The following is a 115,343-nucleotide window of genomic DNA, read 5'->3' on the forward strand; positions in this document are numbered from 1 at the left end:
CCTTGTTTTTCCAATGTCAAATAAGCTTCATTTTGATCGAATAGCTTAATAGACAATCCTTTCAGGTTCAGCAAGAGCTCGACGATGTCCTGCTGCAAGCCTTCTAAGGTACTGTACTCGTGCTCAACACCCTCAATTTCAACTTCAACCACAGCTGCGCCAGGTAAAGAAGAAAGAAGGATGCGACGTAAAGCATTACCAAGAGTATGACCAAAGCCACGCTCTAATGGTTCCAGAATAACTTTTGCCGAGGTCCCGCTAACCGCTTCGACCTTGATCGCTTGCGGAGTTAGAAACTCATTTGCAGTACGCGTCATTATTGCTACCTCAAGGATTATTTAGAATACAATTCTACAATCAAGCTTTCGTTGATTTCAGCAGGTAAATCAGAACGATCTGGTGCAGCTTTGAACGTACCTTCTAATTTAGCGTGATCAACTTCCATCCAAGAAGGGATACCACGTTGAGCAGCTAATTCAATTGCGTTTTTGATACGTAATTGTTGTTTAGCACCTTCGTGAACTGCGATCACGTCACCAGCTTTAACTTGGATAGACGCGATGTTAACACGACGGCCATTCAAAGTAATGCTACGGTGAGATACAAGCTGACGAGCTTCTGCACGTGTAGAACCAAAACCCATGCGATAAACGACGTTATCAAGACGGCTTTCAAGCAATTTCAACAAGTTTTCACCTGTTGCGCCTTTAACACGAGCTGCTTCTTTATAGTAATTACTAAATTGACGCTCTAAAACACCGTACATACGACGTACTTTTTGTTTTTCACGTAATTGTAGTGAATACTCAGATTGTTTGCCGCGCGCTTGGCCATGTTGACCAGGAGCTTTAGCGTGTTTTTTAGTTTTGACGTCAAATGGTTTAACGCCAGATTTTAGTTGCAGGTCTGTCCCTTCGCGGCGAGAGAGTTTGCATTTTGGACCAATATAACGAGCCATGAATGTTTCTCCTTACACGCGACGTTTTTTAGGTGGACGGCAACCGTTGTGAGGAATTGGAGTCACATCGGTAATGCTGTTAATTTTATAACCCACTGCACCTAATGCACGAACCGCAGACTCACGACCTGGACCAGGACCTTTTACAAGGACGTCCAAGTTTTTCAAACCGTAATCTAAAGCAGCTTTACCAGCAACTTCAGCAGCTACCTGAGCAGCAAACGGAGTTGATTTACGTGATCCACGGAAGCCTTGTCCACCTGAAGTGGCCCAAGCCAGTGCATTACCTTGACGATCGGTAATAGTCACAATGGTGTTATTAAAAGAAGCGTGAATGTGTGCAACACCTTCAGAGACGGTACGGGTGACCTTCTTGCGTGTGCGAGTATCTTTAGCCATCTTTTAGCTTCCAGAAATCTTATTTCTTAATTGGTTTGCGCGGACCTTTACGGGTACGTGCGTTAGTTTTGGTGCGTTGACCACGGACAGGCAAGCTGCGACGATGACGAAGACCGCGGTAGCAGCCTAAATCCATTAAACGTTTAATGTTCATGGAAATTTCGCGACGTAAGTCACCTTCGGTCGGAACCTTAGCAACTTCTGCACGAATCGCATCAAGCTGAGCGTCATCTAATTCACGGATCTTAGTGGTAGTAGCGATACCAGCAGCAGCTAAGATGTTCTTAGCAGTGTGGCGACCAATACCAAAGATGTACGTTAGAGAGATAACAGCATGCTTGTTATCCGGAATGTTTACACCGGCAATACGAGCCATTCAATTTTCTCCAAAAAGGCAGTTAAGATAATCAACCGCCCCACAAAAATCTTGAGGGGCGGATAATAACCTAATTAGCCTACTGAAATCAACAGGTCTTGATCAGATTAACCTTGACGCTGCTTATGACGAGGTTCTGCGCTGCAAATTACGCGGATAACCCCATTACGACGGATAACTTTACAGCTACCACAAATTTTCTTTACAGAAGCTTGTACTTTCATGATGAAACCTCTAAGTGCGCTTATCCCTTAGGATGAGCAGTCGTTTTTCTCATTAACGTTTGATTATCGTACTGGTGCGAGGTGAGATGTGCTTGAAGCTGAGCCATAAAGTCCATCACGACTACCACAACGATCAATAATGAGGTACCACCCAAATAGAATGGAATACCAAACGAGCTCTGCAATACCATCGGCATCAAGCAGACCACTGTGATATAAATCGAACCAATAAAGGTCAAACGATTGAGAATATGATCTAAGTAACGAGCAGTTTGCTCACCTGGGCGAATACCAGGCACATAAGCTCCGCTGCGTTTCAAGTTCTCTGACACTTCTTTCGGACTAAAAACTAGCGCGGTATAGAAATAACAGAAAAAGATAATTAACGCACCAAAGAGCACCAAATACAATGGCTGTCCAGGCGACAATACGAGTGCCAGATCTTGCAAGCTACGCTTGATAATCCCTGCATCAGGATCCGCACTTCCTACCCATTGACCCAGACTGGCCGGGAACAACAGCAGAGAGCTGGCAAAAATTGCCGGAATCACACCTGCCATATTAATTTTTAATGGCAAATGGGTTTGCTGTGCAGTAAATACACGACGACCTTGCTGTTTTTGAGCATAGTTTACCGGAATACGACGTTGCGCTTTCTCGATAAACACAATGGCTGCCAGTACCGCCAGTGACAACAGACCAAAAATCACCAGACCAATCAGGCTGGTTTGACCATTATCGACTGAAGATAGCGATTGCAAAATCAGATTTGGCAATCCGGCAACGATACCGGCGAAGATGATCATGGAAATACCATTGCCCACCCCACGTTCGGTAATCTGTTCACCCAACCACATCAGGAACATTGTACCCGCCACCAGCGAGGTGACTGCCGGAACGTAAAACGCAAGACCTGACGTTAAGGTAATCCCTTGACTGATCAGACCTGCACACATCCCGATTGCCTGTACTAAGGCAAGGAACAAGGTACCTTGGCGCGTATATTGATTAATCTTACGCTTGCCCTGCTCGCCTTCTTTCTTTAAAGCTTCCAGCGAAGGAACCACGGTTGACATCAGCTGCACGATAATCGAGGCAGAGATGTAGGGCATGATCCCGAGAGCAAGAATCGACATTCGCTCTAATGCACCACCCGAAAACATGTTAAACAAACCCAGGATAGTACCTGAGTTTGCATTAAAAAGATTTTCAAGTGCGGCATTATTAATGCCTGGTACTGGAATATGCGCTCCTAGTCGAAATACCAATAACGCACCAATGAGAAACATCATTCGGCGAATAATTTCACGATATTTCACGTGAAATGGTTGGCCTTTCATCATATGTACATGACCTGAAGAACTAGGAGACATAGACACTGGAGATTACTCCTCGACTTTACCGCCAGCAGCTTCAACAGCAGCTTTAGCGCCTTTAGTCAATGCAACACCTTGAACAGTGAAAGCACGAGTAATTTCACCAGAAAGTACGATACGCGCACGGATCATGTCTTTACGCACAACGTTCGCCGCTTTTAAAGTTTCTAGGCTAACGATGTCGCCTTCAACTTTAGCAAGCTCAGATAAACGTACTTCAGCAGTTTTTAAAGCGATTTGGCTAGTGAAACCGAATTTAGGTAAACGACGATATAACGCAGTTTGACCACCTTCGAAACCTGGACGTACGCCACCGCTCTTACGTGATTTTTGACCTTTGACACCACGGCCACCAGTCTTACCTACGCCAGAACCGATACCACGGCCCAGACGACGGTTTTCACGTTTAGCACCTTCTGCAGGTGCAAGTTCATTTAAACGCAGAGTCATGGCTTATTCCTCTACACTAACCATATAGTAGACTTGGTTGATCATACCACGGTTAGAAGGCGTATCTTGCACTTCTACAGTATGACCAATACGACGCAGACCTAAACCTTTCAGGCAAAGCTTGTGATTTTTCAAGCGGTGCGATGCAGATTTAGTCTGGGTAACTTTAATCGTTTTCATGATTGATTACCCTTGAATTTGTTCTACAGTCAGACCACGTTTCGCAGCGACTTTCTCAGGAGAAGTCATATCACGCAGACCGTTGAAAGTCGCGTTTACTACGTTCGCAGCATTTGTAGAGCCATAACATTTTGTTAATACGTTACGCACGCCAACAGCCTCTAGAACTGCACGCATAGCGCCACCAGCAATTACACCAGTACCTTCAGAAGCAGGTTGCATGTAAACGCGGCTTGCACCGTGACGAGCATGAATAGGATGCTGAACAGTACCGTCAACAAGGTCAACAGTAATCATGTTGCGACGAGCAGCTTCAAGTGCTTTAGAAATAGCAGCTGGAACTTCACGCGCTTTACCACGACCAAAACCTACGCGACCATTACCGTCACCCACAACAGTTAATGCTGTGAAAGAGAAGATACGACCACCCTTAACAACTTTGGCAACACGATCAACGGCTACCAGCTTTTCAACAAGACCTTCGTTTTGTTCAACTTTAGCCATGATTAGAACTCCAAGCCGTTTTCACGAGCAGCATCAGCCAAGGCTTTGATACGACCATGATATTTAAAACCAGAACGGTCAAATGCAACTTTAGTTACACCAGCTGCTTTCGCACGTTCTGCGATTAAAGCACCAACTTTCTTGGCAGCTTCAACGTTACCAGTTGTACCAGCACGTAAAGTAGCATCTAAAGTAGAAGCTTGCGCTAAAACTTTGCCACCATCTGCTGAGATAACTTGAGCATAGATGTGACGCGGAGTGCGGTTTACACACAAACGAGTCGCACCCAATGCACGGATGTGCAAGCGTGTGCTTTTCGCACGACGCAAACGGGATTGTTTCTTTTCGTTCATAAGAACCTCGCGCCTTATTTCTTCTTAGCTTCTTTACGAAGTACAACTTCGTCAGAATAACGAACACCTTTACCTTTATATGGCTCTGGTGGACGGTAACCACGGATCTCAGCTGCTACCTGACCTAATAATTGCTTGTTAGCAGATTTCAGGATGATTTCAGTTGCAGTAGGAGTTTCTGCAGTTACACCTTCAGGAAGGCTGTAATCGATTGGATGAGAGAAACCAAGGTTAAGGTTAACAACAGTACCTTTAACCGCAGCTTTATAACCAACACCGATCAGTTGTAACTTACGTTCGAAACCTTCGTTCACACCTTTTACAAGGTTGTTTAATACAGCGCGAGCAGTACCAGCTTGCATCCAAGCGTCTTTCGACTCTTTTACTGGAGCAACTTGAAGAGTACCATCTTCCTGTTTTAGCTCGACCAGCGCATGCAGGTTGAAAGACAATGTACCTTTGCTGCCTTTCACTTCGACCTGCCGGCCGTTCTGAGTAACTGTTACACCGTTAGGTACAGTTACTGGGGCTTTAGCCACACGAGACATGAGGAATCACCTATTAAGAAACAAAAGCAATAACTTCACCACCAACGCCCGCAGCACGTGCAGCGCGATCAGTCATGATGCCTTTGCTTGTAGAAACAATTGCAATACCTAAACCTTGCTTAACGCTTGGAAGTGCATCTTTACCGCGATACTGACGTAGACCAGGACGGCTTACGCGTTTCACAGTTTCGATAACTGGTTTGCCTTCGAAATACTTTAATGTCAAAGTAAGAGTTGCTTTGCCTTCAACGTCAGCAACTTCTACATTGGCAATGTAACCTTCTTGTTGAAGTACGTTTGCAATCGCAACTTTCAACTTAGAGTTAGGCATAGAAACAGTTTGTTTCTTCGCCATTTGTGCGTTACGAACACGAGTTAACATGTCGGCAACGGTATCTTGCATACTCATTCTAGTCGCTCCTTACCAGCTTGCCTTAACAACGCCAGGTACATCACCTTGCATTACTGTGTCACGTAATTTGTTACGGCTTAAACCGAACTTACGGAAGTAACCATGAGGACGACCAGTTAAACCACAACGGTTACGAAGACGCACTGGAGACGCATTACGTGGTAATGCTTGTAACTTCATCATCGCTTCGAAACGCACTTCGTCGCTTGCATTTACGTTTGCAATAACAGCTTTTAATTCAGCACGTTTTGCAGCGTATTTAGCAACAGTAGCTTCGCGTTTCAATTCGCGATTAATCATACTTTTCTTAGCCATATCGACCTCTTATTTGAACGGGAAGCCGAATGCACGCATAAGCGCACGGCCTTCGTCATCGGTGCGAGCAGTCGTAGTGATGGTAATATCCATACCACGAATACGATCAATCTTATCGAAATCGATTTCAGGGAAAACGATTTGTTCTTTAAGACCCATAGAGTAGTTACCACGACCATCAAATGATTTCGCAGAGAAACCACGGAAGTCACGGATACGAGGGATCGCGATAGAGATCAAACGGTCTAAGAATTCGTACATGCGTTCGCCGCGTAAAGTAACTTTACAACCAATCGGCCAACCATCACGGATTTTAAAACCTGCGATAGATTTACGAGCTAACGTAAGAACTGGTTTTTGACCAGCGATAGCTTGCATATCAGAAAGAGCACCATCAAGGAGTTTCTTGTCAGCAGCAGCTGCACCAACACCCATGTTGATAGTGATTTTAGTGATGCGAGGGATCTCCATCACATTCTTAATGCCCAATTGTTCTTGTAATTGAGCTTTAAGTTCGTCGTTGTAACGTGTTTTAAGTCTGGCCATTGCCTATTTCAACCTATTACTTCGCTACCGCCACTGATTCACCATTTGATTTGTAAACGCGAGTTTTCACGCCGTCAATCGTTTGGTAACCAACACGGTCAGCCTTTTGGGTTGTAGCATTAAAAATTGCCACGTTTGAAATATGAAGCGAAGCTTCCTGAGTTACGATGCCGCCTTCAGCGCCAGTAACACGGTTCGGCTTTTGATGCTTCTTAACCAGGTTAAGGCCTTCAACCTTAACGCGGTCATTAGAAACTGACAAAACAGTACCCTGTTTGCCTTTTTCTTTACCTGCGATCACGATTACTTGATCGCCTTTTTTAATCTTAGCCATGATTGCCTCTTATAGAACTTCAGGAGCCAATGAAATAATTTTCATGAACTGTTCAGTACGAAGTTCACGAGTCACTGGTCCGAAAATACGAGTAGCAATCGGCGCTTTGTTGTTGTTCAAAATAACGGCTGCGTTATCGTCGAAACGAATCACAGAACCATCTGGACGACGGATACCGAATTTTGTACGTACAACTACAGCATTCATCACGTCACCTTTTTTAACACGTGCGCGTGGAATTGCTTCTTTTACAGTAACTTTAATAATGTCGCCAACAGAAGCATAACGACGATGTGAACCACCAAGTACTTTAATACATTGTACGCGGCGAGCACCACTGTTGTCTGCTACGTCGAGCATCGTTTCGGTTTGAATCATTGCCCTACTCCAAAACCGAGCATCACCGGTCACAATTTCGAAAGGCTCAAAGAGTACTCGAAATTGACCGATGATGCAACAAGAACGTTAATTACTCAGCAGCTGCTTCAACAACTTCAACTAGAGTCCAAGACTTAGTTTTAGAAATTGGGCGGCTTTCTTTGATGGTTACAACATCACCGATTTTAGCGGTATTGTTCTCATCATGAGCATGTAATTTTGTTGAACGGCGGATTGATTTGCCATACAACGGGTGTTGAACACGACGTTCAATAAGCACAACAATAGACTTGTCCATTTTGTCGCTTACGACTTTGCCGGTTAACGTGCGGACTGTTTTATCACTCATTGTCCGTTCCCCTGTTTTTCGGTAAGGAGTGTCTTAATACGAGCAATAGTTTTACGAGCGACTTGCACTTCGTGCGATTTGCCCAATTGACCAGTTGCTTTCGCCATACGAAGACGGAATTGGTTAAGCTGTTGCTCATCAAGCAAAGCTTTCAACTCTTCTACCGACTTTTCACGTAGATCTTTAGTTTTCATTACATTACCGTCCGAGTCACGATAGTGGTTTTAAACGGAAGTTTAGCAGCAGCAAGCTTGAATGCTTCAGTTGCTAATTCATCGTTCACACCTTCCATTTCGTACAGGATCTTACCTGGTTTGATTTCGCAAACCCAGTATTCCACGTTACCTTTACCGTTACCCATACGAACTTCTAATGGTTTTTCAGTAATTGGTTTGTCCGGGAATACACGGATAAAGATCTTACCACCACGTTTAACACGACGGCTGATTGTACGACGCGCAGCTTCGATCTGACGCGCAGTCATACGACCACGTTCAGTCGCTTTAAGTGCGATAGAACCGAAAGATACAGTGCTACCACGGTGCGCTAGACCAGTGTTACGGCCTTTTTGAACCTTACGGAACTTAGTACGTTTAGGTTGCAACATGGATTATTCTCCTTTTTCAGCAGAACGATCATTGCGACGACCACGACGCTCTTGACCTTCACCACGACCGCGACCGCGTTTAGCTGGACGTTCTTCAGCTGGAGCTGGGTTCATGACTTGTTTCATGCCGCCCAAGATCTCACCACGGAAGATCCAAACTTTAACACCAATCGTACCGTAAGTCGTTTCAGCACGCATAGTCGCGTAGTCGATGTCCGCACGAAGTGTATGTAGAGGTACACGACCTTCACGATACCATTCTGTACGAGCGATCTCAGCACCGCCTAAACGGCCAGAAACTTCAACTTTGATACCTTTGGCACCAGCACGCATAGTGTTTTGAACCGCACGCTTCATAGCACGACGGAACATTACACGCTTTTCTAATTGAGAAGCGATTGCTTCAGCAACCAGACGTGCGTCTAAGTCTGGACGATCGATTTCGTTGATGCTTACTTGCGCTGGAACACCCATAATGTTGGTAAGTTCGCGCTGTAATTTCTCAATGTCTTCGCCTTTTTTACCGATAACGATACCAGGACGAGCAGTGCTAATAGTTACTTTAGCAGCGCCTGTCGGACGTTCGATAAGAATATTGCTTACCATTGCGTTCTTAAGTTTTTTAGTTAAAAACTCACGAACTTGAAGGTCTTTAAGCAAGTATTCAGCGTATTGTTTCGGATTCGCATACCAGTTAGCGTTATGACGTTTCACAACACCTAGGCGGATACCGATTGGATGAACCTTCTGACCCATATCAAACCCCTACCTTAACGGTGATGTGACAAGTACGCTTAGTAATACGATCTGCACGGCCTTTAGCACGTGGCATAATACGTTTCAGGCTCATGCCTTCATCAACGTAGATCGTAGAAACTTTAAGGTCGTCTACATCTAAACTGTTATTGTGTTCAGCATTTGCAATTGCAGATTCCAACGCTTTTTTAACCAGTACAGCAGCTTTTTTGTTGCTGAAGTTCAGGATGTTAAGCGCATGCGCAACAGATTTGCCGCGAATAAGGTCTGCAACCAAACGTGCCTTTTGTGCCGAGATAGCGGCACCGCGTAATTTAGCAGTTACTTCCATCATAGCACCTATTAACGTTTAGACTTCTTGTCAACACCGTGACCACGATAGGTACGAGTTGGCGCGAATTCACCTAGTTTATGGCCAACCATGTGTTCAGTAACGATTACTGGAACGTGGTTACGACCATTGTGTACAGAAATTGTTAGACCAACAAAATCCGGAAGAATCATCGAACGACGCGACCAAGTTTTGATCGGCTTACGAGAGTTGCTCGCAACAGCCGCTTCAACCTTAGCGAACAAGTGCGCATCGACGAATGGGCCTTTTTTCAATGAACGAGGCATTAGTCAGATTCCTTTACTTGTTACTTAACGCGACGGTCGCGAATAATCATCTTAGTCGTACGCTTGTTGGTACGTGTCTTGTACCCTTTAGCTTTTTGACCCCATGGGCTTACAGGTTGAATACCTTTGTTACGCCCTTCACCACCACCGTGTGGGTGGTCAACCGGGTTCATCGCCATACCACGTACGGTAGGACGAACGCCACGCCAGCGTGAAGCACCTGCTTTACCAAGTGAACGCAAGTTGCTTTCTGAGTTAGAAACTTCACCCAATACAGCACGACATTCAACGTGTACTTTACGCATTTCACCAGAACGTAAACGAACGATAGCGTAAGAACCGTCACGACCCAACAACTGAACTGAAGTACCAGCTGAACGAGCTAACTGCGCGCCTTTACCGATTTTAAGTTCGATGTTATGAAGTGTAGAACCGATAGGCATGTTGCGAAGTGGCAAGCAGTTACCTGGACGAATTGGAGCATCGTTACCAGACTGTACTTTATCACCAGCACGTAAGCCTTTAGGCGCAATAATATAACGACGCTCACCGTCAGCATACTTCAGCAGTGCGATGTGTGCAGTACGGTTAGGATCGTATTCAATACGCTCAACTACAGCAGGAACGCCGTCTTTGTTACGTTTGAAGTCAACGATACGGTAGTGCTGTTTGTGGCCACCACCAACGTGACGAGTCGTAATGTGACCGTTGTTGTTACGACCACCAGTACGTTTTTTAGCTTCTACCAACGGAGCATATGGCGCGCCTTTGTGAAGGTGATCATGAACCACTTTCTCTACAAAGCGACGTCCTGGAGACGTTGGCTTACATTTTTGAATAGGCATAATTTTCGTCCTTATTCCGCTGCGGTTTCAGCGGTATCGCCCAAGTCAGCCATTTCAACATCTTGGCCAGCTTTCAGGGTGACGTATGCTTTTTTAACATCAGAACGACGTCCGATAGTTTTACCAAAGCGTTTAGTCTTACCTTTAGTGATAGTCGTGTTAACTTTAACAACTTCTACACCAAATAATTGTTCCACTGCTTTTTTGATTTCAAGCTTGTTTGCATTTAATGCAACCTTGAACACTTGAACACCAGCAGTTTCACCTAAAACTTGTGCTTTTTCTGAGAATACAGGTCCTTGTAGGACTTGATATAAACGTTCGTTGTTCATCCGAGTTCTACCTCAATTTTCTTAGCAGCAGCAACAGACATTACAACTTTATCGAACGCGATCAAGCTAACAGGATCGATTGCAGTAGCGTCAACCACATCAACGTGTGGAAGGTTGCGAGCTGCAAGGTATAGATTCTCATCTACAGCTTCAGTAACGATCAATGCGCGAGTTGCATTCAAGTCGTTCAGTTTTGCAAGCAATGCTTTAGTTTTAGGCGCTTCAACAGCAAACTCTTCAACTAATACAAGACGATCTTGGCGAACAAGTTCAGCTAAGATACATTGCATTGCACCGCGGTACATCTTACGGTTCACTTTTTGAGACCAGTCTTGTGGACGAGCAGCAAAAGTTTTACCACCGCCAACCCAGATTGGGCTACGAATAGAACCAGCACGAGCGCGGCCAGTACCTTTTTGACGGAATGGTTTTTTACCACCGCCAGAAACGTCTGCACGTGACTTCTGAGCTTTAGAACCTTGACGACCACCAGCTAAGTAAGCTGTAACAACTTGGTGTACAAGCGCTTCGTTAAATTCACGGCCGAAAGCTACTTCAGACAATTCAACAGCAGAGCCGGAAACAGTTTTTAAATTCACGTTATTTCCCCTCAGGCCTTGATAGTAGGACGAACAGTTACGTCGCCACCAGTAGCACCAGGAACCGCGCCTTTAACAACTAGAACTGAACGCTCTGTGTCGATTGCAACGATTTCAAGACCCTGTGTAGTTACGCGTTCAGCACCTAAATGGCCAGCCATTTTTTTGCCTTTGAATACGCGACCAGGAGTCTGGTTTTGACCTGTAGAACCTAGAACACGGTGAGAAACAGAGTTACCGTGAGTAGCGTCTTGAGTACGGAAGTTCCAACGCTTAACACCACCTTGGAAACCTTTACCTTTAGATGTGCCAGTTACGTCAACGATTTGACCAACTGTGAACAAATCTACAGTAAGCGTACCACCAACTTCACGACCTTCAAGCTCAGCTTCTGTAACGCGGAATTCTTGAACCAGACGACCAGCAGCAACACCCGCTTTCGCAAAGTGACCTTTCTGAGCGTTAGTTACGCGAGATTCGCGACGTTCACCAGTAGTGATTTGAATCGCTTGATAACCATCAGTTTCAAGCGTTTTGATTTGTGTGATGCGGTTAGGATCAACCTCAATCACTGTAACAGGTACAGAAACACCAGCATCTGTAAAGATACGGGTCATACCGCACTTGCGACCGACTAAACCAATAGCCATGTGCATAAACCTCTAAAAAAGCGGCTTAATTAACTTAGAGCGTTAATTAACCGAAAGCCTTAACCCAATGCGATCTGAACATCAACACCAGCTGCAAGATCTAATTTCATCAATGCATCTACAGTTTTGTCTGTAGGTTGAACGATATCGATCAAACGTTTGTAAGTGCGGATCTCATATTGGTCACGCGCATCTTTGTAAACGTGCGGTGATGTAAGAACGTTGAAGCGTTCGATGCGAGTAGGCATCGGGATTGGACCACACACTTGTGCGCCAGTACGCTTAGCGGTTTCTACGATCTCTTGAGCAGATTGATCAATTAAACGGTGATCAAAAGACTTAAGACGGATACGAATTCTCTGGTTAGACATACCAGTTAACTCCAAGCCAAAATATATAAAGAATCACTCTTGACGCATCTCACCCCACTAATAAAGGCAAGTGTCAAGAGCAGTGAAATATCACTAAGGTCGTGATCGATGCCACGACTGTAACGATAGTTAACCACTTTCTTCGCGGTTAACCCCCTTAATATCAAAGGGTCGCCCATTATAACGATTGTTTAATGCATAAGCAAATCCTTTTGTGGCTTTTTACATCATTTTTCAAATATTTCGACAAATCAATTGTTTAATAATTATACAGCCCGCCGCTGCGCTGCAGTTTGCTGTAACACATAATCTATCGCCTGATTTAATATCTGATTTCCTTGAATAAATTTATTTTTATTGGCGCGCTGCAGCTGCTCTACCGATTGCACATAAGGTCCCTGAAACAGGGCCAGCTCTTCTTCATCTTCCAGGAATAATTGCAGGCTTTCTGGCGTGGTTTCCGGGTGAAACTGAAAGCCCAGTACATTTTTGCCAATCTGATACATCTGATTGCGACAGGCATCATTTTCGGCCAGATGCACAGCCCCTTTGGGAATCTCGAAGCTTTCACTGTGCCACTGCATGACATTAAACTGCTCCGGCAACTGAAAATAGTCTGGTGGCACATGACTAACCTTGCGTACCTCGTGCCAGCCCAGCTCCTGTACAGGATTGCGACTGACGGCCGCACCCAGCGCATTGGCGATCAGTTGCCCACCCAGACACAGACCAATGGCCGGTTTTCCCATGGCCAAATAACGCCTGAGCCAGCGTTTTTCCATTTTTAACCAAGGGAAATTGGCTTCATCATTAACGCTCATGGTGCCGCCCATGACAATTAACAAATCGACCTCCTCGATCTGCGGCAGCGCTTCAATATCCAGTGCTGAATCAACCGGCAAGGCAAAAAATTCTGTGGCACTGATCTCTGCATTTAACCGTTTTAAATGCGTATAACAACTTCCAAATCCTTCACCAGCAATATGCTGAAAATAATGTACTTTTAAATGCGACGCCATGCGCTGAAACCTGTTGTTGTAGCTCTGCTTTTAGGTTTTGCAAAAATGAAGCCAACTTTAGCGCTGCATGTTCAAAGTCAAATAAATACAGCCAGATATGGCACAACTGATCCTTTTCTCTTAAGCTAAATTCAATTAATTGTCCTGATTTGAGCGAAGTCGTGAAAAAAAATCCGCAAACCGAACTGATTCATGCACCACGAAAAGCCCCTCAACTGATTTCTACGGTTCAACCTCCCCTCTATCGTGCATCGACGATTATTTTTAACAACACCGATGCACTGTTTAATCGCCACTGGACCGATGCCTATGACTATAGTTATGGCACGCATGGCACGCCGACGACCTTTACGTTAGGTGATCACATCGCGCAGATCGAAGGCGGTCTGTATCACCTGCTGGCGCCGAGCGGCCTCTCTGCGATTAATCTGGTCAATTCCTGCTTGTTAAGCCAGGGTGATGAGGTCTGGGTTCCGGACAATATTTATGGTCCGAATATGGAGCATCTGCGTAATCTGCAGCAGCGTTATGGCATTGCCGTCAAAGTCTATAACCCGGTGGAGGTAGAAAGCTTTAACCCAAGTGATAAAGCCAAACTGTTATGGCTCGAAGCGGCTGGTTCGGTGACACTGGAGTTTCCGGACTTAATTGGTCTGGTAAAAAAAGCCCAAGCCCATAATATTTTGACTGCGCTGGACAATACCTGGGGCGCAGGACTGGCCTTTAATGCCTTTGATTTTGGCGAGGACCACTTAAGCGTAGATCTGACCGTGCATGCGCTAACCAAATATCCAAGCGGGGGTGGCGATATTTTAATGGGCTCGGTGGTGACGCGTGACCAGAAGCTCCATCATCAATTATTCCGGATGCATGCCATTCAGGGGATTTGTGTCAGCGGAGATGATACGGCGCAAATCCAGCGCAGTCTGGCCTCCATGCAGCTGCGTTACCAGCAACAGTCACAATCAGCACTGACCTTGCTGAACTGGCTAAAACAGCAAAAAGAGCTGGTTCAGGTCCTGCATCCGGCTGATCCGGACAGTGCCGGTCATGCATACTGGAAAGACATCTGCAAGGAGGGTCACAGCGCCGGACTGGTTAGTGTGATTTTTGATGCGCAATACAATTTAAACGATATTCGGGCATTCTGTGATGCATTAACCCTGTTCAAGCTGGGCTTTAGCTGGGGGGGACCGGTCAGCCTGGTCATGTTATATAACTTAAAAGAAATGCGTGTGCTGGAACATTTACATTTGAAAGATGGCCTGTTGGTGCGGTTCTGTATTGGCCTAGAACATCCGGAAGATCTGATTCAGGATATTAAACAGGCTTTAAAAGTCTTAGCTTAAATATAGACATAAAAAAATTGGGCAAATTGCCCAATTTTTTACATTATCGTTTCGCTTTACTTAAAGTAATCATAGCTTACAGAAACAGTCTCTCCTGCTTTTGGTAAAGCTGTTCCATAAAATACTAAGCTTACTCCAGAATTACTATAAACTAGATCAAAGCCTTGTCGATGTGTTGTATCACGCCCAACATTCTGACCATTTACTGTCACCTTAACAGTTGAAGGTACTGGTACCTGTTTTAAACTAAACTGACTTGCAAGACCAGTTGCTACACGGATAATGTCATCAAATACCACATTCCAGCTTGTAGCATCAGCACAAATTGAAGCAGAAGCCCCACCAGTCAAACGTGCAATCTCCTTAAAGTGCCCTCCTCCTTCAGCAGATCCACCTTGACCATTACATTCAAATCCTAATGTACTCCAAGAAGTTGTAGGATCTGCAAAAGTTGGACGGATATGATCAGATGTACCCACAATCGAAAAGTAGGTAGTGTTTGTAGACAAGAAATAATTTTTATAATCATTAAAATCTCGTCGTGTATAGTTACTATATACAGGACTGTACTGCCAATATGTTTCATTTTCAGGCTCATCTGAAACAAACACTACTAAATTTTTCACATTTGGACGATCAAAACCAGTCAAATCTGCTTCACGAACGCAGTAAAAACCTGTTTCAGTAGCTGAATCATAAGTTCCAGGTTGAGCCAAGGTAGCCCACTCTTGCTCTGCATCTGGTGTATTTCTATCAATAAAATTAGTCGTTTTATCTTTTAAAGTTCTAAGCGACTTACATGCATACGCATCCTGCGTATTCACTGCTAAACGATAATCTACACCTGCTTGATTCAATGATTTAAAGAACTGTGCAGCACCATTAGCCAAGTTACGCTGTTCTTCAGACATTGAACCTGAAGAATCAATATTCCATAAAATGTCAACCGCATTTGCAGATTGTGTTGTTTGAGTAAAAGTTTCTTTTGCTGTAGCCACTTCAATAACCGCATTGCTACTTAAAGCACTAGCAATATTCAAATCACCATATACTTGGTTAACTTGATCACTATTACTCGCTACGTAAGTATTTCCCCAAATATAACCTAATTGGTTTGCAAGCCAAAAAGATAGATTGAGACGTAATTTTTTATCACTTGCTTGTACGGCTACAGGAGTAGTAACAGATGAATTTGAATTTAATACAGATAACAACAGGTCACGAACTTTAGTCAGTTCATTGGCATTAGAAAAATCAATATCCAAGATTACATTAACCACTTCACCTTGAGCATTCGTAGATACACGATTAGTTAAAATATTGACTTTTGCATTTTGCTGGATAAGAGCATCAGTAAATGCAGCTAAATAGAATTTACTAAATTCATCTAAATTTTGATTTAATACAACGGATCTCACTTTCGCTTGATTCTGTGCCGATGAAGCAGTTAAATCAACCTGTGAAGCAAATCCAGCTGCTTTTGTCACATTATCATCTAACAATAAAACAGTCCGACCTGATGTTAATGCTGTCTCTGTAAAATATTTAGGATTCACTGCACCAAAAACTGCAATATTTGCCTTTTCACTTACTACAGTTGCAACATCTTGAATAGTAGTAAGCGTTTCGTCTGGCTGTTCTGGTGGAACTGGATCAGTAGGCTTTGTAGATATTGAGCTATCTGAATCACCACCACATGCCGTTAAAAATACAGATGTTCCCACTAACATTGCTAATAATTGTTTGTTAAGTTTCATTTATACCCTCTAACCGTTTTCAAACTATTTAATAAAAGCTATTAAATTAAAATTTTATTTTTCATAATGTTATTAAAAATAAAATGAATGGTGAATATTATAAAAAAATGTATACAATTTCAACAATAAAGTCAAAATACCTTAACATGTAACACAATAAACCAAAAAAGAGACTTAAATCACAAATCCGTGCATAAGGGAAATTTAAGTATTCCAAAAGACAAAAATTTATATAGAGGTTTTCAAGTCAATGAATACACCAATCGTTATTGCTAAAAAAACCGCCGATACCACACAGGATATCGTGCTGCATTCTCAGCTTGCCAACCGTCATGGCCTGATTGCTGGGGCAACAGGTACCGGCAAGACCGTAACATTAAAGGTACTGGCAGAAAGTTTTTCCCGCATTGGTGTCCCAGTCTTTCTGGCCGATGCCAAAGGCGATGTTTCCAGTCTGGCGCAGGCTGGTTCCAGCAATCCCAAATTTGATGAACGGATTAAAAGCCTGGGTATTGACAGTATTCCCTTTGCTGCCTCGCCGGTGGTGTTCTGGGATTTATTTGGTGAACAGGGCCATCCAATTCGCACCACCATCTCCGAAATCGGACCGCTACTGCTAGCCCGGATGCTGAATTTAAATGACACCCAGGAAGGTGTACTGTCGGCAGTGTTTCGGATTGCCGATGATCAGGGCCTCCTGCTGATTGACTTTAAAGACCTGAAAGCCATGCTCAGCTATGTCAGCGAACATGCGGCAGAGTTAAAGGCCGACTATGGCAATTTATCTCCAGCCAGTCTGGGCGCGATTCAGCGCAATTTACTGGCACTGGCCGATCAGGGCGGTGATCTGTTTTTTGGCGAGCCCAGCCTGAATATTCTGGATTTCATGCAGACCGATGCCCAGGGACACGGCAACATCAACCTGCTGGCTGCAGACAAGTTGATGCACACCCCGAAACTGTATGCGACCTTTTTATTGTGGATGCTATCAGAGCTGTTTGAACAGTTGCCCGAAGTTGGTGATATGGACAAACCCAAGCTGGTGTTCTTCTTTGATGAAGCGCATTTACTGTTTGACAATGCCAGCCCGGCCCTGCAGGAGAAAATTGAGCAGGTAGTCCGCCTGATTCGCTCCAAAGGCGTCGGAATTTATTTTGTCACCCAGAATCCGCTGGATTTGCCTGAAAGTGTACTGGGACAGCTCGGCAACCGGGTGCAACACGCCTTGCGCGCCTTTACCCCGAAAGATCAGAAAGCGGTCAAAACCGCTGCCGAGACCTTCCGTGCCAATCCGGAGTTTCAGGTAGAACAGGCCATTACCGAACTGGCCGTCGGTGAAGCCCTAATTAGCTGTCTGGATGAACAAGGCACGCCGCAGATTGTAGAGCGCGGCTGGGTGATGCCGCCCTACTCCTCGTTTAGCCCGATTAGCCCTGAACAGCGCAAGGCACTGATGAGCCAGAGTATTGTCGCCGATGTATATGAGCAGAGTCTGGACCGGGACAGTGCCTATGAAATGCTGCAACAGAAAGTAGCGGAACGCCAGCAACAGGCTGAACAGGCCGCGCTAGAACAGCAACGCGCCAAAGAACAGGAAGCTTTAGCCAAGCAGCAAGCCAAAGAACAGGCTGCTTTGGCCAAACAGCAGGCGCGGGAACAGGAACGTCTGGCCCGCGAACAGCAAAAAGAAGCTGAACGCACTGCACGACAGCGTGAAAAGCTGACTCAGGATATTGTCGGCACCTTTGCCAAGAGTGCAGCCCGAACCTTAGGCGGCAGCACCGGACAGAAAATTGTCCGCGGATTATTAGGCTCCCTGTTTGGCCGAAAATAATCAAAAAACCGATAGGAACCGCTTTCATTATGGGATATTTTTATATCCCATAATTTTTTTATGGTTTTTTAAAAACAGTGCTTGCACTGGCGTTTTTTAAAATGTATTTTAAATACATCTTATAAATAACCAGCCATGAGAGATCAGCCATGACTCCACAGCAAATTGACCTTGTAAAAGCAACTGTTCCTGTTCTACGTGAAAATGGTGTGGCCCTGACCAGCTATTTCTATAACCGCATGTTGGGGAATAATCCGGACCTTAAAGAAACCTTTAACCTGGGTCATCAACGCAGTGGTGCGCAGGCGCAGGCACTGGCAGGTGCGGTACTGGCCTATGCAGAAAATATTGAAGATCCATCAGTACTGGCGCCAGTAATTGAACTGGTCGCACACAAGCATGTCAGTCTGAATATTCAAGCTCCGGACTATAATATTGTCGGTGAAAACCTGCTGCACTCCATCAGCGAAGTGCTGAATATTTCCATGGATGATCCACTGATTGATGCCTGGGCCGCCGCGTATGGCCAGCTTGCAGAAGTGTTTATTAATACCGAACGTGCCATTTACGAGCAGCATCAGCAAACTCAAGGCAGCTGGTTAGGCTGGCGTAATTTCAAAATCGCCAAGAAAGTGGTAGAAAGCGACGAAATTACCTCGTTCTACTTTGAACCGGTCGATGGTGGTGCCTTACCAAAATATGAAGCCGGCCAATACATTTCAGTACGTGTTTTTGTCCCTGAACTGGACCTGAAACAACCACGTCAATACACGCTGTCAACCAGCCCGCAGCAAGACTACTTACGTATTTCAGTGAAACGCGAACCGGGTAATGGCGCCGACAAGATTGCAGGCTGGGTATCTAATGCGCTGCATCAGCTGCCAGAAGGTGCAGAACTTGAAATTTCAGCGCCAACCGGAAACTTCTACCTGATCGACAGCAACAAACGTAATGTGTTCATCAGTGGTGGTGTTGGCTTAACCCCAATGATTGCGATGCTGAACCAGCTGGTCACTTTAGATGTGCCACAACCGGTGACCTTCATTCATGCCTGCCGCAGCAAACAGGTACATGCCATGAAACAGCATATTCAGGACATCAAGGCGAAGTATCCACGTATTCATACCTTTACAGCCTATGAATTCCCGAATACCGAAGATGTGTTAGGTCAGGATTATGATGTGGCCGGTCGTCTGGACCTGAGCACCATGGATGCTGCCTTATTACCGGAAAATGCTGATTACTACCTGTGTGGCCCAATGCCATTCATGGCCGAGCAGCAAAAAGCCTTACTGGCACGTGGTATTAAAGCCGAACAGATTCACAGTGAAGCGTTTGGTACGGGTGGTGTACGTCACTAAAACCCCACACGTGTAAAACATAGGAGGGCTAGTCTGCTTATGGTAGACTAGCCTTCTTGTATTTCAACTTTGAAAAAATATTTGTGCGATCATGCAATTAAATAAATTCACCGACTATGCATTACGTATTCTGCTGTATATCTCCCCACCGCGAGATCTGCCGTATACGATTGCGGAAATTGCGCAGGATTTGCATGTTTCCCAAAACCATCTGGTTAAAATTGTGCATTTCATGGGCAAACAGGAATGGCTGATTACCACCCGCGGTAAAGGGGGCGGCCTGCGTTTAAATCCGGATGCACGGGCACTGAAGCTGGGCCAGATCGTGCGTATTTTGCAACGTGAAACCCAGATTGTGGAATGTAATACCCCGCCGTGCGTGCTGCGCAGCCGCTGTGGTTTAAAGGGCATTTTAGATCAGGCACTGGAACAGTTTTATCAGAGTCTGGACCAGTACACCCTGTCCGACGTGTTAGATACTCCTGCACCGGCACAGTGGAGCACACAATCGCCAATTCAGCTGATCAATCTCTGAGTCAGATAACTTTTGCACACGGCTACAGCAAAGTTCGCGTGTCTGCGCGAGTTGATCTATAATACCGCTTTGTAAAAGCAGTGATGAAGTTAAGTTATGCACCATAGCAGAGGAAAATCGAAAAACACTAAGGCCGCTAATGCGCCGAAGCAAAAGATTAGCTATGAGAAAAAGGCTGATCCTGCGATTACCGAATATGCCGTTCGTGCCCTGAACTGGCTACGTAAAGCCGAATTCCTGATGAGTGCGCCAAAGCTGAATCTCTGTGTAGAAGATAGCGGCTATGAGGTGGCCTTTGCCGGACGTTCCAATGCTGGCAAATCCAGTGCGATTAATGCCCTAACCAACCAGAAACAGCTGGCACGTGCCTCGAAAAAACCGGGCCGTACCCAGATGATCAACTTCTTTAGTCTGGGCAATCCGGAGCAGCGTCTGGTCGATTTACCGGGTTATGGCTATGCCGCGGTACCGGAATCGATGAAAATTGTCTGGCAAAAAGAGCTGGAAAATTACCTGATTCATCGCAAGAGCTTACAGGGTCTGGTGTTACTGATGGATATTCGCCATCCACTACAGCATTTTGATGTGATGATGCTGGAATGGGCTTATTCCCGTCATCTGTTTGTGCATGTTTTGCTGACCAAATCCGACAAGCTGAATCGTGGCCCGGCCAATAAAGTCCTGCTGGAAGTAAAACAGCAGCTGAAAAAGATGAAGCTGGATTTCTCGATTCAACTGTTCTCCTCACTCAATCGTCAGGGTCTGGAAGAACTGGCCAGTGTAATGGCCGGTCGTCTGAACTTTACCCTGGAACAATCGCAGCAGTTTGATCTGGCCAGCATTCCGGAAGCCACGGCAGATGAACTGGAAGCAGAAGAGCTGCCGGATACAGAAGCTGTTGAACAGCTGACTGAAACGGCCGCCAAAGAGCCATAAGCTTTGCAACAACTCAAAACTGTCTGACAATAATTTACATCTATTGATATTGGAATGTCCCCTATTGCTAGTTTCAATGGGGGATATTTTTTTCATACTCATGCTGAGCATAATTTGAACCGCATCACATTTTAGAGGTGCAATACAGCATGAAAAAACTCCTCGCACGTTTTCGCCGTGCTGCCCGTGGCTCATCCATTGGCTACTTTATTCAACCGCGTAAAGTCCGCTTTGAATGGCAGGACACCCCCATCGACTGGATTCCGCAGCAGCCTTTTGCCAGTTATTTTATTAACGAAATTAACATGATTCTGCCGGCCGGCGAGTTCTGGTTTTGCCGGCTGTACAACAAGGTTTTGCCGCAGATTCAGGATGAAAAACTAAAACAGGATGTGCAGGCCTTTATCCGCCAGGAAGCCATGCACGCCCAGGCGCATAACTCGGCCAACAAGGATTATTTAAGCGAACGCCAGATTGATATTCAGCGCAATATCAGCCTGATGAACGGACTGTTTAACCAGTTACTGGCCGATCGGCCTTTAGGTCTGCAATTGCCGCAATGGAGCGAACGGCACTGGGATCTGTTCCGTTTAGGCATTGTTGCCACGGTAGAACACATGACCTGCGTGCTGGGTAAATATGCGCTGTATAACCGCGAATGGCAGCGTCAGGGTGCCGACCCGGCCATGCTGGATCTGGTCAAATGGCACGGCGCAGAAGAAATCGAGCATCGCACCGTGGCCTTTGACCTGTATCGGCATTTGGGTGGCAGTTATCTGGCCCGTTATTATCTGAGCCTGCTGGTGATTGCTGGAGTAATTGGTCTCTGGGTCGATGGTGCGGCGCATATTATGCGTCAGGACCCGCGTTATGCATCAATCCGGCCGGCCCTGTATAAACCGTGGATCTGGCGGGAATGGTACCGCACTGCACAGGCCAATAACGGCTTATTGCCCTCACCATTCTGGCTGGTATCACAGCAGCTGGGTTATTTAATGCCGTGGTATGACCCGCTGCATGAAGCCAAAACCGAAGATGCGCTGGCCTATCTGCAAGCCTCCCCGGCGGCACAGCGCGCCCAGCTTAAAGTCGCGTAAAGCATCCACCTGGTGCAGAATTGCAGAGATACAATTGCCCGACACAGGCAGCACTGTGTCGAGCCAGATTTCCGCTAAGATAAAAATCAGACTTGAATGAAAAGGCAGGAACAATGCGCGCATCTTTGAGTGTGATCACGCTGGCTGTGCAGGATTTAGACGCAGCTTTGCGCTTTTATCAGCAAGGTTTGGGCTGGCAGAGTGAAGGTATCGTCGGGCAGGAATTTGAACAGGGCGCAGTGGCGTTTATTACGCTGGATTCAGGCCTGACACTGGCACTGTGGCCGCAGGCTGCCTTGGCGCAAGATTCAGGCCTGCCCCTGAGCCGTTTTTGCCCGACCCAAATCAGTCTGGGGCATAATGTGCATAGTCCGCTGGACGTAGATCAGGTGATGCAGCAGGCCGAGCGTGCCGGTGCCACCATTGTCAAACCGGCACAAGCCACCTTTTATGGCGGTTATGCCGGTTATTTTCAGGACCCCGATGGCCATCTTTGGGAAGTGGTCTGGAATCCGTGCTGGGAAGATACTCAGGATTGAGTTGCGATCTTATCGTCGCGGGTATAACGGTCAACCACCACACTAATCATCATATCACCCTGGACATTGACTACGGTACGTACGGTATCCAGCAAACGGTCAATCGGCAGTAAAATGGCAATTGCTTCTGCCGGCAGACCGACCGATTGCAGCACCATAATCATGGTGACCATGCCGGCACTTGGAATTCCCGGCGCGCCCAAGGAGGCAATCATGGCGGTGGCACAGACCACCAACTGCTGGCCCAAGGTCAAATCCAGTCCCATTAAATTGGCAATAAACAGTGCCGCAGCGGCTTCATATAAGGCCGTGCCATCCATATTCAGCTGTGTACCGAGCGGAATTACAAAGCCAGCTGTTTGCGGACGCACCTTCAGATTTTCCTGGGCGCATTTCATCGAAAGTGGCATGGTGGCCGAACTGGAACTGGTGGCAAATGCAGTAATTAAAGCAGCGCGGGTTCCTTTAAAGAAGGTCACCGGATTCATTTTTCCAAATAGCCATAGCAGTAGCGGCAGTACCACCAGACCATGAAAAATCGTGGTGCCGGTTACCACTACGGCAAACTCAGCCAGACGGCTGAGCACGGTCACATCTTCGGTGGCAATCAGCTTGGCCAATAGCGCAAAAATCCCCAGCGGTGCCAGTTTCATCACCCAGCCGATCATCAGCATCATAATGTCAAAAAACTGATGACTAAGCCGGCGCACAGTCCGGAACTGCTCACCGCCTTTGACCAGCGCCACCCCGACAAATAAGGCAAACACCACCACCGCCAGCACATTGCCCTCGGCAAAGGCCTTAAACGGATTAATCAGGGTGTTTTGAATAAAATTGGTGAAGAAAGACGACGGCGTTAAGGTATCTGGCGTCTGATGCTGGCTCATCGCGTCCTGGAATAAACGCACATCTACACCTTTGCCGACTTCAAACAGATGCGCACAGGCCAGACCTAAAATGAGTGCCAATGTGGTGGTGGTCACACAGCACAGCAAGGTAATTTTCCAGACCCGGCTCAGCTGGCCAGAAGCCTGCAGGTTGGATACCCCGACTACAATCGAACTGAAAATCAGGGGAATCAGCAGCATTTTCAGCAGGCCGATAAAAATACTGCTGGCAATACTCAGGCCATATAAGCTGCCGTCATAAAATGCGCTGCCCGGCAACAGGTTCAACAAAAACCCGAATAGAACCCCTAAAATTGCGGCCACCAGAATTTGTGTATTTAAGCTCATGGGTGCATATATTGTGATGTCATCTTGCTTGGCACTATGCCATGCGAGCTGCGCTGAATCGAGCATTATTTTGTCAAAAGCAAATCCAGCTCAGGAAAAAAGCCCGGTGCCAGAAAAACTGGCATAAGATGTGCTTTATCAGTGCATTACCTTGTTTTTAAGACTAAAAGAGTAACCTCATGAAAAAACTCGCCCTTATTCTTGCACTAATTTGTAGCACCTCTCAGGTTTTTGCCCATTCTTCGGGCAACAGCAAGGCACAAGGCTGCCATAAACATGCACCAAGCGATTTGCCGCATTGCCATTGAAGGTAGGATAAAAAAAGCCGAATCGACTGATTCGGCTTTTTTTATTGATATTGGTTTACTGAGTTTCAATTTCGCGTAGGCGAATTAAACCTTCCTGGGTGGTGCTACAGACCAGCTCACCGTTTTGCCACATACGGCCAAAGCTCAGGCCACGCGAACTGTTGCTGATGGTGGCTTCCATATCATATAGCATCCAGTCATCGACCCGGAATGGCTTATGAAAATACATGGCATGGTCGATACTGGCACATTGCAGACTTGGCGACAGATAACTCAGGCCATGCGGACGCAGCGCGGTGGTCATCAGGGTAAAGTCTGAATAAAAGGCAGCAATGGCCTGATGCAAGGCAATTTCATCCTGCTCCGCTGCAATCGGGCTATGTGTACGGATATAGTGCGCATAAGACGGCGCTTCCGGCTGCGGCTGAAACGGATTGCTTGGATTCACCGGGCGGATTTCCACATGACGGTCACGGGTAAAGCTGGCGCGAACGTTTTCTGGAATAAACTCGACAATGCTCTGTACCAGTTCTGCTTCATTTTTTAACTGTTCCGGTGCCGGATATTCAGGCTCGGAAATCTGGTAATTCAGCCCTTCTTCTGGCGCAGCAAAAGACACCATACACATAAAGATGGTCCGGCCATGCTGGATGGCTCGCACCTGACGACTAACAAAGCTCTTGCCTTCACGAATCCGGTCCACTTCATAAATAATCGGTGCGTTGACATCGCCGCCAAACAGGAAGTAGGCATGTAAGGAATGCGCCGGACGGTCGGTGGTATACGAGGCTGCACGCAGTGCCTGGCCCAGTACCTGTCCACCGAACACGCGCTTACCGACCAGATTGCGGCTGATGCCTCGGTAGATATTTTCTTCAAGTTTTTCCAGGCTAAGCAGTTCAACCAGTTCCTGAGTCAGTGCATTCATGCGGGGAAACCTATGTCGGGATATTTAAAAATCAAAACAAGCAAAATAGAAACAGCTCAATCTTGCCTATTTTGCCATATTTGTCGACTAAAACACTAAAGTTTAACTGACTGCCCTGTCACGGCTCCCGTATAATGCGCCGCACTAAAAATACGATTTTTAACGATAAAATTGAGCACTAAAGATAGAATTTGTCAGAAAATGTCAGGCTATTTTTCGCTACAATTAGATTCATTATTTTTCCCTCAGATAATCTGCGGTACTGGTCATTGATTTAGGAGTTGGTATGTCCAAGAGTGGTTTTGGTCAAATTTATCGTCAGCTTTCAAGCAAACTGCTTGATCTGGTGGTAACCCCGCATGTACTGGGCGAGGTTCCTGCCGAAGCAGCAGCGACAGACCATTCAGAACAGCCGACCCAGAAAATTGTCTGCTATGTGCTACAGAACCATTCCCGCAGCAATGCCCTGGTCCTTGATGGTGAAACACGCCGCTTAAAGCTGCCGCCAGCATTAGACCCGATGCAGATTGGCCAGCACAAGGAAAAAGCTTCGATTCTGTTTTTACAGCACTATGATGAAAACAATCTGCTGAATCCGCCGCCGCACGCCTTTCCGCCGCGTTTACTACGCCTGATTGAACTGCTGGAACAGCACCCGGAACTGGATATTGAGCTGATTCCGGTCACGGTCCTCTGGGGCCGCGCACCAGATAAAGAAGATTCCTGGCTCAAACTGCTCCTGACCGATACCTGGGCCACGCCGGGCACCGTCAAGCAGCTGGTCAATATTGGCCTGCATGGTCGCCAATCCTATCTGGAATTTCATGAGGCACAGTCTTTAAGAGCGATGGTGCAGACCGCCAAGATGCAGGCACCAAACCTGTCGCCGGCGACCTGTATTATTAATACCTTAAATAATTATTTAGACAGCCAGCGCGAAGTGGTATTAGGTCCCGATTTATCGGACCGCCGTAACGTCATGCATAGCCTGATTAAAGCGCCGGATGTACAAGAAGCCATTCGCCGCGAAAGCATCCGCAGTAAAATCAGCATGATTGAAGCCGAGCGCCGTGCCATTGGCTATTTAAATGAAATCGTGTCGGACTATTCCTATGCCGCCATCCGCTTTGCTGAAACGGCGCTAACCCGTTTATGGACCCAGCTCTATGATGGCGTCGAGGTGCATAATTTCAGCACCGTGCGTGAACTGGCCAAAGACTACGAAATTATTTATACCCCGTGCCATCGCAGTCATATCGACTATTTATTGCTGTCTTATGTGATTTATAAACGCGGCATGATGGTGCCGTATATTGCGGCTGGCGATAACCTGAACATGCCCTTTGTCGGTCAGTTATTACGCGGTGGCGGGGCCTTCTTTATTCGCCGGACTTTCCGTGGCAATGGCCTGTACACCACCGTATTTAAGGAATATCTGTACAGCATTCTGTCGCGTAACACGCCGCTGGAATACTTTATTGAAGGTGGCCGTTCGCGTACCGGCCGCTTGTTGCCGCCAAAAACCGGCATGCTGGCCATGACCGTACATGGACATTTACGTGGCCGCGCCAAACCGATTGCTTTTGTACCGACCTATATTGGCTATGAACGCCTGATGGAAGGTTCGACCTATGTCGGTGAAATGCAGGGTAAACCGAAAGAAGCCGAATCCATTGTCGGTATTCTGAAAACCTTGAGAAAAATCGAGCGTATTTTTGGCAAAGTGCATGTGAATTTTGGCGAGCCAGTCTTTTTAGATGACATGCTAAAACAGCATGACGCCGAACAGATCAGTATCGAAAAAAATGACGATCCGATTCCGCAAGAAGTCTCCGATGCGGTAAACAGCTCGGCCTATGCGATTCTGGAAAACATTAACCGCGCTGTGGTGATTAATCCAGTATCACTGTTATCACTGATTTTACTGGCCACGCCAAAACATACCTTAGATGAAGCGATCTGTATCAAGCAGCTGGATACCTATCGTGACCTGCTTACTGCCCTGCCTTACGATGAGCGCACCCACATCACCCCGCTTTCAGGCAAGGAAATTATTGCCTACGGTCTGAAGCTGAAACTAATCAAACGTGTACAACACGTTCTGGGCGATATTATTGCCATTGAAGACAATCAGGCGGTGTTGCTAACCTATTTCCGTAACAATATTCTGCATGCCTTTGTCCTGCCATCTCTGGTGGCGGCACTGGTGGAGCACAATGGTTCAATCAAGCGTGGCGATTTAATTAATGTAATTCGTACGCTGTATCCGTTCCTGAAAGCCGAGCTGTTCCTGAAATGGAATGAAGCAGAACTGAAACAGCAGATCTGTGCCTATGCCGATGGGCTGATTCAGGCCAAACTAATTAGTGAAGATGCTGAAGGGAATCTGCTTTCTCCGGCGCCAAACAGTGAAGACCATAACCAGCTGGTGGTGCTGGCTGCGCCGGTGATGCAAAGTCTGGAACGCTACTACATGACCCTGGCTCTGATTACCCAGCGCGGTTCAGGCAATATTTCCGCCCGTCAGGTTGAAGAATTGAGTCATCTGGTTGGTCAGCGTTTATCGGTGCTGTATGAGTTCAACTCACCGGAATTCTTCGATAAGGCCCTGTTCCAGAGCTTTATTAAAGTGCTGACCCAGCAAGGCTATATCAGCACCAACAGCGACAATGCCATTGTCTTTGATGAGAACTTTAGCAATGTGGCGCAGTATGCCAATCTGGTGCTGGATGATGTAACCCTGCAAATGCTGCAACACATCACCACCTTTAGCGATGAAGAACTGAAAGATGCACTAGATGCACTAGCCGCACAGCAAGCCAAACGTCGCTTAAAACGTAAAAAGAAATAAAAAAACCGTCCATAACCCGTATCTTTGCCTTCGTGCAAAGGTGCGGGAAATATCAGCCATCCTCAATAAAATGAAAAATTCTTAGTTCACATCCGCTTGCTGTAACAGGGCCAGATAATCCTGAAAACAGTCATCATGCTGTAACTTAAAACCACTGTCCTGCATCCGTTTCGGTCGAATCCGCTTGCCGGTTTCGTGCGGACTGGTCAGGGTTAATAACGGCCGATGTAGCTGCTGCTGAAACCATTGCACCACTTCATGCAGCAGTTGCGGCTGACCATTACTGACAATATAACTCTCCTGCAGATGTTCCACGTGAATCATCTGTGCCAGAAAACGCGCCAGATCATCAATATGAATCCGGTTAGACCAGTGCCGGTTTGGATATTCAGTGAGCGTGTGCGCCAGCTTGACCATCCTTGCGATTGAGCTGCCATAAATACCGCTGGGCCGGATAATGGTGCAACGCTCCGGATAAGCGCTTAAATAGGCCTGCTCCATCTTGAGCAGAATGTCTGCCTGTGCATCTGGCGGCTGAAGCAGTGTGGTATCCTCAATCCATTCCCCGGCATTTTGTCCATACACCCGGGTCGATGACACCACCACCATACGACGCACCGGATGCGCTGCCAGCGCCGTTACAATTGGTTGCACCGAATCCAGATAGGTCTGCTGATAGGCCTCCGGCGTACTCTGACCCGGACTGAGCAGCACATAGACCCAGTCAATGGGCGCCAGCTGGCTTAAATCCAGCTGCTGCACATCCTGAATCAGATGCGTTGCATGCACATCACTTTTCCGGCTGCGGCTAATTGTGGTAATTTGGTGGCCGGCTTGAAATAGTTGTTTAGCCACACGTGCAGATGTTTTACCATAACCGATAAATAAAATATGCATAACCCACTTGCTCATTACCATTGTTGAGGGGACATGGCCGCAGTCCATCAATTACAAGGCGTTGGCGCTGCTGCTGCCGCGTTACTGGAAAAACTGAATATTTTCACCACAGATGACCTACTGTTTCATCTGCCGCGTGATTATGAAGATCGTAGCACGATCATTCCGATGAACCAATTGAACGTCGGCCGCAGCTATTTACTGGAAGGCATTGTCAAAGGGGTCGATTTCCCACCCGGCAAACGCAAGTCGATGGCAATTCTGCTGGATGATGACAGCGCCAAAGTCACCTTACGTTTTTATCATATTTATAAAGGCCTAACCGACCGTGCCAAAGTCGGCAACCGCCTGCGCGTGTTTGGTGAAGTCCGGGTCGGCGCACGTGGTCTGGAAATGTATCATCCGGAAATCCAGCTGATCAGCGAGCATACTCCGCTGCCGAAAACCCAACTCACGGCGATTTACCCAAGCACCGAAGGGCTGACCCAGCCCAAACTGCGCGACTATGTCAAACAGGCGCTGAAACAGCACAGTGATGATCTGCCGGAACTGTTGCCGGAAAAATTTACCAACGGCTATGCACTGAAACAGGCGCTGGAATATATCCATGAGCCGCCAACCAGTGCCAATATGCTGCAGCTTGGTCAGGGTTCGCATCCAGCCCAGCAGCGGCTGATTTTTGAGGAACTGGTGGCACATCAGGTCAGTTTATTGACCCGCCGCGCTTATATCCAGCAGATTGAAGCGCCAGCTTTTGCGCCCAGCCAACGTCTGGCCAAGCAGTTACTGGCCGGTTTACCGTTTAGCATGACCGGCGCACAAAAACGGGTGTCCAAGGAAATTATCCAGGACCTGAAACAAAACAAGCCGATGCTGCGACTGGTACAAGGCGATGTCGGCGCCGGCAAAACGCTGGTGGCGGCGGTGGCGGCCTGTCATGCACTGGAAGAAGGCTGGCAGGTGGCGCTGATGGCACCGACTGAGATTCTGGCTGAACAACATTATTTAAACTTTAAACGCTGGTTTGAACCTTTGGGACTGACCGTATCCTGGCTCTCTGGCAAACAGAAAGGCAAGGCCCGCGCCAGCGCCGAACAGATTATTCAGGATGGCAGCGCCCAGCTGGTGGTCGGCACCCATGCGCTGTTTCAGGACAATGTCGAATTTGCCAAGCTGGGACTGGTGATTATTGATGAGCAGCACCGCTTTGGGGTCGATCAGCGGCTGGCCTTAAGAAACAAGGGTCTGAATCACATGACTCCGCATCAGCTGGTGATGACCGCCACCCCAATTCCACGTACGCTGGCGATGTCCGCCTATGGCGATCTGGACACTTCCATTATTGATGAGCTGCCGCCGGGCCGTACCCCGATTCAGACCGTGACCATTCCACTGGACCGGCGTGAACAGGTACTACAGCGTATTGCCAGCAACTGTGCCGAAGGCAAACAGGCCTATTGGGTCTGCACCCTGGTCGAACAGTCAGAAACGTTGGATGCGCAAGCTGCCGAAGCGACTTTTGCTGAAATCAAGGAACGCTTTCCGGAACTGAATATTGGTCTGGTGCATGGCAAAATGAAGGCTGATGACAAACAGGCGGTGATGCAGCAGTTTAAAGACAACCAGCTACAATTGCTGATTGCCACCACCGTGATTGAAGTCGGCGTCGATGTCCCGAATGCTTCAATTATGGTGATTGAAAATGCCGAGCGTTTAGGGCTGTCGCAATTGCATCAGCTGCGTGGCCGGGTCGGTCGGGGCGCCAAAGCCAGTTTCTGTGCCCTGCTGTATAAGCATCCGCTGTCGCAAAACGGCCAGGAACGGCTGCGGATTTTAAGAGAAAGCAATGATGGCTTTGTGATTGCCGAAAAAGATCTGGAACTGCGCGGCCCCGGGGAGTTGCTGGGCACCAAACAAACCGGAGATATGGGCTTTCGGGTGGCCAAGCTGGAACGCGATGATCATCTGCTGAATCAGGCACATTATGTGGCCCAGCAGATGCTGAAAGATTATCCCGAGCAGGCCGAGGCCCTGCTCAAACGCTGGCTGCCGGAAGCACCACGTTATGCCTATGTTTAAGCTGCTGGCGCATAGCCGTACGCTATTACAAAAATTACTGTCCTGCCAGCTCTGTGGCAGTGCGGCCCAGCAGCAGTACCGGGTTTGTGCAGACTGTTTGCAACAACTGCCTTGGTTAAAAGCAAACGTCTACCGGCAGGAAACCGAGATTCAGGTGGCCTGTCATTATCGTTATCCAGTCGACCGGATGATTCAGCAATTCAAATATGAGCAGCAACTGCATTATCAGTCTTTACTGGCGGGCAGCCTGTGTGAATTGACCTATCCACGGGTACAGGCCATTGTCCCGATGCCGGTGGCAACCGAGCGACTGGCAGAGCGTGGCTATCATCATACCCTGCTGCTGGCTCAGGTGCTGGCACGCCATTTACAGCTACCAATCTGGCAACCGGTTGTACGGCGCCATCAACACAGTCAAAAAGGCTTAAGCCGCTTGGAACGACTGGAAAATCTGGACCAGCAATTCCAGCTGCGACCCGATGCCGGCCGGCCTTATCGCCGGGTATTAATTGTTGATGATGTGGTCACCACCGGCAGCTCAATTCGTACGCTAAAACAGCAGCTGGAGCAACTTGGCTGTCACAAGGTCTATGCGGTGTGTATTGCCAGTGCCGACGGATAAATCATTTCAAAAAGACAGCCAGCCTTAAGCCGACTGTAACAGCTGCTGTTTCACCCAGGGAATCACCACTTCTGTGGTTAACGGTGCCAGACGTGTCGTCTTATCCCCCAGTTCAATCCATTTCATTTCCGCAATTTCTGCCTGAACCTGCGGGTCCTGATCGAGCTGCACATAATAGACATAACTGACCAGACGATGATCCGGCTCATTGGCTGTAGCGGTTTCAAAACGGCCAACAAACTGTTTAATCTGGGCCTGACAGCCAATTTCCTCCGCAATTTCCCGGCAGATGGTCTGCTCCGGTGGCTCATTGCTTTCCAGCTTGCCGCCAACCTGCATAAAACATTGGGTGTGCTGTTTGCGTACCAGCAGCAATTGCTGCTGCTCGTTCAGAATAATGGCCGCAGCTACGGTAATGGTGTTCATATTTATTTCACCAAGGCTTGACGGTCAGCCATGCCCCATTTCGGTTCAGGCGCCTGAAAACGTTCAAACTGGCTTAAAATCTCATCCATAGAATCGGACACAATTAATGCCTCGGTAAAACGTGCATGGGTAAAGCCCTTGTCAGTGGTCATGCGAATAAAGCGCAGCAGATCATCATAAAAACCTTCAACATTTAAAAAGGCATTCGGTTTTAAATGAATTCCCAGCTGGGCCCAGGTCCACTGCTCAAAAATTTCTTCCAGCGTACCGGCACCGCCCGGCATGGCAATAAAGGCATCGGACAGTTCTGACATTTTGGTTTTACGCTCATGCATATTTTTTACCACATGCAGCTCGGTTAAACCGGGATGGGCCAGCTCGCGATCAACCAGCGGCTCCGGAATCACGCCAATTACGGCACCACCGGCCTGCAAGGCACTGTCTGCGACCACGCCCATTAACCCGGAGCGACCACCACCATAGACCAGGGTTTTGCCCTGTTTTGCAATCGTTTGCCCGACCAGCTGCGCCGTGTCCACAAAAACCGCATCGGAACCTAAAGCCGAGCCACAGAAGACTGCAATTGAATTTGTCATTTTTTCACCATGTTCAGCGGCTATGATGCCGCAAATATACCCTTGAGCTGGTTTTTTAAATAAATTAGCACTTCAAACAGTGTTTTTAATCAAATCCTTGTCTAAAATACACCCATCAATAAAACCCATACTGCGCAAGGGAGAAAAGACTAATGCTTGAAGCCTTTTACGCCACAGAGCGCGGTAGTCTGGAAGATGCCACCATCAACGGCGGCTTCGACCTGCATCCAGAACTGGTCTGGATTGACCTGATCGCCCCTTCACAAGAAGAACAACAGTGGGTCATGGACGCCTACCGGCAGGATTTACCCACCTTAAAGTCCCTGGAAGACATTTCCTCATCTGCCCGATTTTACCGTGATGATGATGGGGTTTTACACATCAGCACCTATTTTTTAACGAAAAATAAAAACTATCAGGTCGATGATGAATCAGAAGAAAATTCCAGCATTCTCGCCACGGTACAAACCGTTGCCTTTATTTTAAACCGGGACCGTCTGCTAACCCTGCGCGGTGAAAAACTGGTGGCCTTTCGTGCCTTTCGTGCCCGTGCACGGCGCAATGATTATGAAATTGATTATAAAGACCCGACCTGGGTGCTGCTCGGTCTGCTAGAAGCCAAGCTGGATGAGCTTGCGGATATCTTGGAAGATATCCACAAGGACCTGGAAAAATACTCTACCGAAGTGCTGAATAACCGCCACCGGGAAATGATTTTAGACCTCGATGACATGATTACCCGGCTGGCACAACTGGAAGACATGCTTGGAAAAGCCCAGCTCTGTCTAATTGATTTACGCCGTGTGCTGACCTTTTTAGCCCGTCCACGTGCATTGGGCAGTCATATTTATGATGCCGATATCCGCGAATTGAGTGAAGATGTACGCTCACTGGTCGAACATGATGCCTTCCTGTTCCAGAAAGTGCGCTTCCTGCTCGATACTACTTCGGGCTTCATTAATACCGAACAGAATGACACCATCCGTCGCTTCTCGATTTTACCAAGTATGCTGGCACCGCCAATGCTGGTGGCCAGTGTCTATGGCATGAACACCGATGTACTGCCTTTTGCCAAAGGCACCACCAGTTTTATTATTGTCAGTATTATCCTGATTGGCTTCTTTATCGGGCCGCTGATTTACTTCAGATGGAAGAAATGGATTTAATGCGACATGTCTCTCCCTAAGGGAGAGAGTTAGAGAGAGGGCTGGTTTCACTAATCCTTCATCCCTCCTCACCTCCCTTAGGTAAAGAGAGAAACTTAACGCCATAAAAAAGCACCTCGGTTGAGGTGCTTTTTGTTTAAGCGCTGAGCTGTAAATCATCCTGCAAATGACAGGATTGAATAATCTTCATCATTTTTTCCGGGACGGCTTTAAAGACCAGCCCTTGCGCATCCGGGGTCTGTCTTAACCAGCGCACCAGCACAGCCAAAGCCAGGGTACTGCCCTGCTCAAGTTCGGCCAGATTCACCACCACCGGGGCGGGCTGCTGTTGAATCAGCTGCAGCCCCTGCTGGTAATACTGCTCGGCATTGTTAAAGTCAATTTTCCCGGAAACCCGCAGTTCCTGATTTATATATTCAATCACAGCACGTCCTATTATTTTTTATCAACCGCAGCTTCTGCATCTGGTTTAAAGGTCGCAATCGCTTTATCAATATTGCCGCCATTACGTTTGACGTTGGCTGCAAACTGGTTACGGAACTGCAGACCTAAATCAATCCCGGATACGTTGATGTTACGGATTTTCCACTGATTGCCTTTATCGACCAGCTGGAACGATACCGGAATTTTCTCGCCTTTGTTGTTAAAGTCGATGGTCACTACCGGGTTCTTGCTGTTGCTGGCTTTATACGGACGTAAGGTATAAGTCTGGTTGCTGAATTTCGCAAAGGCTGAACCATAGTTTTCAATCAGGGTTTCACGGAAATTCTTTTCAAACTGGGCACGCTGTGCAGCCGAACTGTACTGATTGGTCGCATAGGTTCCCATCACAATCCGGGTAAAGGCTTGTGAATCGATATACGGATCAAGGTTCTGGCGCACAATGGTTTTCACCAAGGCCGGATTATTTTGCAGTTTGGCATGATCGGCTTTTAAACGCGAAATCAGACCATCCGCCACTTTCTTGATAAATGCGGGAGGAGTTTCGGTTGGTGCAGCAAATGCACTACCTGCCACCAGCGTGGCCAAAACACTTGCGGTCAAGGTTTGTTTGAACAATGTCTTCACTAAAATTTCTCCTCTCAATTACTCAACAAATAACACTTCTGCATCTGTTGTTTCAGCGGATGTCTCATCTGCCGGGTTATCGGATGATGACTTGTTGCCTGCGCCACCGGTCACAAACTTGGTCACAAGGTCTTCGATTTCCATGGTGCTTTGGGTATTGCTGATTTGATCACCACGTTTTAAATAATTCAGACCACCACCCGGTACAATCTTCAGGTACTTCTCACCTAAAAGACCATTGGTTGCTACCATTATGTAAGCATCTTCATCGATATTGGTGATGGAGGTCATGTTATCCAATAGTTGCTTTTCCATTGCTTTTTGTTGCGCAGGATCGGCTTCCGTGTATTCGCTGCTGTAACGCAACTCTTCCAGGGCATATTGTTGCACCTGTTGTAACTGTTCCTGATTAAAGGTGGTCAGCTCACCATCCAGAATCATGGTCACAGTGGCCAGACGCGTCACCGGATCTAAAGTAATAGATTCGACCTGCCCGACTTTAACCCCGCTTAAGGCCACTTTGGCACGCGGCTTGATCCCGTTAATATTGTCAAACGTTGCAGTCATGGAATAACTGTCCTGAATGGTGGTGCCCACCAGACCACTGACCCGCATCGCTAGGAAGAATAAAGCAATACCAAACAGAATGACAAAAACACCGACGGCCAGCTCACTAGTACGTGATTTCATTAAACACCTCCGAACATGACCGCAGTCAATACGAAATCAAAACCTAAAACACAAAGCGATGAATACACCACGGTACGCGTGGTAGATGTCGCGATACCTTCAGACGTAGGCTCGCAGGCATAGCCTTGGTAGACCGCAATCCAGGTACAAATTAATGCAAAAACAAAACTTTTAATAATGGTGCCGTTAAAGATATCTTTATAGAACTGTACGGTGCTTTCCATACCGCTCCAGTAAGAGCCTTCATCGGCGCCTAAAAAATCTACCCCAACGAATTTACCGCCCATAATGCCGACTGCAGCAAAAATCACGGATAGCATCGGCAAGCTGAAAATCCCGGCCCATAAACGTGGCGAGATGACCCGTTTTAAAGGATCGACCCCGATCATTTCCATACTGGATAACTGTTCAGTGGCTTTCATCAGGCCAATTTCCGCAGTTAAGGCAGAACCGGCACGGCCAGCAAATAACAGGGCCGCAACCACCGGCGCCAGCTCACGCAGCAAGGTTAGGGCCACAGCGGTACCCAGCATGGCTTCACTGCCAAAGGTCACCAGAATGCTGTACATTTGCAGACCCAGCACCGCACCAATAAATAAACCTGACACCACAATAATCAGCAGTGACATCACCCCGACGCGGTACATCTGGTAAATAAACAGTTTCACGCCAATCCAGGTTGGCATGGAAAATAAAATCTGGAGCAGCATTAATGTGGCAACGCCTATACCACGTACCCGCTCAATCACACGGCGTCCTAATGCAGCAATCGCATTCATGCTGAATGCACCTCATGACTCAAATAGGGTTGATGGCTAAACTGATAGTCGACCGGGCCTTCAACTGAACCGGTTAAGAACTGACGTACAAAAGGCGAGGCATGCTGTTTTAATTGTTCTGGGGTGCCTTCACCCTGCACTTTCCCTTCCGCCACCACATAAATATAATCGGCAATGGATAGGGTTTCGGCCACATCATGCGACACAATAATGGTGGTTAAATCCAGTGCTTCACGCAATGAACGGATTAAACGGGTCAATACGCCCATCACAATCGGGTCCTGACCGGCAAAAGGTTCATCGTACATAATCAGTTCCGGGTCCAGCGCAATGGCACGCGCCAAAGCCACACGACGGTTCATCCCGCCAGACAGTTCAGACGGCATGAGCTGCTCGGCACCACGCAAACCCACCGATTCCAGCTTTAAAGCCACCAGTTCGGCAATAAGATGTTCGGGTAAACGGGTATGTGCACGAATCGGGAAGGCCACGTTTTCATAAACCGTCATATCGGTAAACAAGGCACCGCTTTGAAACAGCATGCCCATTCGTGCCCGTGCTGCAAACAGCTCCTGACGTGACATTTTCCCGATATTTTTGCCATCGAGCAGCACTTCACCCTGATCCGGAGTGAGCTGCCCGCCAATTAAACGCAGCAAGGTGGTTTTACCCGTGCCTGACGGTCCCATAATTGCAGTAATCTGCCCACGTCGAATTTTTAAGCTGACATTGTCGTAAATGACCCGCTCCCCTCGTTTAAAGCTCAGGTGATTGACTTCAATCAGTGCTGGCGCCTGTAGAGGTGTCTGATTATTCATAGCTGAGGATTTTCCTGCATTTTTTCAGCATGCATACTATAAAGGATTGGAGAACAAATTGTTATCTATGAAATTCTTTTAAACTGTGTACAAGTTGTACAATTTTATTATGGTCTAATTTGAGTGTAGAAACAAAGAGATGCAACTTAGGCAAAAGTTCTGTAAATAAAAAAGATGAGGTTACAGAGCAGCAAAACCAAAAAAATATATGGCATAAGCACCTCTTTCATAGATGACACACCGAGCAGTTTGTGCGAATGATAATGAGACATCGCTTAATATATTCTTAAATAAACTTGAACCAGTATACATTTTCCTCATCAAAATTCAAATTTTCTCGCATAAAAAACCGGTGCAAGCACCGGTTTTCTGAATTCGCTCAGTTCAACTTAGTCGTTGAATTTACGACGACGGTCACCACCTTCACGGCGTGGACGGTCGCTGTTGAACTCGCGACGTGGACGATCTTCACCGAATGAACGCGCTGGACGGTCGCCAAAATCACGCTTAGGACGGTCACCGAAAGCACCTTCACGACGTGGTTTGTAGTCTACGCGGTTGCCACGGTTGTCATCATTGCTGTCAAAACGTGGACGCTCGTTGAAACCACCTTCGCGACGCGGACGGTCACTGTTGAATTCACGGCGTGGACGATCATCGAAAGAACGTTGTGGACGGTCACCAAAGCCACCTTCACGACGTGGACGGTCGCTGTTGAATTCGCGACGTGGACGGTCATCGAAAGAACGCTGTGGACGGTCGCCAAAGCCACCTTCACGACGCGGACGATCGCTGTTGAATTCACGACGTGGACGGTCTTCACCAAATGGACGCTCGCCACGTGGTTTGTCGTCGAAGCTGCGACGTGGACGGTCATCACCGCCTTCACGACGTTTGAAGTTGCTTTCGCCTTCAAAACGACGGCCACCGCCGAAACCACCACGGCCACCGCGACCACCGTCACGTTTACCACCACGACCGCCGTCACGACGTGGACGTGCTGGAGGTGGAGATGGCTCTAAACCTTCAATTTCAGATACTTCTAAACGTGCATCTAAGTAATCTTCAAGCGCACGAATTTTACCGCGTTCACGGTAAGTCGCCAAAGTAATCGCTTTACCAGTACGACCGGCACGACCAGTACGGCCAATACGGTGTACATAGTCTTCGTTCTTCATTGGCAGACCGAAGTTAATCACGTGAGAAATAGTCGGTACGTCCAGACCACGCGCTGCAACGTCAGTTGCAACTAAAATCTTGGCACGACCTTCACGAATGCTGCGTAAACGGCGGTTACGAACGGTTTGTGGCATTGCACCGTGCAGTGCAACAACTGAGTGACCTGCTTCAGCCAGTTCTTCAGCCAGCATATCGGTATCTTCTTGGGTAGAAGCGAATACAACAGCCTGATCAAGATCCTGTTCGCTCAACCAGTGCGTTAGCAGTTTTTTCTTGTGCTCGAAACCATCAGTCCAGTGCAGCGTTTGAGTGATGTCAGTGTTAGTAGAGTGACCAGTTTCGATCGCAATACGTTCTGGCTCATTCATCATACGTTCAGCAAGCGTGATGATACGTGGTGCAAATGTCGCAGAGAACATTAAGGTCTGTTCGCGGTTTGCAGCCAAATCACTGATTGCTTCCAGGTCTTCAGAGAAACCCAGGTCCAGCATACGGTCAGCTTCGTCAACGATTAACGCATTAACTTTGTCGAGTTTGATTTGACGACGGTTGACAAGGTCAAGTAGACGACCTGGCGTCGCTACAACCACTTGTGCACCTTTTAACTGTTGAATTTGTTTACCAAAAGGCATACCACCCATGATCGCAGCAATACGAACACCTTTCATGTGACGTACAAATGCAATCGCGTCCTGGCTCACCTGTTGAGCAAGTTCACGTGTTGGGCAAAGTACCAGAATAGATGGCTGAGTAATGGCTTTCATACGTTCTTTAAACGGAACGAATGTGTCCTGGTTTGCAAGTGCGTTCAGCGTTGGGAGAAGGAACGCTGCAGTTTTACCCGAACCGGTTTGGCTTGATACAAGAAGATCTTTACCTTCTAATGCCGCAGGAATTGACTGTTCCTGTACAGGCGTAGGCGCAGTAAAGCCAAGAGCGTCTAACGCTTGTTGTAAAGTTTCGTGTAGAGGAAAATCAGCAAAAGTTTTGCTCATAGAGTATTTCACCCGAGAATTGGGTGCTCCATAATAATAAAGTCAAATGGACATCGGCAAAAAGCGGCACAGCATTGAACGCTGAAAATTTAAGAATTCAGCGGCGATCCGAGTAACGACGATGTTGATATAACGCACGCATGATTACGGCTTAACCTGAAGGAATCGCTTTAGCGATTGGGGCGCGAGATATCGTCCTCTCTTTGGACCGCACGCGCATACACAATGATTAGAAGAGAAATGTTCAGGTAATGAACGGAAATTAAGTGCGTGGGCGGATTATAGCAGGATTATTTTAAAAGTCATCTAATTTAATCAACTTTTGCGTTAATTTCTGTACCAGTCGTTAAACTTGAATTAAATCAAGCACAAATAACAGGCAAAAAAAACAGCCCGACTGGGCGGGCTGTTTTTTAAGGCTTGGGAGCAAGCCTTGTCATTTCACTCAATGCGTCTATTATTTTGCCGCGTCGCCCCAGGCAGGTACTACTGCCTTCATTAAAGGCTTCAGCATTTTCATAGAACACGCAAGTACCTGACCATTGTCCATAGAATCGCTGCCACCACGTGCATCCACTACAGTACCACCAGCTTCTTTGACGATTAACTCACCCGCTGCGATATCCCAAGGTTTTAGGCCCAGCTCGAAATAGCCATCTAAACGACCAGCTGCCACATAAGCCAGATCCAGCGCAGCAGAACCTGCACGGCGATATTGCGCACCGGCTTCAGTCACGTTCAATAATGATTCGAAATGGTTTTTGGCATACGACACCACTTCACCATTACGTTTGGCGCGGTAAGCATGACCCACAGCCAGGAACGTATTCTCCAGGCTGTCTTTAACATTCACGCGGATACGGCGCTGATTAAGCATGGCACCACGACCACGGCTGGCAGAGAACAATTCGTCTTTGACTGGATCATAGATCACGCCGTGCTGAGTCACGCCTTTGTGCTGAACAGCAATAGAGATACAGAAATGCGGAAAACCGTTGATGAAGTTAAGCGTACCGTCTAAAGGATCGATCACCCAGCACCAATCGGCATCATGACCTTTACCTTCTTGCAGACCGAACTCTTCACCCAAGAAACTATGATTTTTATAGCTTTTACGTAGGGTATCGATGGTCAACTGTTCCAGGTAACGGTCAACACGCGTTACTGGACCATCAATTCCTTTTTCTTCGACTTGTAGATCGAGTTTATGACGATTCTGATGCGCTTTTAAAAGCTCTTGACCAACTGTTTGAGCCGCACGCGCAGCCATCACCACCATAGGTTCCATTGAACACCCACTACAAATTTGAAGATACTGATAAAGAATAATGCATAAAAGCCCCAACATTTTAGCAAATATTGGGGCTTTTGGGGAATAAATGTTTCTAAAATTTATTGCTTCAGGATGAAACGCTCTCGGTCAGCTTGTTCCAGGCCTGGGTCATGGCCTGCTCGATACCGGCGGCATCAAGACCGGCCTGCTGCAACATCTGGCTATGTGTGGCCTGTTGCATAAAGCTGTCATCCAGGCCTAAGTGAATAATAGGCTTGACCAGCTGAGCCTTGGCCAGATATTCACTGACGGCACTGCCCGCGCCGCCCATCACTGCATGTTCTTCTACGGTTACAAACAGCTGGGTGTTTTCAGCCAGGCGTTCAATCATGGCTTCATCCAGCGGTTTCACAAAACGCATGTTCACCACTTGCACGGCAATGTCATGCCGGGCTGCAAATGCCTGTGCTGCTTCAATGGCCGGATAGACCCGGCTACCAAAGGCCAAAATGGCAATCTGCTCATCCGACTGTTCATTAAAACGCGCCACAATTTCTGCCTGACCGATCTCCATCAGGTTCAATTGCTGCTGAATTTCGACTCCAACGCCATTACCACGTGGATAACGCACCGCTGCCGGCCCCGGATAATGATAAGCCGTGTGTAGCATCTGGCGGCATTCATTTTCATCTTTCGGCGCCATGATCACCATATTCGGTACGGTGCGCATGTAGGCATAGTCATAGGCTCCGGCATGGGTTGGACCATCTTCACCGACCAGACCTGCCCGGTCGATACCGAAGGTGACATCCAGATTTTGCAGCGCCACATCATGAATCAGCTGATCATAACCACGTTGCAGGAAAGTCGAATAAATTGCGACCACAGGTTTTAAACCTTCACAAGCCATTCCGGCGGCCAAGGTCACGGCATGCTGCTCAGCAATGGCTACGTCAAAGAAACGCTCCGGATATTGCTTGGCAAACTGCACCATGCCCGAACCTTCGCACATGGCCGGAGTAATCGCCAGCAGGCGTGAATCTTGTGCAGCTTCATCAGATAGCCATTGGCCAAAAACATCGGAATATTTAGGTGCCGCTGCTGCAGACGCGCTGCTGTTGATTTTACTAATTGCGTGATATTTAATCTGGTCCGCTTCTGCCGGGGCAAAGCCTTTGCCCTTTTTGGTATAAACGTGGATTAAACGCGGGCCTTTACGCTTTTTCAGTGCCTGGAATACATTGACCAGCTGATCAACATCATGGCCATCAAAAGGACCAAAATAATCAAAACCAATCGCTTTAAATAAATTATCAGCCGCATCGGTTGCAGCACAATGCAAACGTGAGGTGTAGTTCCACTCGGGATGTGGCTGGATATAGGCCTCGCCAGCAGCATCAATATGCACGCTTTCGCCGCGCTGCCACAGCGCCGCCAGATGTTTGGCAAAACCACCGGTGCTGCAGGAAATTGACATATCATTGTCGTTTAAAATGACCATTAAATCGGCCTGATGCGCCACCGCATCATTCATGGCTTCAAAGGCCATGCCGGCGGTCATGGCACCATCACCAATAATTGCCACCACTTCACGCTGCTGCTGCTGATAACGGCTAGCCAGCGCCATGCCCAAACCGGCAGAAATCGCGGTGGATGAATGTCCGACGCCAAAGGTATCAAATTCAGATTCTTCACGGGCCGGAAACGCGGCCAGACCATCTTTGGCTCGAATGGTGGTCAGCTGTTCACGGCGTCCAGTTAAGGCTTTATGTGGATAAGCCTGATGACCGACATCCCAGATCAGGCGGTCATGTGGCGTATTAAACGCATAATGCAAAGCCACAGTCAGTTCGATGACCCCTAAATTGGCACCGAAATGCCCGCCACTTTGCCCTGCTGCATACAAAATGAATTGACGTAACTCATCCGCCACTTGTGCTAACTGGCTTTGCGCGAGTAAACGTAATTGTTGTGGATGATCTATGCTATCCAGCAACGGTGTTACAGGGCGTTGAGTCGGTATTTCTGTATACAACATATGTGGCAAAGCCTTCTAAAGCCTGGCAAAACCTAAGCTAGGTCAAGGGGGAGTTACTCGATCATATAGTCGAATTGTACCATCTTCAATCAGCCACATTTCTAGCGATGTAGTTTTGAGCAATGATTTCAGTCGGGCAGTGTTTAGGTGGCGTAGATTATCCTGAATAACCTTGCTATTTATCAACTATTATCGTTCGCTTTCTACAAAAAAGAAAATCTTCTGCAGAAATTCAGCAATCCTATTCTACTAATGTCTGAGCATTAGGCTATACTTTAACGCATTCATGAACAATTTAACGGGTAAAACTGTGCCTATAGAATTTGTCGCAACGTCAAGACTACCAACCGCTTTTGGTGAATTTAAAATTACTGTATTTCAAGATCCGAAAACTGGCGAAGAGCATGTTGCACTGTCTAAAGGTCTGGAACAGGCCCCGACCGAACCGGTACTGGTTCGTGTCCATTCCGAGTGTTTAACCGGGGATGCCTTTGCTTCATTAAAATGTGACTGCGGCCCGCAATTACAGGCCACCCAACGCCTGATTAATGAAGCCGGACAAGGGGTGATTTTATATTTACGTCAGGAAGGACGCGGCATTGGTCTGACCAACAAGATTCGTGCCTATGCCCTGCAAGATCAGGGACATGACACGGTAGATGCCAATTTAATGCTGAATCTGCCAGCCGATGCCCGTCAATATGATATGTGCAGCATTATGCTGGATCATCTGCAAGTCAAAGCGGTGCGGTTAATTACCAATAACCCGCTGAAGATTGAAGCGCTACGTGAACAAGGGATTAATGTGGTGGATCGCGTGCCGTTAACGGTGGGTTTAAATCCGTTTAATGAGCAGTATTTAAAGACCAAACATGAGCGTATGGCGCATATGTACCAAAAAGATGACTTCTAAGTCATTTTAAGATTTCCAAAAACAGCTTTCCCTCTTTTAGAGTCAAAAAACCTTTTAATCAAATGACCGGCGACAGGAATGTCGCCTTTCCGCTTATCTCGATTAAATGGCTTCTTTTTAAACTATTTCAAATTGGCAGACTACCTGTATCAATAACATTTCATTCTGCATGAAGGCTTTTTCTTTGTTACTTTGACGGGGCAAAGTAACCAAACCCCTTTATTTCACTGATATGGCATCCCTGCCATACAGTGAAATGGCGACCTCCCTGTCGCCGGGTCATGTGATTGAATGCTGAATTGGATAAGATAAAAATTAAATCGTCATCGAGAAAATACGGGTACTCGGTACTTTACGTTTTAAACGCAAATCAAACGCCATACAGATATTACGTACAAACGGTTTGCCCTGCTCCGTAACCTGTAAATGATCCTCAAACAGCGTTAACAAGCCATCTTCCTGCATTTCTTCCAGCTGCTTGAGCACCTCAGGCAATTCCGGGAACTGCATCTCTGGCTCGGCCCATGAGGTCTGGAAGCTGCACATCAAATTCAGGATATGCCGGCGAATCATCAGGTCCTCAGCGGTCAATACATGCCCGCGAAATACCGGAATTTCATTCTGTTCCAGTCGCGCATAATAATCTTCCAGGGTCTTTTCATTTTGCGCAAAGCTGTACCAGCTATCACTGATGGAAGATAACCCAAGCCCAATCATCAGCTGGGTTTTGGAAGCGGTATAGCCCATAAAGTTACGGTGCAGACTGCCCTGCTGAAAAGCCTGATACATGGCATCGCTTTTCAGGGCAAAATGATCCATGCCAATTTCATGATAACCATGCGCCAGCAATTTCTTCTTGCCCTCTTCATACAGGGTACGTTTCAGTTCATCTTTTGGCACATCATCATCTTTAAAACCGCGCTGGCCATTGCCTTTAATCCACGGCACATGCGCATAGCTATAAAAGGCCAGACGATCTGGATTTAACTGGGTGGTCTGCTGAATGGTATTTAAAACATCGTCCAGATTCTGAAAAGGCAAGCCAAAAACCAGATCATGCGAAATTGACGTGTAGCCAATATCACGCGCCCATTCAGTCACACGTTGCACATGCTTATAAGGCTGAATCCGGTGGATGGCTTTCTGGACCTTTTCATTATAGTCCTGCACGCCATAGCTGACCCGACGAAAGCCCAGATCATACAGCGCCTGCAAATGTTCGCGGGTGGTATTGTTCGGATGGCCTTCAAAACTGAATTGATGCTCGGGCGCGACTGTGGCTTTGGCCAGAATGCCCTGAATCAGCTGCTGTAAATGGGCTACAGAAAAGAAAGTCGGCGTGCCGCCACCCAAATGGATTTCTTTAATCATCGGCCGGTCTGGCAGTAACTGGCAATATAAATCCCACTCTTTCAGCACTGCCTGAATGTAGGGTTGCTCCATTTCGTGGCGCTTGGTGACACGCTTATGGCAACCGCAAAAGGTACATAAACTTTCGCAGAAGGGCAGATGGATATACAGGCTGATGCCTTCGCTGGCATTGGATTCAGCAAACGCGCGTTGCAGACTTTGCTGCCAGGCCTCGCGAGAAAAACTGGCCTCTTCCCAATACGGTACGGTCGGATAACTGGTATAGCGGGGTCCTGGAACATTGTATTTTTGTACGAGAGAACTGGCCGGTTTCAACATCTACATTGCTCCACTGCAATTGACCCTATGAGGTAGGCACAAGGCCCGTATTCACTATTGTGCGGAGCTTAAAACAGGAATTCAACCTAGCCTTTTGGTCGGGAATCGGGAAGCTCATGCTGTTGCCTCTTCACTTAGATCAACCATGCGCAGCGTACAGCAGTCCTCCCCCTCTTAATTTTTTTACCAATCTGTGCTTTGATGTGCTTATTGTTTTTTATTCATGAGTGTCATCATGCAGCATCCAACCTCCGCTGATATTCAACGCGTACGTGAATTTCTCCTCGATTTACAGGCGCGCATCTGTGCCGCGTTAGAACAACAGGAACGGGCCGGCGGCGGTACGGCTGAATTTGTAATTGATGACTGGCAGCGCCCTGAAGGGGGCGGTGGCCGTTCCCGGGTCTTACAAAACGGCAGCGTGATTGAAAAAGGCGGGGTGATGTTCTCGCATATTAACATCTCCAAACTACCTGCCTCAGCAACCGAACGCCATCCTGGCATTGCCGGTGCCAAAGCGCAGGCCATGGGTGTATCCCTGGTGATTCATCCAAAAAATCCAAATGTCCCAACCTCACATGCCAATGTGCGTTTATTTGTGGCCGAACCCGAAGGCCAGGACCCGATCTGGTGGTTTGGCGGTGGGTTTGATCTGACCCCGTTTTATCCGAATGATGAAGATGTCCTGTCCTGGCATCAGACGGCACATGACTTATGTGCGCCCTTTGGCGAGCAGGTCTATGCCGAACATAAACAGTGGTGTGATGACTATTTCTATCTGAAACATCGCGATGAACAGCGTGGAGTGGGCGGCCTGTTTTTTGATGATTTAAACCAGTGGGATTTTGACACCTGTTTTGAATATATTCAGGCGGTGGGCAATGGCTATCTGGAAGCGATTTTACCGATTTTTAAACGCAATCAGGATAAACCTTATACCGAAGCGCAGCGTGAATTCCAGCTCTATCGTCGTGGTCGCTATGTGGAATATAACCTGGTCTATGACCGCGGCACGCTGTTTGGCCTGCAAACTGGCGGCCGGATTGAATCCATTCTGGTCAGCTTGCCCAACCTGGCCGGCTGGAGTTATTGCCCGGAATGGGATGCCGATTCCGCAGAGAAAAAACTCACCGACTATTATTTAAAGCCGCATGACTGGCTACGCGAACTACAATAAGTTTCTAAAAAGCTACCGCAAATAGCGGTAGCTTTTTTCCTGCAACACACGCTTGCAAGTCGCATACGTTTAAATATATTTGCATACACTTTTTCGCCAACTCTTCACAAGACTTTCATTTAAAGCGAGTAGACTCTATAGTCTTGGTTTAATGTGTCTGGCAAAAGATGGAATTAAGCCAGTATCGATTTAAGGAACGCTCCCATGCTGCAAAATTTCATTGCTCAACACAAAGGCCTGCTGTTCTGGCTGATTCTCAGTCTTCTAGTCTGCTCTCTCAGTATTACCTTTATTTTCGAACATCCTTTAAGTGACAGCCTGTCGATTGTGGCCAGTGTTTTTGCCCTGATTGCCCTGGTCTTTACTTCAGTCTTGCTGGTTTTAGATACTATTTTAGATATCTGTAATCCTTAAGCCGTCACAGGTTTACAGATCAGACTGCTTTATTGATCTTTTTATTTTTCTCTATTCGATTTTCTCTTCTTTTACCTTATCCTCCTCTTCCCTGCCCGACACCCGATTGTGTCGTTTTGCTTATTGGATTTATTCCAATTGTTCATCATTTGCAGGCTTTAGCCCCTGCCCGATTTGGCGTATATTGATGGGCATTTCAGCACATGGATCATGTGAAAATGCGCAAACAATTTGCCGTTGTGGGCAACCCGATTGAACAGTCCCGCTCTCCAGAACTGCATCATGCCTTTGCCGAAAAAACCGGGGTTGATCTGGTCTATCGCAAACGCCTGGCACCGCTGGATGGTTTTGAAGCCAATATTCGTGAATTCTTTGCCGAAGGTGGGGTGGGCATGAATGTCACCGTGCCGTTTAAAGAACAGGCCTTTGCCTTGTGTGATGTACTCAGCGAACGGGCCAAAACCGCCAAAGCTGTAAATACCTTGTGGATGCAAGATGGCCAGCTGCATGGGGACAATACCGATGGTCAAGGGCTGGTCGATGCCATTCGTGCGCTGAACTGGAATTTGGACAATACCGAAATTCTGATTATTGGTGCCGGCGGCGCCACCCGTGGCGTGATTTATCCGCTGGTTCAGGCCGGCGTCAAAAAAGTGGTGATTGCCAACCGTACTCTGGCGCGCGCCGAACAGCTGGTGGCTGATTTGCAGCAAGCCGTACCACAGGCCGAACTGTCTGCCATTGGTCTGGATGCCCTGGCTGGCGAGTTTGACATTGTCATTAATGCGACATCGGCCAGCTTGAGTGGCGATGCCTTAATCCTGCCGGATGCGCTGCAATTTCAACATGCTTATGAAATGGCTTATGGCAAGCCCTCCAGTTTTCTGGAACAGGCCAAGGCCCGTCAGATTCCAACCTCGGAAGGCTTTGGCATGCTGGTTGGACAGGCAATTGAATCGTTTTCAATCTGGAATGGGGTCAAACCCGATTTAAAAGATTTTCTTTAAAATCTGCGATTTTTCCCGGAAAAAGAACCGATCTTGCACGGTTCTTTTTTATGGCTGAGATTTAGGCTGCACAATTAACCCGCATTATGATTGGATTTAATGACACAAATATGGCAACCGTTTTGCCCAGATTTAAACACCTTGCCGGCCATTAGGCTTTGGTCCTAGATCATGCTCACTTATGTTTTATTTTGTTATAATTTAAATAAATAGAATACAAAAAACAGTGGTGACAAGGGCAGGATTTTCTCCTAAATTAGAACTGATCCCACGTCTATAAGATTCTATTGATTCGCTTTTCTGACATTTTTAACTGAATTCAACATCAATGTATTTTGATGCGCAGTGTGAATAATCAAACTATCCGATCAGATAATCCAAAACTATTTTTAAATCAGGATTAATGTTATGCCAGCATATAAAGCGCCTTTACACGATATTCGTTTCTTAATGAATGAAGTGTTTGACTATCCAGCACATTATCAAACTTTGTCTAACGGTGAAGCAGCAGATCCAGAAACAGTCGACATGATTCTCGAAGGGGCGGCTGATTTTTGTGAAAATGTCCTCTCTCCTTTGAACCAGACCGGCGACCAGGAAGGCTGTCATTTTGAAAATGGCGAAGTGAAAACGCCAAAAGGCTTTAAAGAAGCCTATGACCAGTTTGTGCAAAGCGGCTGGCAAGGTCTGTCTTATCCAGAACAGTACGGCGGTCAAAACCTGCCAATGTCGTTAAACCTGATCAAATCTGAAATGATGGGCACCGCCAACTGGTCATTTCAGATGTATCCGGGTTTAAGTGTGGGCTGTATCAACACCATTATCCAGTACGGTACAGACGAACAAAAAGATACCTATCTGCCGCATCTGGTGGCAGGCACCTGGTCAGGAACCATGTGTTTGACCGAGCCACAATGTGGTACTGACTTAGGTCAGGTGAAAACCAAAGCGGAACCGCAAGCCGATGGTACTTATGCCATTTCAGGCACCAAAATCTTTATTTCTGCCGGCGAACATGACCTGACCGAAAATATTGTCCATATTGTCTTGGCGCGTTTACCGGATGCTCCGGCCGGTACCAAAGGTATTTCCCTGTTTATCGTACCGAAATTCCTGCCATCTGCAGATGGTGGCGTGGGTGAGCGTAACCCGGTGACCTGTGGTTCAATTGAACACAAAATGGGGATTCGCGCGTCAGCAACCGCGGTGCTGAACTTTGACAATGCGGTGGGTTATTTAATTGGCGAACCAAACAAAGGCCTGCATGCCATGTTCACCTTTATGAATACTGCCCGTATTGGTACCGCGATTCAGGGGATCTGTCATGCGGAACTGGCCTTCCAGGGTGCTTTACCGTATGCCAAAGAACGGATGTCAATGCGTGCCCTGTCCGGTAAAAAAGATCCGGAAAAAGTGGCCGATGCCATTATTCACCATGCCGATGTGCGCCGTATGCTGCTGACGCAAAAAGCTATTGCTGAAGGTGGTCGTGCCATGATTTATCATGCCGCACAAATTGCCGACAAAATGACCGATGCACTGGAGCGTGGCGATACCGCTGCCTTTGAACAGCATGATGATCACCTCGGTTTCTATACTCCAATTCTAAAAGGCTTCCTGACTGAAATGGGCTATGAAGCCGCCAACCATGGCATGCAGGTTTATGGCGGTCATGGCTATATCAAAGAATGGGGCATGGAACAGATTGTACGTGACTCGCGTATCTCGACCCTGTATGAAGGCACCACCGGTGTACAGGCGCTTGACCTGATTGGCCGTAAAGTACTGCTGACCTCAAAAGGTAAAGTGATTCGTGACTATACCGCAGAAATTCTGAAATTCTGTGGTCAGCATGCCCGCAATAAATACATGCGCCGTTTTGCCTGGGACTTAACCAAGCTATGCGCGCAGTGGAATGCCCTGACTGTACGGATCATGCTGGCAGCACGTAAAGACCGCGACATCGTCTCAAGTGCCTCTGTCGACTTCCTGATGTTCTCGGGTTATGTGATGATGGCTTACTTCTGGGCACAGCAGGCGGCCGTTGCATCGGCCAAACTGGCATCGAATGATGGCGCAGAAACCCCAGAGTTCTACAAAGCGAAAATTAAAGTGGCAGATTTCTACTTTGAACGCTTATTGCCACGTACCCAAGGTCATGCCGAAGCAATGGTCAATCCATCTAAAACCATGACAGCATTAGCACCAGAACATTTTAGCTTCGACTACTAAGTCAAAGCCGAAAAAAGGAAAGACCGCGCAAGCGGTCTTTTTTATGAGTACTGTAAAACGGCGAATATCCTGATCAACAATTTGAGCTGTTATAAAAACTCTTCCAGTACCGAATTTAAAAACACATGCCCCTGTTCGGTACAGGCCAGCCGGCTGGCATCTTCCACCAGCAACTTGCACTGACGTAGTGAGGTTAATACCGGTGCCAAATCATCCAGACTTAAACCGGTACGTTGTGCATAAAGTTTCGCATCGACGCCGGCATTCAGGCGCAGTGCATTCATCATAAACTCGAACGGCATCTCCTCAGCAGTAATCCGTTTGAACTGTCCATGCTCGGCCGGCACCTTGGCCAGATAATCTTTTGGCAGACGGGTTTTCTGGAAACGGTATACCCCATCTGGTCGGGTGACTTTGCCATGTGCGCCAGCACCAATCGCCAGATAATCGCCAAATTGCCAGTAATTCAAATTATGTGCCGAAGGTCGCTCCTTCCGCCATGCCGACACTTCATAATTGATAAAACCATTGGCCTTTAAATAGGCCTCACCCTGTTCCTGAATCGCTTCCAGCACCTCATCGACCGGTAAAACCGGCTGGGTGCGGAAAAATACGGTATTCGGTTCAATGGTCAGCTGATACCAGGAAATATGGGTCGCGCCCTGCCCAACCGCCAGCTTTAAATCATTTAAAGCCTGTTCCAAAGTCTGCTCCGGCAAACCATGCATCAAATCAACGTTAATGCGCTGAAAGCCGGCCTCACGCGCCAAGTGAATCGCTGAAAGCGCATCGCTCTGGCTATGAATCCGGCCCAGTTTTTTTAGATGATCGCTATTAAAACTTTGTACCCCAATTGACAGGCGGTTAATTCCCGCTGCCAGATAACCGGCAAAAGGATCATGTTCAATGGTGCCCGGATTGGCCTCTAAGGTAATTTCGCAATCGTCTTGAAACGGCAACAGCGCTTTAAGCTGTGTAAACAGCCATTGATAACCGACTGCTGAAATCAGCGATGGGGTCCCACCGCCAATAAACACACTGTGAATTTCACGGCCCTGGGCAAATTCCAGCTGCGTATTAAAATCGGCGACCAAGGCCTGTAAATATTGCTGTTCTAAATCCAGTGACAGTTTGCCATCCGGGACGGCATGCGAGTTAAAGTCGCAATACGGACACTTGCGCACACACCACGGCATGTGAATATAGAGGGACAAGGGAACAGACGCAGGATTCAATTCAGCCAAGGAACAAGCTCAAAAACAGCAAAGGAAGATGCATATTTTAACATGACTGCATCAGGACACCGATAAAATCTCACAGCGAATACCGCTACACTAGAAAAAATTACAGAAGAATTAGCGTGTTAGAATGATGAAAATATCTTCGCAATTACTGCTTTTAATGCCGCTGGCCATGGGGATCGGGATTGCCATGACCCTGCAAACCGCCATCAATACCCAGCTACGCGAATATTTATATTCTCCTTTGCAGGCTGCCCTTTTCTCGTTTTTGGTTGGTACAATAGTGCTGGCTATTTTGGTGTTTTTTCAACAGGTTCCCAAACCCAATCTGCACGAGATCGTCCATTTGCCCTGGTATATGTGGCTGGGCGGCGTGTTAGGGGTCTATGCCATCAGTTTAAGTATTTATGCAGCACCGAAACTCGGCTATCTCACCCTGACCGGTTTAATCCTGTTTGGCCAGATTGCCATGTCGATGCTGGTCGATCATTTTGGTGTCCTGGGCACAGAAAAAGCACCCATCAACTGGCAACGTCTTCTGGGTGGCGTGGTGATTTTTATAGGTGTGCTTCTCACTTTACAACGCTAATCGCTCTGTTCTAAGCACATGATGAATATGGGTAATAACTGTGGCTACGCTTGGCAGCACACGTTTTGAATTAAAACAACTGTTCCGTTTAATGATTCCGATTCTGGTGACGCAATTTGCCCAGGCCGGTCTGGGGCTAATTGATACCATTATGGCCGGTCAGTTTTCACCGACCGATTTAGCCGCAATTGCAGTCGGTGTGGGGCTGTGGCTTCCGGTGATGCTGCTGTTTAGCGGCATCATGATTGCCACCACGCCGCTGGTGGCCGAGGCCAATGGTGCGCGTACACCGGAAAAAATTGCCACCATTGCCCGGCAATCGTTATGGGTGGCGTTTATTTTGGGCTGGATTGCCTGCCTGATTTTACAGCTGGCACCGCTGTTATTGCCGCTGCTTGGAGTACCAGAAAGCCTGCAACCGAAAGCTGGACTGTTTCTGCATGCCATTGGGTTTGGTATGCCGGCGGTGACCATGTATGCTGCGCTACGTGGCTATTCCGAGGCGCTGGGTTATCCGCGTCCGGTGACGGTTATCAGTCTGCTGGCGCTGGTAGTACTGGTGCCACTGAACCTGATCTTTATGTATGGTTTAGGGCCGCTGCCTGAACTGGGCAGTGCCGGCTGCGGCTTTGCCACGGCCATTTTACAATGGCTGATGTTTACTACCCTGGCGCTGTATATTTCCAAAAGCAGCGCCTACCAAAGCACCCAGATTTTCACCCGCTGGGAACCCATCGACCGTTACTGGATGAAACGGATTTTAATGCTCGGCCTGCCGATTGGCCTGGCAATTTTCTTTGAAGTCAGTATTTTCAGTACCGCAGCCATCGTGATTAGCCCCTTAGGGGAAACGCTGGTAGCAGCACACCAGATTGCCATGTCGGTGACCTCACAGCTGTTTATGATTCCGATGTCTCTAGCCATTGCACTGACCATCCGCATTGGCACCTATTATGGTGAAAAAAACTGGGCTGCCATGCGCCGCGTGCAGTATTTGGGGCTGATTACCGCAACCCTGCTGGCCTTTATAACCATGAGTTTTATGTGGCTGTTCCGTCCGGAAATTATTTCGATTTATACCTCGGATGTCGATGTGGCACAGGTGGCGATGTATCTGCTGCTGTTTGCAATTGCCTACCAGCTAATGGATGCCTGGCAAATTAGTGCAGCCGGCTGTTTGCGCGGTATGCAGGACACCAAAGGCCCAATGTGGATTACCATGCTGGCCTACTGGGTCATTGCCTTTCCGGTCGGGGTGTATTTTTCCCGCTTTGGCAGCATGGGCGCCGCCGGGGTCTGGGTCGGCCTGATTGTCGGCTTGAGCGTGGCCTGTGTACTGTTATTGATCCGGTTGTATATGAACAACCAGCGCCTGAGTCAAAGCAGCTAAGCGATTCGCCTCTCATCATCTTTAGCCGGCTATTACCGCCGGCTTTTTTATTTGTAGCATGCAGTGAAATTGCTTATTAACAATTTAAAGTAGGCTTTTCACCCAACTGCCGGTATGCTCAAGGCAGATAGTCAAGATGATCTTAAGGAACCTCGCATGGCAAAAACGGCTAGTACACCGGGTCGTCGCTTTATGAAACTGGCCAGTATGACCGCCAGTATCGCCACCAAAACTGTTTCCAATTCAATTAAAAACTTTTCTGCCGATGATGAGCAGAAAAATGCCGCACGCAGCAAACTGTTTCAGGATATTGGCATCCAGATTGCCGATACCTTGGGAGAAATGAAAGGCGCGGTCATGAAAGTGGGGCAAATTGCCTCACAATATAAAGATATTTTCCCACCAGAAGTGGCGCGGGCCATCAGCAAATTACAACGTCAGGCACCACCCATGCCTTTTGCCGAAATTCAGGCACAAATTGAAAAAGAACTGGGCAAGCCCCTCGCGCAGATTTTCCAGCATTTTGATGAAACCCCATTTGCCGCCGCGTCCATTGGCCAGGTACATAAGGCAATTTTGCCGACGGGTGAACAGGTGGTAGTGAAAATCCAGTATCCGGGTGTCGATGAAGCCTGTGAAAGTGACCTGAAACAGGTGCGTCTGGCCTTGCGTTTAATGGGTGTGTTAAAAATTGACCGCAAATTGCAGGACAAACTGTTCCAGGAAATTCAGGACAGTCTGGACAATGAGCTGAACTACCAGATTGAAGCACAAAACCTGGAAGTGGCGCGTACCTTCCATCAGGCGCTGGACAGTAAAATTATTATTCCGCAGGTCTTTAAGGACTATTCGACCCGGCATATTTTAACGTTAAGTCTGGAACAGGGTGACAGTATTGAAACCGCCAGCCAGTGGCCACTGGCGACCCGGAATGAACTGGGACGCCGGCTGTTTCGCGCTATTGGTCAGGAAATTTTCTATCTCAAGCGTTTCCACTGTGACCCGCATCCGGGTAACTTTGCCTTCCGTGAAGATGGCAGCGTGATTATTTATGATTACGGCGGTGTGAAGACCTTGTCCAATGACATTGTGCAGCATTTTAAAGCGCTGATTCAGGCCGGCCGTGCCCAGAATATTGCCTTAATGGAACAGGAACTGACTGCCCTGCACTCCCTGTCCGAGCAAGGCAAATTCCCGCCAGAACTGTATCAGGCCTGGCTGGAAGTGCTGATGCGCCCTTTGACCACCGATTATGATTTTGCCGAAAACTCGGCCCATCATGATGGTATGGAACTGATGAAACCCTCGTTAAAATATTGGGATGTATTCAAGCCATCACCCGATACCTTAATGGTCAACCGTACGGTATCGGGTCATTACTGGAATCTGATTCATTTAAAAGTGCATGACAATTTAAATGATCTGTTTGAAGAACTGGTTCCACCACACGCTTAAACCATATATTAAAAACCACGCTGAGCCCGAATGACCCATTCGGGCTGACTTTACTTTTTATTTGTTACGTTATAACATTACAATATTCAGCAAACATGAGGAATTGTTATGCGTCCAGAGATCCATCCCGAATATCAGGAAGTGCTGTTTCACGACACCAATGCCGATGCCTATTTTATTATTGGCAGCACCCTGAAGCCGCAGCAGACCAAGGAATATCAGGGCAAAATCTATCCCTATATGACTTTAGATATTTCCAGTGCTTCGCATCCGTTTTATACCGGTGAGCAACGTCAGGCCAGCAATGAAGGCCGTGTCGCCAGCTTCAATAAACGCTTTGCCCGTTTTAAACGCAGCAAGGACTAAGCCACGCAGTAAAAAAAAATTGGCATACACATCCTTTATGAAGCCTAGACCTTTATCTCCAGCCAGGCTTCATTTTTTTATTTTATGCAGTTGATTTTCCTGTTTTTTATTTCGTATTTAATAGCACCTGAAACAGATAAAAACCCACCGCCAGACAGAGCACACCCAAAATCACACTTGAGATCACATACATTAATGCCACGCTGGTGTGTCCCTGTTTTAGCAATTGAAAGGTTTCCAGCCCAAAACTGGAAAAGGTGGTAAAGCCGCCTAAAATACCCACCATTAGAAACAGTCGAAGCTCCTGTTGTAGTACCGGGAACTTTTGGCTGAAGGCAAAGAATATTCCGGCAGCAAAACAGCCGAGCAGATTCACCGACCAGGTCGGCCAGGGAAATAACACACCGGGCTTAAATAGCCACAGACTCAGGCCATAGCGTAGACTTGCCCCGATTGCTCCACCCAATGCCACCCAAAGCCAATTCATGTCGTGTTGATTCCCATGTGTATAACTGCCATTTTATCCACAAGTTGGGCCAAAGCGCAGATTTTTTCATCTAATGGGTGCAAAAATTGAGGCCGAAATAGGCTAAACCCCTGCGAAAAAACATGCTATTGTCGCAGGGCTTTTACCAATTTTTTCTATGGACTGAGAACATGATGGCTCAAGATTTATTGGCCCAGCTGCATGCAGGCAAAGCGAACTTTGCCGATGTGATTGCCTATATTGATGCACGTTATACCCACACGCCAACTGCGTTTAGCAATGGCCAGCAACACAATGCCGCCACCGAAAACCAGGGCAGCGCCAAAGTACTGAGTTTTGCCAAATTAAATGGCTTAGACCACGCGCAAACCTTAAGCCTGTTTGCTGAACACTATGCGGCGGTACTGGCTACGCCTGAAGCCACCGATCACCAGAATATCCGCCAGTTTATGCAGCAAGGTTGGGCTGGTGTACAGTTTGAAGGCGAAGCGCTGACGGCCAAATAAGCCTTTAAAACGAAAAACCTCTAAAAACAGAGGTTTTTTTATGTCTGATGTTCAGGTCTTAAGCCACGCGCACCCGGCATTTCCATTCTGCCAAGGGAAGCGGTTCTCCCGCCCTGGCCTGTTTTAAATGAATCAGTCCTTCACCGACCTGAACCGCACGAAAACGGAAAGTTTTTTCTCCAGCCGCATTTAACTGCGCGGAGTCATGCTGAGTATTTTCTGCATCCGCCTGTAGATACAAGGTTTCCAGCTTAAAGATGGACGGATGTTGCATCACCGACCAGTGATAGCCGGTGGCTGGATTTTCTGCCAGACGCAATTCCAGAGTTTCCCCGATCTTTAAATTTAACAGTGCCGGACATTGCTGATCGGCATGATAAACATGAGTACCATCGACCGGGGTACTGACACTGCCACAACCGCTGAGGGTCAACAGCCCCAGCCAGCTACAGAGAATGAGCGTCTTGCTATGATTCATCCACCTATGATTCATCGACATTCCCCTGCTGCTACATTTTACCCATCAGGCCACATTAACTGCGTTTTACTTTTTCAATCCACTGGATTGAACTGACCCGAAACACTTCACAGGCACCATCGCCGGTATCGGTCGGGGTGAGTGATGACGTCCAGACCATATCTTTGTCTTTAACTTCCACCAGTTCCCCGCTTAAACGCACCAGATCACCACGTTTGACCTGCTTGATCTGTTTGGCAATGTTCGGATTGGCTGGAATGATGTGCATATTGGAAACCATCTGCATGGCCTGCTCTGCCGGCACCGGCAAACGATCCATCTTCCAGTTTAAATAGCGGTCGTACTGATTTACCGTAATATGCCGGGCAATTTCCGGCTCTGCAAACAGGCCCCAGCTCACGGCATAATCAATCGGAGAAAACTTGGCCTGCTCATCATCGGTATAGGTTTTTGAACCTAAAATCCGGAAATCGCCACGAAAGGACTGCAAGACCGAAATCGACTGATCGGCAGATGCCGGCGCTAACCCTTTGGCAATATTATAGTCGACCGATGCCATGGCACTGGTCTGTAACAAGGCGGCCGTCATAAACGAAATAAGTCCAAAGCGCAGCTTCATGAGAGTCTCAGATCCTTCAGTCAGAACAGATATATCTTTGATATTAATCGATGTTGATCAGCAGAAAATAAAGAAATGGTAAGAAAATGGTTATCTTTGGTCTCATTTTTGTCTTTGCCTGCGCGGCTCAGTTAAAATAAACATAGATTAAATAAAAATATGTGATTTCAATGCTTTATAAATTCTATCAACAGCATATTTTCCCACACCTGCTGAATCAGGTGATGCAGACGCCGAGCCTGATGGATTTACGCCGTGAATTGCTGCTGCCAATTGAGGGTGAGGTACTGGAGATTGGCTTTGGCACCGGGCTGAATTTACCCTTTTACCAAAATGTCGATGTAGTCTATGCGCTGGAGCCAAACCTGGAGATTTTCCAGCTGGCCGAAACACGGATTCGTGACAGTGCCATTCTGGTGGAGCATCTGGCTGGCAAAGCTGAGCAGCTGGATTTTGCCGATAATCGTCTGGAGCATGTAGTATCAACCTGGACCTTATGCAGCGTGCAACAGATTGAACAGTGTCTGGCCGAAATTTATCGGGTACTGAAACCGGGTGGTTGCCTGCATCTGGTCGAGCATGTGCTGCATCCTGAAAATTTATATATTCAACGCTTGCAGCATCTACTCACGCCGCTACAAAAACGGCTGGCGGATGGCTGTCATCTCAACCGCGATCTGGCGCTGCTGTTACAGCAGGCCGGTTTTGAATTTCAGGAAAAATACGAGATAGATGCGGCCGGTATTCCGAAAATTGGCCAGCGGATGCTGCTGGCCCGTGTGCGTAAACCGGCTTAAACGCGGTTAATCCAGTACTTGAAGCTGCTGCACCCGTACTATCCGGCAATTGTTCGCTGGTAGCGGGTAATGGTTGATCTGAAAATACTGCCCCGTGCTGACTGAACGCACCTTGACCCACTCGCCGCGCAGCACTATACGCTGCCCGGCTTTAACACGGCGCAGGCGCTGAGCAATCTGTTCGCTGGCAGCAATGGCGCTAATATTGAGCGTGTTGGCAATCACCTGTTGTGCTGCAAGCGAGCTAGTGGACGCCACCTGAAACTGATAGCAGCGCTGGGTCTGTTCAAAATCGACCGTTTGGGCCTGGCCTGATGCGCTAAAATCTTCTTTGGCCAACAGCAGATCAATATTGCTGACATAGGCCAGATCATTAAAATGTCCCACCACCGGTGCAGCCGGATGAATCACCCGCCGGTCCGGACTGTAGTAGCGTTTTGCCACGACCTGATACTGCCCGGAAAAATCCCCTTCAGTTTCCAGCGCAAAGTTCTTTAACACCCCCGACTGCTGTAGATGCGGGATGGCACGAAAATATTCCGACCACAGCCAGATCATCAGAGCCAGTCCCGTCAGGCTGAGCAGTATTTTATTCACGAGAAAGTTCAGTCATCAAAAAAGGTTAATCCTCGAAATCAATACGGATGGTTTCAAAGCGCAGTCGCCCCTGCTGAATGGCTTCGGCAATGGCCTGCTGGCCTTTGGTCAGACGTGCGCCGCCACTTTTAATATCAATTAACACCACCTGAATATCCTCAGCCCGACCATCGCCATCCCGAAAGTCGGTATAGCCATCAAATACGATATAATCGACCGGATCGCCCAGAAATTTGGCATCGCTGGGCAAGTATTCAAATTGCGGCATAATTGGTGCCATCTGCTCGGCCATTTTCCCTTTGAGCACCGCGCGGCTGGTATTGACGCTGCGCTTTTGGGCCTGCGCCAGTGCCTGCTGATGTTCCAGCTCCAGCTCGGCAATATACTGTTCATATTCGGCCTTAATCCGGCCATTGCGGCTATGACTTAAAATGATGGTGGTCAGCACCACTCCTATTGCAGCGCCTATAAGCATTGCCATCCATATCGACATGGGGTTTTCCTGATTTTTTAAAATTTGCAAGCAGCGCTACGACTTTTGTCAACGGTCATCTCCAGCACATCAAACAATGATATGCTAGGGATGAGCAGAATAAAATCTTTAGTAGGGTCATGAAAACAATCTTAGTCGCCAATCAAAAAGGTGGATGTGGAAAAACCATTACCGCCATCAGTTTAGCTTCCGCCTTAGCCCAAAAAGGATATAAAGTCGCCCTGGCCGATGCCGATAACCAGAAATCTGCACGACAATGGTTAAAACAGCGTCCAGAAAGCGCCGCTCCCATTCAGAGTCTGGACTGGCGTCATGAAAAATCGGTCGGTGATGCGCCTAAAAATATCGAATACCTGATTATTGATGCGCCGGGGGCATTATCTGGTGATCAGGCCGAGCAGCTGATTAGTGAAGCGCATGCGATTATTACCCCGCTGCAGCCTTCCTTCTTCGATATTGATTCAACCCGCCGCTTTTTAAAGCATTTGCAGGAAATTAAACGGATTCGTAAAGGCAAGGTTCAGATTTTATTGCTGGCCAACCGGGTTAAGGCCAACAGTGCCAGCTCGAAAGAAATTCTTGATTTCTTTGAAAAAATTGAACAGGAACCGGTGGCCTGGATTTCTGAACGTGCTGCCTATGGTCAACTGGCGATGCAGGGTTTAAGCGTATTTGATAAAACCCAGAAAAATTACCTGACCATTCAAAATCAGTGGCAACCTGTCCTGAATGCAATTATTGATGATCCGGCCCAATGGTTCTAAGCGCCTAAGCGATTAAACGGCTTTTGCCTTTCCACTCCCGCTTCAATATTTAACAGAACTTACGCAGCGTTCATTTGCGAGCGCTGGGTTTTCAGTTAATATGCTTCAAGACCTTAGGAATGAGCCAGTGAACTCAGTGCAACAATACGCGCCCACTTTACAAAAAGTCTTGCTATTTGGACTATTTTTTGTCCTGATTTTTTTGAGCTTTCATGTCCTCAAATACTTTATTGTTCCTGTAGTTTGGGCCACTATTATTGCCTATATGACTTGGCCGCTGTATCAGTCGGTACAGCGTATGTGCGGTCCACGGCCGACCTTAAGTGCCACAATTATGATGATTCTGGTGACACTGGTGGTCGGTATTCCGTTGACCTTTGCGATTTTTATCTTGCAGCACGAAGGGCGCAACCTATATTACGAATTACAGAAGCAGGTCTTTTCCGGACATTTGAATGTGCCGGATTTTATCCGCGATCTGCCCTTTGTCGGTAAAGAAATTAGCCGTTCCTTACGTGAAATTAATGAAGATCCGAACAGCATCATTAATTCGATTTCAGTCTGGATTCAGGGCCATCTGAATTATGGCCGTTTCCTGCTCAGTGAAATTAGCCGCAATTTAATTAAACTCGGCTTTGCCATGCTGTCGCTATTCTTCTTCTATCGCGATGGCCAGACCATTTTAAATCAGGTCAGTAAAGCGCTGGAAATGGTGATCGGGCCACGTGTACACCATTATTTAGATACCATTTCTGAAACCACCCGTGCGGTAGTTTACGGGGTTGGCTTGACTGCAATTGCCCAGGCACTTTTGGCCGGGGTCAGCTACTTTGTGGCCGGGGTGCCAAACCCGATGGTATTGACCATTGTCACTTTCCTGTTTGCCCTGATTCCGTTTGGCCCACCGCTGGCCTATGGCTCGGTGGCACTGTGGCTGTTCTCGCAGGGGCAAACCATTGAAGCAATTGGCGTGATGGCCTGGGGCGTGTGTGTGGTCAGTACCGCAGATAACGTGATTCGTCCGCTGGTGATTTCCGGCGCCACCCAGATTCCATTCCTGCTGATCATGTTCGGGGTTCTGGGCGGTATTGCCAGCTTTGGCCTGATTGGCCTGTTTATTGGCCCGGTGATTCTGGCGGTCTTGCTGGCAATCTGGCGTGAATGGCTGCATGAAACCAATGAAGCCGAAGCCATGATGATGCCAAAAACCACCATGGCCTATGACCTGCCCGATGATCAGGGACCGGCTGCACCAAAAGGCTAAATTTCATTAAGAAACTTATACACGCCTGTACGCAAACTGCATTGTGTTGCCTCCTGAGCCTTGTTTGAATGAAGCCACATATTCGAATAAGACAGGATGCAAACCATGACCCCACTTTTTAAACTCGGTGCTTTATGTGCGTTTACCGCGCTGGTCGGAGTCGGCTGTACCACCACACCCGATACCGTGATTGGCGCCAGTAAAAACGTTGCCGTTAATGCGGTCTCTGCCCAAGGCATTGGCGCCCAGCTCGGTGAAGTCCAACTGACCGATAGTGCTGCAGGTCTGGTTATCCGTACCAATCTGACCCAGTTACCACCGGGTCCACATGGTTTCCATATTCATGAAAACGGCTCCTGCGCCCCAGCAGAAAAAGACGGTAAAATGCAGGCTGCACTGGCCGCAGGTGGCCACTTTAACCCGAATCAGGCACCCAACCATGGCAATCCATTAAGCGGCCATCTTGGTGATTTACCGGTCCTGAATGTGGCAGCCGATGGCACGGCACGTGTCACCCTACTGGCGCCGCGTCTGAAATTACAGGATGTACAAGGTCTGGCGCTCATGATTCATGCCGGTGGCGATAACTATGCCGATACGCCAAAACCGTTAGGCGGTGGCGGTGACCGGATCGCCTGTGGCGTGATCTAAACCCTGTGCGGATAAATCCCGACTTATCCACAGTTTTCTGATTTTTAAGGCACTTATCCATAGCGATGAGTGCCTTTTTCTATGCCTAGATTAAATAGCAATCTGAGGCTACAAGATTAATTATCAGGCTTTTATTTCAACATCAACAGCTTAGCAAAAACCAAGTCCTACAGTCTGATTTATATTAAAAAACAAAAACTTAAAACCGGGCCGTGCACTAAAAAGCATGGCCCTCTGCGCCAATATTCGCTACACTGCAACTAGATCTATGGGGAAATTGCAGAGTATGAACATCCAAAGCTTGCGCGTGGTGGGTTTTTTAGAAGGTTTATCTTTTCTGGCCTTGCTGTTTATTGCCATGCCACTGAAATATATATGGGGTAACCCAATTCTGGTGAAATACGTCGGCATGGGCCACGGTGTGCTGTTTATTGCCTTTCTGGTGGTGCTGTTCGTGGTCTGTGAAAAACAGAAATGGTCAATTCAGGTGTTTTTAATGGGCGTGATTGCTTCAATTTTACCGTTTGGCCCGTTTATTTTTGATGCCAAACTGAAGAAAATGGCACAGCCGCAGGTCGAAGTGTAACTCCAGACTCATCGATCAATCAGGCATTCACCAGATTACTATCTGCTGGATGCCTTTGTTTTTTGGCCTTTTAACCACATTATCCTATTGATAAATGCCAGATGATCAGCCCGCTTAAAACTGACCGCTTTCGGCACGTTCGCGCATAATCTGTTTCAGACTCAGCCGCGGATAAGCAAACCACAAGGCGATTAAGGCAAAACAGGACAGGCTATAAGCCCACAGCTCAAAATGACTGTAGAGCATGCGCACCAGTTCAATCACCACAAAAAAGCTCAGCATCATCAGCACAGAAGCCGTTGCGGCAACTGTCCCTTTCGACACCTCGGACGACATCAAAGCAAAACGGTAAATAATTGAAAAGCTGATGCCCTCGCCAAAGCTGATGAAAGTCATGCCCAGAATCAGACACCAGATCAAATAGTCCGGTATGAGCAGACCAAGAATTAACAGCAAGGTACCGACCAACATGAGTGGCAAGCCCATCAGCACAGTCTGTCCCAAAGCAAAACGGTCAATGATTTTCAGCAGCAATAGATTCCCGGCAATCAGCCCGCCCAACACCGGAAATTGGGCCAGACCATATTGCAGACTGCTCAGATTGAGCTGCTCCACCAGCATCACCGGCGACAAGGCAATCCATAACATCAGCGGCATGCTTAAGAGCGGCAAGGCAAAGGTCATGGTCAGAAAACGGCGGTTTTTCAGTACCTGTTTAAAATCATCCCAGATATAGCCAATCGGCTGTTTCGGAATACTGAGCTGCTGCTCCGGCATTTTGGCTTTCAGTCCGAGCCAGCTCAAAGCCGCCAAAGCTGCAATCCCAATAAAGCCCCAATGCCAGGACACATGCTCGATCATAAACGCACCCAACACTGGCCCCAGTAGCGGCGCCAGCAGCGATACATTGGCCATGAGTGCCATGACTTTAATTGCATCGCGTTCGGCAAAACTTTCCTGAATGGCGGCATAGCCCACCGCAGTTATTACCGACAGGCCAAAGCCCTGCAAAAAGCGCAGCAATAAAAAGCTTTCGATGTTCTGGGTCAATAAAATCAGCAGGCAGGTCACCACAAAAAACAGTACCCCACCCAGCAGGACTTTTTTACGGCCTAAACGGTCCGATAAAGGGCCTAAAATGGCCGCGACACAGGCACCGCCGAGCAGATAAAACGACATCGAAGAGGCTGCCCAGGAACTGCTGACGCCAAAATCCTGGGTAATGGCGAGCATGGCCGGCTGTACCAGATCATTGCCGATATAGACAGAAAATTCGAACAGCACCAAAGCCAGCGGAAACATTAAGGTGGCGCGGGAGAGCGTTGTAGTTGGAGTGGTTTGCATAGCGCTCAAAAGCCTGCCAGATCAGCAGGCTGCAATCATAACAATGGGCGCAGTGTAGCAGAGTTTATTTTTAAAATCTGTGACTTTTCTGATGAGGAAATGCTGGACTTGCGGCAGCAGCACTCAGCTAGAGCGGTTGAACGAAACCAGTATAAATCCCCGGTTTTAAAAACAGAAAAGCGCAGGGTTTAGCTACGCTTTTCAATCAAAATCATTGAAAGACTCAAGCGGATTAAGGACATAAAGCCTTCTGGAAAGTCTTGGTATTTTTGCCGCGCAGACATTGATAGCTCTTTTCAGTTTTCACTTTTTCCCAGTCGCCATCGACCAGTTTAAAACTGTAAATGGTGCGAATCGAGCGTACCGAATCATCCATTAAACCGGTTTCAGTCACTTTAACCTGGGCCGCGGTCGGTGATTCGACATTATTAAAGAATTGACGCAGCTCGACTGTCGCCAGCTGTTTACGTAAATCCGGACGCTCTTTTAACACCTGTGCCAACGGTGTTTCGGCAGACGGTGTCACTTTAGACACAATATTCTGGGTGGTGGCACATCCTGTAACAGCAATCGCCAGTCCTGCCATTGCAGCGAAACGAAACATAACTCTATCCAAACTGATTCAACACTGTAAAAATGATGCCGGCTTTTTGCGCTTAACACTATGCACAGAATGTAATTTGAACGAGATTGCACATGATAAGTGCCATAAAAAAAGCGCATCCGGAGATGCGCTTTTTCGTTCTATTGGCCTGATTACAGGTCGAATAATTTACCCGGATTCATAATCCCATTCGGGTCAAAGACCTGTTTCAAGGCTTTCATATATTCGATTTCTTCAGCAGAACGCGAGTATTCCAGATATGGCTTTTTGGTCATGCCAACACCGTGCTCTGCAGAAATTGAACCGTCATATTTTTTCACGGTATCAAACACATACTTGTTCACCACCTGACATTTGGCAAAGAATTCATCTTTGCTTAAATCGGCAGGTTTCAGGATGTTCAGGTGCAGGTTACCGTCACCAATATGACCGAACCAGCAGATTTCAAAGTCCGGATAGTTCTCGGCCACAATCGCATCAATTTCTTTAATGAATGCCGGCACGTGGGTAATCAGCACTGAAATATCGTTTTTGTATGGAATAAACGGCGCAATCGATTCCGAAATATCTTCACGTAAACGCCATAAGCTTTCGACCTGATCCAGGCTTTGGCTGAGTACGCCGTCCAGCACCCAGCCCTGTTCCATACAGTGCTCAAAAATTTCCATTGCCTTGTCCATAATCGGTTCAAATGGCGCTTCAAATTCAAGCAATACATAGAATGGACATTCAGTTTCAAACGGACGCTGTACATGACCATTGGCCAGTACTTTCTGCATTGCCAGTTCACCAAAGAACTCAAATGCAGTTAAATCAATTTTGGCCTGGAAAGCGTGCAGCACAGGCATCACTGCATCAAAATCCGGTACACCCAGCACCATCACTTGCAGGTCTTGCGGTTGACGTTCCAGCTTGATTTCCGCTTCAGTGACGAGGCCTAAAGTCCCTTCACCACCAATGAATAAGTGTTGCAGTGCATAACCGGTGGCGTTTTTGATCATGCCTTTGTTTAAACGCAGCACATCCCCTTTACCGGTCACCACGGTTAAGCCCAGCACCCAGTTACGGGTCATGCCGTATTTAATTACTTTAATACCACCAGCGTTAGTACCAATGTTACCGCCAATTTGTGATGAACCGGCAGAGGCGAAATCGACCGGATAATACATCCCTTGCTCTTCGGCATAGTTTTGCAGCTGTTCAGTCACCACACCAGCCTGTACCCGTACCATGCGGTCTGCCGGGAAGAATTCCAGAATCTGGTTCATCTTGTCCATGCTGACCACGATTTCACCGTTGGCCGCTACCGCACCCGCAGAAAGACCGGTACGACCGCCCGATGGCGTGACTGCCACATTGAACTGATTGGCAAGTTTCACAATCGCTTGCACCTGCTCAGTGCTCGATGGAAAAACGATGACGGATGGGTTTGGATCAAAGTGCTTGGTATGATCTCGACCCCAATTCTGGAGGCTGTCCGCATCAGTTTTAATACGGTTTTCACCTACAATTGCAGTCAATTGGGTCAATAACTCTGGGGTTAAAGCGACTGGAGCATTCATCGTTTGCAGACCTGGCAAGAATTAAACAAGAAGAGATTTATCCAGACTGGTGCTGTACATTTTAAAGTCATGCCAAAGCACAGTAAAAGATAAAAAACGGGCAAGAAACCAACAGCCTGAGGCCGGTTTTTGCCGTCTGGGGCTATTATAAGCGATTTTTCTGTAAAACCTGAGAAAAACCATCATTTTGATAATATAGCTTTGAAAATACAGAGTTAATTCAACCAAAAATGAATCCTGCGTTTATATTTTCTACAGAAATAGCAGACCGATCAGCCATAAATGGAATGTATCTCCTGCCCGCTCCTATGATATGATACTGCCACTAAATTTGGCCTTTGTAGCGGAGCCGTAATGAGCCAACATCTTTCACTACCTAAAGATAAAATTCGTTTCCTGTTGTTAGAGGGCGTTCACCAAAATGCCATCGACACGTTAAATGCTGCCGGATATACCAACATCGACTACCGTAAAACTGCGCTTGAGGGTGAAGCGCTGAAAGAAGCGGTCAAAGATGCACACTTCATTGGTATTCGTTCACGTACGCAATTAACTGAAGAAATCTTTGAAGCTGCGAACAAGCTGATCGCGGTTGGCTGTTTCTGTATCGGAACCAACCAAGTCGATTTAAATGCAGCCATGGTACGTGGTATTCCAGTATTTAACGCACCATATTCAAATACCCGTTCTGTTGCGGAACTGGTCCTTGCTGAACTGATTCTGCTGCTTCGTGGCGTACCAGCCAAATCGGCATCATGTCACCGCGGTGGCTGGGAAAAATCTGCAGCGGGTTCTTTTGAAACACGCGGTAAGACTTTAGGTATTGTGGGTTACGGTTCAATTGGTTCGCAACTGTCTGTGCTTGCTGAAAGCCTGGGTATGCATGTGATCTATTATGATGCAGTGACCAAACTGCCAATGGGTAATGCACGCCAGGTCGGTTCTTTGGCTGAATTGCTGGCCAATGCAGACGTGGTATCGCTACACGTGCCAGACGTTCCATCGACCCGTAACTTTATGGGCAAAGAACAGTTTGCACAAATGAAAGAAGGCGCGATCTTCCTGAATGCGGCACGTGGTACCTGTGTCATTATTGAAGATCTGGCAGATGCAATTAAATCAGGTCATCTGGCTGGTGCTGCGGTTGACGTATTCCCGAAAGAGCCGAAAGCCAATGGTGAAGAATTCGTTTCTCCACTGCGCGGTCTGGACAATGTGATCCTGACTCCACACGTGGGCGGTTCAACCATGGAAGCGCAAGCCAACATTGGTCTGGAAGTGGCTGAGAAATTTGTGGCTTATTCTGACAAGGGTATGACCCTGTCTGCAGTGAACTTCCCTGAAATTGCCTTGCCATTGACTGAAGGTAAACACCGTTTACTGCACATTCATAAAAACATTCCAGGCGTATTGTCTAAAATCAACAACCTGTTTGCTGAGCAAGGCATCAACATTTCGGGTCAATCTTTAATGACCAAAGGTGATGTCGGTTATCTGGTGATGGATGTGGATGCAACTGCATCTCAAGAAGCACTGGATATGCTGCATGATGTTGAAGGCACTATCCGTGTACGTGTTCTGTTCTAATTTCAATTAGACAGTGACACCCAAAACCACAGCCCTTGTGCTGTGGTTTTTTATTTCCCGCTTTAAAAACAATACGCAATCCTTATTTCATGTTCTTTTGAAATCGTGCATGAGTCTTGTTTTACCTGCTGACCGCTTACGCAGTCACGACATGGAAGCGTCATCTGTTCATGCTATGCTAGCGGCTATTGATCTGCTGATGATCGCCCTACTCTCCCAACCAGCCCATTTCAGTTATGTCGATACTTCAAAATGCGCCGCATCTCCGCGCTGTGCTGTTGTTGCTGATTGCCATGCTCAGCCTGCAAAGCAGCGGCTCGATGGCCAAACTGCTGTTTGATCAGTTTCCGATTCTGACCGTTTCTGCCATGCGGCTGCTGCTGAGCGCGCTGGTGCTGATGCTGATTTTTCAGCTCTGGAACATTCAGCCCAAAGCCATACGCTGGCCGGCGATTTTCAGCTACGGCGCAGCACTGGCCGGTATGAATATGCTGTTTTATCTGGCGATTGACCGCCTGCCGCTGGGCATTGCGGTATCGTTTGAGTTTATCGGGCCGTTAAGCGTGGCGCTGTTTTATGCCCGGCGCAAATTCGATTTTATTTGGGTCGGCCTCGCCATTGTCGGGCTGGTGCTGTTATTTCCCTTTGATCAGACCGCGCAGCCGCTCGATGGTCTGGGTGTGTTGTTTGCCTTAGGCGCCGGTGCCTGCTGGGCCTTATATATTGTGGCCGGACAGAAACCATCGGGTGTATCCGGGAATCATACGGTCTGTTTAGGTATGCTGGTCGGTACCCTGATTTTATTACCCATTGCCTTATGGGATGGCCTGCCTGTTAGCGTATTTGAACCGGGCAATTTCATCTATTTTATTGCCTTGGCAGTTCTGGCCAGCGCCTTGCCCTTTAGTCTGGAAATGATTGCACTTCGCAACCTGACTGCACTCAGTTTCGGTACACTGATGAGCATGGAACCGGCCATTGCCGCGCTCTCCGGTTTTGTCTTTTTGGGCGAACAGTTGCTCTGGAATCAATGGCTGGCCTTAAGCACCATTATTGCCGCCTCCATTGGTTGTACCTATACCGTGCAGCAGCGCAAACAGCAGTCCAGTTAAACGGTGTGGATCTGGCCAGACTGAGCTTCCTGCTGTGTAATGCTGGAATTTATTTTGACCGGCTACTCATCAAAATTTAAGCAAATTGCTATAATCAGCAGCATCTCCCCAATGTGCTGACACCCTCCGGTGTTGGTGGTGCGCTTATGCAAAATGCTCAACTGCTGTCGGTACTGTTCATGGTGCTGTCCATGACCTCGTACCAGATTAGTGCCTCCTTTGCCAAACAACTGTTTGAGGTGCTCGATCCGCTTACCGTGACCATTTTACGGTTGTGCTTTGCCGCCATTATTATCTGCCTGATGTTCCGTTCCTGGAAGATTATTTCCCGGCTGTCCTTTTTAAAATGGCGGGATCTGCTCTGCTATAGCGCCGCCCTGTGTCTGATGAATGTGCTGTTCTATATGTCGCTGGGCAAATTGCCACAAGGGATTGCGGTTGGTCTGGAATTTATTGGCCCGCTGGGACTGGCCCTGCTCTCGATTAAACAGCGTAGTGATTATATCTGGGTGCTTTTAGCCATTTTGGGAATTGCGCTGATGGTGCCCTGGGGACAGGCCAACAGTGACAATTTCTCAGTCTTTGGTGCCCTCTGTGCGCTGGGCGCCGGCTTTTGCTGGGCCCTCTATATTTATTTCGGGCAGCGCGTGGTACAGCAGAATATTGGCATGCATGCCCTCACCATTGCCATTAGTCTGGCTGCGCTGACCCTGTTACCCATTGGTCTGTATCACAATGCCGCGGCCCTGGTCGATACCCAATACTGGGGCAAAGCCATCGCCATTGCCATTTTGGCCACCGCCATTCCGTATGCACTGGACCTGAAAGCCTTACAGCATTTAAGCAAGCTCAGTTATGGCACCCTGTCCAGTTTATCGCCGGCACTGGCCGCCTTGACCGGTCTGGTGTTACTCGGTGAACAGATCAGCCTGTTGCAATGGGTCGCTTTATTCTGCGTGATGCTGGCTTCCGTGGGCGTGACTCTAAGAGCCAGCCGTAAGAAAGCTGTCAGCCCTTAAGCAAAAAGAGAGATCAAACAAGATGAATAAAAAAAAGATGGCCAAGAGAGCCATCTTTTTTAAGTCCTGAATTTAGACCAGACTGTCTTTTTGAATGGCTTTATATTTGCCGTATTCATTTAAATACTGTTTGGCCAGCTCGGTTTTCTGGCGTTCTTCCAAAATTTTCCCAGCCTGCTGGAAAAAGCCATGTTCTTCTTCCTGCAAATGATGATGCACTTTTTCAGACAGCTGCTTGGCAATCGCCAGCCAGCCCGGATTGCTAAATTCGGTTTCGGTCAGTTTTTCCAGCAGCTCATCCATTTCATGATGTTCTGCCAGCGCATGCCGGGTAATGTTCAGCCCGGAATCGGTCATCATTAGTGGAATATAAAAATAACGGTCTTCGGCCACAGCATGGGCGAATAATTCATTTTTCAGTTGATCAAACAGCTCGCGGCGTTCTGGTGTATCCCCCGAGGTCTGGATTAAACGCTCGGCCAGATCACGCTGTATTTCATGGCTTTCACGCAGTGCTTCAAAAATATTCATGTTGTTATTACCCTTTCAAATGCCAAAATTTAAACACCCGACAACGGGTTGCATCATTATTGTTAAGCAGACAGGTCAGGCTAAGCATTCACTATACGCCAAGCCCGTGCGACGGTTCCTGCAGCAATTTGTATGGGAAATTTTAATAATGAGAATGATTTACAACCAGAACATCTGATAGGCCATGCGTACAATCAGCACACTAACCAGGATCAGAAATACAATCCGGATAAAGCCGCTGCCATATTTAAAGGCCAGACGTACCCCGACCAGAGAACCGGTAATATTGGCCAGCGCCATCATCGCCCCGACCATAAACAGCACATGCCCCGTGGGAATAAAGAAACTCAGCGCTGCCAGATTGGTCATAAAATTGGCAATTTTCGACAAGGCCGAGGCATGCAAAAAATCGACCTGTAAATAACGAATAAAATAGAAAATAAAAAAGCTGCCCGTGCCGGGGCCAAAAATACCATCATAAAAACCAATCAGCACACTGCCCAACGCCGCCAGGAGCAACATTTTGCGGTTTAAAGTCTGCTGCACATGCAGCTGGCCAAACTGCTTTTTCATGAAGGTGTAGATGGCAATCACGATCAGCATCAGCAGCACAAAGGGCCGCAAAATATCGGTCGGAATCATTGACACGCAGGCTGCGCCAACGAAAGAGCTGAGAAAGGCACATAGTCCAATCACGCCCAGCAATTTCCAGGACAGCTGCACTTTGCGTAAAAAAGAAAAGGCCGCCGAAGCAGTGCCACAAATGGAAGCCAGTTTGTTGGTGCCAAACACCGTGGCCGGCGCCAGTTGCGGCATTGCGCCCATAATCGCCGGAATCTGGATCAGGCCGCCACCACCAACCGCGGCATCAATTGCACCGGCACAGAAGGCAAAAATCACGAGGCTGATGACGATTTCAATATCCATATCGGGGCAATCCTGTGGCCTCAGTGCAGATGAAAATTAGAGATTCAAGACCCGTTTTGGTACCAGACGTTTTTTATCGGTAATTTCGGCCAGCCCTAAACATTTCTCGCCCTCAAATACCAATACCTGAGTTGCCGCCGCATGGTCAATATTACTTTCCATGCCGCGACAAAAATATTCGGCCCGGCCTTCTGGCACCTGTACCTGTGGAAAATGCTCAATCGGGGCATAAACCGGCAGCAACAGCGCTTCACGCTCGGCTTCGCTCAGGCTTTCCAGATAGTCCAGGGTGTAGCTTGGGATCAGATCAAAATGCCCGGTCTGAATACGGTGCAAATAGGTCAGATGCCCATAGCTGCCGAGCGCCTTGGCAATATCTTCACCGAGTACACGAATATAGGTGCCTTTGGAACAAGTCACATCCAGGGTGATACTATTGTCAGTAAACCCTAGCAGCTCCAGCGCATAAATACTGATGGGACGCGCATCCCGTTCAATTTCAATGCCTTTACGGGCCAGCTCGTATAAGGGACGGCCTTCTTTTTTCAGCGCTGAATACATCGGTGGCACCTGCTGAATATCACCAGTAAATTGTTGCAGTACAGCTAAAATTTTCTCTTCGCTTAATTCAGGTACCGCTTTTTCCAGTAATACCTCACCTTCAACATCACCCGTCGTGGTGCTATGCCCTAAAAATACAGTTGTTTGGTAACGTTTTACTGAGTCTAATAAATAATGTGAAAACTTGGTTGCTTCACCTAAACACACAGGAAGTAAACCAGATGCCAATGGATCTAAAGCCCCTGTATGCCCTGCTTTCTGTGCACGAAATAACCAGCGGACTTTTTGTAATGCCGCATTCGAGCTAATCCCTAAGGGCTTATTTAACAGAAACACACCGCTAATATGACGACGCTGAATTTTAGGAGAAGAGGCTTTCATGATAAAAATCAGACCAAATTTTAAATTGCCGCCATGGTAAAACCCTGTGAAAGTATTTACAACGTTTGTGACAGTGAAATCTATTAATGACGCTTCGCTGTGACCTCATCTTGTACAAAAAATCTATTTTATTGTTGAGATTCAGTCGTTACCATGCACTTTAACGCAGTATAAAAATGACCTGTTTGGCTATGTTTTTTTTACTGAAATTCACGCATGATGCTGCGTTTTTAGAACTAGATATTTTTTCATTATAACGAATAACATCACCCCATTTAGGTGCATAGGATATGCAAAAAAATAAATTATGGATGCTCTTGGCAATCATCATTGTGGTGATTGTCAGTCTAATTCTTTGGTTACGCCCAACACAAAGCACACAGTCCAGCAGCTCCACTGAACAGCAAAACAATGCTACACATCACGGTACAAGCGAGGCTAATTTTCAAGCTGGTTTGCCAAGCTATGCCAGTCATAGCCAACAAGACACTGAAATTAACTGTCAAATGCAGCTCGATGCCAGCAATCGCCTGATCGTCAATGAACAAACCCGCAACTGTTTTGAATATTTTATTACCCAGTTTGGTGAAAAGACCTTAGAACAAATCAAACAAGACTTTAAAGGCTATGTTAGCCAAAACCATCAAGAACCAGCACTATCACAAATTTTAGACTTATGGACACGTTATCTCGACTATCGCCAAGCTTTAGGGGAGCTGACACCACCTACAGGGATTGATCAAGAAGACCCTGCTTACTACCGCAGCATTTACACCAATACGCAAAATCTGCGCAAAAAATACTTTTCTAATTATGAAATTGAAGGATTATTTGGCACAGAAGATACGTACCACGAATACACACTTGATCGCATGCAAGTTCTTGCTGACAAGAAATTGAGCGAAGCTGAAAAAGCACAACGGCTAAAAGATTTATTTGAACAACTACCCGAAGATTGGCAAGAAAATCTAGAACAACTGAATAAATTGGATGATTTGCGTAAACTCACTGCAGACATTAAAGCCCGTGGTGGTTCAAGTGAAGAAATTCGCCAAATGCGTCTGAATCTGGTAGGTCCTGAAGCTACACAACGTTTAGAAAACCTAGATAGCGAACGTGCCAACTGGAAGTCTAGTGTTAATAACTACTTAACGGAACGAGATGGTATTATGAAAAGCGGCATGAGTGATGCAGCCAAACAGCAAGCCGTACAAAAGCTACGCCAACAACACTTTAAATCACCAGAAGAACGCTTACGTGCTGAAACGTTTGAGCAAGTACATGATCAAGGAGGCAAACTGCCCTTTGCAGATTAATTCATAACTTTAAAAAAGGGACATAAATTGTCCCTTTTTTGTATGCAAATTTTTCTCAATTCAAGTGCAGTTTTTCAAATTCATTAAAAATCAAAGCGTTAAATATTTATATACATTTGTATATAAAACAATATTTTAGCATTCATCGAAATGCTCGTTACTGTCCCAAAATGACATGGTTTTTAAGCCCTAGCATGAAAAAATAACTGCTCCAAAAACAAGCACTTTTTATTTGTAATAAGTGGCTTAAATAACATGCCCTTGCGGATGAGCATCGGCTAGAAAACAAGAATATAAAACATAGGAATTGTTTATGAAAACCTTCATAAGAACAACACAGGCACTTGCTTTGTCGACTCTAGCGATTGGGCTCAGCATGCATACTCAAGCAGCAGGTAGTGCAAGCCAAGTAACAGCAAAAGTCACTTCAAATTATGCGAAAACCAAATACCCAATTTTAATGGTTCATGGCTGGCTCGGTTGGGAACGCATTGGTACCAATACCATTGGTTTAGATTATTGGTATCAAATTCTGCCAGATATGGCACGCAATGGTTCTACTGTATTTGCAGCTCAGCTTTCACCTGCCAATACTACTGCACATCGTGGTGAAGCCCTCATTGCCCAAGTTGAAGATGTCATGGCAATCACAGGTCAGCCAAAAGTGAATCTGATTGGTCACTCGCATGGCGGCCCTACAGTCCTTTATGCAGCACAAGTAAAACCAAATGCAATTGCTTCAATCACTGGGGTTGCAGGAACTTATCATGGCTCTAAAGTTGCAGATGACATCCAAAATAATACGCTGACCCGTACAGCATTTAATATTCTAGGTGATTATATTATTGGACCATTAATTGCCTTAGGTCAGCTCAAACCTGAACTGGAAATTGACTTTGATGCATCGATGAAGTCCCTCACACAAACAGGTTCAAAAACCTTTAATGCAACGGTTGCACAAAATGCCGTGAAAGATGGCGTTTTAGCAGTGACTGAAAACTGTAATAAAAACCTAAAACCACGTGACAGTAAAGGCATCTATTACTATTCATGGACAGGTGTGGCGCAAGCGACCAACGCCTTAGACATTGATACGATTTTAATGCAACTTGGGCCATTGTCGTATGGCAGCAAAGACAATGACGGCATGGTGGCACGTTGCAGCGCCTTCATTGGTAAAGTCATTAAAGATGACTACAAACTTAATCACACCGATCTTGCCAACATGATGTTTGGCTTAAAAGGTCTATTCGCACCAGATCCTGTCGCGATGTATCGCCAACATGCCAACCGCTTAAAACTACAAGGTTTATAAGCAAAATGCCTTTATATTACGCGATATAAAGGCATTGTTTTTTTATTGCGCTCGCCTCAGGATGAACAATGAAAATATTTCCATTCTTGGCATTGGCTTTAGGGGTGGGTGCAATCTCATCCACAAAAGCCAGCACTGCCTTACAAGCCTATCAAGCATCTTTTGTACTCTCTAGCTATGCGAAAACGAAGTATCCCATTGTCTTTGCACATGGCTTTGGTAGTTTGCTCGGGCATAGCATGAATGTTCTTACTCAGAATCAATATCCTGTTGAGATCACCGCGGCTTTAGATGCAATGCATCCAGAAAAAATACAACGCTTTAATGCGCTGTATGGTTCGAGTGCTATTCCGAAAGATTGCAACAGCCAAGGGACTAAAATCACATCGAATGGGATTCATCATTACTCATGGATGGGCAATCGCCAAGTCACCAATGCAGTCGATGTCATTGAATCCACCGTCGTTACCTTGGGTGGTAGTTTCTTGAAAGGCAGCCCCAATGATGGTGCATTGCCTCTTTGCAGCGGACGCTATGGACACATTATCCGTCAAGATTATCAACATAATCATTTTGATGAAGTGAATCAGTTCTTCGGCATTATTGGCACTTTTGCACAAGATCCTGTGGCCTTGTATCGCCAACATGCCAACCGTCTTAAATTACAAGGTTTATAAACAAGCATTACATATATTCAACCATAAACCTACGTGGATTGTTTAGATTGAAATCAGGCTGGGACTGCCTAAAACAACAAGAGGAAACAACAATGAAATATGGATTAATCACTGCTGCTTGTATCGCAGCCATGACCATGACGACGGCTCAAGCCAACAGTACGCAAGCCAAACAATATACTGCCAAAGCATCGACACAGTATGCCAAAACCAAATATCCAATAGTATTTGGTCATGGTATGGCAGGTTTTATTCAAATTGGTAGCGATCCTTTCGGTTTAGATTATTGGTATCAAATTCTGCCAGATTTAGCGCGTAATGGTGCCAATGTTTGGGCAACACGTGTTTCGCCATTTAACTCTTCAGAAGTTCGTGGTGAGCAGTTGAAACAACAAGTGGAAGAAATTTTGGCGATTACCGGCGCACAGAAAGTCAACTTAATCGGCCATTCACATGGCGGACCAACGATTCGCTATGTGGCAGGTGTCATCCCAAATAAAGTTGCATCTTTAACTTCTGTCGGTGGACCACATAAAGGCTCACCCGTTGCCGATTTAATTTTAAAAGCTGAAGGCACTGTTGTTGAGGGTACATTGGTAGGTGGCGTGAACCTTGTATCCAAAGCCATCACATGGGCACAAGGCTTAGATCCAAATAGTTTCCCTCACAATTCACTTGAAGGTGGACGCAGTTTAACTGCTGCGGGTTCCGCAGCCTTTAACCAAAAATTCCCAATTGGTATGCCAACAACGAGTTGTGGTGAAGGTAGCTATCAAGAAAAAGGCATTTATAACTATTCGTTCACAGGCGTAGGTCAAGTGACGAATCTACTAGATCCTGACTCTGCGCTCAAAGTGACTGCACTACTGATTGATGGTGGCAAAAACAATGATGGTTTAGTGTCGCGTTGCAGTGCCAAATTCGGTAAAACCATTCGTGATAACTACAACTGGAACCACCTAGACGAAGTCAATATGGTCTTTGGCTTAAAAGCCATGTTTGCTCCAGACCCTGTGGATGTTTATCGTCAACATGCGAATCGTTTAAAACTACAAGGGCTATAAAGCTCAACTCATTAAAGCCCTGCATTGCAGGGCTTTTCTTTGCATTCATGATTGGGATATTGCATGAAAATTAAAACAATATACTTCACCATAGCTGCCCTACTCTTTAGCTCATTCGGTACTGCTTCAAATTTACAAAAAGCACAAAGTAAAAACGTGATCTCTAACTATGCCAAAATGCAATACCCCCTCGTATTTGCACATGGCATGATGGGCTTTAATCGCATTGCTATGGATGTTTTGGGCATGGATTATTGGTATCAAATTTTGCCTGATTTAGCACGTAATGGTTCAACCGCTTTTGCTGCCCGCATGTCCCCTTTTAATTCATCAGAAGTTCGTGGCGAACAATATGTCGAACAGCTCTAAGAAGTCATGGCAATTATGGGTGCTAAAAAACTCAATTTAATTGGACATAGCCACGGTGCCCATGCAGTGCGCTATGCAGCAGGAGTCATGCCACAACATGTCGCTTCTGTTATGACAGTCGGTGGCGCCAATCAAGGCTCAATCGCGGCATCGGATGTGATGAAATTTGCCAGTCAAACTGGTACCTCTGATTTACTAAATACCCTGATTAGTAGTTTTGGCGCTGTGATTATGTGGGCACAGGGTTTGGATGCACATGCTTTTCCGCATAACGCTTTAGCTGCAGGTCATAGCACTTCTATTGAAGGCACCGCTGAATTTAATCAACATTTTACGCTTGAGCTATCTTTAAAGCATTGTGGTGAAGGCAAATATAACGATCAAGGCATTGCGCTATATTCAATTATGGGCAACAAACAAATGACCAATGCATTGGATGTCAGTGATGCCGCGATGAAGGCACTGAATTTAATCTCTGCTTCTAAAACAGGTGCCAATGATGGCATTGTCTCGGTATGTAGTGCGAAATTTGGTAAAACGATTCGAGATGATTTTCCATGGAATCATCTCGATGAAGTGAATTTACTGTTCGGTTTAAAAGGTACTTTTGCTCCAGACCCGGTCGCGGTCTATCGCCAGCATGCCAACCGTCTAAAGTTGCAAGGTTTATAAAATTTAGACATAAAAAAATGCGCCAAAAGGCGCATTTTTTCAATTCGATAAAACGTAAAATTACGCTTTACGAGCTGGTAACTTTTCACGGATACGTGCAGCTTTACCAGAAAGTTCACGTAGGTAGTAAAGTTTAGCACGACGAACGTCACCACGACGTTTCACTTCGATTTTAGCAACGATTGGAGAGTGAGTTTGGAATACACGCTCAACGCCAACACCGCTAGAAATTTTACGTACAGTGAACGCAGAGTTCAGACCACGGTTTTTCTTCGCAATAACAACGCCTTCGAACGCTTGTAGACGCTCACGGTCACCTTCTTTAACTTTTACTTGAACAACTACTGTGTCACCTGGTGCAAAAGCTGGGATGTCTTGTTTAAGCTGAGCATTTTCAACAGCTTGAACTAAAGGATGCTTACCACTCATGGGGTATCTCCAATATGTGCGAGTTAGAAGAGGTCTAATCATCGCTGGGGCTAGAGGCTAAAGCGCATAGACCCGATTGACTTTCCCTTTATGCTTGACCGCTTCAATGCATAAAGAGCCTATTTAAGTACTTAATCTAAAGATCAAGCTTTTCATTGTGCGCAGAGCATAAATTAAGCTTTATGTTCTGGCAAATCTTTTAGCCATTTTTTCTGCTGTTTGGTCAGTTCCACCTGTTCAACCAGTTCAGGCCGACGCTCAAGTGTACGCTGATAACGCTGCAAAAACCGCCATTTTTCAATATTTGCATGATGACCTGATTTCAGTACCTCAGGCACATCCAAACCTTCAAAATGATCTGGCTTTGTATATTGCGGGCAGTCTAACAGACCATCCACAAATGAATCTTGTACATGGGATTGTTCATCAGACATGGCACCCGGAAGTCTCCGGATAATACTGTCTAATAACACCATCGCAGGCAGTTCACCGCCCGATAACACGTAATCTCCAATCGACCATTCCTGATCGACATATTTCTGGATTAAACGTTCATCGACACCTTCATAACGACCACACAGCACAATTAATCCGTCATATTGGACAAATTCTTGTACAGCGGGTTCATTTAAGGTTTGACCTTGTGGTGACATATACACCACGGGTACGTTGACCGCACCTGCTTCATGAGCAAGTTCTTTGGCACGGCGGATTGCTTTTGCCAGTGGCTCAGCCATCATTACCATACCAGGACCACCACCAAATGGACGTTCATCCACTCGTTTGTAGTTACCCTCAGCATAATCGCGAGGATTGATACAATGAATTTGCATCAGATCACGTTGTGCTGCGCGCCCGCTAATACCGAAACGTGTAATCGCTTCAAACATTTCAGGAAAAAGCGTAATGACTGCAAAAAACATCGCAGACTCCCGTATTTCCAAAAATATTAGTAATCTACGCCCCAATTGACGTAAATACGACCTGTTTCGAGATCAACGCGTTGTACCACATCTTTATGCCATGGAATCATACGCTCTTCGCCATCAATGCTTTCGGCAGTTGCGCGAACCACCATCACATCGTTAGCACCTGTTTCAAACAGTTCGTGGATTTGACCGAGATTGACTTCCTGTTCCTCATCATCCAGACCTAACACGGTTAGACCTTTTAAATCAGACCAGTAATACTCATCCACGCCCGCTTGAGGCAGTTGCGATTTTGAAATCCAGATATTTGCGCCAACCAGACCGTCTGCTGCAGTGCGATCGCTCACACCTTTTAAGCTGACAACCAGGCCTTTGCCATGTGGTTTCCAACGTTTTACATCGACAGTTCGCCAACCTGCTTTGGTCTCAATGTACCAAGGCAGGTAGTCAAACATGTTGCTCATAGGTTCTGTATTGGAATAGACCCAGAGCCACCCATTTAATCCATATGCTGAACGTAGCTGTCCAATCTGAATACGATCTTCGGGTACATTCTGTGTTGGTGTCATGGGCTACCTACTACTTAATTCTTTAAAATTATGCAGCAGCTGCAGCTTTCTTCGCTTGAGCAGCTAAAGAAGCAACACGTTCAGAAGGTTGAGCACCTTGTGCTACCCAGTGAGCAAAACGGTCAGCATCTAAACGAAGTTTTTCTGCTTTACCTTGCGCTGTAGGGTTGAAGAAACCGATACGTTCGATGAAACGACCGTCACGTGGATTGCGGCTATCAGTTACAACGATTTGATAGAATGGACGCTTTTTAGCACCACCGCGAGTAAGACGAATAACTACCATGATACAACCTTATAGTTTTTACGGATTATCCCTGTACCGACCATCGATACATTTCAAACCCCTTTCATAGAGGGCAGTATTTTACGCGAAGTTTGCCCTGAATGAAAGATCAAAAAGTGTTTATCCGCAGTTTTGAATTTATTTATCGGACCAGGTAGAGTTTGGCGACAAGTCACAACGCGCTTCGCCTTTTGCCCAATATTTCTCTGATTGATTGTTTAAACAAATCCAACCATTGCCCGCTTGTAACGTACCTGCCTTAGGTTGAGCAATTAGAGTCCAACGGGTTGCATTGGTTAGTGCAGCATCAAAGCTTAAATCATATAATGCAGTGCCTTGTTTGGGAGTTACTGTTGATCCATATATTTGTGCAATCGTTGCCCCCGAAAAAGAACCATTCATTCCTTTATAGGCATTCATTCTTTCAGCAATGAACATCATCTCTGATTGTGCTTCTGCCCGATTTACTTTAATTTTATATTGCTGATAAGAGGGATAAGCAATAGCAGCTAAAATTGCAATAATCGCAATGACAATCATAAGTTCTATAAGTGTAAACCCTTGTCTTACCATGATTCGCTTCCCTCATTTGCCTCACCACAAGAAGTATAAGTCACTTTGGTATAGTCTTCTTTGTTCATACACTTGGTGCCTAAACTGTTTAACAAAAGACTATAATTTTTTTGATCTAGACTTTCTGCTTTAATAGCCCAATTACTTCCAATAGCAAAAATATCAGCCTGCGCTGACCGATCAAAATCAATCTTTTTATTCAATAAATCTGCTTTGACCTCTAAATCTTTTGCCGTATCGGTAATATTTCCATCTTCATCCTTTGCAAACTCACGTACAGAATAAAACCCAATAATACTCAATCTATATTTAGGGTTATCCGAATGAATAGGAAGTAAAACTTGCTGTTTGGCGGTATCAAAGTTTGAACTTAACGTGCCTGTTTTATCTTTATATAAATAACTCGCCTCAAACCCTTTATAACTAAAGTTCTTAGCTTTATGTCGTTCCAGTTGCTCAGCAAGTTTTTGCATTTCCTGTTGTGCTTGAGCAAGATGCGAACGTTGAATATAAACCTGATAACTTGGCATCGCAATTGCAGCAAGTAATGCCACAATCACTACGACCACCATCAGTTCAATCAGAGTAAAACCTGTTTGGGGCTTAGACTGTAAAAAAATAAATTTCATTTTTTCACTCCTTTACCGAATATCGTTCATACCAACGATGCGGAATAAATTTTAATGCTCCGCCAGCCGGAATAAAACGTTTACCTGGTTCAGCACAATCTTCTCCCTCACATTTTACATTTTCTGGATCATTATCAGGAATTACAATCCCTCTACCTCCTGTAGGCTCTGACATTGGACCGACGTTTAAGCTCACAATTCCTGAACCCAAATTGTATTTATAATTTGCCAGCTCGGGACAAACACCTGTAGGTAAACAGAGACGCTGGGTAAAACTTTGTCCTTTGACACCCGCCCCACAAGCTGAAGTCGTACCAGCTTCTGCTGCATCAAACATAGTAACGTAGAGGTTTCCTTCCATTGCAACCAGTGGGGTAAGACCTTTTATCACACCCGCACCTTCTGTTTTAGCTGCACCAGTAGTACTTTCAAATTTATGCTCAAATTTATAATACCACCCTCCCCAACCACTGGTCGGGCTAATGGCTGCACCACGATTCGTCGTTGCAGTTTTACTATTTACCAAGACAGATAAAGGCATTAACTTATCTAGACTTATACCTTCACCCGCTGCTGCTATAGTTTTATCCGCTCGTGATGAAGCTGGATAATATGTACCCGTCGGATGGATATCATATTCATACAAAGCATAAACACCATCGAACTCCAATCCTGAAGAACTAGTCGTTCCTGTAGTCGTCGGTGAATCGTTAGTGGCTAATAAAGGAGAGCTTTTATTTCCAGACAGGAAGGATGCTACGACAATATTCCCCCCTTCGGTTCCCCCTGCACTATGGTGAGCTGTAAAGACCGGCGGGTAGTAAAAGCGAGGACTTGTACCATTGGTTTTATGTAAATTTAAAATACGGGTAATTTGCGGTACAAACTCAAAAGAACCATCGCTTTGAGGTTGATGTAAGTCAACTCGAAACGCCTGTCCAGCCAAATCGCCAAAGTACAGGTGATCGACAACACCGTCATTGTTACGGTCAACGGTTTTAATTTCACTGACGACACTATATTGTAAGTCGTCGTGCTCGGTATGTTCTACACTACCACTCGCTTCCGTTTTACTGGCATACCACAATAACTCGCCATTATCGGCATCGAACATATACACACCCGCACCGATTTCATTGTCTTGCTCATAATTATATTTTTCATAACCCGCATAACCTGTTCTTACACCATTCGCATCATACAGGCCATCACCATCATCACCGCCAGCATCATAGCCACCACCCACAAACATCACTAATTTACGCTCACCGTTCCAATTTACGTAATCAAGCTTCGGCTTAGACCAACTTTGGCCCATTTTAGCCAAAGCAGCATATTTTTTTGTGATCAAAACTGGGTTGCCATCTTCATCATAACCCAAACTTTTGACTGAACTTGATGCAGGATCAATATGGAATTTAATTTTAGGACTGCTGCTGGATGAATCATCTAAACCGGTTAAATCTAAAGCGTAATAACTACGTCCTCCCATCCGCAGACCACCGTAAACCCACTGTTTACCTTGTAAATTTTCTTTTTCCCCTTCTAAACCGCCTGCAACATCGCGCACAACCCCATCAACGGTTAGAGTTCCATCATCTTTACTCACATAAACGGTATGGGCTACCCACTCACCATCTACCCCATAATAAAGAGCATTTTTACCATTATCCCAGGTACCCGCACCCGACTTAAATAATTCATATTGTTTTTCTGCCATCTCTTTAGGTAAGAAGCTAAATTTCTCTACCCCGGTTTTAGCATCGACTACATGCAGTAAACCTTGCGTTGTTCCAAAGAGCACATAATCTTTACGGTCTGTAGTATCGACATAGACATTACCTGATGTTGCATCTTTCACAGCAACGGCTTTACCACTTTGGGTAAGTAACACAGGCAATGAGTGTAAAATACTGCCCATTTGTCTTAAGTTTGCTGTTGCGCCTTCCAAGTTTTCACTTGCTGAAGCGATGTTATAACCTAACAAGCCCATTAAACCTTTAATGCGTTCTGGGTTGTCTGTTTTGGTTTTTTCATCTGTGGTGTATTGATGGGTAATTCTTACTAGCTGTAAATTTTGAGAAACTTTTTCTGTACCAGAAGCAGCCTCATTAAAATCATAATCGGTTAACAGTTTACGTCCTGTAAATGTATCATCATTTTGCTGTGTACCCAGCGGAAGTTTAGATAATGCTCCCCATTTCGCAAAGGTCGCTGTTCCTGAAGGGTAACTGGTGCTATCCCCCCAAATATCTTTTAAATCCTGTAAAACACTTTTTTTCACCACTAGTGAAGCTGGACCACCACTTTCTGAAGCATAAACACTATTATTGACCACATAATATTTTTTTAAATTTCCAAACCAAAGTTGTTGATCATCCTCATCAGCAACTTTAGGTTCAAATTGAGGAAAATATGAAAATGCCTGAAGTGATTCTGGATTCAATGCATCAACAGGAATAGTAGAAGAACCTGTACTGATACTTGAAATTGAGCCACCAACCTCTCCAATAAATTCATTTAAGCTTTCAACAATTTGCTGAGATTCTTTCGCAGCAATAAATCCACCCTCGCCATAACCACGACCTTTGGTTCCCCAGTCATAGGCATTTTTTGCATCTCGATTCATATCATCATAATCACCATCAAATACTGAACCAAAACCCACAACTGCCGTCAGGACTTGACGTTTATCTTCAGCAACGTTTAAGGCATTTTTAATCACATCTTTATCATTGAGTGATTTTGCAAACGAACTTATAGCTCTCCAATCTGATTTTGCTGCCCCCCCATAATTAGTACCCAAATTTACACCATCATTTGCTCCACCAGATAACCCTACAGAAAAACTATAACTTGTTCTATTTAATGCATTTGCCATTAAATTCGCTGTATCTGTTGGACCTGGTGTCTGTGGTTCACCGTCTGTTAAAAAATAAATCCCTTGACCACTACACTCTGCAGCAGTAGCAGATTTATCCAAGGGAGAAACATATCTTGCACTACCTCCCGCTCCTGTAACTAAACTGGTATCCTCTCGTCTAGAATGTTCAATGCCACTATAAGTACCTCCACCCGTAGTTGTTCCTAACAAATAAGCAGCCGCCTCTGCATAAGCTGCTGATGTAGGCGTTCCACCATTTCCTCTAAAGTCGGCTCTACGAATAAAATTAATCACAGCCAAACGTTGAGGAGATCCGACTCCCCCCCATTCTCTTGCAGGAATACGCATAAATCCTTTACGGTTAATATCATAACCACTTCCGATATATGGATATGTTCCAATTCCGATTTTTACATCAGACTTAATTCCTTTTCCAGTGTCTTCATCATAAACAGGCATAGTTGCCAAGGTATATAAAGCATCTTTTAAGCGGCTCATTCGATCATAAAACTTATCATTACGAGTTAAGGTTTTATAAAAGTACTGAGACCCTCCTTGCCATCGATTCGTAAAACCAGTTATATCTGGTAAACCATCAATTTTAACAAAACAACTATCTGACACTGAAACTGTACCAATAGGACATTTATACCATTGTGAACCAGTTTTTTTATAATAATAAGCTTCTATAGAGCTCGTATTGAAGTAACAGTATTCACGAGTATATCCTCCAGATGTATTTTCTGTATTTCTATACATAGTTCTATAATCTTTTAACCCTTTAGGCAAATCACAAGCTGACTCACCTGCTGCTGTTACAGACATACTCCCCGACGTATCCAGCATCATCACTACAACACCAGAACCTGCATTCGAGTTCGGCTTGGTATAAATTTCAATATCACTGGCGTAACTGGTACTGCTTTGTGCAATAAGCAAGGTCATTGCACCTGCCAAAGTACTTAACTTGAACTTATGCCCAAATTCTTTAGCTCGTGCCTTCACATCTAGCACATTAGCATGATGATTTTTTAAAGTTTTCATATTCATCTCCTAAGAGGCTTTCAGTGAACGCAAACTGTATTCCATATCTTGAGTACTGTATGGAACATTATTTCTTGCCAAACAATCGGTAACGGTATCGTTTTCAACCAAAGGATCAACAAAACTGGTGTGATTTTTTAAACAATTATTAACTTGTTGAACACTGGCTGAACTTAAATTTGGAAGTAAAGAGGTTGCAGTAATCACCACACGCTGAATTCCCGTACTCTTTGAGCTTTCTTTGTCATCGCCTTCCATCATGTGTTCCCAATCTCGATCCGTATCTGCTGCACGCACAGTAACCTGAGTCATTACAGCTTGACGACCACTAATAAAATCACCACGAGTTGTTTGACAAAAACCATTTTGTCCCAATTCGGTATTTACAATTTTTTTATTCTGCCAATACACAGAACTGGCAATACGACTCCCAGAAAAGTTATCTGTCACATTACCTCGCACACAAAATACTAATTCTTTACCTTTATTTTCAGGACGTAGCGCATAAGCCAACATGCCATCACCAATACGCATTTGAGCAAATTGCAAAGCATTACTGGTTTTGTTCTCTAAAGTAAAAAAAACAGAGTCACTGTTTTGAACCAATAACGAACTCGCTTGGGCATTGGTTGAAATATTTAAAGAGGTAATACTGGAACGAATTGCCCATGTACCCGCAATTGCAATCACAATCAGCATCACCAATACAACAATAAGTACTGAACCATTTTGAGAGCGTCTATGATTTACTTTTAGTACATTCATTTCCCACTCCTTACTTCGCAATGCCAAAACCATTACGTATCGCAATGGTTTGTGTAACTACATTTCGCATATACAACTTATTTTTTTCATCTGGACTTAATTTCGCTCGAGTATTTAAAACTTGATATTCTTTATCAGCATTAAATAAGTCATTATTGCCCACAGTATTATTAGAACGAACTAACAGCCCTACTTTGACTGCAACAATCTGTGGTTTCTCTGTGGCAGCAAGATTCTTGTAGTCAGCAATTGAAATTTGACCAAAACAATCCAACTGCCCATCTGTATCTGCAGCTGCCGAACAAGCGTTGTTCATTCCATCTCTTGCAACAACAAATTGCACACTTAAATGATCCACTCTAGGAATCATAATTTGTCCATTACCAGATAAATCAATTTCCGTTGGCTCATCTCCTGTATAACTAGCAGCCGTACAAGCTAAAGCCAACGGTTTATTTGGGTCATTTCTATTGGTATCACTTCTTAAAAAATAACGCTGTACCACATACGCATCTCTCACAATTTCGCGACCTTCACAGTCAAACCGATTACCCATAGAGTTTTTATATTGAATCACCAATTGGTCACTTGCTTGCCCCACTAAGTTAGATGAATCACTTACTGCCCCCTCAGACAAAGCATTTTTAAGTGTAATATCTAAAGTTGTAGTAGGTTTACCATCCTCACCATTTTTAAATTTTTGGGTGTAATTGCGTGCGTCCAACACTATTCCCCCGTGCAGAACCCTGTCATTGATCATTGGCTCAACCGCATTTAAATTAGCCAAACGTATTTCACGAACAAAGGCTTCCAAGCCAAACAATGAATCATTCTGCAAATCAGAAAGTGCCTGTTGAGTTGATACACCTCTTTGACCTGTTAAAGCCAACTGAATCGCAATTGCACTAACAATCAGCCCTAGGCTAAGCGCAATCATAAGTTCTAAAAGAGTGAAGCCGCTTTGTTTGGAAAATGAAAAAAGCTTTTTATTCAAACTCATTTTAAAAAGCCTCCATAACCAAGCATTTAGAATTCGCTACATATGCTCCAGTCGAAGCATCAATACAAGCATCTAAGTTACTGTCTATATTGGTATCGCCCCAAGCGACATAAATACAGTTCAAACTACTGCCAACACAATTATTGATTTTTACAGTATGGCCAACTTCAGCTGCTTTCTCAGTAATCTGACTAGAATCAACCTCTGCCATTTCTTCACTAGAACAATTCGGCAAATAACCTTGCTCACTTCCTACACAGCCACTTTTTTCAGTTTTGGCATTGATTGCTACTTTATACTCAGGTAAGGCCAACCTATTTACCCTCATACGTTCAGCCAAATCACGCGCAATATTAATAGCAACTGTGCGATCGGTTGCTTCATTCGCAGCATCCATGGCTCTTAATTGCAGTCCCACAAAGCCAAGTACGCCAATAGCAAGCAAAAGCAAGGCAACCAAGACCTCTATTAAGCCAACACCTTTTTGTGTATTCATATTGCTCATGAGCACACTCCTGATTCGATTTTTTCTACAGTGCCATTCATTGAAAGTGTAATCGTTCGACTTTGATTTATTTTTGAATTACATAACTCAAATTTGAGCGGTAACAACACTTGTAATGTTTCTGGATTGATTGGAGGAACAGCATCGGGCTTAGATTCCTCCTCAGGGTTATGATCTGGATTATTAATCGTTTTAGTTCTCTGCTGTGGAATCCCGACTGGACTATAAGTAACATCAGAAAAATCAACATCCCTGGCATTTGAATTCATATCCACATCGTCATATTTGGGTATCCAGTAACGAACCTCTGCTGTATTTGTTCCACTTTCAAATTTTACCGTCACATTTTTTCTTAAAGTTGTCGCTTGTGCTCGGCCATCACTCAACACCAAAGACAGCTCACGAATTGAGGTATCTAAATGTCGTTTTGCAATCAAATCTCCAAAAGAAGGCGCCGCTATCATCGCCACAATCGCCAGCACCGCAATCGTGACCATCAACTCAATTAAGGTAAATCCCTGACTTTTTCGCATGCTCTCCCCCTAGGCAAAAATCTTGGCCCAGTTAAAATCATACTTATTAAAGTTACAAAAACTACACAGAACAGATAAAAGGCACAAAAAAGCAGATGACTGTCATATCACAATCATCTACTTATTTTTAAAAGAAAAATTAGACTGTTATCTATTTCTCAGTTTAAGCCTGAGTTACAGGAATACGTAACTCTTTCGGTAAACTAAAGGTAATGTTCTCTTCACGACCAGCAAGCTCGGCAGGTGCGGTTGCCCCCCAGTCCTGCAAACGCTGAATCACCTGTTTAATTAAAATTTCCGGTGCAGACGCACCGGCAGTCACACCAATTTTCGTTTCAGGATTAAACCAGGCCTGATCCAGCTGATCGGCATTATCGACCAGATACGCCTGTTTACCCATGCGTTCGGCCAGTTCACGTAAACGGTTCGAATTCGACGAGTTTGGCGACCCGACCACCAGCACTACATCACACTGACTAGCTAAATCACGCACCGCATCTTGACGGTTCTGGGTGGCATAACAGATATCATCTTTACGCGGTCCCTGAATCTGCGGGAATTTCTGGCGTAAGGCATCAATCACTTTGGCGGTATCATCAATCGACAGCGTGGTTTGCGTAACAAATGCGACTTTTTCAGGATGACGCACGCTTAAAGCCGCAACATCTTCTTCATCTTCCACCAGATAAATTTCACCACCATTTTTCTTGTCATATTGACCCATGGTGCCTTCCACTTCAGGATGGCCTTCATGTCCAATTAAAATCGCCTCGACCCCTTCACGGGCATATTTGGTCACTTCAATATGCACCTTGGTCACCAGTGGACAGGTGGCATCAAACACTTTCAGGCCACGGCGTTCCGCTTCCTGCTGGACGGCTTTTGACACGCCATGGGCACTAAAAATCACGATATTGTCGTCTGGCACTTCATCCAGCTCATCTACAAAAATCGCACCACGCTGACGTAAATCATCGACCACAAACTTGTTATGCACCACTTCATGACGCACATAAATTGGTGGATTAAAGCATTCAAGGGCACGATTCACAATCGCAATTGCACGGTCCACACCCGCACAAAAACCACGTGGATTAGCCAATACAATTTCCATAGAACCCTCGATATTCATTTCAACTTTTGCAGACAGATGCGAAATTAATGCAAACAAATAGATGCTTAACTATTTTGTTTAAGCCAGCTCTGCTCTAAAATAGAGAAGATATTTTATCATATCAGGAAAAATATCATGTCGGGTCTCTTGTTTGTCGTTTCTGCAGCTTCAGGAACAGGCAAAACATCCCTTGTTAAAGCCCTGCTTGAACGTGTCAACAATCTGCACGTTTCTGTTTCCCACACGACCCGTGGTCAACGTCCTGGCGAACTGGACGGCGTTCATTACCATTTCACCCAGAAACAGGATTTTATCGACCTGGTGCAACAAGGCGGTTTTATTGAATATGCCGAAGTCTTTGGCAATTATTATGGAACAGCCCAAGCCACGGTCAAAGAGCAACTGGCCAAAGGTCACGATGTCCTGCTGGAAATTGACTGGCAAGGTGCGCAGCAGGTGCGCAAACTTTTTCCTGAATCGAAACAGATTTTTATTTTACCGCCAAGCCAGTTTGACTTGCGTCAACGCCTGTCCAATCGCGGCACCGATGCTGTCGATGTGATTGAACATCGCTTAAGCTGTGCAGTAGAAGATATGCAGCAATATGTCAACTTTGACTATGTGATTATCAATGATGACTTCAATAAAGCGCTGCATGATTTAGAAGCCGTGATTATTGCCAACCGTCTGGTGTTAAGCCAGCAGGCCAACCGTCACCAGGAGCTGATCCAGAAGCTGATTACCCCTACAGCACCCTGATTAAAACTTGAGTCTTCAGACAAAGCACCTTATACTGCACAGTCTGTTTAAATTTACCATTCAAACGAGAACTCTTATGGCACGCGTCACCGTTGAAGATTGTTTAGACCATGTAGACAACCGCTTTGAGCTTGTACTAGTGGCAAGCAAACGCGCGCGTCAATTGGCACGTCAAGGAATTGAACCTACCGTTGAGTGGGACAACGACAAACCTACCGTTGTTGCTTTACGTGAAATTGCAGAAGGCCACGTTTCTAAAGACATTTTGAAACAACGCGATCAGGACTACCAAACCTCTAGCCTTGACCTTGCACTTTCAGCAAATAACTTGAATTTAGATGGTTTTTCTTTCCAATAAGAAAATACATCCTGAAAAAGCCTAGTTTTTTACTAGGCTTTTTTATTATTTGAACTTTAATATTTGCGCAATAACCGTTATAACATAAGCATCGGAACTCGTAATTACAACGAGCTTTTATTTCGATATTTTCGGTGAAAAAAATTGACAAGTCATGCAATATGTTTTTCATTAGAAGATCAGTTTTTGTGATTGTTACGAGCATTGTAGTTAAAGGTGGTATATGCCAGGCGCAGAGGTCAGCCAAGCCAAACAGCAACTAAATATGATTATCGACGCTTACTTGAGTGAAAGCGATAGCGAGCGCGTGCTTGCGGCCTGTGACTATGCCGATCTGGCGCATGATGGCGTGACCCGTAAAAGTGGCGAGCCTTATATTCTGCATCCGATTGCGGTCAGCTGCATTCTGGCGCATATGCGTCTGGATGCCGAAACCCTGATGGCGGCGCTGCTGCATGATGTGATTGAAGATACCGAATTTAGCAAAGAAGATATTACCGAGAAATTTGGCCGGACCGTGGCCGAGCTGGTCGATGGCGTCACAAAACTCAGCCATTCCAGCGATAAAGAATATAATAAAGCCGCGTCCTTCCGTAAAATTCTGCAAGCGACCCTGCAAGACCCGCGTGTGATCATTATTAAACTGGCTGACCGCTATCACAATATGACCACGCTAGATGCCTTGCGTCCAGATAAACGCGCCCGCATTGCCCAGGAAACTTTTGATATTTTTGTGCCGATGGCGCGTATTGTCGGTATGAATGAAATGGCCGACAACCTGGAACATCTGTGCTACCAGAATCTTGATCTGGATATGTTCAATAATGTTCAGGCCGCCCTGCTAGAAACCAAGCCGAAACGCTGTGAATATCAGGCCAAATGGGAAAAGAACCTGGCAGAGCTACTGCAATATCATCAGATTAGCGGCCGGATTAAAAAGAAAAATAACAATATCGAACTGCTCCGTTATTTCGTCAAAAACGACATCGATCTGCAAGAACTGACCCACAGCCATGCCTTTGAAATTATTCTACAAAGCATTGCCGACTGTGACCGTTTAGCCGATATTTTACGTGAACATTTTCAGGTACTGCATTTTGCCGATCATATCCGCCGTCCCTTACCCGGTGGTAACCAGTCACTGATGCTGCGCCTGAAAGGTGAAGAAACCACCTTATCCTTAACCATTCAAACCGAGCTGATGCGTAAAGCGGCCCGTTTTGGTGTGGTTCTTGGTGAGAATGCACCGCAAGCCTGCCGCTCGGCGATTCAGGCGTCCATGCAAAACCTGAACGTGCTGATTGATGGCGCCTGTGCCAAAACCACCTTTAGCGAGCTGCTGGATTATCTGCATCAGGAAAAAATCTGGGTTTATACTCCGCATGGCCATCTACATGAATTACCACAAGGTGCCACCGCGGTTGATTTTGCCTATTCGGCCAGCCTGTTCCTTGGCAACCATGCGGTCGGCGCCAAAATTAATGGAGAAATCAAACCACTGTCTACCCCCCTAACCAGCGGTCAGGTGGTGGAAGTGATTACTGATGTACTGGCCACCCCAAACCCCGACTGGCTCAGCTTTATTAACACCCAGAAAGCGCGCCGTGCCCTGCAAAACATTCTGCGTGATCAGGATATTGATGAGCAGCGTCTGGTGGGTGAGCAGGCCCTTAACCGTGCCTTAAAACTGTTTAACTGTTCGATTAAAGATTTAAGCGAAGACGACTGGATTAACCTGTTGCAATGGCGTCATATCGACAGTAAAGAACGCCTGTTCGAACAGATTGCAGTCGGTGACCTGTTACCACAACTGGTGGCCAACCATCTTTATTCACAGGACAGCAGCTCGGAAGTTTCGGATCGTCTGATTCAGGGCACCGAAGGCATTGATGTTAAATATGCGCATTGCTGTAATCCTGTACTTGGTGATCCGATTCAGGGTCATTTATCCCGCCGGGGTTTAATTGTACATCGCGCGCGTTGCCATAACCTGCTGCATGAACAGCATCTGCATCCGGAAAATATCATGCCACTGCAGTGGAACTCGGATGATGTCGATGACGTCAGCTTCACCGCCTATTTATGCATTGATATTGAAATGAATGATGAGCAAATTTCTGACCTGATCTATCAATGCCGTAAGGCCAAAACCGGGGTAGAAATGGTCCGTAGCCACGATGCCAAGACCTATGTCAATATTGTGGTAAATAACCGTAAGCAGATTGCCCAGATTATTCGCGACCTGCGTATGCATTTCGGTTTCCCGCGGATTATTCGTCTGGAACTGCCGCCCAATATTGCCGAAACATCCAAAGCCTGTTAATCATGATACGATAGTCCCGGGCCTGCCCGGCTAATCGTTTATGCTGTCCATACTTATAAAAGGAGAAATCGATGTCCCGCCAAGTGATCCATACTGAAAATGCGCCTGCTGCCATTGGTACATACTCTCAAGCCATTTTAGTTGGCAATACCGTGTACCTGTCAGGACAGATTGGCCTTGATCCTTACAGCATGGAACTGGTTGAAGGCATTGAAGCGCAAATCCGCCGTGTTTTTGACAACCTGAAAGCCGTCTGTGAAGCCGCAGGTGGCACGCTGGCTGATATTGCCAAACTCAATATCTACCTGACCGATTTATCCAATTTCCAGTTGGTGAACCAGATTATGGGTGAATATTTTGCCCAGCCATATCCAGCGCGTGCCGCTTTAGGTGTGGCCAGCCTGCCTAAAGGTGCACTGGTTGAAATGGATGGTGTAGTAATTATTAATCAATAACTTAGCTGTACAAAAAAGATACCATCGATAAGATGGTATTTTTTTATTCAAAAACCCAATCACAACAAATGAATTTTCAAATGATTTTTATTGACAAACGATAATAATTATCAATAATAACACTTATCTTATTTAATTCTTCATGGTTGTATCAATGTACGTTTGCTTGTGCCGTGGTATTACAGATCAAGACATTAAAGACGCCGTAGCGAATGGTGCTGAAAGCTATCGCGAAATTCGTGACCTGCTCGATCTGGGTACCTGCTGTGGCCGCTGTGCCCCTGAAGCACGTGCCATTATTAGCGATGAAGTGGCCGAACTTGCCGGCCGTCTCGCAGTAGCTGCCTAATTCCAATAAGAATAAATCCTTCGGTCCGTGGGCCGACTCTCCTCCCCCGCTTCTGACTCAGGCGGGTTTTTATTGCCCGACCAGGTATTGCTGCCGAATCGCATTGATGACGATTTTCATTTGCCGTTCAATAAATTACTCGCCATCCTCCATCATCTTGTTTAAGATAAAGCTCTAGATTGCCTTAAAACTGTTTAGGGCAGAAATTGTGAGATGGAGTAGTGCAATGAAAGGCAATCGTGAGGTGATTAATCAGCTGAATCAGGTGCTGTATCATCATTTAACGGCGATTAACCAGTATTTTTTACATTCGCGCATGTTTAATGACTGGGGCATTGAGCAACTCGGTTCGGCGGAATATAAAGAATCAATTCGTCAGATGAAACATGCCGATAAAATTATCGAGCGGATTTTATTTCTAGAAGGTCTGCCGAATCTGCAACATCTGGGCAAACTGTATATTGGTCAGCACACGGTTGAAGTGCTGAACTGTGATGTCCGTAAAGTCAAAGAAAATATTGAAGCCATTCAGAAAGCCGTCGTTTTGGCTGAACAGGAAATGGATTATGTGACCCGTGATCTGGTTCAGGAAATCCTGGAAAAAGAAGAAGAATATCTGGACTGGGCAACCACGCAACTGGATTTAACTGAATCTGTCGGTATTGAAAACTATATTCAGAGCCAGCTCTAAGTTCAATTAAAAAGATGAAGCGTACAAAAAAGACCGGAGTTCCGGTCTTTTTTATGGATTGAGCAATGTGTTTCAAATCCCAAACAGCAGCCTTAAAAATCATAAGATGATTTATGGTTCCTGTCTGATTTCTACTCCATCCAGCAAGCTGTCATAATCCACCTCGACCTTGCGCAAGACCTTTAACAGCTCCAGCTGCTGTTTGGCTTCTGCTTCATAACCATTAAATGCCAGCACCCGGGCATATTTAAGCAGGTCATACTGGGTTGGATAGTTCAATACAATCTCATGAATCTGCTGTAATTGCTCTGGGCTTTGCTGGCTATACGGATTCAGACGAATCCAGGCAATACGACGGTTAAATTCCTCGAGCAGATAAATCTGATCCTGGTTGGTGATTTTTTCCGGTGTCTTTTCATAACGCACCGATTGATTCAGCTTTGGCACCATCACTTCATAATCACGATAAATTAGCAGCAGCAGGACTAAGCCCACGCCAAAGCCAACGCGCATGAATATTGGCGATAACTGCACGCCAGCACCTAGACGTTGTGATTGTACAATCCCCAAGATAAAACCGGCGGGGAGCAGAAAATAAGCGTAGTTCTGCGGGAATTCCAGCATGGCATGAATCAGGAAGGCACCGAGCATCAACAGGCCAATCACCGAAATAGTTGAATTCACCTGCCGATGCAGCTGATAACCCCAATAGGCCAGATAAGCCAACAATGGCAGGCCAATCAGCAGACCATTCCAGAGCAGAAGATCGAGCACGACGTTGTGAGCGCTACGAATCCATACCGGTCCCTGGAAAAATTCACTAATCGTCGTGTACGCAACGCTGGTCTGATGCCAGCCATAGCCAAACCAGGGTTGATGGGCAATTGCGTGCAGCATTTGCTCCCAGATTGCCAGTCGTGACATATCACCAGTGGCACGCTGTACCACATCACGAGACTGGACCGCTATATCTGCACTTTGAGAGAGTAGCTGACTTAAAGAAGGTGCAATAAAGATTAAACCGACAAAAGTGGCAAACCAGAGCGCGCTATAGAACCATTTCAGGCGGATATAGCCTTGGTATTGCTGATAACCGAGATAAGCCAGAATACACAGTGAGGCGACCCAAGAGGTACGCGATTGACTCAGCACCACCCCGCTTAAGATCACCAAACCAGTTGCAACCAAAAGTGCTGTTTTCAGTTTTTGTTTTTCATACAGATATAAACAGGCCATTAAGGACATGACCAGAAAGGTTGCCATATTGTTCGGCTGAGCAAAGTTGGCATAAGGACGCTGGCCAGTGCGGATGTCTACCATAAACGGGAAATACTGGTCGATGGTGAGCCATTGGCAAATAGCCATGAGACCGGTTAGGGTGCCAACGCCTAAAAAGACAAAACTGAAACCTGTAAATATTTTTTCTCGCTGCGCGGCACCTAGGGTCAGGTTATAGCCCAGTACAATCGCCAACCAAAAACCAAAGATATACAGACTGCTAAATAGGGCTTTATCAAAAAAGAACAGCAAACCACAAGCCCATTGGATAAATGGAACCGCGGCTAAGGCCAGCAAAGGCAGGCTAATTTTTGGGATAAGCAGTTTTTCTTTTAAGAAAATAGCCGCCAAAGCGAACAATGCAAAAAAGGCGTACAGCTCGCCGGTATAGGTCACCCATGGTCGGTAGTGAATGGGCAATAGCCAGGCGAGGGAGATGAAGATACTGGCGAGAAGCAAGAGGAAAAATTTCATGCTGCAAGAGTTGAGAAAAAGATGAGCTATGATAATCAAAAAAGCAGCTGAGAGAGCCACTATTTAATTATTTAGCGATTGTAGTTTTGCAGTGATATTAATATTTCTAATGAACCTTCCCCTTATTCAAGAAACAATAAAAAACCTAAAAAACTGACAATTTACGTCAGTTACTTACATATATTTACAGACAATTTTTTTTACTCCAATTTATATATGAGCAAAGTATTGATTTCTTATAGAATAAGTCGCTAACATAGTTTGGCACAGTTTGTGCAAACTATAAATTAGCTTACAAAGCTTATAATTAAATTAACAAAACATTTGTGGAGAATGTTATGAATGCTCAAAAAGGCTTTACGCTTATCGAGTTGATGATTGTTGTTGCTATTATCGGTATTCTTGCAGCAATCGCAATTCCTGCTTATCAAGACTACATCGGTCGTTCACAAGTAGCTGAAGGTCCTGCACTTCTTGGTGGACTAAAAACACCTATCACTGAAAAAATTGGCAATGATGGCGTTACTGCTGGTTGTAAGATTGAAGATGCTGATGGTGTGGTTACATCTGGACAATATGTAGCTTCTATTACGCCAACTGCTGGTAATGATACATGTGCTCTAGAAGCTAAGTTCAAATCATCTGACATTAATGATAATGTTAAAGATCAGACAATCACTTATACATATACTGCAAGTACTGGTGCTTGGGCTTGTACTACTTCTTTAGCTACTAAATTTGCTCCTAAATCTTGTTCTGCAGCAGCTCCTGCAACTGGTGGTTAATCAAGATTGAATAAAAATAAGCTATCTTATTAGATAGCTTATTTTTTTGGAAAAATACATGTTTAGAATAAGTATATATATTATAATATCTTTTATTTCTTTATTAATTATAATTAAAAATATTCCTTTTGAAATAAATATTAATTTAACAACAAAAATTCTAATATTAACCCCTTTACTTATAGGCATATTTTTTCTAATTAAGAAACAAAAAATCAATCGTTTAAAAGTAAACAAAAATAATAAAATCAATTTCTTCACTTACTTATTCGTTTGGTTATTAAGTATCATTTTTTCCTATCTATTATTTAATTTCTTTAATGAACCACTGTATGGTGACTACTTAATTGATTCTCTAATTTATTCACCTTTAATCATTTTATCTTTTTATTTATGGATTGTTTTCTTTAGCCCTCCCCCTAAAACCAATAATGATCACTATTTGAATTGGTTTAAAGAATTTCGTTTTAATAAAAAATATTGGGAAAAATATAAAATATTTTATTTGAGTAATCTTGTTAAAATTTTGTTTATACCATATATCTATGGAGGATTAAATCACGCAATATTTCAAATTTTAACGTCGGAAAATATTTTTGAAACACCTTGGAGCTTAATCCAATTTCTTTTCTACTTTGGTGTATGTTGTGATGTGATCATTGCATTAGGGGGATATGTTTTCTCAAGTAAAATTTTAGGTACAGAAACTGTCAGTGTGGATGAAACGTGGCAAGGTTGGTTAGTTTGCTTAATATGTTACCCTCCACTATTAAGTATTTATAGATTTTTCAGTGAACAAACAGATAATTATATTTGGACAAATTGGTTACAACCTAATGATTTCTTGTATTGGGTTTGGGCATTTCTCATTTGTTTAAGTTGGACTTTATATTGGTTATCAACGCTAAGTTTTGGCTTTAAATTCTCGAACTTATCTTGGAGAGGATTAATTAATACTGGATTATATAAATATATGAGACATCCAGCATATTTTTTTAAAAATCTATATTGGTGGTTACATACTGTTCCTTTTTTTGGTGTTATAGGGTTAGATATAGTCAGAAATTTTTTGGCACTCAGTTTTATCAGTTTAATTTACTATTTACGTGCAAAAACAGAAGAAAAGCATTTATTAAAATTTAAAGAATATCAGGATTACTATTTATGGATTGAAAAGCATGGATTATGGGCAAAAATAAAGAAGAAATTAAAAAAATCATGAATGTAAAAATTTTATTATTAATTACCCTATCTATTTTATCCATAGTGGTCTTCTTTAAAGACTACAATAATATCCACTCTCGTATTGGAAAAACAATGCAAGAGTCTGAAGCAAAATTATCAATTAAAACAATTAAATGCTCAGATAATTCGCCAAAATGGATGAAAAACAGCTTAGAATTCATCATAAACGATAAGAAAATACTTACAAATCAAATTGCATATATTGATAGTAATCAAAATTTACACACTTGCTTAAGTGGCTGGAAAAACGGTTTTATTTTCATAGAAGGTCTATCTAATGACACTCGATTCCGATATGCAAGCTTAACCAAAGTAATTACACATCATGCCATTTTAAAACTAATAGAAGCAGGTCAGATAAATAAAGATGATTTTCTGACAAGATTCTTCAAAGAGCTAAATAACGAAAATTTTGTAGATGAACGTGTTACCACTATAACAATAGAAAACTTATTAGAACATAGATCTGGTTTTGATCATACGAAAAGCCTAGATCCAATAGTACAGTTTAATCATCGCTCTTGGTGTCCATACAATATTAAAAAATTGACAAATATTCATTTAGACTTTGATCCTAACCAATATTACCGCTATGACAATAGAAATACATGTTTACTTTCATTAGTATTAGAAAAAGTTACTGGTGAATCCTTTCAAGACTATATAAGAAAAAATTACTCCTTAAGCACAAAGAATATTAAATTCATAGCGGGACCATTTGAAAAAGATGAAGTAAGCTATGATTATAGGAATAATACCGCATGGTCAAATTCATACTACAAAAATCTTGATTTCAATACTCTTGCAGCTGTAGGAGGCTTGTCAGGCAATGCTTCTCAATTTGCCACCCTCATTCATGAACTTGTTAACAGCAAGACTGATAATTTTTTAAATAGTTCCAATAATGCTCAAGATAATTGTGAGTTCGATAGTTTTAAAACATGTAATGGATATCTATTTAGATCTTATCAAAAAAACAACCTATCACCAAAAATGTATTATAGAAATGGAAGCCTTGCCGCAGCAACCTCTCTCCTTGCAGTAACAGAGAATAATGAAATAGTAGTATGGCTAGGTAATTCTTCACTACCGCAATCAGATAGACAAGAAAATAGATTAGAGCTGTTATTATATAAGGAGTTATATAAACTCTATTTATAAGTTAATTAGGTCAATATGAGTTTATCTTTTAGAGAATTATAAAAGATATAGTTTACCCTAAGATAATTGGTTTATTCCCCAGCTCATTGGCTTCATCCTGAATTTTCCGGTCATAAAAACCATCTAAAATCATGCCAATTTCTTTAACACCCAAGATCACTGCCTGCTGATACTCTCTTTGCGCTAGGCCATACACCATTTTCTGGCAAATCTCATCCCAGACCTGCTGCTCGGTGGCATGCTTAATACCCCGGTCAATCACAATCTCGACTTTACGCTCACACAGGTTTAAATAAAGCAGTACCCCACTGTTATATTCCGTATCCCAAACACCTAATTCAGCAAACAGCTGCCGTGCGCGGGTACGTGTATCCTGATAATAAGCCAAACGCGAAGGCAGACAGCCTTCAATCACCACCTGTATTTCACCAATATGGCCATGCTCGGCTTCTGTGACCGCGTGCGCAATCGCATACTGGTCCTGCTGGTTAAAAAAGCGTTTAGTGGCCGGCATGTAGAAAAAGTGCTTAAACCAGCGCTTTAAACTGGGCTGGCTCAGCTCCTGAGTTTTCGGCTGGGTAATAATTTCGGTTGTATCTGTTGTGGTTACCATGATCCTGATGCTCCTCCCCCGCCGAAGCCGCCGCCTCCGCCGCTATATCCACCGCCTCCACCAAAGCCACCGCCTCCACCGCCACGGCCGGCCGAGGCCAGGAAAATATGAAAAATCGCTTGGGCCAGTGCGGTAATGAGTAAAAAGAAAATCCCAAGTCCCATCAACAGACTGGTAAATATGCCCACACCATTGACCAACCCCGCCACCGTAGCCGCCACCGCAGCGGTTGAAGCGCTGAGACGTTTACCGACAATATAAGAGCCAATCACCCCGGCAATTAAAATAAAAATTACTGTATTAAAAGTTTTTCCCCGTGCCTGCTGCTCACGCAGTGCCTGTTGCTGGCGTTCCTGCAGTTCTTTAGCCGCGGTGGCCGCTACTTCCGGGTCCATATTCAAAATACGTTCAATTTCAGCCAGACCAGCTTCAATACCGCTGGCATATTGCGCTTGCTTAAAATAAGGGGTGATCTGGTTGTTGATAATCCGGCCCAGCACAATATCGGGTAATACCCCTTCCAGACCATAACCGGTTAAAATCTGAATACGGCGATCATTCACTGCAATTGCCATTAACAAGCCATTGTCATATTTGGCCGAGCCTAATTGCCAGCGTTCTGCAACGCGCATGGCGAAATCAAAAATATCTTCCTGACCGGTGGTCGGCACAATCACCACCCCAATTTGCGCTTTACCCTGCTGATGCAGCGCTAAAATCCGCTGGCTAATCGCCTGTTTCTGCGCTGCACTCAGCAAATTGGCCTGATCAATCACCGGTTCATTTAAAGTCGGCAAACCACGGATGGACTCGCTTTCTGCCATATCATTGGCAATCACCGGTTGTTCAACACTTGCCTCGGATGCAGCGCCTGCCTGACTCTGATGACGAGCATTGGCCTCACGTTGCTGTTCCTGAATGATACGCGCCGCCGCCAGATCATCTGCTGAGCCGGTGGCAGTCGTGTCTGCCAGACTGAGTGAACTGAGCAATAGCGCACAACACAACAGCAGGCTGTGCAGTATCCACCGGATGAGAGCAGTAATTGAATCAGGCATGATCCGCGGCTCCTTGGGCGTGGGATTATTCAAACGACACGGTCGGTGCGGTTTGTGCGTTTTGATCGGCACTAAAGTTTGGCTTGGTGTCCATACCAATTACTTTTGCAGTCATGACCTGCGGGAACTGGCGTGAATAGGCATTAAAGTCCTGCACCGTGGTGATATAACGGTTACGCGCTACCGCAATACGGTTTTCGGTGCCTTCAAGCTGTACCTGTAAATCCCGGAACTGCTGATTGGCTTTTAAGTCCGGATAATTTTCTGATACCGCAATTAAACGCGATAACGCCCCGGTCATTTGCGCTTGCGCTTCCTGATAACGCTGGAACAGGGCTGGGTCTTCCAGCACCGCCTGATCGACTTTTAAGCCGGCTACATTGGCACGCGCCTGGGTAACTTCAGTCAACACCTGCTCTTCATGTGCGGCATAGCCTTTCACCACATTGACCAGGTTCGGCACCAGATCGGCACGGCGCTGATACTGGTTTTGTACTTCCGACCAGGCCGCCGTTACGGCTTCATCTTTAACCTGCAAAGTGTTATAGCCACAGCCACTCAGGGTCAAGCTGCTGCTGAGTGCCAGCATCAGCAGTGTTTTTTTCATCAAGTTCATGCCTTATCCTCTAATTATTTATTTGTATTTGTTCAATAATTTGATTCTAACGGTATTTTAGCCCAGTTTTGTTAATTTTATTTATCACTTGGCAAACATGCGCATGAAAAAACCGGACGCGTAATCGGCCCGGTTTTGATTAGCGGTTTAACATCTGTTTGAATTAACTGAGTAGTTGTGGCTGTTCCTGCTGGAAACCTTCAACCTGATACTGCGTTGCCATGCGCTGCTTCCAGTATCTAAGACTGCGACTGTAATTGATTTTGGCCGGATGAAAATCTTTCCGGTAATAAGACAGATATTCCGGCAATAACTGCAGCAGCATTTTCGCCAGCAAATACAGGCCAAACAGATTACCGCCGATTTTCGGCATACTGTTTTTCTTGTCCTGCAAAAACAGCTGTGAGGTGCTATAAAAGGTCAGACTGGCAAAACCGGCAGTCACACTGCGCATAATCATACGGCGCAGACGATGATCGGCATACACATGCTGATATACCTCAAACGCCACCGCCCGATGTTCAATTTCTTCAATCGCATGCCAGATCCACAGTTTGGCCGCATCATCATCCAGCGTACTCAGCACTTCCGGATGACGCAGAATATAGCCGCCCAGTAGCGCAGTAAAATGTTCAAAGGCACAGGTAATCGCCAGTTGCACTTTGGGTGGCAGACTTTTGACATGATGATCTTTACGCGCCAGCCAGGCCTGAAAACGATCGAGCTGATAATCATCACGGCGCCAGGCGTTGTTAAATTCACGATGCGCCTTGGAATGCATTGCCTCTTGCCCAATAAACGCAGCAATTTGTGCCTGTAACTGCGGATCCTGAACCTGATCGCGTACATTGCGCACGCTATGCACAAAAAACTGCTCACCAATGGGAAAAGTGGAAGATAAGGCGGTCAGCAGATGCGACATCACCGGCGAATTGGCAAAATAATGCCGGCGGATAGCATGAGGATTAAATTTGAGCCGGCGAACCGTGATCCCAATAGCTTTCGGACGATGAAGATAGGATTTTTCTGCCGTCACTTGCGTCATGGTTACTGACCTTTCTTGTTTTGGAGACGCTCAGTATGTGAACAAAATCACTTTTCCCCTATGGCAAAAAGACCGATTCAATTTGCAAAAAACTTCAAAATGACCTGTTGCATAAAGTGTGTTTACAGCGAATTTGCTAGCAGCCCCTGTCTCTTTTTCATCTTCACCTACCGATTCTAAAACCAAAGTGATTAAAAAAACCCGCTCTAAAAACGGGTTTCTTGAATGAATTCAGCGTGAATCAGACATTCAGATAGTCCAGAATGCCTTCTGCTGCCTGACGACCTTCCCAGATTGCAGTCACGACTAAATCAGAGCCACGCACCATATCACCGCCGGCGAAAATTTTCGGGTTTGAAGTCTGGAATTTAAATTCCTGCTGTTCTGCAGCCACCACACGACCTGAACCATCCAGGTTGATGTTCACATCGGCAAACCAGTCGGCTGGGCTGGTACGGAAACCAAAGGCCAACAGCACTGCATCTGCCGGCAGAATTTCTTCTGAACCCGGAATTGGCTCTGGACTACGACGGCCACGACTGTCCGGTTCACCCAGTTGCGTAGTGACTACTTTTACTCCAGTAACTTTGCCATCTTCACCCACAATTTCAATTGGCTGACGGTTAAACTGGAATTCCACGCCTTCTTCACGCGCATTGGTTACTTCACGACGTGAACCCGGCATGTTGGCTTCATCACGGCGATAGGCACAGGTCACCGACTCTGCACCCTGACGGATTGAAGTACGGTTACAGTCCATCGCGGTATCACCACCACCCAGGACAATCACTTTTTTGCCTTCCACAGAGATGTATTCTGATGGATCTTTTTCCCAGCCCTGACAACGATTCACGTTGGCAATCAGGAAATCCAGTGCATCATACACACCATCTAAGTCTTCACCGGCAAAACCACCTTTCATATAGGTATAAGTACCCATGCCCATGAATACGGCATCGTAATCTGCCAGTAACTGGTCAATGGTGACATCTGTACCAATTTCGGTATTTAAACGGAATTCTACGCCCATACCGGTAAAAATTTCACGGCGGCGTTTCATTACGTCTTTTTCCATCTTGAATTCTGGAATACCAAAAGTCAGCAGACCACCAATTTCCGGACGTTTATCAAACACCACCGGTTTTACACCGTTACGCACCAGAATATCAGCACAACCCAGACCTGCCGGGCCCGCACCAATAATCGCGACTTTTTTATCGGTCCATTTGACATGCGACATGTCTGGACGCCAGCCCAGCGCAAATGCAGTGTCATTGATGTATTTTTCTGCATTGCCGATGGTCACGGCACCAAAGCCATCATTTAAGGTACAGGCACCTTCACACAAACGGTCTTGCGGACAAACGCGGCCACAGACTTCTGGCAAGGTATTGGTCTGATGGCACAGTTCTGCTGCCTGGAAAATACGGCCTTCTGAAACCAGTTTTAACCAGTTTGGAATGTAGTTATGTACCGGACATTTCCATTCACAATACGGGTTACCACAGCCTAAACAGCGATGGGTCTGGTTGGTCGCCACTTCTGCGGTAAATGGCTTATAAATTTCCACAAACTCAGATTTGCGGACGTCAATCTCTTTTTTCTCTGGGTCTTGGCGTGCAACATCCAGGAATTGAAAGTCATTACTTAGGCGTTCTGCCATGTCTTTACTCCGTGGCTAGATGCAAGGGATTCACAGTTGCCTTGCATCTGGCTTCATTTCTGCAGTCGTGGAATTATTGAGGATCAGCTTGAGTTGTCTTTAACAAAGTCAGCAAGTTGGCTGCTTTTGGTTTTACCAGCCAGAACTTGCGGCTGTAGTAATCAAACTCATGGCGGATCTTGTACGCCCAGGCACTACCCGTTTCTTGAATATGCTCATCTAAGATACGTGACAAGAACTCTTTGTGTTCTTCCATCGACTCTGTAGAAATACGGTTTAACTCGATCAGCTCATGGTTGTAATGGTCAACGAAGTCGTTGTCCAAATCAAGTACATAAGCAAAACCACCTGTCATCCCGGCACCAAAGTTGTGTCCGACTTTACCCAGTACCGTTACGATACCACCGGTCATATATTCACAGCAGTGATCGCCTGCGCCTTCAATCACAGCAAAGGCACCCGAGTTACGCACCGCGAAACGCTCACCTGCAGTTCCGGCTGCAAACAGTTTACCGCCAGTGGCACCGTACAGACAGGTGTTCCCAATAATCGCGGTATTCTGGGTCTGGAATGGCGAACCTTTTGGCGGGAAGATCGACAGACGACCACCGGCCATACCTTTACCGACGTAATCGTTAGCATCGCCTTCCAGCTTGATGTGTAAACCACCAGCATTCCAGACACCCAGCGATTGACCTGCAGTACCGGTCAGGTTCATTTTCACCGGATGGGCTTCCATACCGAGGTTGCCATAACGGCGGGCAATTTCACCGGAAATACGCGCACCGATTGAACGGTCACAGTTGCCAATGGTGTAATTAAATTCACCACCGGTACCGGCTTCAATGGCTGGCAGCATCTCGCTAACCATCTGCTCAGCCAATACTCCTTTATCGAACGGCTCATTGCCTTGTACTTCACAGTACTGCGCCTTCCCTTCCGCCGCAGGATGTGATTCCAGCAAGGCACTTAAATCCAGATGTGCATGCTTGTCGGTTTCACCCGGCAGGATTTCCAGCAAGTCTGTACGACCAATCAGGTCTTTCAGACTGGATACACCCAGCGCCGCCAGCCATTCACGGGTTTCTTCAGCAATAAAGGTGAAGAAGTTGATCAGCATTTGCGGCTCACCGATATAGTGTTCCTGACGCAAGTGATCCTGCTGCGTCGCCACACCGGTCGCACAGTTGTTCAGGTGACAGATACGCAGGTATTTACAACCTAAAGCGATCATTGGGGTAGAACCAAAACCGAAGCTTTCTGCACCGAGGATGGCCGCTTTCACCACGTCCAGACCGGTTTTTAAACCACCATCGGTTTGCACGCGAACTTTACCACGCAAGTCGTTCACACGCAGTGCCTGATGCGCTTCACTTAGACCGAGCTCCCACGGAGAACCTGCATGGTGAATAGAAGAAAGTGGCGAAGCCGCTGTACCGCCATCATAACCAGAAATGGTAATGAAATCGGCATACGCTTTCGCAACGCCGGCCGCAATCGTACCGACACCTGGCTCAGAAACAAGTTTCACCGACACCATCGCCTGTGGGTTAACCTGTTTTAAATCGAAGATCAACTGTGATAAATCTTCAATCGAGTAAATATCGTGATGCGGCGGCGGCGAAATTAAGGTTACGCCCGGTACAGAGTAACGTAAACGCGCAATGAGTCCGTTGACTTTACCGCCCGGCAACTGGCCACCTTCACCTGGTTTTGCACCTTGCGCGACTTTAATCTGGAGGACTTCTGCAGAGGTTAAATACGCAGGCGTCACACCAAAACGGCCCGATGCAATTTGTTTGATTTTCGAGTTACGGATGGTGCCGTAACGCGCTGGATCTTCACCGCCCTCACCCGAGTTTGAACGACCACCAATCGTATTCATGGCAATTGCAATCGCTTCGTGCGCTTCAGGCGATAACGCCCCCAAAGACATCCCGGCAGAGTCGAAGCGCGGTAAAATCTCTTCAACCGATTCCACCTGTTCCAGTGGAATCGAATTGTCTGTTTTCAGTTTGAATAAATCACGAATGGTCGCGATTGGACGGTTATTCACAATCTCGGCGTATTCTTTGAAATCGGCATAATTGCCTGAACGCACCGCCTTGTGTAAGGAATTGATCACATCCGGATTAAAAGCATGATATTCCTTGCCGAAAACGAATTTCAGCAACCCACCCTGATCAATTGGCTTACGCGCTTTCCACGCGGTATCGGCCAGTTTTTTCTGGTCATTTTCCAGATCGACAAAAGTCGCACCCTGAATACGGCTTGGCACACCGCTAAAGCAGGTATTCACTACTTCGACAGATAAACCGACCGCTTCAAACAGCTGACCGCCACGATACGAAGCAACGGTTGAAATACCCATTTTTGACAGGACTTTCAGCAGGCCTTTTTCAATCCCTTTACGGAAGTTCGATTGTGCATAGACCGGATCACCGAGCAATTCACCTTTAGCGACCAAATCATTGATCACATCATAGGCCAGATATGGATAGATGGCGGTGGCACCAAAACCGAGTAACACTGCAAATTGATGCGGATCGCGGGCAAAACCGGTTTCCACAATCAGGTTGGCATCGGTACGCAAACCGGTATTGATCAGGTGGTGATGCACCGCACCCGTCACCATTACCGCATTGGCCGGCAGATAGCCTTCACGGATTTTCTTATCGGAAAGTACCAGCAAGGTTTTGCCATCACGAATCGCTTGCGCAGACTGCTCGCAAATACGTGTGATTGCCGCTTCCAGACCTTCAGTTTCAGCATAGTTCAGGTCGATATCGGCAATTTCATAGCCTTTACGTCCTAAAGTACGAATCTGGTGCATTTTCGAGTTTGACAGTACCGGGCTGGAAATGATCAGACGATCAGCATGTTCCGGTCCCTGTTCAAACACATTTTGCTCACGGCCCAGACAGGTTTCCAGCGACATCACAATTGATTCACGTAACGGGTCGATTGGCGGGTTGGTGACCTGTGCAAACTGCTGACGGAAATAATCCGATACATGACGCACCTGACGCGACAACACGGCCATTGGGGTATCATCGCCCATCGAGCCAACGGCTTCCTGACCGCTTTCTGCAATTGGACGCAGTAACTGGTCACGTTCTTCAAAAGTGACCATAAACATTTTTTGTGCCGCTTTCAGGCCATCGCCTTTTAAGCCCTGATCACATAAATATTCTTCTAATTCCGGGCTGCCTTGAACGCGAATTGAATTTTCACGTAACCATTCACGGTAAGGACGCATTTTTTTCAGGTGCTGGTTTACATCACTGGTGTCCAGCACTTTGCCAGTCATGGTATCCACCACCAGAATCTGACCCGGACCGACACGGCCTTTCGACACCACATCTTCCGGTTCATAACCCCAAACTCCAATTTCAGAAGCCAAGGTGATGTAACCATTTTTGGTGATGACCCAGCGTGCCGGACGTAAACCGTTACGGTCCAACATACAGATGGCATGACGACCATCCTGAATCACCAGACCTGCCGGACCATCCCAGGCTTCCATGTGTTTCGAGTTAAATTCATAGAAGGCACGCAGGTCTGCATCCAGGGTTTCCACGTTCTGCCAGGCTGGTGGTACCAGCATACGCAGCGCACGGAACAGATCCATACCGCCACCGACCAGGATTTCCAGCATATTGTCCAGGCTGGATGAATCTGAACCGGTACGGTTCACAATTGGATTCAGCTCGGTTAAACCCGGCAACAACGGGTTTTCAAATTTAGGGGTACGTGCCAGCGCCCAGTTACGGTTTGCAGTAATGGTGTTGATTTCACCATTGTGTGCCAGATAACGGAACGGCTGCGCCAGCGGCCAGCGTGGCAAGGTATTGGTCGAGAAACGCTGGTGGAACACCACGATATGTGACGCTAAACGCTCATCAGCCAGGTCGGTATAGAAGTCAGCAATCGCAGCTGGCATCATCAGACCTTTATAGCTGATCACAGTTGAGCATAACGTGGTCACATAGAAATACGGATCATTGCTGAGTTGCTGTTCGGCACGGCGACGCGCCAAAAATAATTTACGGTTAAATTCAACTTCAGTCACGCCAATCGGGCAGTTCACGATGACCTGTTCAAATGCAGGCAAAGACTGCATGGCAATTGAACCTAAAGCATCGTTATTGGTTGGCACTACACGCCAGGCAATGACTTTACAGCCTTCTGCTTCAATTTCTTTGGTTAACGTCTGTTTGGCATGCGCAGCTAAGGCCGGATCGAGGCTCAGGAAAATGGTGCCTACAGCAAACACTTCACTTAAGGTAATGTCACTTAAGCGTTTGGCTTCTTCACGGAAGAACTGCTTTGGCATGGCAAGCAATAGACCGCAACCATCGCCCGTCTTGCCATCTGCGGCAATACCACCACGGTGGGTCATACAACTCAAACTATGAATGGCGGTCTTGACGAGATCATGGCTTGCATCACCCTGCATATGGGCGATTAAACCGAAACCACAGTTATCTTTAAACTCATCCGGTTGGTATAAACCTTGAGCGGGAGCTACAGTATTAGGCGATGGCATGTGCATAGCGTACCCTTCTTTCAACGCGCCCTTGCTGGGCATTAACAATCTACTTTCTTTTGCGACCTGGTCCGACTGACTTAGCTTAAGATCCATGTTGAGCAAGTTCATTTCTCCTGGCTTTGATCTTGAGTGATCAAGATGACAAGCTGAGGAAAACCGTGACTGCCTTTACGCACTTAAATCAAGCATAAACATTTGACGATTTCGCACAATCATTGAATCTTTCTTGCTCCAAAATAGGGACATTAACTCAATTGATGCACCAATAATGCAAAAATGATGCCAACTTTATTGTGCTATTTTTAAATGACTTAATTTGAGCAAGTTTCAGTGAGAGCAGTGCGCTTTCAGGGAAGTTTCGCTTATTTTATACGCACTGTTTTTGTGCATATCTTTATTTTTATACACCAGCCTGCGCTATTTTAGAACGGCAGTTTAATTGAAAGGATCGCTAATTTCTTGTTCTGTGGTGGTGTTATTCGATGCTGGTGCAGGTGGAGCGACACCGCTTTGTGATTTTTGCACATCCACTACGTTTCCGTCCTGATCACGGCGGGTTACGGTGGTGGTTGTGGTGGAGCGTTGCGGACTGGTTGCGCTCTGTTTTGGTGCAGCCAGCAGACTTTCATCAATTTTCGGCAGCGCGGCCGGCTTTAAAGCCACTTCATAAAGTTTATTGTTCAGGCTCACTTCCTCTGCACCCAGGTCATTCACAAACGGCAGATAGTCCATAAAGCTGGTCACCACCGGTTTGATCGATGCAGGCAATTGCAGCGCCAGCTGTTCTAAAGCGCTTTGTGCCTGACTGGTATTTTTATAATTGCCATACAGTAATACATATTGCTCGGCGCGGTTTTCACCACTCAAGCGAATATAAAGAAAATTCTGGCGATCGGCCTGTTTTTTCAGAAAGCCCTTGATAATATCTTCTTCGCTCACGCGAAACAGCTCAATGGTCTGGTTTTTACGCTGCTCGGAGATAAATTTGGTGCCGCGAAATTCAGGCTCATGCAAACCGGAAGCGGTTAAACGCTTGGTTTGTTCCAGCGGTTTGACCTCATCAATCAAGGCACCCAAATGCGCGGTTGCCGCGACTTTTGCCGGCTGAATCTGTAATTCAACTTCTGATTCCGGGGCTTTTTCGACTTCAACCAGCTCATCACGATCGGTAATGGCCCAGAAGATGATCGCCAGCAGCAGACACAGCGCACCACACACCAACCAGATGGAATTCTGAACACGTTGTTTGACGCTTTGTGATGCTGCTGCCATGGGATCCCTTATTTATGCTGCCTGATGCGCAAGAATAGACTGTTTCATCAATTCCGGATCAAATTCCCGGGTAATGATGGCCTGCCCCAGACACTGCATTAATACCAGTCGCAACTGGCCATTCAGCACTTTCTTGTCATGGGCCATAAAACCGAGAAAATCATCCAACGGAATTTTAGGACATACTATCGGCAATTGGGCACGAGAAATGATTCTTTTTGTACGCTCAACATCGTCTGCGGAAATCCAGCCCATCCGATGCGATAAATCGGCGGCCATCACCATACCGGTCGCAACCGCTTCGCCATGCAGCCATTCGCCATAACCGAGATAAGACTCGATGGCATGGCCAAAGGTATGACCCAAATTCAGCAATGCGCGCTCGCCCTGCTCTTTTTCATCATTGGCGACAATCCGGGCTTTGTGCGCGCAAGAACGGTACACCGCTTCCGCCAACAAGACCGGATCACGTGCCACCAAGGCATCCATATGCTGTTCTAGCCAGTCCAGAAACTCAATATCACCCAGCAGTGCATATTTAATCACTTCGGCCAGACCGGCAGACAGTTCACGATCGGGCAAGGTTTTTAGCTGTGACATATCGGCCAGCACCACTTGCGGTTGCTGGAAGGCACCAATCATGTTTTTACCTAGCGGATGGTTAATCCCGGTTTTCCCACCCACACTGGAGTCGACCTGAGACAGCAAGGTGGTCGGCACCTGAATAAAATACACGCCGCGCTGGAAACAGGCCGAGGCAAACCCGGCCATATCACCAATCACACCACCACCGAGGGCCAGCACGGTACAGTCGCGGTTAAAACCGGCCTCTAGCAGCGCATCAAAAATCAGATTGAGATGCTGAATATCCTTGTATTTTTCACCATCGGGCAAAATACATGTTGCCACCTGTTTACCCAGTGCTTCTATGGCAGTTTGATAGTGCCTTAAATACAAAGGCGCCACAGTACTGTTGCTCACAATCATGACTTGCTTGCCTTGAATATAAGGTTCCAGTAACGTCTGCGGATTTAAATCACTGCCAATAAAAATCGGGTAACGGCGATCGCCGAGTTCAACATATAAGGTTTGCATGGTTTTAAAACACTGTACTCAATTAAATTGATTTTTTCGCCACGATCACATTCAGGATTTTTTGTGCCAGATCACGGGCTGCACCCTGATTGGTTTCAATAATATGATGCGCCACCTCACGATATAATGGATCGCGTACTGCAAGCAAATCTTTCAGTTTCTGTTCAGGATTTTCAACTTGAAGGAGAGGACGGTTTTTATCGCGGTAGGTACGTTGCAGCTGGATTTCCACCGGGGTATACAGATACACCACAATACCACGCTGTTTGAGGAATTCACGATTCGGGGCCTGGGTGACTGCACCACCGCCGGTGGCAAGAACCAGTTGAGTACGAGAGGTCAGCTCGTCAATGACGGTGGTTTCACGGTGACGGAAACCACTTTCCCCTTCTTTTTCAAAAATCCAGGGAATGGTGGCCCCGGTACGACGCTCAATTTCATGATCGCTGTCCAAGAACTCGCGTCCGAGCAGCTCTGCCAAATGTCGCCCTACCGTGGTTTTTCCGGCCCCCATCGGCCCCACCAAATAGATATTTGGCAGGGCGTTAAACTCTTTGCTTGGCAAGGAGTCACCTATTTATTTTGTTAAATTGAAAATATATTAATGATTTCTTGAAACACTGTCATTAACAATTCGTGGTGTCACAAAAATCAGCAACTCACGTTTATTGTCCGATTTAATATCTTTACGGAATAAACGGCCTAAATACGGAATATCCCCCAGGAATGGCACTTTGGTTTGCTGATTGGCTGTCTGCTGCTCAAAAATACCACCGAGTACGACGGTTTCACCATTATCGACCAGTACATTGGTATTGATCGAGTTTTTGTTAATCGTCAGCTGACCGGTCGGCGTTGGTGCTCCCGGACTATCACTGGTGATATTCAGGTTCATCTGCACTTTACCATCCGGGGTAATGCTTGGCGTTACGTCCAGACTGAGCGTAGCATCAATAAACTCGGTGGTGGACACCGCATTGACACCACCACCTTCAGCAGACTGATATGGAATCTGCGTACCTGAAGCCACTTTGGCCTGTTGCTTATCAGCAGTCAGTACTTTCGGTGTCGAAATCACTTCACCATAACCATCAGCTTGTAGGGCAGACAGTTCTAAATCCAGCATAAAGTCAGACAGGCTGATGAGACCAAAAGCAATCCGGCTCGCACCTGGGCTGGTGACCCCCAAATCGACATTCAAGTTTTGTGGACGTTCAATTTCATAGGTATAACCACCACGCTCGTCATCAAATTCCGGCTCACGTAAATTCCACAGTGTGGTATCACTACCACCGACCAGAAGATGGTTATTATTCATGATACCCTGTGACAGGATGCCCCACTTGACCCCCATCTCTTTAGTAAAGTCGGTGGTGGCACGCACAATACGCGCTTCAATCATCACCTGTTTCACCGACACATCCAGCAAGTCAATCATGCTGCGAATCTGGTCAATCTTTTGCGCGGTATCATTAATAATCAGGGTATTGGTTCGTGGATCGACTGACACCGTACCACGTGGACTGAGCAGACTACCGACACTATCACCGAGTGGATCAGTATTGGCTGTACTGTTACTTGTGCCACTACGGGAATTAGACGCATTTTTACCTTCGGTAATCAGTTTTTCAATATCAGCAGCCTTGGCATAATTTAACTGAATATATTCGGTTTGCAGCGGCGCCAGCTTGACGCTTTGTGCAATCGCTTTGGCTTCTTCTTCTTCGGCCTTGATCAGCTCTGCGACGGGTGCAATCCAGATCACATTGCCATTACGGCGTTTATCCAGATTTTTGGTTTTTAAAATAATATCTAGTGCCTGATCCCACGGCACATCTTTGAGACGTAAGGTGATATTGCCTTGTACCGTATCGGCGGCAACCATGTTAATTCCAGTAAAATCCGCCAGTAACTGCAGCACACGACGCACTTCAATATCCTGGAAATCTAAAGAAATCTTTTTGCCAGTATAGCTTTGTGCTGCACGTGGTTTAAACGGGTTCTTATCTACCGGGCGTTTCAGGCTAATGGTCAGTTTATTTTCCGCCTGATACGCCATATATTCATAGCTTCCGGCAGACTGAATGGTAATCACCCCATTACCACCATCATTTTGCGCATCAATGGTAGATACCGGCGTGGCAAAATCATTGACATTTAAACGGCGTGCCAGATGTGCAGGAATTTTATTACCCAAGGTACGGACAATAATTTTACTGCCTTGCTGTTGTACATCGACCGGGGTATTGCTGCCTGCCAGGTCAATTACTACCTGACCTTCCCCTTCTGCACCACGCTGAAAGCCGATATTCGATATGCCTTGAGCCGTCTGCTGTACAGCTACTGGTGTTGCGGCTGCCTGAGTGCTGTTAATTTTAAGAATAAAAGTATTACCTTCGACACGGGTAGTAAAAGCACCCGCTTCAGCCAGATTAACCGTTAAACGTGCACGCTGGGCATCGGAACTGACATCAACCGAGCTGGCTTCCCGGGTCGCAACCGGAATGCTGGCCTGTTTTAAGCTCTGCTGGGCTTTATCAAAATCCAGCACCAAACGTGATGGCTGCTCAAGCTGATAGGCTGCAGGCTGAGGTGGCAAGCCATTGAACATGACACGAATTTCAGTACCTTGTCCTGGAATTTGCATTGGTACAATATTGGTAATGCTGACCTGCGCATTGGCCACTTGCATGACGGCCATCGCAACAGCGCCCATTGAAAACTGACGGAACAAATTGTTCATTGTAATGCCATCCCCAAAAATAAAATCTTTCACAGTATTATTCATTTTTATTCCTTTAATTTATGGCGCCGGCCCAATCAGTACTAGACTTCTTGGACGTTCAACATACCCTTCGCGACCATCTGGAATAATCTCAATTAAGTCAATTTGTGTCGGCGTAATATTGATGACCCGACCATGATTCAAGCCCATATAGCTGCCGCGCTGAATCCGTTCAATTTCCCCATCTGGAGTTTGAATCAGGGCCAGAATCTCGCCGCGTTGCCCGCGCATGCTACCTTTCATACTTAAAGTTTCCAGTGCATAGCTTTCTAAAGGCTGCAACTGGCGCGACAGGTTTGGATAAACCCGTTTACCCGCCATAATCTTTAGCTCGGCCGCCAGAGAACTTGGCATAAACGGGCTTTTCAGCTGATGTGCTGCATAGTTAAATACAGGTGCTGGCTCAAAAGTCGGTGCCGGCTCAATCGGCAACGGCGGCTGATTACGGATTTCTGCCATTTGTGCATTCACGGCATCAATACGTGAATCACAGCCTGCAGCCAGTAGGCCCAACACCAGAACCAACGAAAGTTTTTCAAATTTCATCATTGTGCTGCTCCTGTGGCTGGAGTCGTACTATTACCGGCCTGTGCATCGGTATTCCCGACATAGCGATAGGTCTTGGCTTTCGCGACATAGGTAATTTGTGGAATATCGGTTTTCTTTTCCTTGTTTTCACCGGCAGTAATAGTGAAATCATGCATGGTCACAATTCGCGGTAAAGCGGCTGTACCGCTCACAAAAGAACCAAAAGCATGATAATCACCGGTGGCTTCAATCGAAATTGGCTGCTCGATAAAGAACTCTTGCTTGATTTCATTTTCCAGACGGATATTTTTAAATCTTAAGCCTGAATTCACGCCCGTAACGTTGACATCTTCAACCAGACCTGGAATTTCGGTTTCTTTTGGCAACTGTTGTAGCTGCTGGTTAAAGTTGGCTTCCATTTCCTGTAACTGCGCCTGATATTGCTGCAAATTACGCAGTTTGGAATCTTTTTCACGAAACTCATTCAGCAGATTCTGCTCTTGTGCACGCGCATTGGAAATTGCATCCAGCTTCGGCTTGATGGCCAGGAAATAACCCAGGATGGCAATTAAAATAATAATAAAGATCCAGATGGTCAGCTTGACGGAAAACGGCCAGCTGCCATAGTTATTCGGATCTAAGGTATTCCATTGCTGCAGGAATTTATCCAGCGTCATTTTTTTCTTTGGCGCAGCAACAGGATCCTGATTCATTTCTTCATATTGATCGAGACTCATTGTACTGCCCCCGCTGTTGCTTGAGTACCAGACGCAGGTGCTGTGCCTGGAAGTGCAATTTCATCCAAATCTGCCGTTACCACGAAGCTGCCATAGCTTTCTTCTACCCGTGGAACAACCGAACTTGGTGCCTTGTTTTTATTTTCTTCAACGGCCAAGAAAGAATTCATGAAGGCGTTACGATACCATGGCGATGCTTCCAGATTACGCAGGAACTCTGCTACCGTGTTTGGACTTTCGGCCTTGCCTTCAAAGGTAAATTTATTGCCAATACGGGCCACTTTGGTCAAATACATGCTACTTGGGGTAACGCGGACCAGCTCATCGACCAAACGTACCGCGACCGGACGCTGACTTTGCAGACCCTGAATCAGCTTCATACGCTCGACAATGGCATTACGCTGCTCTTGCAGGCCTTCCAGCGACTTTAACTGTACATCCAGATTCTGGTTGGTACTGACCACCAGCTGATTGGCCTGTTCCTGATCCTGCAGTTTATGATTGTAATAGAACCATGCCAGCGTGACGGCCAGCACCCCAATTAATGCAGCCCCAATACAAACCGCAATAAATTCTTTTTTTCGTTTTTCTCTTAGCTCATCACGCCAAGGGAGTAAGTTAATTTTTGCC

At 46.1% G+C, this 115,343-nt stretch carries 123 protein-coding genes and 1 pseudogene (2 of these 124 only partly in view); 43 read left to right on the forward strand and 81 right to left on the reverse strand.

What is annotated here, in order from left to right:
* The 28 genes from FTT89_RS04890 to FTT89_RS05025 all read right to left on the reverse strand — a co-directional run.
* Nucleotides 1-317, reverse strand: partial view of a DNA-directed RNA polymerase subunit alpha gene (locus tag FTT89_RS04890; protein WP_005180245.1) — the 5' end (the start) only. 691 nt of this gene lie to the left of the window's left edge; only the first 317 of its 1,008 coding nucleotides appear in the window; its start codon is at nt 315-317; its stop codon lies off the left edge, out of view.
* A gap of 17 nt (nt 318-334) precedes the next feature.
* A complete protein-coding gene (gene rpsD, locus FTT89_RS04895) occupies nt 335-958 on the reverse strand; it encodes a 30S ribosomal protein S4 (RefSeq protein WP_016658534.1) in 624 nt (207 codons plus the stop codon).
* A gap of 12 nt (nt 959-970) precedes the next feature.
* Nucleotides 971-1,357 (reverse strand): 30S ribosomal protein S11, encoded by a 387-nt coding sequence (rpsK, locus tag FTT89_RS04900; protein ID WP_001040166.1) that lies wholly within the window; start codon nt 1,355-1,357, stop codon nt 971-973.
* Nucleotides 1,358-1,376: 19 nt separating this feature from the next.
* On the reverse strand, nt 1,377-1,733 hold the full coding sequence (gene rpsM / locus FTT89_RS04905) for a 30S ribosomal protein S13 (protein ID WP_005012957.1): 357 nt from the start codon (nt 1,731-1,733) through the stop codon (nt 1,377-1,379).
* Nucleotides 1,734-1,840: 107 nt separating this feature from the next.
* The gene (rpmJ, locus tag FTT89_RS04910) at nt 1,841-1,957 is read right to left on the reverse strand and encodes a 50S ribosomal protein L36 (RefSeq protein WP_000867907.1); all 117 of its coding nucleotides are present in this window, start codon (nt 1,955-1,957) and stop codon (nt 1,841-1,843) included.
* Between the two features lie 20 nt (nt 1,958-1,977).
* Nucleotides 1,978-3,297 carry a preprotein translocase subunit SecY gene (gene secY, locus FTT89_RS04915; RefSeq protein ID WP_171065119.1) on the reverse strand — a complete coding sequence of 440 codons (1,320 nt, stop codon included), beginning with the start codon at nt 3,295-3,297 and terminating at the stop codon, nt 1,978-1,980.
* A 45-nt stretch (nt 3,298-3,342) separates the two neighbouring features.
* Nucleotides 3,343-3,783 carry a 50S ribosomal protein L15 gene (gene rplO, locus FTT89_RS04920; protein ID WP_005180254.1) on the reverse strand — a complete coding sequence of 147 codons (441 nt, stop codon included), beginning with the start codon at nt 3,781-3,783 and terminating at the stop codon, nt 3,343-3,345.
* A gap of 3 nt (nt 3,784-3,786) precedes the next feature.
* Complete coding sequence (gene rpmD, locus FTT89_RS04925) at nt 3,787-3,963, reverse strand: 50S ribosomal protein L30 (RefSeq protein ID WP_005180256.1); 177 nt, start codon at nt 3,961-3,963, stop codon at nt 3,787-3,789.
* 6 nt (nt 3,964-3,969) lie between these two features.
* Entirely contained in the window at nt 3,970-4,467 is a 498-nt protein-coding gene (rpsE, locus tag FTT89_RS04930) for a 30S ribosomal protein S5 (protein ID WP_005180258.1), read from the reverse strand.
* A gap of 2 nt (nt 4,468-4,469) precedes the next feature.
* A complete protein-coding gene (gene rplR / locus FTT89_RS04935) occupies nt 4,470-4,820 on the reverse strand; it encodes a 50S ribosomal protein L18 (RefSeq protein ID WP_005180260.1) in 351 nt (116 codons plus the stop codon).
* A gap of 14 nt (nt 4,821-4,834) precedes the next feature.
* Entirely contained in the window at nt 4,835-5,368 is a 534-nt protein-coding gene (rplF, locus tag FTT89_RS04940) for a 50S ribosomal protein L6 (protein WP_005180261.1), read from the reverse strand.
* A 13-nt stretch (nt 5,369-5,381) separates the two neighbouring features.
* On the reverse strand, nt 5,382-5,777 hold the full coding sequence (gene rpsH, locus FTT89_RS04945) for a 30S ribosomal protein S8 (protein WP_005180264.1): 396 nt from the start codon (nt 5,775-5,777) through the stop codon (nt 5,382-5,384).
* A 12-nt stretch (nt 5,778-5,789) separates the two neighbouring features.
* Entirely contained in the window at nt 5,790-6,095 is a 306-nt protein-coding gene (gene rpsN / locus FTT89_RS04950) for a 30S ribosomal protein S14 (protein WP_180172728.1), read from the reverse strand.
* A 9-nt stretch (nt 6,096-6,104) separates the two neighbouring features.
* Nucleotides 6,105-6,641 carry a 50S ribosomal protein L5 gene (gene rplE / locus FTT89_RS04955; protein WP_005180272.1) on the reverse strand — a complete coding sequence of 179 codons (537 nt, stop codon included), beginning with the start codon at nt 6,639-6,641 and terminating at the stop codon, nt 6,105-6,107.
* A gap of 16 nt (nt 6,642-6,657) precedes the next feature.
* Nucleotides 6,658-6,975 (reverse strand): 50S ribosomal protein L24, encoded by a 318-nt coding sequence (rplX, locus tag FTT89_RS04960; RefSeq protein WP_005180274.1) that lies wholly within the window; start codon nt 6,973-6,975, stop codon nt 6,658-6,660.
* 9 nt (nt 6,976-6,984) lie between these two features.
* Entirely contained in the window at nt 6,985-7,353 is a 369-nt protein-coding gene (gene rplN, locus FTT89_RS04965; RefSeq protein ID WP_001982634.1) for a 50S ribosomal protein L14, read from the reverse strand.
* Nucleotides 7,354-7,444: 91 nt separating this feature from the next.
* Entirely contained in the window at nt 7,445-7,702 is a 258-nt protein-coding gene (gene rpsQ / locus FTT89_RS04970; protein ID WP_005180277.1) for a 30S ribosomal protein S17, read from the reverse strand.
* Nucleotides 7,699-7,896, reverse strand: coding sequence for a 50S ribosomal protein L29 (gene rpmC / locus FTT89_RS04975; RefSeq protein WP_000849928.1), 198 nt, complete (start codon nt 7,894-7,896; stop codon nt 7,699-7,701). Before rpmC ends, rpsQ begins: the two co-directional genes overlap by 4 nt.
* Complete coding sequence (rplP, locus tag FTT89_RS04980) at nt 7,896-8,309, reverse strand: 50S ribosomal protein L16 (protein ID WP_005180280.1); 414 nt, start codon at nt 8,307-8,309, stop codon at nt 7,896-7,898. The genes rpmC and rplP overlap by 1 nt, the downstream gene beginning before the upstream one ends.
* A 3-nt stretch (nt 8,310-8,312) precedes the next feature.
* Nucleotides 8,313-9,065 carry a 30S ribosomal protein S3 gene (gene rpsC / locus FTT89_RS04985; RefSeq protein ID WP_005180281.1) on the reverse strand — a complete coding sequence of 251 codons (753 nt, stop codon included), beginning with the start codon at nt 9,063-9,065 and terminating at the stop codon, nt 8,313-8,315.
* 1 nt (nt 9,066) lies between these two features.
* A complete protein-coding gene (gene rplV / locus FTT89_RS04990) occupies nt 9,067-9,396 on the reverse strand; it encodes a 50S ribosomal protein L22 (protein ID WP_001982638.1) in 330 nt (109 codons plus the stop codon).
* Between the two features lie 11 nt (nt 9,397-9,407).
* The gene (rpsS, locus tag FTT89_RS04995; RefSeq protein ID WP_001138119.1) at nt 9,408-9,683 is read right to left on the reverse strand and encodes a 30S ribosomal protein S19; all 276 of its coding nucleotides are present in this window, start codon (nt 9,681-9,683) and stop codon (nt 9,408-9,410) included.
* A gap of 20 nt (nt 9,684-9,703) precedes the next feature.
* A complete protein-coding gene (gene rplB / locus FTT89_RS05000) occupies nt 9,704-10,528 on the reverse strand; it encodes a 50S ribosomal protein L2 (RefSeq protein ID WP_127801047.1) in 825 nt (274 codons plus the stop codon).
* A gap of 11 nt (nt 10,529-10,539) precedes the next feature.
* On the reverse strand, nt 10,540-10,860 hold the full coding sequence (gene rplW, locus FTT89_RS05005) for a 50S ribosomal protein L23 (protein ID WP_005180285.1): 321 nt from the start codon (nt 10,858-10,860) through the stop codon (nt 10,540-10,542).
* Nucleotides 10,857-11,459 carry a 50S ribosomal protein L4 gene (gene rplD / locus FTT89_RS05010; RefSeq protein WP_005180287.1) on the reverse strand — a complete coding sequence of 201 codons (603 nt, stop codon included), beginning with the start codon at nt 11,457-11,459 and terminating at the stop codon, nt 10,857-10,859. Before rplD ends, rplW begins: the two co-directional genes overlap by 4 nt.
* Nucleotides 11,460-11,470: 11 nt before the next feature.
* Complete coding sequence (gene rplC / locus FTT89_RS05015; protein ID WP_005180289.1) at nt 11,471-12,109, reverse strand: 50S ribosomal protein L3; 639 nt, start codon at nt 12,107-12,109, stop codon at nt 11,471-11,473.
* A 59-nt stretch (nt 12,110-12,168) separates the two neighbouring features.
* Nucleotides 12,169-12,480 (reverse strand): 30S ribosomal protein S10, encoded by a 312-nt coding sequence (gene rpsJ / locus FTT89_RS05020; protein WP_005180291.1) that lies wholly within the window; start codon nt 12,478-12,480, stop codon nt 12,169-12,171.
* A 266-nt stretch (nt 12,481-12,746) separates the two neighbouring features.
* Nucleotides 12,747-13,499, reverse strand: a complete 753-nt coding sequence (locus FTT89_RS05025) for a type 1 glutamine amidotransferase (RefSeq protein WP_127799329.1) — start codon at nt 13,497-13,499, stop codon at nt 12,747-12,749.
* A 161-nt stretch (nt 13,500-13,660) separates the two neighbouring features.
* Between FTT89_RS05025 and FTT89_RS05030 the strand changes: the two genes are divergently transcribed.
* Nucleotides 13,661-14,848, forward strand: coding sequence for a PLP-dependent transferase (locus tag FTT89_RS05030; protein WP_180006595.1), 1,188 nt, complete (start codon nt 13,661-13,663; stop codon nt 14,846-14,848).
* A 56-nt stretch (nt 14,849-14,904) separates the two neighbouring features.
* On the opposite strand, the gene FTT89_RS14535 is transcribed toward FTT89_RS05030, so the two are convergent.
* Nucleotides 14,905-16,605 carry a hypothetical protein gene (locus tag FTT89_RS14535; protein ID WP_242898098.1) on the reverse strand — a complete coding sequence of 567 codons (1,701 nt, stop codon included), beginning with the start codon at nt 16,603-16,605 and terminating at the stop codon, nt 14,905-14,907.
* A 250-nt stretch (nt 16,606-16,855) separates the two neighbouring features.
* Between FTT89_RS14535 and FTT89_RS05040 the strand changes: the two genes are divergently transcribed.
* The 6 genes from FTT89_RS05040 (at nt 16,856) to FTT89_RS05065 (ending at nt 22,907) form a co-directional block, all read left to right on the forward strand.
* Nucleotides 16,856-18,439: a helicase HerA-like domain-containing protein gene (locus FTT89_RS05040; protein WP_104483955.1), complete on the forward strand. Its 1,584-nt coding sequence runs from the start codon at nt 16,856-16,858 to the stop codon at nt 18,437-18,439.
* Between the two features lie 149 nt (nt 18,440-18,588).
* Complete coding sequence (hmpA, locus tag FTT89_RS05045; protein ID WP_005180299.1) at nt 18,589-19,800, forward strand: NO-inducible flavohemoprotein; 1,212 nt, start codon at nt 18,589-18,591, stop codon at nt 19,798-19,800.
* Between the two features lie 91 nt (nt 19,801-19,891).
* A complete protein-coding gene (locus FTT89_RS05050; protein WP_160240938.1) occupies nt 19,892-20,335 on the forward strand; it encodes an Rrf2 family transcriptional regulator in 444 nt (147 codons plus the stop codon).
* A gap of 96 nt (nt 20,336-20,431) precedes the next feature.
* A complete protein-coding gene (gene yihA / locus FTT89_RS05055) occupies nt 20,432-21,271 on the forward strand; it encodes a ribosome biogenesis GTP-binding protein YihA/YsxC (protein WP_005180304.1) in 840 nt (279 codons plus the stop codon).
* A gap of 149 nt (nt 21,272-21,420) precedes the next feature.
* The gene (locus FTT89_RS05060; RefSeq protein WP_127801050.1) at nt 21,421-22,368 is read left to right on the forward strand and encodes a metal-dependent hydrolase; all 948 of its coding nucleotides are present in this window, start codon (nt 21,421-21,423) and stop codon (nt 22,366-22,368) included.
* Nucleotides 22,369-22,481: 113 nt separating this feature from the next.
* On the forward strand, nt 22,482-22,907 hold the full coding sequence (locus FTT89_RS05065; protein WP_127799321.1) for a VOC family protein: 426 nt from the start codon (nt 22,482-22,484) through the stop codon (nt 22,905-22,907).
* Here FTT89_RS05065 and FTT89_RS05070 read toward each other — a convergent pair.
* Nucleotides 22,898-24,142: a dicarboxylate/amino acid:cation symporter gene (locus FTT89_RS05070; RefSeq protein ID WP_160243677.1), complete on the reverse strand. Its 1,245-nt coding sequence runs from the start codon at nt 24,140-24,142 to the stop codon at nt 22,898-22,900. The genes FTT89_RS05065 and FTT89_RS05070 overlap by 10 nt on opposite strands.
* Nucleotides 24,143-24,505: 363 nt before the next feature.
* On the reverse strand, nt 24,506-25,378 hold the full coding sequence (locus FTT89_RS05075; RefSeq protein WP_180172729.1) for an acyl-CoA thioesterase II: 873 nt from the start codon (nt 25,376-25,378) through the stop codon (nt 24,506-24,508).
* Nucleotides 25,379-25,664: 286 nt separating this feature from the next.
* Between FTT89_RS05075 and plsB the strand changes: the two genes are divergently transcribed.
* On the forward strand, nt 25,665-28,229 hold the full coding sequence (gene plsB / locus FTT89_RS05080; protein ID WP_180087779.1) for a glycerol-3-phosphate 1-O-acyltransferase PlsB: 2,565 nt from the start codon (nt 25,665-25,667) through the stop codon (nt 28,227-28,229).
* 81 nt (nt 28,230-28,310) lie between these two features.
* Here plsB and FTT89_RS05085 read toward each other — a convergent pair whose 3' ends face one another.
* Nucleotides 28,311-29,126, reverse strand: coding sequence for an NAD(P)H-binding protein (locus tag FTT89_RS05085; RefSeq protein WP_104488169.1), 816 nt, complete (start codon nt 29,124-29,126; stop codon nt 28,311-28,313).
* Between the two features lie 33 nt (nt 29,127-29,159).
* On the opposite strand from FTT89_RS05085, the gene recG reads away from it, so the two are divergent.
* Both recG and FTT89_RS05095 read left to right on the forward strand, forming a co-directional pair.
* Nucleotides 29,160-31,205: an ATP-dependent DNA helicase RecG gene (gene recG, locus FTT89_RS05090; protein WP_016658521.1), complete on the forward strand. Its 2,046-nt coding sequence runs from the start codon at nt 29,160-29,162 to the stop codon at nt 31,203-31,205.
* Nucleotides 31,192-31,827, forward strand: a complete 636-nt coding sequence (locus FTT89_RS05095; RefSeq protein WP_180172730.1) for a ComF family protein — start codon at nt 31,192-31,194, stop codon at nt 31,825-31,827. Before recG ends, FTT89_RS05095 begins: the two co-directional genes overlap by 14 nt.
* Before the next feature lie 24 nt (nt 31,828-31,851).
* On the opposite strand, the gene FTT89_RS05100 is transcribed toward FTT89_RS05095, so the two are convergent.
* Nucleotides 31,852-32,253, reverse strand: a complete 402-nt coding sequence (locus FTT89_RS05100; RefSeq protein WP_180057072.1) for an NUDIX domain-containing protein — start codon at nt 32,251-32,253, stop codon at nt 31,852-31,854.
* A gap of 2 nt (nt 32,254-32,255) precedes the next feature.
* On the reverse strand, nt 32,256-32,849 hold the full coding sequence (locus FTT89_RS05105; protein WP_005180318.1) for a TIGR00730 family Rossman fold protein: 594 nt from the start codon (nt 32,847-32,849) through the stop codon (nt 32,256-32,258).
* Nucleotides 32,850-33,001: 152 nt separating this feature from the next.
* On the opposite strand from FTT89_RS05105, the gene FTT89_RS05110 reads away from it, so the two are divergent.
* Entirely contained in the window at nt 33,002-34,015 is a 1,014-nt protein-coding gene (locus FTT89_RS05110; protein WP_005180320.1) for a CorA family divalent cation transporter, read from the forward strand.
* 136 nt (nt 34,016-34,151) lie between these two features.
* Here the strand turns inward: FTT89_RS05110 and FTT89_RS05115 are convergent, their stop codons facing one another.
* From FTT89_RS05115 to dxs, 8 genes are all read right to left on the reverse strand, one after another.
* A complete protein-coding gene (locus FTT89_RS05115) occupies nt 34,152-34,439 on the reverse strand; it encodes an STAS domain-containing protein (protein WP_180172731.1) in 288 nt (95 codons plus the stop codon).
* 11 nt (nt 34,440-34,450) lie between these two features.
* On the reverse strand, nt 34,451-35,083 hold the full coding sequence (locus FTT89_RS05120; RefSeq protein WP_005180322.1) for a phospholipid-binding protein MlaC: 633 nt from the start codon (nt 35,081-35,083) through the stop codon (nt 34,451-34,453).
* Between the two features lie 18 nt (nt 35,084-35,101).
* Nucleotides 35,102-35,773: an outer membrane lipid asymmetry maintenance protein MlaD gene (locus FTT89_RS05125; protein ID WP_180172732.1), complete on the reverse strand. Its 672-nt coding sequence runs from the start codon at nt 35,771-35,773 to the stop codon at nt 35,102-35,104.
* Nucleotides 35,773-36,552, reverse strand: coding sequence for a lipid asymmetry maintenance ABC transporter permease subunit MlaE (gene mlaE, locus FTT89_RS05130; RefSeq protein ID WP_005180328.1), 780 nt, complete (start codon nt 36,550-36,552; stop codon nt 35,773-35,775). Before mlaE ends, FTT89_RS05125 begins: the two co-directional genes overlap by 1 nt.
* Nucleotides 36,549-37,370, reverse strand: a complete 822-nt coding sequence (locus tag FTT89_RS05135; RefSeq protein WP_005180329.1) for an ABC transporter ATP-binding protein — start codon at nt 37,368-37,370, stop codon at nt 36,549-36,551. The genes mlaE and FTT89_RS05135 overlap by 4 nt, the downstream gene beginning before the upstream one ends.
* 389 nt (nt 37,371-37,759) lie before the next feature.
* The gene (locus FTT89_RS05140) at nt 37,760-39,544 is read right to left on the reverse strand and encodes a DEAD/DEAH box helicase (RefSeq protein WP_005180331.1); all 1,785 of its coding nucleotides are present in this window, start codon (nt 39,542-39,544) and stop codon (nt 37,760-37,762) included.
* Nucleotides 39,545-40,001: 457 nt separating this feature from the next.
* Entirely contained in the window at nt 40,002-40,832 is an 831-nt protein-coding gene (locus tag FTT89_RS05145) for an inositol monophosphatase family protein (RefSeq protein ID WP_034597976.1), read from the reverse strand.
* Nucleotides 40,833-40,944: 112 nt separating this feature from the next.
* A complete protein-coding gene (gene dxs / locus FTT89_RS05150; protein ID WP_005180334.1) occupies nt 40,945-42,855 on the reverse strand; it encodes a 1-deoxy-D-xylulose-5-phosphate synthase in 1,911 nt (636 codons plus the stop codon).
* 310 nt (nt 42,856-43,165) lie between these two features.
* Between dxs and ribA the strand changes: the two genes are divergently transcribed.
* Nucleotides 43,166-43,768, forward strand: a complete 603-nt coding sequence (ribA, locus tag FTT89_RS05155; protein WP_034598236.1) for a GTP cyclohydrolase II — start codon at nt 43,166-43,168, stop codon at nt 43,766-43,768.
* Nucleotides 43,769-44,083: 315 nt separating this feature from the next.
* Here the strand turns inward: ribA and hemN are convergent, their stop codons facing one another.
* Nucleotides 44,084-45,457: an oxygen-independent coproporphyrinogen III oxidase gene (gene hemN / locus FTT89_RS05160; protein WP_180172733.1), complete on the reverse strand. Its 1,374-nt coding sequence runs from the start codon at nt 45,455-45,457 to the stop codon at nt 44,084-44,086.
* 235 nt (nt 45,458-45,692) lie between these two features.
* Here hemN and hemF point away from each other — a divergent pair, with 235 nt between their 5' ends.
* The 4 genes from hemF to FTT89_RS05180 all read left to right on the forward strand — a co-directional run bounded on the left by hemF (nt 45,693) and on the right by FTT89_RS05180 (nt 50,287).
* A complete protein-coding gene (gene hemF, locus FTT89_RS05165) occupies nt 45,693-46,634 on the forward strand; it encodes an oxygen-dependent coproporphyrinogen oxidase (RefSeq protein WP_180172734.1) in 942 nt (313 codons plus the stop codon).
* Nucleotides 46,635-46,838: 204 nt separating this feature from the next.
* Nucleotides 46,839-47,048 carry a hypothetical protein gene (locus FTT89_RS05170; protein WP_016658513.1) on the forward strand — a complete coding sequence of 70 codons (210 nt, stop codon included), beginning with the start codon at nt 46,839-46,841 and terminating at the stop codon, nt 47,046-47,048.
* A 218-nt stretch (nt 47,049-47,266) separates the two neighbouring features.
* Nucleotides 47,267-48,055: a shikimate dehydrogenase gene (gene aroE, locus FTT89_RS05175; protein WP_075168246.1), complete on the forward strand. Its 789-nt coding sequence runs from the start codon at nt 47,267-47,269 to the stop codon at nt 48,053-48,055.
* A gap of 408 nt (nt 48,056-48,463) precedes the next feature.
* Nucleotides 48,464-50,287: an acyl-CoA dehydrogenase C-terminal domain-containing protein gene (locus FTT89_RS05180; protein WP_016658512.1), complete on the forward strand. Its 1,824-nt coding sequence runs from the start codon at nt 48,464-48,466 to the stop codon at nt 50,285-50,287.
* 89 nt (nt 50,288-50,376) lie between these two features.
* On the opposite strand, the gene hemW is transcribed toward FTT89_RS05180, so the two are convergent.
* Nucleotides 50,377-51,531, reverse strand: coding sequence for a radical SAM family heme chaperone HemW (gene hemW / locus FTT89_RS05185; protein WP_180172735.1), 1,155 nt, complete (start codon nt 51,529-51,531; stop codon nt 50,377-50,379).
* 127 nt (nt 51,532-51,658) lie between these two features.
* On the opposite strand from hemW, the gene FTT89_RS05190 reads away from it, so the two are divergent.
* From FTT89_RS05190 to FTT89_RS05205, 4 genes are all read left to right on the forward strand, one after another.
* Nucleotides 51,659-52,117 carry a DMT family transporter gene (locus FTT89_RS05190; protein ID WP_016658510.1) on the forward strand — a complete coding sequence of 153 codons (459 nt, stop codon included), beginning with the start codon at nt 51,659-51,661 and terminating at the stop codon, nt 52,115-52,117.
* A 91-nt stretch (nt 52,118-52,208) separates the two neighbouring features.
* Nucleotides 52,209-53,507: an MATE family efflux transporter gene (locus FTT89_RS05195; RefSeq protein WP_218954826.1), complete on the forward strand. Its 1,299-nt coding sequence runs from the start codon at nt 52,209-52,211 to the stop codon at nt 53,505-53,507.
* A gap of 156 nt (nt 53,508-53,663) precedes the next feature.
* Nucleotides 53,664-54,962 carry an AarF/ABC1/UbiB kinase family protein gene (locus FTT89_RS05200; RefSeq protein WP_016658508.1) on the forward strand — a complete coding sequence of 433 codons (1,299 nt, stop codon included), beginning with the start codon at nt 53,664-53,666 and terminating at the stop codon, nt 54,960-54,962.
* Nucleotides 54,963-55,070: 108 nt separating this feature from the next.
* Complete coding sequence (locus FTT89_RS05205) at nt 55,071-55,328, forward strand: type B 50S ribosomal protein L31 (RefSeq protein ID WP_016658507.1); 258 nt, start codon at nt 55,071-55,073, stop codon at nt 55,326-55,328.
* Nucleotides 55,329-55,434: 106 nt separating this feature from the next.
* Here the strand turns inward: FTT89_RS05205 and crcB are convergent, their stop codons facing one another.
* Nucleotides 55,435-55,815 (reverse strand): fluoride efflux transporter CrcB, encoded by a 381-nt coding sequence (gene crcB / locus FTT89_RS05210; protein WP_104491954.1) that lies wholly within the window; start codon nt 55,813-55,815, stop codon nt 55,435-55,437.
* Between the two features lie 173 nt (nt 55,816-55,988).
* On the opposite strand from crcB, the gene FTT89_RS05215 reads away from it, so the two are divergent.
* Nucleotides 55,989-56,321 (forward strand): HopJ type III effector protein, encoded by a 333-nt coding sequence (locus FTT89_RS05215; protein ID WP_035363454.1) that lies wholly within the window; start codon nt 55,989-55,991, stop codon nt 56,319-56,321.
* 58 nt (nt 56,322-56,379) lie between these two features.
* On the opposite strand, the gene FTT89_RS05220 is transcribed toward FTT89_RS05215, so the two are convergent.
* Together FTT89_RS05220 and FTT89_RS05225 are read right to left on the reverse strand one after the other, a co-directional pair.
* Nucleotides 56,380-56,799, reverse strand: coding sequence for a protease inhibitor I42 family protein (locus FTT89_RS05220; RefSeq protein WP_035363407.1), 420 nt, complete (start codon nt 56,797-56,799; stop codon nt 56,380-56,382).
* Nucleotides 56,800-56,854: 55 nt separating this feature from the next.
* A complete protein-coding gene (locus FTT89_RS05225; RefSeq protein ID WP_370459245.1) occupies nt 56,855-57,388 on the reverse strand; it encodes a hypothetical protein in 534 nt (177 codons plus the stop codon).
* A 200-nt stretch (nt 57,389-57,588) separates the two neighbouring features.
* On the opposite strand from FTT89_RS05225, the gene FTT89_RS05230 reads away from it, so the two are divergent.
* Complete coding sequence (locus FTT89_RS05230) at nt 57,589-58,215, forward strand: class I SAM-dependent methyltransferase (RefSeq protein WP_168384184.1); 627 nt, start codon at nt 57,589-57,591, stop codon at nt 58,213-58,215.
* Between the two features lie 6 nt (nt 58,216-58,221).
* Here FTT89_RS05230 and FTT89_RS05235 read toward each other — a convergent pair whose 3' ends face one another.
* Entirely contained in the window at nt 58,222-58,812 is a 591-nt protein-coding gene (locus FTT89_RS05235) for a hypothetical protein (RefSeq protein ID WP_286425167.1), read from the reverse strand.
* Between the two features lie 25 nt (nt 58,813-58,837).
* Nucleotides 58,838-59,305 carry a Holliday junction resolvase-like protein gene (locus FTT89_RS05240; protein WP_005180383.1) on the reverse strand — a complete coding sequence of 156 codons (468 nt, stop codon included), beginning with the start codon at nt 59,303-59,305 and terminating at the stop codon, nt 58,838-58,840.
* Between the two features lie 119 nt (nt 59,306-59,424).
* Between FTT89_RS05240 and FTT89_RS05245 the strand changes: the two genes are divergently transcribed.
* The 4 genes from FTT89_RS05245 (at nt 59,425) to FTT89_RS05260 (ending at nt 62,570) form a co-directional block, all read left to right on the forward strand.
* Nucleotides 59,425-60,069 (forward strand): ParA family protein, encoded by a 645-nt coding sequence (locus FTT89_RS05245; protein ID WP_180172737.1) that lies wholly within the window; start codon nt 59,425-59,427, stop codon nt 60,067-60,069.
* A 136-nt stretch (nt 60,070-60,205) separates the two neighbouring features.
* On the forward strand, nt 60,206-61,333 hold the full coding sequence (locus FTT89_RS05250) for an AI-2E family transporter (protein ID WP_162182848.1): 1,128 nt from the start codon (nt 60,206-60,208) through the stop codon (nt 61,331-61,333).
* A gap of 105 nt (nt 61,334-61,438) precedes the next feature.
* Nucleotides 61,439-61,984, forward strand: a complete 546-nt coding sequence (gene sodC, locus FTT89_RS05255; protein ID WP_075168261.1) for a superoxide dismutase family protein — start codon at nt 61,439-61,441, stop codon at nt 61,982-61,984.
* A gap of 286 nt (nt 61,985-62,270) precedes the next feature.
* Complete coding sequence (locus FTT89_RS05260) at nt 62,271-62,570, forward strand: DUF3817 domain-containing protein (RefSeq protein WP_045795347.1); 300 nt, start codon at nt 62,271-62,273, stop codon at nt 62,568-62,570.
* Between the two features lie 114 nt (nt 62,571-62,684).
* On the opposite strand, the gene FTT89_RS05265 is transcribed toward FTT89_RS05260, so the two are convergent.
* The 3 genes from FTT89_RS05265 to FTT89_RS05275 all read right to left on the reverse strand — a co-directional run bounded on the left by FTT89_RS05265 (nt 62,685) and on the right by FTT89_RS05275 (nt 66,080).
* Nucleotides 62,685-63,914 carry an MFS transporter gene (locus tag FTT89_RS05265; RefSeq protein ID WP_180172738.1) on the reverse strand — a complete coding sequence of 410 codons (1,230 nt, stop codon included), beginning with the start codon at nt 63,912-63,914 and terminating at the stop codon, nt 62,685-62,687.
* 232 nt (nt 63,915-64,146) lie between these two features.
* A complete protein-coding gene (locus tag FTT89_RS05270; protein ID WP_168384181.1) occupies nt 64,147-64,518 on the reverse strand; it encodes a hypothetical protein in 372 nt (123 codons plus the stop codon).
* 152 nt (nt 64,519-64,670) lie between these two features.
* The gene (locus FTT89_RS05275; RefSeq protein WP_045795292.1) at nt 64,671-66,080 is read right to left on the reverse strand and encodes an FAD-binding oxidoreductase; all 1,410 of its coding nucleotides are present in this window, start codon (nt 66,078-66,080) and stop codon (nt 64,671-64,673) included.
* Nucleotides 66,081-66,434: 354 nt separating this feature from the next.
* Here FTT89_RS05275 and serA point away from each other — a divergent pair, with 354 nt between their 5' ends.
* From serA to FTT89_RS05290, 3 genes are all read left to right on the forward strand, one after another.
* The gene (gene serA / locus FTT89_RS05280; protein WP_005180397.1) at nt 66,435-67,667 is read left to right on the forward strand and encodes a phosphoglycerate dehydrogenase; all 1,233 of its coding nucleotides are present in this window, start codon (nt 66,435-66,437) and stop codon (nt 67,665-67,667) included.
* A gap of 236 nt (nt 67,668-67,903) precedes the next feature.
* Entirely contained in the window at nt 67,904-68,779 is an 876-nt protein-coding gene (locus FTT89_RS05285; RefSeq protein WP_005180400.1) for a DMT family transporter, read from the forward strand.
* 146 nt (nt 68,780-68,925) lie between these two features.
* Complete coding sequence (locus FTT89_RS05290; protein WP_034598244.1) at nt 68,926-69,798, forward strand: DMT family transporter; 873 nt, start codon at nt 68,926-68,928, stop codon at nt 69,796-69,798.
* A 72-nt stretch (nt 69,799-69,870) separates the two neighbouring features.
* On the opposite strand, the gene FTT89_RS05295 is transcribed toward FTT89_RS05290, so the two are convergent.
* The 3 genes from FTT89_RS05295 to truB all read right to left on the reverse strand — a co-directional run bounded on the left by FTT89_RS05295 (nt 69,871) and on the right by truB (nt 72,198).
* Nucleotides 69,871-70,329 carry a hemerythrin domain-containing protein gene (locus tag FTT89_RS05295; protein ID WP_075168265.1) on the reverse strand — a complete coding sequence of 153 codons (459 nt, stop codon included), beginning with the start codon at nt 70,327-70,329 and terminating at the stop codon, nt 69,871-69,873.
* A gap of 159 nt (nt 70,330-70,488) precedes the next feature.
* Complete coding sequence (locus FTT89_RS05300) at nt 70,489-71,256, reverse strand: TSUP family transporter (RefSeq protein WP_104473447.1); 768 nt, start codon at nt 71,254-71,256, stop codon at nt 70,489-70,491.
* A gap of 36 nt (nt 71,257-71,292) precedes the next feature.
* Nucleotides 71,293-72,198: a tRNA pseudouridine(55) synthase TruB gene (gene truB, locus FTT89_RS05305; RefSeq protein WP_104505665.1), complete on the reverse strand. Its 906-nt coding sequence runs from the start codon at nt 72,196-72,198 to the stop codon at nt 71,293-71,295.
* 290 nt (nt 72,199-72,488) lie between these two features.
* On the opposite strand from truB, the gene FTT89_RS05310 reads away from it, so the two are divergent.
* From FTT89_RS05310 to FTT89_RS05330, 5 genes and pseudogenes are all read left to right on the forward strand, one after another.
* Nucleotides 72,489-73,514 (forward strand): lipase secretion chaperone, encoded by a 1,026-nt coding sequence (locus FTT89_RS05310; RefSeq protein ID WP_104505666.1) that lies wholly within the window; start codon nt 72,489-72,491, stop codon nt 73,512-73,514.
* A 313-nt stretch (nt 73,515-73,827) separates the two neighbouring features.
* Nucleotides 73,828-74,829 (forward strand): triacylglycerol lipase, encoded by a 1,002-nt coding sequence (locus FTT89_RS05315; RefSeq protein WP_180083712.1) that lies wholly within the window; start codon nt 73,828-73,830, stop codon nt 74,827-74,829.
* A gap of 68 nt (nt 74,830-74,897) precedes the next feature.
* A complete protein-coding gene (locus FTT89_RS05320) occupies nt 74,898-75,506 on the forward strand; it encodes a hypothetical protein (RefSeq protein ID WP_228289523.1) in 609 nt (202 codons plus the stop codon).
* Nucleotides 75,507-75,598: 92 nt separating this feature from the next.
* Nucleotides 75,599-76,570 carry a triacylglycerol lipase gene (locus FTT89_RS05325; RefSeq protein WP_104505668.1) on the forward strand — a complete coding sequence of 324 codons (972 nt, stop codon included), beginning with the start codon at nt 75,599-75,601 and terminating at the stop codon, nt 76,568-76,570.
* A 63-nt stretch (nt 76,571-76,633) separates the two neighbouring features.
* Nucleotides 76,634-77,611 (forward strand): annotated as a pseudogene (locus tag FTT89_RS05330) (esterase/lipase family protein).
* Between the two features lie 60 nt (nt 77,612-77,671).
* Here the strand turns inward: FTT89_RS05330 and rplS are convergent.
* The 12 genes from rplS to ispH all read right to left on the reverse strand — a co-directional run bounded on the left by rplS (nt 77,672) and on the right by ispH (nt 88,871).
* Nucleotides 77,672-78,040, reverse strand: a complete 369-nt coding sequence (gene rplS / locus FTT89_RS05335; RefSeq protein WP_104500703.1) for a 50S ribosomal protein L19 — start codon at nt 78,038-78,040, stop codon at nt 77,672-77,674.
* Nucleotides 78,041-78,213: 173 nt separating this feature from the next.
* On the reverse strand, nt 78,214-78,963 hold the full coding sequence (gene trmD, locus FTT89_RS05340; RefSeq protein WP_180172739.1) for a tRNA (guanosine(37)-N1)-methyltransferase TrmD: 750 nt from the start codon (nt 78,961-78,963) through the stop codon (nt 78,214-78,216).
* A 26-nt stretch (nt 78,964-78,989) separates the two neighbouring features.
* Nucleotides 78,990-79,538, reverse strand: a complete 549-nt coding sequence (gene rimM, locus FTT89_RS05345; RefSeq protein ID WP_180172740.1) for a ribosome maturation factor RimM — start codon at nt 79,536-79,538, stop codon at nt 78,990-78,992.
* A 28-nt stretch (nt 79,539-79,566) separates the two neighbouring features.
* A complete protein-coding gene (rpsP, locus tag FTT89_RS05350) occupies nt 79,567-79,824 on the reverse strand; it encodes a 30S ribosomal protein S16 (RefSeq protein ID WP_004809941.1) in 258 nt (85 codons plus the stop codon).
* A gap of 138 nt (nt 79,825-79,962) precedes the next feature.
* The gene (locus tag FTT89_RS05355) at nt 79,963-80,397 is read right to left on the reverse strand and encodes a type IV pilin protein (RefSeq protein WP_104473452.1); all 435 of its coding nucleotides are present in this window, start codon (nt 80,395-80,397) and stop codon (nt 79,963-79,965) included.
* The gene (locus tag FTT89_RS14615) at nt 80,391-81,026 is read right to left on the reverse strand and encodes a prepilin-type N-terminal cleavage/methylation domain-containing protein (RefSeq protein ID WP_180172741.1); all 636 of its coding nucleotides are present in this window, start codon (nt 81,024-81,026) and stop codon (nt 80,391-80,393) included. The genes FTT89_RS05355 and FTT89_RS14615 overlap by 7 nt, the downstream gene beginning before the upstream one ends.
* 4 nt (nt 81,027-81,030) lie before the next feature.
* Nucleotides 81,031-84,954 (reverse strand): hypothetical protein, encoded by a 3,924-nt coding sequence (locus FTT89_RS05365; protein WP_180172742.1) that lies wholly within the window; start codon nt 84,952-84,954, stop codon nt 81,031-81,033.
* Nucleotides 84,955-84,963: 9 nt separating this feature from the next.
* Complete coding sequence (locus FTT89_RS05370) at nt 84,964-85,719, reverse strand: hypothetical protein (protein WP_180172743.1); 756 nt, start codon at nt 85,717-85,719, stop codon at nt 84,964-84,966.
* Between the two features lie 10 nt (nt 85,720-85,729).
* Nucleotides 85,730-86,719, reverse strand: a complete 990-nt coding sequence (locus FTT89_RS05375; RefSeq protein WP_180172744.1) for a PilW family protein — start codon at nt 86,717-86,719, stop codon at nt 85,730-85,732.
* A gap of 1 nt (nt 86,720) precedes the next feature.
* Nucleotides 86,721-87,224: a type IV pilus modification protein PilV gene (gene pilV / locus FTT89_RS05380; protein ID WP_180172745.1), complete on the reverse strand. Its 504-nt coding sequence runs from the start codon at nt 87,222-87,224 to the stop codon at nt 86,721-86,723.
* Nucleotides 87,221-87,757 carry a Tfp pilus assembly protein FimT/FimU gene (locus FTT89_RS05385; protein ID WP_180172746.1) on the reverse strand — a complete coding sequence of 179 codons (537 nt, stop codon included), beginning with the start codon at nt 87,755-87,757 and terminating at the stop codon, nt 87,221-87,223. The genes pilV and FTT89_RS05385 overlap by 4 nt, the downstream gene beginning before the upstream one ends.
* A 163-nt stretch (nt 87,758-87,920) precedes the next feature.
* A complete protein-coding gene (gene ispH / locus FTT89_RS05390; protein WP_045795274.1) occupies nt 87,921-88,871 on the reverse strand; it encodes a 4-hydroxy-3-methylbut-2-enyl diphosphate reductase in 951 nt (316 codons plus the stop codon).
* A 135-nt stretch (nt 88,872-89,006) separates the two neighbouring features.
* Between ispH and gmk the strand changes: the two genes are divergently transcribed.
* The 6 genes from gmk to bfr all read left to right on the forward strand — a co-directional run bounded on the left by gmk (nt 89,007) and on the right by bfr (nt 93,806).
* Entirely contained in the window at nt 89,007-89,630 is a 624-nt protein-coding gene (gene gmk / locus FTT89_RS05395; RefSeq protein ID WP_045795273.1) for a guanylate kinase, read from the forward strand.
* Nucleotides 89,631-89,706: 76 nt separating this feature from the next.
* Nucleotides 89,707-89,988 (forward strand): DNA-directed RNA polymerase subunit omega, encoded by a 282-nt coding sequence (rpoZ, locus tag FTT89_RS05400; protein ID WP_004809957.1) that lies wholly within the window; start codon nt 89,707-89,709, stop codon nt 89,986-89,988.
* A gap of 223 nt (nt 89,989-90,211) precedes the next feature.
* Nucleotides 90,212-92,311 carry a bifunctional (p)ppGpp synthetase/guanosine-3',5'-bis(diphosphate) 3'-pyrophosphohydrolase gene (locus FTT89_RS05405; RefSeq protein ID WP_104498093.1) on the forward strand — a complete coding sequence of 700 codons (2,100 nt, stop codon included), beginning with the start codon at nt 90,212-90,214 and terminating at the stop codon, nt 92,309-92,311.
* A gap of 71 nt (nt 92,312-92,382) precedes the next feature.
* Nucleotides 92,383-92,766: a RidA family protein gene (locus FTT89_RS05410; RefSeq protein WP_005180461.1), complete on the forward strand. Its 384-nt coding sequence runs from the start codon at nt 92,383-92,385 to the stop codon at nt 92,764-92,766.
* A 154-nt stretch (nt 92,767-92,920) separates the two neighbouring features.
* Complete coding sequence (locus tag FTT89_RS05415) at nt 92,921-93,115, forward strand: bacterioferritin-associated ferredoxin (RefSeq protein ID WP_034597991.1); 195 nt, start codon at nt 92,921-92,923, stop codon at nt 93,113-93,115.
* Nucleotides 93,116-93,341: 226 nt separating this feature from the next.
* The gene (bfr, locus tag FTT89_RS05420; protein ID WP_005180468.1) at nt 93,342-93,806 is read left to right on the forward strand and encodes a bacterioferritin; all 465 of its coding nucleotides are present in this window, start codon (nt 93,342-93,344) and stop codon (nt 93,804-93,806) included.
* A gap of 111 nt (nt 93,807-93,917) precedes the next feature.
* Here the strand turns inward: bfr and FTT89_RS05425 are convergent, their stop codons facing one another.
* Entirely contained in the window at nt 93,918-95,558 is a 1,641-nt protein-coding gene (locus FTT89_RS05425) for a PglL family O-oligosaccharyltransferase (RefSeq protein WP_180172747.1), read from the reverse strand.
* A 338-nt stretch (nt 95,559-95,896) separates the two neighbouring features.
* Here FTT89_RS05425 and FTT89_RS05430 point away from each other — a divergent pair, with 338 nt between their 5' ends.
* The 3 genes from FTT89_RS05430 to FTT89_RS05440 are packed head-to-tail and all read left to right on the forward strand — an operon-like array spanning nt 95,897 to nt 98,749.
* Entirely contained in the window at nt 95,897-96,343 is a 447-nt protein-coding gene (locus FTT89_RS05430; protein ID WP_180172748.1) for a pilin, read from the forward strand.
* A gap of 58 nt (nt 96,344-96,401) precedes the next feature.
* Complete coding sequence (locus FTT89_RS05435) at nt 96,402-97,565, forward strand: isoprenylcysteine carboxylmethyltransferase family protein (RefSeq protein ID WP_180172749.1); 1,164 nt, start codon at nt 96,402-96,404, stop codon at nt 97,563-97,565.
* Nucleotides 97,529-98,749, forward strand: a complete 1,221-nt coding sequence (locus FTT89_RS05440) for a serine hydrolase (RefSeq protein WP_180172750.1) — start codon at nt 97,529-97,531, stop codon at nt 98,747-98,749. Before FTT89_RS05435 ends, FTT89_RS05440 begins: the two co-directional genes overlap by 37 nt.
* 52 nt (nt 98,750-98,801) lie before the next feature.
* Here FTT89_RS05440 and FTT89_RS05445 read toward each other — a convergent pair whose 3' ends face one another.
* The 13 genes from FTT89_RS05445 to FTT89_RS05505 form a co-directional block, all read right to left on the reverse strand.
* The gene (locus FTT89_RS05445; protein ID WP_075167866.1) at nt 98,802-99,362 is read right to left on the reverse strand and encodes a TPM domain-containing protein; all 561 of its coding nucleotides are present in this window, start codon (nt 99,360-99,362) and stop codon (nt 98,802-98,804) included.
* Complete coding sequence (locus FTT89_RS05450; protein ID WP_180172751.1) at nt 99,356-100,420, reverse strand: YgcG family protein; 1,065 nt, start codon at nt 100,418-100,420, stop codon at nt 99,356-99,358. Before FTT89_RS05450 ends, FTT89_RS05445 begins: the two co-directional genes overlap by 7 nt.
* A gap of 25 nt (nt 100,421-100,445) precedes the next feature.
* Nucleotides 100,446-101,036 (reverse strand): LemA family protein, encoded by a 591-nt coding sequence (locus FTT89_RS05455; protein WP_005180484.1) that lies wholly within the window; start codon nt 101,034-101,036, stop codon nt 100,446-100,448.
* A gap of 163 nt (nt 101,037-101,199) precedes the next feature.
* On the reverse strand, nt 101,200-102,081 hold the full coding sequence (locus FTT89_RS05460) for a metal-dependent hydrolase (RefSeq protein ID WP_180006568.1): 882 nt from the start codon (nt 102,079-102,081) through the stop codon (nt 101,200-101,202).
* Nucleotides 102,082-102,322: 241 nt separating this feature from the next.
* Nucleotides 102,323-103,744 (reverse strand): FAD-dependent oxidoreductase, encoded by a 1,422-nt coding sequence (locus FTT89_RS05465; protein ID WP_180172752.1) that lies wholly within the window; start codon nt 103,742-103,744, stop codon nt 102,323-102,325.
* Between the two features lie 73 nt (nt 103,745-103,817).
* Nucleotides 103,818-108,293 (reverse strand): glutamate synthase large subunit, encoded by a 4,476-nt coding sequence (gene gltB / locus FTT89_RS05470; protein WP_180134267.1) that lies wholly within the window; start codon nt 108,291-108,293, stop codon nt 103,818-103,820.
* Nucleotides 108,294-108,731: 438 nt separating this feature from the next.
* Nucleotides 108,732-109,568, reverse strand: a complete 837-nt coding sequence (locus FTT89_RS05475) for a hypothetical protein (RefSeq protein WP_104511344.1) — start codon at nt 109,566-109,568, stop codon at nt 108,732-108,734.
* Nucleotides 109,569-109,580: 12 nt separating this feature from the next.
* Entirely contained in the window at nt 109,581-110,663 is a 1,083-nt protein-coding gene (gene aroB / locus FTT89_RS05480) for a 3-dehydroquinate synthase (protein ID WP_180172753.1), read from the reverse strand.
* A gap of 22 nt (nt 110,664-110,685) precedes the next feature.
* Nucleotides 110,686-111,228: a shikimate kinase AroK gene (gene aroK, locus FTT89_RS05485; RefSeq protein WP_075167858.1), complete on the reverse strand. Its 543-nt coding sequence runs from the start codon at nt 111,226-111,228 to the stop codon at nt 110,686-110,688.
* Nucleotides 111,229-111,264: 36 nt separating this feature from the next.
* A complete protein-coding gene (locus tag FTT89_RS05490) occupies nt 111,265-113,406 on the reverse strand; it encodes a type IV pilus secretin PilQ (RefSeq protein ID WP_180172765.1) in 2,142 nt (713 codons plus the stop codon).
* A gap of 60 nt (nt 113,407-113,466) precedes the next feature.
* Nucleotides 113,467-113,994 carry a pilus assembly protein PilP gene (locus tag FTT89_RS05495; RefSeq protein WP_045795346.1) on the reverse strand — a complete coding sequence of 176 codons (528 nt, stop codon included), beginning with the start codon at nt 113,992-113,994 and terminating at the stop codon, nt 113,467-113,469.
* On the reverse strand, nt 113,994-114,713 hold the full coding sequence (locus tag FTT89_RS05500; RefSeq protein WP_104498104.1) for a type 4a pilus biogenesis protein PilO: 720 nt from the start codon (nt 114,711-114,713) through the stop codon (nt 113,994-113,996). Before FTT89_RS05500 ends, FTT89_RS05495 begins: the two co-directional genes overlap by 1 nt.
* On the reverse strand, nt 114,710-115,343 hold the 3' portion of the coding sequence (locus FTT89_RS05505) for a PilN domain-containing protein (RefSeq protein ID WP_180057351.1). Its footprint extends 2 nt past the window's final position; 634 of the gene's 636 nt are visible here — the last part of the coding sequence; the start codon is cut by the window's right edge — 1 of its three bases falls inside, at nt 115,343; its stop codon occupies nt 114,710-114,712. Before FTT89_RS05505 ends, FTT89_RS05500 begins: the two co-directional genes overlap by 4 nt.

The organism is Acinetobacter sp. YH01025, assembly GCF_013420185.1.
Classification (GTDB): Bacteria; Pseudomonadota; Gammaproteobacteria; order Pseudomonadales; family Moraxellaceae; genus Acinetobacter; species Acinetobacter indicus.

Bases quoted from the DNA above. Each gene is read 5' to 3' on its own strand.
- rpsD (WP_016658534.1), bottom strand. From the start codon at position 958: ATGGCTCGTTATATTGGTCCAAAATGCAAACTCTCTCGCCGCGAAGGG.
- rpsK (WP_001040166.1), bottom strand. From the start codon at position 1,357: ATGGCTAAAGATACTCGCACACGCAAGAAGGTCACCCGTACCGTCTCT.
- rpsM (WP_005012957.1), bottom strand. From the start codon at position 1,733: ATGGCTCGTATTGCCGGTGTAAACATTCCGGATAACAAGCATGCTGTT.
- rpmJ (WP_000867907.1), bottom strand. From the start codon at position 1,957: ATGAAAGTACAAGCTTCTGTAAAGAAAATTTGTGGTAGCTGTAAAGTT.
- secY (WP_171065119.1), bottom strand. From the start codon at position 3,297: ATGAAAGGCCAACCATTTCACGTGAAATATCGTGAAATTATTCGCCGA.
- rplO (WP_005180254.1), bottom strand. From the start codon at position 3,783: ATGACTCTGCGTTTAAATGAACTTGCACCTGCAGAAGGTGCTAAACGT.
- rpmD (WP_005180256.1), bottom strand. From the start codon at position 3,963: ATGAAAACGATTAAAGTTACCCAGACTAAATCTGCATCGCACCGCTTG.
- rpsE (WP_005180258.1), bottom strand. From the start codon at position 4,467: ATGGCTAAAGTTGAACAAAACGAAGGTCTTGTTGAAAAGCTGGTAGCC.
- rplR (WP_005180260.1), bottom strand. From the start codon at position 4,820: ATGAACGAAAAGAAACAATCCCGTTTGCGTCGTGCGAAAAGCACACGC.
- rplF (WP_005180261.1), bottom strand. From the start codon at position 5,368: ATGTCTCGTGTGGCTAAAGCCCCAGTAACTGTACCTAACGGTGTAACA.
- rpsH (WP_005180264.1), bottom strand. From the start codon at position 5,777: ATGAGTATGCAAGATACCGTTGCCGACATGTTAACTCGTGTTCGTAAC.
- rpsN (WP_180172728.1), bottom strand. From the start codon at position 6,095: ATGGCTAAGAAAAGTATGATTAATCGCGAATTGAAACGCGAAGCTACT.
- rplE (WP_005180272.1), bottom strand. From the start codon at position 6,641: ATGGCCAGACTTAAAACACGTTACAACGACGAACTTAAAGCTCAATTA.
- rplX (WP_005180274.1), bottom strand. From the start codon at position 6,975: ATGGCTAAGATTAAAAAAGGCGATCAAGTAATCGTGATCGCAGGTAAA.
- rplN (WP_001982634.1), bottom strand. From the start codon at position 7,353: ATGATTCAAACCGAAACGATGCTCGACGTAGCAGACAACAGTGGTGCT.
- rpsQ (WP_005180277.1), bottom strand. From the start codon at position 7,702: ATGAGTGATAAAACAGTCCGCACGTTAACCGGCAAAGTCGTAAGCGAC.
- rpmC (WP_000849928.1), bottom strand. From the start codon at position 7,896: ATGAAAACTAAAGATCTACGTGAAAAGTCGGTAGAAGAGTTGAAAGCT.
- rplP (WP_005180280.1), bottom strand. From the start codon at position 8,309: ATGTTGCAACCTAAACGTACTAAGTTCCGTAAGGTTCAAAAAGGCCGT.
- rpsC (WP_005180281.1), bottom strand. From the start codon at position 9,065: ATGGGTCAGAAGGTTCATCCAATCGGTATCCGCCTAGGTGTTGTGAAA.
- rplV (WP_001982638.1), bottom strand. From the start codon at position 9,396: ATGGAAGTAACTGCTAAATTACGCGGTGCCGCTATCTCGGCACAAAAG.
- rpsS (WP_001138119.1), bottom strand. From the start codon at position 9,683: ATGCCTCGTTCATTGAAAAAAGGCCCATTCGTCGATGCGCACTTGTTC.
- rplB (WP_127801047.1), bottom strand. From the start codon at position 10,528: ATGCCTATTCAAAAATGTAAGCCAACGTCTCCAGGACGTCGCTTTGTA.
- rplW (WP_005180285.1), bottom strand. From the start codon at position 10,860: ATGAACAACGAACGTTTATATCAAGTCCTACAAGGACCTGTATTCTCA.
- rplC (WP_005180289.1), bottom strand. From the start codon at position 12,109: ATGGCTATTGGTTTAGTCGGTCGCAAGTGCGGTATGACCCGTATCTTT.
- rpsJ (WP_005180291.1), bottom strand. From the start codon at position 12,480: ATGTCTAACCAGAGAATTCGTATCCGTCTTAAGTCTTTTGATCACCGT.
- FTT89_RS05025 (WP_127799329.1), bottom strand. From the start codon at position 13,499: ATGGCGTCGCATTTAAAAGTACATTATTTTCAGCATATTGCTGGTGAA.
- FTT89_RS14535 (WP_242898098.1), bottom strand. From the start codon at position 16,605: ATGAAACTTAACAAACAATTATTAGCAATGTTAGTGGGAACATCTGTA.
- FTT89_RS05040 (WP_104483955.1), top strand. From the start codon at position 16,856: ATGAATACACCAATCGTTATTGCTAAAAAAACCGCCGATACCACACAG.
- hmpA (WP_005180299.1), top strand. From the start codon at position 18,589: ATGACTCCACAGCAAATTGACCTTGTAAAAGCAACTGTTCCTGTTCTA.
- FTT89_RS05050 (WP_160240938.1), top strand. From the start codon at position 19,892: ATGCAATTAAATAAATTCACCGACTATGCATTACGTATTCTGCTGTAT.
- yihA (WP_005180304.1), top strand. From the start codon at position 20,432: ATGCACCATAGCAGAGGAAAATCGAAAAACACTAAGGCCGCTAATGCG.
- FTT89_RS05060 (WP_127801050.1), top strand. From the start codon at position 21,421: ATGAAAAAACTCCTCGCACGTTTTCGCCGTGCTGCCCGTGGCTCATCC.
- FTT89_RS05065 (WP_127799321.1), top strand. From the start codon at position 22,482: ATGCGCGCATCTTTGAGTGTGATCACGCTGGCTGTGCAGGATTTAGAC.
- FTT89_RS05070 (WP_160243677.1), bottom strand. From the start codon at position 24,142: ATGAGCTTAAATACACAAATTCTGGTGGCCGCAATTTTAGGGGTTCTA.
- FTT89_RS05075 (WP_180172729.1), bottom strand. From the start codon at position 25,378: ATGAATGCACTGACTCAGGAACTGGTTGAACTGCTTAGCCTGGAAAAA.
- plsB (WP_180087779.1), top strand. From the start codon at position 25,665: ATGTCCAAGAGTGGTTTTGGTCAAATTTATCGTCAGCTTTCAAGCAAA.
- FTT89_RS05085 (WP_104488169.1), bottom strand. From the start codon at position 29,126: ATGCATATTTTATTTATCGGTTATGGTAAAACATCTGCACGTGTGGCT.
- recG (WP_016658521.1), top strand. From the start codon at position 29,160: ATGGCCGCAGTCCATCAATTACAAGGCGTTGGCGCTGCTGCTGCCGCG.
- FTT89_RS05095 (WP_180172730.1), top strand. From the start codon at position 31,192: ATGCCTATGTTTAAGCTGCTGGCGCATAGCCGTACGCTATTACAAAAA.
- FTT89_RS05100 (WP_180057072.1), bottom strand. From the start codon at position 32,253: ATGAACACCATTACCGTAGCTGCGGCCATTATTCTGAACGAGCAGCAG.
- FTT89_RS05105 (WP_005180318.1), bottom strand. From the start codon at position 32,849: ATGACAAATTCAATTGCAGTCTTCTGTGGCTCGGCTTTAGGTTCCGAT.
- FTT89_RS05110 (WP_005180320.1), top strand. From the start codon at position 33,002: ATGCTTGAAGCCTTTTACGCCACAGAGCGCGGTAGTCTGGAAGATGCC.
- FTT89_RS05125 (WP_180172732.1), bottom strand. From the start codon at position 35,773: ATGAAATCACGTACTAGTGAGCTGGCCGTCGGTGTTTTTGTCATTCTG.
- mlaE (WP_005180328.1), bottom strand. From the start codon at position 36,552: ATGAATGCGATTGCTGCATTAGGACGCCGTGTGATTGAGCGGGTACGT.
- FTT89_RS05135 (WP_005180329.1), bottom strand. From the start codon at position 37,370: ATGAATAATCAGACACCTCTACAGGCGCCAGCACTGATTGAAGTCAAT.
- FTT89_RS05140 (WP_005180331.1), bottom strand. From the start codon at position 39,544: ATGAGCAAAACTTTTGCTGATTTTCCTCTACACGAAACTTTACAACAA.
- FTT89_RS05145 (WP_034597976.1), bottom strand. From the start codon at position 40,832: ATGGAACCTATGGTGGTGATGGCTGCGCGTGCGGCTCAAACAGTTGGT.
- dxs (WP_005180334.1), bottom strand. From the start codon at position 42,855: ATGTTGTATACAGAAATACCGACTCAACGCCCTGTAACACCGTTGCTG.
- hemN (WP_180172733.1), bottom strand. From the start codon at position 45,457: ATGTTGAAACCGGCCAGTTCTCTCGTACAAAAATACAATGTTCCAGGA.
- hemF (WP_180172734.1), top strand. From the start codon at position 45,693: ATGCAGCATCCAACCTCCGCTGATATTCAACGCGTACGTGAATTTCTC.
- FTT89_RS05170 (WP_016658513.1), top strand. From the start codon at position 46,839: ATGCTGCAAAATTTCATTGCTCAACACAAAGGCCTGCTGTTCTGGCTG.
- aroE (WP_075168246.1), top strand. From the start codon at position 47,267: ATGCGCAAACAATTTGCCGTTGTGGGCAACCCGATTGAACAGTCCCGC.
- FTT89_RS05180 (WP_016658512.1), top strand. From the start codon at position 48,464: ATGCCAGCATATAAAGCGCCTTTACACGATATTCGTTTCTTAATGAAT.
- FTT89_RS05190 (WP_016658510.1), top strand. From the start codon at position 51,659: ATGAAAATATCTTCGCAATTACTGCTTTTAATGCCGCTGGCCATGGGG.
- FTT89_RS05195 (WP_218954826.1), top strand. From the start codon at position 52,209: ATGATTCCGATTCTGGTGACGCAATTTGCCCAGGCCGGTCTGGGGCTA.
- FTT89_RS05200 (WP_016658508.1), top strand. From the start codon at position 53,664: ATGGCAAAAACGGCTAGTACACCGGGTCGTCGCTTTATGAAACTGGCC.
- FTT89_RS05205 (WP_016658507.1), top strand. From the start codon at position 55,071: ATGCGTCCAGAGATCCATCCCGAATATCAGGAAGTGCTGTTTCACGAC.
- crcB (WP_104491954.1), bottom strand. From the start codon at position 55,815: ATGAATTGGCTTTGGGTGGCATTGGGTGGAGCAATCGGGGCAAGTCTA.
- FTT89_RS05215 (WP_035363454.1), top strand. From the start codon at position 55,989: ATGGCTCAAGATTTATTGGCCCAGCTGCATGCAGGCAAAGCGAACTTT.
- FTT89_RS05220 (WP_035363407.1), bottom strand. From the start codon at position 56,799: ATGAATCATAGCAAGACGCTCATTCTCTGTAGCTGGCTGGGGCTGTTG.
- FTT89_RS05225 (WP_370459245.1), bottom strand. From the start codon at position 57,388: ATGACGGCCGCCTTGTTACAGACCAGTGCCATGGCATCGGTCGACTAT.
- FTT89_RS05230 (WP_168384184.1), top strand. From the start codon at position 57,589: ATGCTTTATAAATTCTATCAACAGCATATTTTCCCACACCTGCTGAAT.
- FTT89_RS05240 (WP_005180383.1), bottom strand. From the start codon at position 59,305: ATGTCGATATGGATGGCAATGCTTATAGGCGCTGCAATAGGAGTGGTG.
- FTT89_RS05245 (WP_180172737.1), top strand. From the start codon at position 59,425: ATGAAAACAATCTTAGTCGCCAATCAAAAAGGTGGATGTGGAAAAACC.
- sodC (WP_075168261.1), top strand. From the start codon at position 61,439: ATGACCCCACTTTTTAAACTCGGTGCTTTATGTGCGTTTACCGCGCTG.
- FTT89_RS05260 (WP_045795347.1), top strand. From the start codon at position 62,271: ATGAACATCCAAAGCTTGCGCGTGGTGGGTTTTTTAGAAGGTTTATCT.
- FTT89_RS05265 (WP_180172738.1), bottom strand. From the start codon at position 63,914: ATGCAAACCACTCCAACTACAACGCTCTCCCGCGCCACCTTAATGTTT.
- FTT89_RS05270 (WP_168384181.1), bottom strand. From the start codon at position 64,518: ATGTTTCGTTTCGCTGCAATGGCAGGACTGGCGATTGCTGTTACAGGA.
- FTT89_RS05275 (WP_045795292.1), bottom strand. From the start codon at position 66,080: ATGAATGCTCCAGTCGCTTTAACCCCAGAGTTATTGACCCAATTGACT.
- serA (WP_005180397.1), top strand. From the start codon at position 66,435: ATGAGCCAACATCTTTCACTACCTAAAGATAAAATTCGTTTCCTGTTG.
- FTT89_RS05285 (WP_005180400.1), top strand. From the start codon at position 67,904: ATGTCGATACTTCAAAATGCGCCGCATCTCCGCGCTGTGCTGTTGTTG.
- FTT89_RS05290 (WP_034598244.1), top strand. From the start codon at position 68,926: ATGCAAAATGCTCAACTGCTGTCGGTACTGTTCATGGTGCTGTCCATG.
- FTT89_RS05295 (WP_075168265.1), bottom strand. From the start codon at position 70,329: ATGAATATTTTTGAAGCACTGCGTGAAAGCCATGAAATACAGCGTGAT.
- FTT89_RS05300 (WP_104473447.1), bottom strand. From the start codon at position 71,256: ATGGATATTGAAATCGTCATCAGCCTCGTGATTTTTGCCTTCTGTGCC.
- truB (WP_104505665.1), bottom strand. From the start codon at position 72,198: ATGAAAGCCTCTTCTCCTAAAATTCAGCGTCGTCATATTAGCGGTGTG.
- FTT89_RS05310 (WP_104505666.1), top strand. From the start codon at position 72,489: ATGCAAAAAAATAAATTATGGATGCTCTTGGCAATCATCATTGTGGTG.
- FTT89_RS05315 (WP_180083712.1), top strand. From the start codon at position 73,828: ATGAAAACCTTCATAAGAACAACACAGGCACTTGCTTTGTCGACTCTA.
- FTT89_RS05320 (WP_228289523.1), top strand. From the start codon at position 74,898: ATGAAAATATTTCCATTCTTGGCATTGGCTTTAGGGGTGGGTGCAATC.
- FTT89_RS05325 (WP_104505668.1), top strand. From the start codon at position 75,599: ATGAAATATGGATTAATCACTGCTGCTTGTATCGCAGCCATGACCATG.
- rplS (WP_104500703.1), bottom strand. From the start codon at position 78,040: ATGAGTGGTAAGCATCCTTTAGTTCAAGCTGTTGAAAATGCTCAGCTT.
- trmD (WP_180172739.1), bottom strand. From the start codon at position 78,963: ATGTTTTTTGCAGTCATTACGCTTTTTCCTGAAATGTTTGAAGCGATT.
- rimM (WP_180172740.1), bottom strand. From the start codon at position 79,538: ATGACACCAACACAGAATGTACCCGAAGATCGTATTCAGATTGGACAG.
- rpsP (WP_004809941.1), bottom strand. From the start codon at position 79,824: ATGGTAGTTATTCGTCTTACTCGCGGTGGTGCTAAAAAGCGTCCATTC.
- FTT89_RS05355 (WP_104473452.1), bottom strand. From the start codon at position 80,397: ATGGTAAGACAAGGGTTTACACTTATAGAACTTATGATTGTCATTGCG.
- FTT89_RS14615 (WP_180172741.1), bottom strand. From the start codon at position 81,026: ATGAAATTTATTTTTTTACAGTCTAAGCCCCAAACAGGTTTTACTCTG.
- FTT89_RS05365 (WP_180172742.1), bottom strand. From the start codon at position 84,954: ATGAAAACTTTAAAAAATCATCATGCTAATGTGCTAGATGTGAAGGCA.
- FTT89_RS05370 (WP_180172743.1), bottom strand. From the start codon at position 85,719: ATGAATGTACTAAAAGTAAATCATAGACGCTCTCAAAATGGTTCAGTA.
- FTT89_RS05375 (WP_180172744.1), bottom strand. From the start codon at position 86,719: ATGAGTTTGAATAAAAAGCTTTTTTCATTTTCCAAACAAAGCGGCTTC.
- pilV (WP_180172745.1), bottom strand. From the start codon at position 87,224: ATGAGCAATATGAATACACAAAAAGGTGTTGGCTTAATAGAGGTCTTG.
- FTT89_RS05385 (WP_180172746.1), bottom strand. From the start codon at position 87,757: ATGCGAAAAAGTCAGGGATTTACCTTAATTGAGTTGATGGTCACGATT.
- ispH (WP_045795274.1), bottom strand. From the start codon at position 88,871: ATGGAAATTGTATTGGCTAATCCACGTGGTTTTTGTGCGGGTGTGGAC.
- gmk (WP_045795273.1), top strand. From the start codon at position 89,007: ATGTCGGGTCTCTTGTTTGTCGTTTCTGCAGCTTCAGGAACAGGCAAA.
- rpoZ (WP_004809957.1), top strand. From the start codon at position 89,707: ATGGCACGCGTCACCGTTGAAGATTGTTTAGACCATGTAGACAACCGC.
- FTT89_RS05405 (WP_104498093.1), top strand. From the start codon at position 90,212: ATGCCAGGCGCAGAGGTCAGCCAAGCCAAACAGCAACTAAATATGATT.
- FTT89_RS05410 (WP_005180461.1), top strand. From the start codon at position 92,383: ATGTCCCGCCAAGTGATCCATACTGAAAATGCGCCTGCTGCCATTGGT.
- FTT89_RS05415 (WP_034597991.1), top strand. From the start codon at position 92,921: ATGTACGTTTGCTTGTGCCGTGGTATTACAGATCAAGACATTAAAGAC.
- bfr (WP_005180468.1), top strand. From the start codon at position 93,342: ATGAAAGGCAATCGTGAGGTGATTAATCAGCTGAATCAGGTGCTGTAT.
- FTT89_RS05425 (WP_180172747.1), bottom strand. From the start codon at position 95,558: ATGAAATTTTTCCTCTTGCTTCTCGCCAGTATCTTCATCTCCCTCGCC.
- FTT89_RS05430 (WP_180172748.1), top strand. From the start codon at position 95,897: ATGAATGCTCAAAAAGGCTTTACGCTTATCGAGTTGATGATTGTTGTT.
- FTT89_RS05435 (WP_180172749.1), top strand. From the start codon at position 96,402: ATGTTTAGAATAAGTATATATATTATAATATCTTTTATTTCTTTATTA.
- FTT89_RS05440 (WP_180172750.1), top strand. From the start codon at position 97,529: ATGGGCAAAAATAAAGAAGAAATTAAAAAAATCATGAATGTAAAAATT.
- FTT89_RS05445 (WP_075167866.1), bottom strand. From the start codon at position 99,362: ATGGTAACCACAACAGATACAACCGAAATTATTACCCAGCCGAAAACT.
- FTT89_RS05450 (WP_180172751.1), bottom strand. From the start codon at position 100,420: ATGCCTGATTCAATTACTGCTCTCATCCGGTGGATACTGCACAGCCTG.
- FTT89_RS05455 (WP_005180484.1), bottom strand. From the start codon at position 101,036: ATGAACTTGATGAAAAAAACACTGCTGATGCTGGCACTCAGCAGCAGC.
- FTT89_RS05460 (WP_180006568.1), bottom strand. From the start codon at position 102,081: ATGACGCAAGTGACGGCAGAAAAATCCTATCTTCATCGTCCGAAAGCT.
- FTT89_RS05465 (WP_180172752.1), bottom strand. From the start codon at position 103,744: ATGGCAGAACGCCTAAGTAATGACTTTCAATTCCTGGATGTTGCACGC.
- gltB (WP_180134267.1), bottom strand. From the start codon at position 108,293: ATGCCATCGCCTAATACTGTAGCTCCCGCTCAAGGTTTATACCAACCG.
- FTT89_RS05475 (WP_104511344.1), bottom strand. From the start codon at position 109,568: ATGGCAGCAGCATCACAAAGCGTCAAACAACGTGTTCAGAATTCCATC.
- aroB (WP_180172753.1), bottom strand. From the start codon at position 110,663: ATGCAAACCTTATATGTTGAACTCGGCGATCGCCGTTACCCGATTTTT.
- FTT89_RS05490 (WP_180172765.1), bottom strand. From the start codon at position 113,406: ATGAACAATTTGTTCCGTCAGTTTTCAATGGGCGCTGTTGCGATGGCC.
- FTT89_RS05495 (WP_045795346.1), bottom strand. From the start codon at position 113,994: ATGAAATTTGAAAAACTTTCGTTGGTTCTGGTGTTGGGCCTACTGGCT.
- FTT89_RS05500 (WP_104498104.1), bottom strand. From the start codon at position 114,713: ATGAGTCTCGATCAATATGAAGAAATGAATCAGGATCCTGTTGCTGCG.